The following is a 115,343-nucleotide window of genomic DNA, read 5'->3' on the forward strand; positions in this document are numbered from 1 at the left end:
AGGCATTTTATCGCGAACCGCGTAGTGAACAATTTGCTGTAGCCGTTCCCGGTTTACGTCCAGGCTGTATTCCTGTAAAAAATCTTCCCGTAACCGGGCGCCCTTATCCGTTTCCGGATCAAAAGCCAGCAGGGATTGCTTAAACGCTTCAGGTTCATCAGACACAATAAAGTGATGACTCTTCACGCCTTCCACTCCCTTCCGGGTACTGATAATCGGTGTACTGAGTGCCATTGCTTCCAGGCATTTCAGGCGTGTACCGCTGCCATGCACTAACGGAATGATCACTGCGCTGGCCACGGAGATATACCACTTCACATCATCCACCTTTCCAAAGGCTACAATATTGCGATATTCTTCTTTGCCGGTAATTTGTTTCAACGCTTCTTTAGAACCCCTGCCTACGAGCCACAGGTCGTACTTTCCGGCCAGATCATCATCCCACACGTTTTCGATAAACCATTTGAGGCCGGCAAAATTCATATATACGCCGAAGTTAGCCGTCATCACCAGCACACGCTGCTGCTTCTTCCCGGTGAAGTGATAATCCTTTGCGTCCAGGAAGTTGGGAACCGTAAAAACTTTCTGTTTAGGCAGGAAGCGTGTGTGATAGGCATTATCATCTTCACTAACTACCAGTACCGCAGCAGCTTTGTTAAAGTACATGCGCTCATGTAGTTTTTCCATACTGAACAGCTGCCACTTGCGCAGCTTATCCACAATATTTTTTGAGGGCAGCTGCCAGGTAATCATGGGCTGTGCGTTGTGCGTGCCCAGGATAACGGGAATCTGTTTCTGCCTGAAATAAGAAATATAATGACCTACATAGCCATAGTCCAGGATAGCTGCTGCCAGCGGATAATCGCGGCACACCTCTTCAAAAATGCTCATAACGGTGGCAGAGCGCTGGAAGTATTGCTTACCCGTAATGCGGGTCAGCAGATCGAAAGGTTTTGTTTCATAAGTATAAAAAGTAACGTTAGGGAGATGGTATTTTTGCAGGTCCACCTTCTCCACATTCTGTACCACGGCAATCACCTCATAACCGAGCTGCGACAAAGCTTTGATCAGGTAGTAACTCCTGATGCGTTCTCCCCCGTTTTGCGGGAAGGGAGATATGTCTGTGAAGAAAAGAATGTTCATATCTTAATTCGCTTTTAATACCACTAGCCGTGCCTGTAGTTTTGTGAAAATCCTGTTGAGTAATTGTTCCACTTTCGCAGTTTCATCGGTGGTTAGCCCGATGAGCCGGATGAGGAATACGATGCTGATGATACTTATTGTTGTGGTAACGCCCAGCCGCATAAATCCTTCCCCCATGAATAGTTGCGGGATGCAGGCCAGTCCGGCTGCCAGCAATGCCGGCACTATTGATTTGATGATCACCTGCCGGGTAAACACTGCCGGCGATAAGCCCGTAATAGTTTTCGCCGCCATCATGCGGTAAATGCCGCTTACAACTTCTATGGCGATGGCACTGATCAATACCGTAGCGGCCGGATATCCTGCTTTCAGCAGCAACCAGGCAATGGGTAAATTGAACAGTACCATTGTGCTGACTACCACCTGGTACTTTCTTATTTTCCCCACCGACTGTACCGCTACCTGTATGCCCGACGACAGCTGGTTAATCAATGTAGCGATGATAATCAGGCGGCACATCATGACGGTAAAATCAGGTACTTGTTTCAGCCAGCATTGTAATACAAATGGCATTTCTATCATCATGGGGATGGCGAAAAGGCTCAGCAGGAAAAAGGAAAACTTGCTGGCAATCATGGCCAGCCGCAGCATCCTCGGACGGTCGCCGCTGCCTTCACTTTTAATGATCTGCGGATTTAATGCCCGCAGCATGGTAACAGAAAAGTAGCTGAGCTGTGCATTCACCTGGTTAGCGATGCCATAAGCCGCATTAACGATGGTGCCAAAGAAAACATTCAGCAGAAGAGCGATGCCCTGGTTGCGTGCTACAAAACTGCCGGCGCCAAACATATTCCACCCTGCGTAGGCAAACATTTCTTTCAAAAGGCTTTTGTCGAAATACTGCCGGATGCGGATGCGGCTTTCTTCATACTTCACCGCGCAATACACCTGCTTAAACACCAGCAGTAATACGGTGAGCAATGCCATAAGGCCGCCATACACAATGAGCCGGTCGTATGAAGTGTATTGCAGGCTGAGTGCTATCAGCAGTTTGCCTACGGATTCCACTATTCCCATTATAGCTACCATCACCATATTTTCCTGTGCAATCAATGTAGCATCGTAAGGCACAGAGATGATCGTAAAGAACGCGCTGACCACCATGAACTGAAAAATAAGTTTGGCAGCCATGGTGCGGGATGCAGGATAATTGAGCACATGATCAAAAAGATAGCTGCCTATCACTTCAAACAGCAGCACCAATGCCAGGCCCAGTACAAAATGCAGCAATACGCTGGAGTTAAACACCACTTTCAGTTTGTGTGCGTCTTTGGTGCCAAGGTGAAAAGACATATACCGCTGCGTGCTGATGGTCATTGCCATGTTCAGGAAAGACAACATGGCAATGACCCCGCTGATCAGGTTAAACAATCCGTAGTCTGCCGCGCCCAGCAGGTTGAGTACCAGCCGGGTGGCATATAAGGAAATAAAAACGGTGATCAGCATCCGTCCGTAAAGCGCGCCTGTATTTAATATCACCCTGTTCGCTACCTGCATGTTGATTTAATTATCCGATTAAGTGTTCCAGTTGTGTCACTTCTTTCTTTGCAAACAATGCCACGTCGCTGGCCATCATTTCCTTTACCAGTGCAGCCAGGTCGTAGGCTGGTTCCCATCCGAGTACTGTTTTGGATTTGGTAGGGTCGCCTATCAGCAGCTCTACTTCCGTAGGGCGGAAATAACGCGGATCAATAGCGACTACCTGCTTTCCTAACGGCAACGCATATACCTCGTTTGTGCAGGCAGCTACGGTACCCACTTCCTCAGCACCGGTGCCGGTGAAGGCGATTTCGATACCCAGTTCTGCAAAGGACATGCGTACAAACTCTCTCACGGTAGTGGTAATACCGGTAGCAATTACGTAGTCATCAGGTGTTTCCTGTTGAAGGATGCGCCACATGGCTTCTACATAATCTTTTGCGTGGCCCCAGTCGCGTTGTGCATCCAGGTTACCGAGGTACAGTTTATCCTGCAGTCCGAGTGCGATCGCAGCAGCGCCCCTGGTGATCTTCCGGGTTACGAAAGTTTCTCCGCGCAGCGGGCTTTCGTGGTTAAACAGGATACCGTTGCAGGCATACATTCCATAAGCCTCGCGGTAGTTTACCGTAATCCAGTAGGCGTATAACTTCGCCACAGCATATGGGCTGCGCGGGTAGAAAGGCGTTGTTTCACGTTGTGGTACTTCCTGTACCAGTCCGTACAACTCGGAGGTGCTGGCCTGGTAGATGCGTGTTTTCTTTTCCATTTTCAGGATGCGCAGTGCTTCCAGCAGGCGCAGCGTGCCTATACCATCTGCGTTGGCAGTATATTCCGGGGTATCAAAACTTACCCGTACATGGCTCATGGCAGCCAGGTTATAAATTTCATCCGGTTGGGTTTCCTGTATAATGCGTATGAGGTTGGTGCTGTCGGTCATATCGCCGTAATGCAAACGGAAGCGCACATTTTCACTGTGCATATCCTGGTAGAGGTGATCAATTCTTTCGGTGTTGATCAGCGAAGCGCGGCGTTTTACACCATGCACCATATATCCCTTTCCCAGCAGCAGTTCTGCCAGATAAGCGCCATCCTGGCCGGTAATACCTGTTATCAGGGCTACTTTCATACGATCGTTATTTTTTAGTGATAAAAAGAAATAAGTTATTGCATAAGGGCATTTACCGGGGTAGCAGCTGTATTGCCGATACCATAGTAAGTGAACCCATGTTTTACCAGTTGTACGTCATCATAGATGTTCCTGCCATCGAACAGCAGCGGCGTTTGCAGCAGGCTGCGCAGGCGTGGCCAGTCGGGCATCCGGAAGGCATTCCATTCCGTTACCAGCAATACGGCGTCTGCATTTGCAGCGGCGGCATACATATCATCCGCAAAGGTGACGCTGTCGCCCAGCAGGTGAAGCGCCTCTTCCATGGCAACGGGATCGTATACACGAACCTGTGCGCCGGCTTCCAGCAGGCTGTTGATCAGCACCAGCGAAGGCGCTTCGCGCATATCGTCGGTGTTGGGTTTGAAAGACAGTCCCCATACGGCGAACGTGCGACCTTTGATGTCGCCGTCGAAGTGACGGAGCACTTTATCGGATAATATTTTCTTCTGATCTTCATTCACGGCTTCCACTGCTTCCAGGATACGAAGCTGATAGCCATATTCGCGGCCGGTTTGGATCAGGGCCTTTACATCTTTGGGGAAACAGGAACCACCGTAGCCAATGCCGGGATACAGGAAGTGTTTCCCGATGCGGGGATCGCTGCCGATGCCTTTACGCACCTGGTTGATGTCCGCACCCACGAGCGTGCATACGTTGGCGATATCATTCATATAGGAAATCCTGGTGGCCAGCATGGCATTGGCTGCGTACTTGGTCATCTCCGCAGAGGCGATATCCATAAAAAGCAGCGGGTGTCCGTTTAACACAAATGGGCGGTATAATTGTTCCAGCACTTCGCGGGCATGGGTAGTACTCACGCCGGCGACAATACGATCCGGTTTCAGGAAATCATTTACGGCGGCGCCCTCTTTCAGGAACTCCGGGTTGGAAGCCACATCATAATCGATGATCAGCTGGCGGGCCGACAGGCTCTCCTTTACTGCGCGGTTCACGCGGGCGGCGGTGCCAACAGGCACGGTACTTTTGGTTACCAGCAGCAGGTAATGCTCCATGTATTGTCCTACCTCATGCGCTACCTGTAATACATACTTCAGGTCTGCACTGCCATCTTCTCCAGGTGGTGTGCCTACGGCAATAAATACCACTTCAGCTCCGGGCAATGCGCTGGCCAGCGAGGTAGTGAAAGAAAGACGGCCGCTTGCCTGATTACGCATCACCATTTCAGGCAAACCAGGTTCATAAATGGGTAATACCCCTTTCTGAAGCCGTGCTATCTTTGCTGCGTCCACATCCACGCAGGTAACACTGGTTCCCACTTCAGCCAGGCAGGCGCCGGTAACCAGTCCAACATATCCTGTTCCTACAATGACTACTTTCATACCACTGGTTTTAAGGTTGTAATTTGAACTGATCCTGTTGCAGAAAATCCCTGTAAGCCATTACCAGTCCTTCTTTCAGGCTGATGCTGTGTTTCCATCCCAGGCGATGCAATTTGGATACATCCATCAGCTTGCGCGGCGTGCCATCGGGTTTGGTAGCGTCAAAAATGATTTCCCCTTCATAACAAACTACTTCCCGGATGTACTCTGCCAGTTGCTTAATGGTGAGATCTTCTCCTATCCCGATGTTCACCGGTTCTTTATCATTGTAATGCTGCATGAGATATACACAGGCATCTGCCAGGTCATCTGCAAATAAAAACTCCCGTTTAGGCATGCCCGTGCCCCATACTGTTACGGATGGTTTCTGATTTACTTTCGCTTCATGAAACCGGCGGATCAGCGCCGGTAAAACATGTGCATTTTCCGGGTGATAGTTATCGCCAATGCCGAACAGGTTAGTAGGCATTACGCTGGTAAAGTTGCAGCCATACTGATCGCGGTAAGCCTCGCATAATTTGATGCCGGCAATTTTTGCAATTGCGTAGGGCTCATTGGTTTGTTCCAGCGTGCCTGTCAGCAGAAAGCTTTCTTTGATTGGCTGCGGCGCCATGCGCGGGTAGATGCAGGAACTCCCCAGGAACTGCAACTTGGTAACGTTATGCTTCCATGCCGAATGAATAACGTTGGCGGCAATCATGAGGTTATCGTACAGGAACTCTGCGCGGTAAGTATTATTAGCATGTATACCACCTACTTTGGCGGCTGCCAGGAATACATATGCCGGCTTTTCCTTTGCAAAGAATTCATCCACTGCGGCGGCATTGCGTAAATCCAGGCTGCCGGAGGTGCGGGTAATAATGTGCTGGTAACCTAAAGTTTCCAGTCTCCTTTTTATAGCACTTCCTACCATTCCGCGGTGGCCGGCTACATATATAAGATCGTTTGCCTCCATACGTGTTGATTGATTGTGTTTATGTTTAGAGCAGCTCCGGGCGGTTTTCCCTTACCCATTGATGCAGTTGTTTAATATCCTGTCCACTTCCTTTCTGCATGATCAGCAGTGCGCTTTCTGTATTAACCACCACCATATTTTCCACGCCCACCAATGCGACCAATTTATCTTTTCCGATTACCATACTTTTATGCGGATCGCTTTGAATAAAAACCGCCTGGTGATTCCTGTACTGGTAGTGTTGCGACAATGCGTCTGCCAATGCTTCGTAGCTGCCTACATCGCTCCAGTCCATTTTACTGGGCACTACTTTTACGATGTCACTTTTTTCCAGCACGGCATAGTCGATGCTATCTGAAGGAATGGCTTCCATACTTTCTTTCGACAACACACCGGTTTGTTTCCATTCTTCCGCGGCGATGGCAGCGGCTTCATAGATAGCAGGTGCATGTTTTTGCAGCTCCTGCAGCATGATGCGTGCTTTACAGCAGAAAATGCCGCTGTTCCAGAGGAAGCCGCCGGCGGCCAGCATGGCTTCTGCTACGGCGCGGTCGGGTTTTTCCACAAAGCGGAGCACATCATGACCGGAGTAGCTGATGTAGCCAAATCCGGTGTCCGGGCGTGTAGGCACCAGGCCGATGGTAACAATATGATTTCCCGCGGCCAGCAGGCCGGCCGTTTCAATGGCCATGGCATAGCGGTCGGGCGTACCAATCAGGTGATCGGCCGGAGTGATGAGTAGTATGGTTTCCGGCTCCGCTGTAAAGGCAGCCAGGGCAATGGCAGCAGCAGTATTACGGCCTACCGGTTCGGCCAGGCATACCGGGGCAGCTGCGCCTGCCTGCATCAGTTGCTCCTGAACAATTTCGGACTGTTGTTCATTAACAATCGCCATTACTTTATTACAGGCAAAACGGTTTCGCCGGAAAGCGAGTTGTAAAAGACTATAGCCGTCGAACAGGGTGAGTAACTGCTTGGGCGTTTGTTGGTTGGACAAAGGCCATAACCGGGTGCCGGAGCCACCGCAAAGGAGAATATGCTGCATCATAGGATGATTGGTTTATGGTCAGTAATGATGTCCGTTCACCGTTTTATGGCCGGTGACCACCGTTATTTCCCTGGATGGCACTGTTGCTACGAGCATGCAGCCCAGGCTATTCAGTTCCACTTTCACGCGGTTACGGCTGATCTGTAAGATCCTGGCGGTGGAAGGAGAACGGTTTTCTTCTTCCTCTGCCCGGATAGGAAATTTTTCTACAGATACATCTTCATAATCACGGAGAAAATGGCGGATGAGCGCTATTTCGTGGTCTGGTATCACGGCCGGTTGCCCCAGCCAGTATACGAAGTTGACCACGTTGTCTGTTTCCTTTACCACCCAACTCCTGCTTTCAGGAATGTGTACGAATACGTAGGATGGAAAAAGAGGTTCCTGGATGATCTTACGGGCACGTACCAATGGTTTAGCGGGGACGTAGTGTTCCACCTTTTTACGGGTGAAAAGGTCTGCCACTTTTTTTTCGCATTTGGGCCGGGTATATACCGCATACCAGACCGGAGGCTGTTCATTAAACATAGTAGCCGGTTTTTAGGTGATCGGATAGTTTTGTGTAGAATTTATAAAGGCAGGAACGGGCATGACTTCGCCCTTTGTTATTTAATTCGACTATAGCGGGCTGCATTTACTTTACGGTGCGCCTGAATAATCCGGGTTTCTTTGTTATTTCCGTGTAACCGTATCCGTTAATATCACCATATCCGGATCCGTATCCGTATCCTGCCACACCTTGCCGTTTGATACCGTTAAACACAATGTTCAGTTTTCCTAATTCTTTATTCTGATACAACTCTTCAATCAGTTTAAGATAATTTTTCGGAGTACGCTGGTGACGCACCACATACAACGTAGCATCGCAATAGGGCGCTATCAGGCGGGCGTCTGTTACCAGTCCGACAGGGGCAGAATCAATGATGATATAATCGAAACGTTCTTTCAGTTCACTCAGCAACCTTTCCAGTTCACCATTCAGAATAAGTTCACTCGGGTTTGGCGGCATAATACCGGCAGACAGTAAATACAGGTACTCGTTGTCTCCAACAGGTTGCAATATCTGCTGCAGTGATGCTTTTCCAACGAGGTAGTTCGTAATACCCGGATCCGCGCGCATGCTCAGCATCTTGCTGACCATTGGCTTTCTCAGGTCAAACTCCAGCAGGGCTACTTTCTTTTTGGCAAGCGACAAACTCATGGCCAGGTTAACGGATATAAAGCTCTTTCCCTCGCCAGATATGGAAGAGGTTATCAACAATGTTTTGCGATCGCCGTTTAAACCTATATAAGACAAAGACGTTCTCAATGCCCTGAATTGTTCTGCAACGGCTGTTCTGCTGTTATTGGACATCACGATCGCATCTTTGCTGTCGTGGTACATAATTTCTGCTGCAATCGGCGCCGTCGTTATTTTTTCAATATCTGCCCGGAACATCACCTCACGGTTCATCATATCTTTCAGCGATACAAATCCTGCTACCAGAGCAAGTGCCGCCAGTACAGAGATACCGTACACCATTGGTTTCTGCGGACTGAAAGCATAGGCTGCTGCTTCCCCCGCATCTACCACGCGGCTGTCGGATACGGCGGCCGCGTATGCCAGTGCGGTTTCTTCTCTTTTCTCCAGCAGGAAGGTGTAAATATTATTTTTGATCACCTGCTGCCGGCTTACTTCCAGCAATGCTTTTTCTTTTCCGGGTACACTGCGGATGATACCCATGTTGCGGCTGTTCTCCGCCTGAAGGCGTGTTAAACCAGCCTGCAGATTGGCGCGCAAGCTCCCGATGTTCTCCATGATAGCAGGTTTCAGGCGATCTACCTGCCGTGTGAGGCTTGCCAGCAGCGGGCTGTTTTCGCCGGTGGTTTTGCGGAGTCTCTCCAGTTGTAATTCTGTTTCAGACAACTTGCTCACCAGCTCCAGCAGCACCGGATCAGAAAGTCCTAATGTACCGGGTACAATGTTACCTCCCGGATTCTGGCTGGTAACATATCTTTCAATGGCATCCAGTACGGAGATCTGCATATTGGCTTCACTGATCTTCCGGTCATTTTCCTGCACGCCTGCCAGGAATATTTTACTTTGTTCGCTGATATCCACAATACCCTGGGAGGTTTTGAAGTGTTCCACTTCTGTTTCTGCCTGGCCCAGTTCTGTGCTCACGATGCGCAGGCGTTCTTCCACGAAGCGCATGGTGTTTGCGGAAGTCCTGTTCTTATCTTCCACGGCAGCCTGGCTATATACCCGGATGAGTTCATTCACAATATCTTCCCCACGTTCCGGCGCTTCGTCTGTATATTCAAGATCCACTACACTGCCGGCTTTCGCGGCAGGCATAATTTTCATGGTACCGAGGATGATCTGCATCCATGTTTTTTCGTTCATGATATGCAGTACATAACCAGCGGTGGTATCTGTATGCCGGGCTTTTGCCTGGATGAGCATTTTTCCCCAACGGGTTTGTACCGTATCATTCAGCGGATATTTTTTACCGTCGATGGCTATACGCTTTTGCACAGGATCATAAGTAAAAGGCCAGTTGCCGGTAGAAGCCATCTGGATAGACTCCGGTTCCAGGAAGGTAAATTTCACCGGGCTATCTTTATAAAGTACAACGTCTCTTATTTTTCCTTTTTCTATTACTTCTCCATAAAGATTCAGGTTCCTTACCACTTCTTTTGTGAGCGTGCGTGATTTCAGGATTTCTATTTCATTTTCCATCACGGTTTTGCTGCCACCCATCAGGTCGAGCGACTGCAGCATATCGCTGGCGCCGAGACCATTGGTAGCTTCCTGTACCAGGAGCACGCCGGATATTTTATACAGCGGAGTGGCATAACGGAGATAAAGGAAAGCAGCTATCAGTGCGGCTACTACGGCTCCTGCAAAGAAAGGCCAGTATGGCAGATAGCGGGAGCGGATGATAGTCAGCAAACTCTGAGGCGCTTCCGTGTGCTGGGTTTTATGTCCGTTAACTTTTTGCATAACCTAATTATTTATAACTAACCGGTCCAGGATAATAACAAGTAGTGAAAGACTGCTGAGAATAATTGGCAGGATTTGCCGCGAACGATCAGCCGTCGCCACTTTTGACTTATTGGGTTCTACATATAGGATATCATTGGGTTGCAGAAAATAGTAGGGTGAGTTCAGAATGCTCTTGTCGTTCAGATCGATGCGTCGTATAATCCGCTGCCCGTCTATCTCCCGGATCAACAGAATATTATTCCGTTTACCGAACACCGTTATATCTCCCGCCATTCCCAATGCTTCAAGGACCGATATCTTTTCGTTGGTTACGTTTACTACGGTTGGTTTACTTACCTCTCCCAGTATGGTTACACGGTAGTTGAGGAACCGTATGCTCACTACCGGATCTACCAGGAGCTTTCGTTCAATGAGCTGATCATGCAGGTATACGGTGAGTGCTTTTTTGGTGAGGCCTGTTACTTTTACGGGACCCAGTACGGGGTACTGTATAAATCCCTGTTCATCTACCAGGAAGCCTCCCAGCATGGCACCGGCTCCTGCATTGGCGCCTCCTGCGCCGGAAGCGGAGGTCATGTTGGATACATTATAAATGATCACATCCTCCGGATTAAGACTGCTTACGTTGATCTGTAATATGTCGTTCTTTTGGATACGGGGGTCGAAACTGCTATCTGACGGCATTAGCACCGTATCCCTTACATCATTGAAATAAACAGCATTTTTGGTTGACACGCACGAAGTAAACAAACAACTCAAGCATAGCAATCCCAATCCTATCCAGGTTAAGCAGGCTTTCAATATCATCGATATGGCATTTAACATCATCACTTACACTGACCGTTCCTCTCAATACAATATTACTTCAGAACGGGGTGGGATTCAATTACTCACTACAGTATAAATTGAGACGATTAGTTTGGAGTCCTTACTTATTAAAGTAACTTACCGTTCACAGCCACTGACATATTACCAAAAACGAAAATTTGATTATTTTATCTGAAGAAGGGCAAAAAACAGGGCGATGAATAAATTATTTGATAAAATTTTTGAGATTAACTCAGATTTGGTTGAAACATTTAATTTAAAATATACTTTTTTCAGATGTTGGTTTACAGTGAACACGGTTACAAACAACTTGGCTGCCATTTCCTTATATGAGTAGCCTTCCTTGAGCAAGGCTACCAGTTCATACTCCCTGCGGGTAAGTTTGTCTTTGATACTTTCCAGCGGATCTTTATTGATATGAGTAATGAGCAGATGGGCAGCACGGGGAGATAAAGAAGCGCCGCTTTGCACGGTGTCCATCACCGACTGATAGATATCACTAAGGCGGCTGGATTTAATCACATATCCACTCGCACCATTTTTAATGGCCTCAATAATATATTGCTGCTCCTCATGACCGGATAATACAATCACCTTTGTATCGGGATACACCCGCTTTACTTCGCGGAGCCCTTCAATGCCGGATATACCTGGCAAGGTGATATCCAACAGGATTACTTTTACATCCGGGTAAGTAACCGGCAAGTCCATAAATTCCTCTATCGATTTGCAGGCAAACATGACCTTACACTCCTGGAAGTCCTCCAGGAACTCACGGTAATTACTTAGCAGAAAATGGTTGTCTTCAATGATTCCAATGTTGATCATGGCTAAACGGGGGTATGGTGCTCGAAATGATATGGTTTATTAAAATAATCTGATAGTAAATATAGTCGGAAAAATGATAGTTATCTAGTATAATTTTTTATGAATATGTTAAAGGCTTATATACAGATGAAAGAAAAATAAGTCCGCTCAAGTAATTATATTATAATAAATTCTATGTAAATAAATTCTCACTACATGTTAAATAAATGCAACCAAATGCTACTTTTTTAATAATATGAATAAGTTTCGTATATTGTGTACAGAACCATTTACGCTCCTAACCCGGTATCCTTCGAAATAGAAAACCTTTTTAAGAATCAACCAAAAAAAGAAGTATGCTGAACCATATCAAAAGGCATGCAGTTGGCCAAAAATCAATACTGGAAATGCGATCGGATTTCATTGCCATGGCTACCCATGAATTTAAAACACCGATCAGTGCCATCTCGTCTTCCATAGAATTGCTGGAAACCAAAATGCAGAGAGATGAATTGATGTTGCCGTTTTACGAACGCAATTTATCCCGCATTAAGGAAGAAATAGACATTTTGAGCAGCATGGTAGACGACATCCTCACCACCGGCAGCATGGTAGCCGGCAACCCTGTAACACAACCGGAAGAAACGGAGCTACCTATTTTTGCCAGTATGATCCGGCAACAGTATTTCAGCAACCGCGCCGACCAGCGCCAACTCCGCATCAAAGTATCCGGGCGCCCGCGGAATATCTACATCGACAGGAGCCACCTGGCCGGGATATTCACTAATCTCATCAGCAATGCGTTTAAATACTCTTCCGGCGATCCGCTACTCGGCCTGCATTTCAGGAAAAATCACCTCTGCATTAAAGTAAAAGACAATGGCATCGGTATACCGGAGGCGGATATACGTTTTTTATTCACGCCTTTTTTCCGGGCAACAAACGCTCACGGTAAAGAGGGCACCGGCCTGGGCCTGGCCATTGTAAAATCCTATGTTGCCGCCAACAACGGGCATATCAGCGTTACCAGCGGCAAAAATGGTTCTGTTTTCTCGGTTACCTTTAACTACTAACGAACCAACATCACTGTTCCCTTCAATAAATGCTGCTCACTGCGGCTGTCTGTAAACGTACATATATATACATAGGCCTGCACACCCGCCGGCGTGCCTTTAAAATTCCCGTCCCACCCCACCTCGGGTGCATTACTCATAAATACCAAGGCCCCCCACCGGTCATATACCCGTAACCGGTAGTCATGAATCACATCATATACTTTCGGACGGAACAAATCATTTAGACCGTCGTTATTAGGACTGAAAGCACCGGGCATCACCACCAGGCAGTTTTTCCAGGGAGATTCCACCTTAGCGGTTACACCGGCGCTGTAGTCATGTGCATCCATAATTTCCGCTACATGGCTACCCGCTGCAAGCCCGGGAAACACGCTATCGGTTTGCCATTGCCCGTTGTCCAGCCGGTAACGGTAAGGCGGCGCACCACCGGTTACATGCAGCATAATCCTGCCGTCGGCTACTTCCCCGCAACTGCAGGGCTTTACACTAGCCTGCACAGCAGGCGGTATTAATGGGTCAATAGCTGAAAGATTGTCCATCAGCAGCGCTATTCCATACATACTTTTATTACAGGCCGCTGTTGGATAAGCCCAGCAGGAAATATACGTATAGTTGCCATGCGGTCTGAATATGGCATGATACCTTTGCCAGTTTTCATGGGTAAAATTACCGGATGTCCATAACAGCTCGGCGGTATCTCCCGGGGCATTACCCCCGAAGATCGCCAGGTTGCCATAACAGGCGGGATACAAATAATAAAGTGTAAACGCCAGATCCAAACTCAATACATAAGTGCTGTCCTGTTTCAACGAGGCAGGCAACTTTTGGGCAATGCCTTCCAGGAATCCTTTACCACTATGCACCCCTACATAACTCTTACCTGCTGAAGGAGCCAGCAGGATTTCAAAAACACCGGGCTGTGTGTCCGGCGTACCATTAGCCACCAGCCAGCCAGAAGGAACCAAACCTTTCCCGGTACGGCCTTCCAGCGAAGGGTTACTTAAGGGTATCTGCTGTGCCTCCGCAGGCACACACAACGCCAAAAACAGCCAGCAGCATAGTATTCCGTATATAACTGTGAGATCTGAAAACATGCCGCTCATTTACCGGATTAAAATTACCGGTTATATAAATGATGACATATACTCATACCAGTAGTTTGTCGTCTTACTTTTCTTTTGTTTTGTTTGCCCGAAAAAATATCTTTGCCCACAAAATACCCCGGCACGCGATTGTGCCATAGCTTAATCCGAAAAAAACTTATCATGAAAAGATCCGTACTGTACTTAGCCCTGGGAACCGCCCTTCTCACCACGTTTACGTCATGTAATGAAACTGGTAAAAAAGACAGCAACGCTGCGTACGAAGATAAATCTGCATCTTCCGCAAATGATGTAATTGAGTACACCAACCTGATTGTAGACCTTTCTAACAAGAACTCCGACTACGTAGTACGGCTGGTTAATAATGCCGACCGTGTAACCGAATTACTGTCTGGCAAAGGTAATCCCGCCTTCCTCAGCAGTATCATCAAACCTATTATGATTAATATGATCAGTCATGGTAAGGTGAAAGTGGAAGAACCGGTAGATGCCTTAAATAAGGCAGACCAGCAGTTTTTTAAAGAAAAGGTAACCAGCTTTAAAGGCTCGTTCGACAAGTTGAAAACTACTTACACGCAACTGGATGATTACCTGAAAGCACAGGACTACAAAGACGACAAAGGCGCAAAAGGCCTGGCACTGGCAGATTCTATCCGCAGCAGCGCCCAGGTATTTTTTGAGCAGAAAGCTATCCTGATGAAAAGAGTGAACGAAGTAGCAGATGCCAGTGAGGCCATCATCCTGAAAGACAGCCCCATAAAAGATTACGTATTGGCCATGAAAGCCGATATGCAGTCGGTACGTGATTACATTACCCTGCTGGGAGAAGGCGGCGCCGATTTCGCGAAGATCAGTGACAAAGCACAGGCAGCTTACGACGCCCTGGAAAAAAACCAGGCGGCACATGCGGGCATGGATATGGCCAATGCCGCGAAAGAAAACAAAGATTCATATTATAAGAGCTTCTATGACAGCTTTCATCAGTTCCTGCTGACAGCCAAAAGGATCATGCGTGACGCCAAAGAAAAAGGCGAAATGACCGACAGCCAACTCGAAACCCTCGATAACGCGCTGGATACCATGATCGGCAGATACAACAGCTTCACAAAATAAAATAACAATGGGTAGATATCCATCGCGGATATCTACCCATTTATCTACCAGTAACTATTTCTTAAATACTTCTTCCAGCTTCTTCTCTAATTCTTCTCCGCGTAAATTCTGCGCTATTATTTTTCCGCTGCCGTCTATGATAAAGTTGGCAGGAATGCCTGAAATGCCAAACTCCAATACAGGATTACTTTTCCAACCCTTCAGATCAGATACATGCGTCCAGGTGAGTCCATCTTTTCCTACAGCTTTCAGCCATGCTTTTTTATCGGTATCCAGTGATACACCGAGGATATCAAAACCCTGATCATGGAAGCGCTGATATGCTTTTACTACGTTAGGATTTTCTGCACGGCAGGGACCACACCAGCTGGCCCAGAAATCTACCAGTACAACTTTTCCTTTGTAGTCGGTCAATTTCACCAGTTTGCCGGTGCTATCAGGCAGCGACATTGCCGGCCGGGCGCCCACGCTCATTTTAGCATGTTTATCCATCGAGGCTTTGATAGCCAGTCCGTAGTCCGTTTTCCTTGCGGGATCTGCGAGTAGCTGATAGGCGGCCGCCGCTTTTTCCGGGTAGGAATAATTGATATACCTGTCCAGGATCACAAATGCGGCTACCGCGGAACCGGGTGAACGCTTTACAAAAGCGGTAATGGAGCTATCCAGTTCTTTATCCAGATCGGCAAAACCGGCTGCTACCACCTTTCGCTCCACGCTGTCTTTGTTTTTTTCTGCTGCATCTGCACGCTGATATAATTTACCGGCTTTCTGGCGTATCGCTTCCCATGTTTCCGCCCACCCGGCATATAAAGGCTGATTTCCCGAGCCTGCTATTTTTGCGGCTCCCATGGAATCCTTATGAGCGGTAATGGTAATAGTGCTATTTTCCAGGAAGAATGATATCCCGTTATATTTATCAGCGGCAGTCCATATCGAATACAGTTGCGGTGAGCCTACTTTTCCTTTAAACGTAAACTTTCCATTCTTCAGCATGGTGGAATCCGGCTTATGGTCTGGCAACATGAAAGTATTCAGGTATACCTTACCGCTATCCCCGCCGTGGATAACGCCATTAATCGTATAGCCCTTACCGTTTTGTGCCTGTGCCGACAGCATACCAACAGTGGCTGCCAACAGGACGATTGATTTCTTCATATTAATAGTGGGTTTTGATGGTTATGCTGCTTTATAGGTCATACTTACAATTTTGCCGAAACCGGTGAACACCTTTACATCCTGGAAATCGCCCAAAGGACTGATCTTATAGCGGTACAATTTTCCTGCTGTACCGTTCCAGGTACCTACCATTACGTCGTCGCCCGTACACTGGAAGTAAGTTACCTGCTCTCCTGCTGCAATAGTCTTAATGGTCCTTGCTTTACCAGAGGGGATATCATACAGGTAGATGTTACCGTTAACGAGAAAATAGATCTGTTGCAGTTTTTTGGAGCTGGTCATTTTAGTGAAGGCCGCCAATTCAGGAGCATCGCCTGTGATCAGTTTTTTTGCGACGGCGGGGTCCGAGCGGTTGCCATCTATCTGGTACAAATAATAATTACCATTATCCTTGAAGATAGCGTTGTTCAGGAAAGGCGCATTTCCCTGGTCCATAGCAAGAAGATCCTTCCCGATGTTACGCATATCAAAGTAACTGCCCGGCTCGGGTGCGCTGAAAGCCACCAGGGAAGGGATCAGGGAAGCGCCTGACAGGTACACAAAGCCTTTGGTTTTTGTATCAAAAAAGAAAGCGGTATAGGGTGTTTTTTCACCAGTATAGGGTTGCGGACCGACTCCTGTATAAGAAGAAAAATAATAGTCATCGCCCTTACCTCCCGGAAAAGGAAGGGTATTGAGATATTTTACATCTCCCGGAAAACCTCCGGCAACACGTACCTGCAGATGACCGTCGTTAATCAGGATATTCATGCCGGTATTGATTTGCCCGAACTTCTGCGGATGGAACACGGCCGGTGTTTCCCAGAACCAGCTGGTGTAGTCTGTTAGCTTCGTCATTTCTGTATACTCCAGTTCTATGGCGTTGTCAGCGCCAAACATCCATACCGATTTAGCACCGTAATAGTTCGTGGTAGCTACCTGCAGCGGTTCATTCAGTACATAGTCCTTATTCAGCTCTGTGAAAATATGATGGAAGAAGGTATCTGTTTTCAGGATGATGGTCATATCTGTTTTGCCAGCCACATCTTCCATCACGAGCCATCCTTCGCTGAAGCGGTTGATTACCTTCAGGTTGAAGAACTTAAAGTAAGAAACGCCGGAAGCTTTCACGGTTACTTTATAAATGAGCCTGTAAATGCCAGGTTTCACACGGATAGCCTGGTGAAGGTAACGGGTGCTGTCGAGGATATATACCGGATAAGCATCTTCAGAATCATTCTGATGGATACTCCATTCATATACCAGGCCATTATCGCCTGCAGGCACGGCCTCTTTAATATCGGGCTTCACAGTTAATGTGTCAAACTGCAGCACGGCGTCAACTGCCGTAGTATCGGAGATACTGAGCACGTTAATAGGGATAATAGCTTTATTGCTGTTGTCTTTCAGGCAACCGGACAGCGTGAGCATCACCAGCATTGAAACACACAACCAATTATATACTGACAATTTCATATTGCAACTTTTAGGATAAAGAAATAAGAGTGCAGGTTAAATAGCAGGGAAAGTGACCCGGTTGCCATTTTCATCTATCAGCGGCCCGTTTGTATTTTCGTAACGGATCAGTTCTACCCGCATCTTTTGCAGGATAGACATGATCTCCGAAAATTGTGCGCCTGTTCCCATTGTGATAGCGGTGGTACCTAACCGTGATACCATGAACTGATGCTTGGTAAGTGAATATGCGCCATAGAAGAAGTCGCTCCAATCAGCGGGTTTCAGCAACATATCCGTTATCCTTATCTGGTAATTAAGGCTATTAGCGAATCCTGCGGCAAAGTCATCGGAGGAGGCTATACGAAAATAAACAGAGAACACTTTATTCTTCATGTCCGGGGTGCGGAACAGGTATACCGGAAACTTTATGGCATATTCGCCTGCCTTTATAACGGCAGGGCCTATATCAAAATGTGTTCCTTTTACAGCGGTGGAGCTGTCTGTTATTACGAGGTTGAACTTCCTGTCGGTAGCAGTAGCCAGCCCGGTGATCCGCATATTAAGGTACACGGTATCTTTCAATACGGTATCCGGTTTTACCACAAATGTATAATTGATACTGTCGGGTAGTACAAAATCCCTGGAAAAGTAGATCGCAGGCAATTCTTTGTACATCAGCCGCTCTTCCTTGCCACATGCACTTACCAGCAGGTATAATATGGCTGTTGCTATCAGCCTGTTAATATTCTTCATGTTTGATGATTTAAAGAGATGCAGAGATGATTACTTTCCAAACTCGATTTCCTGGTTTGGCAATGGCAGTACGTACTGCGTATTATTGATGGTGCCATTAAGGGCGCCCTCAATTTTAGCCAGGTTTAACCGTTTATAATAATAGAAGAGTTGTCCCACGCAGATAAAGTCCCTGCGATACTCTTTAAATATTTCATTCTGTAAAGTAGTTGCGTCCAGTCCTGCAGGCAGTTCTATAATATTCCTGGCAGCGCGGACTTTGTTCAGCCATTTAAGCCCTTCAGCAGGAGCCGGTTCACTTTCTGCGGCGATGTAATACATCTCTGAGAGAGAAAGCACCGGTATTCTCTTCTTTAGTGATTCCCTGTTTTCATCTACCTGCCAGAGCTTACTGGGGAAGATAATACCATTGCTTACGCCCCACAAGCTGTTACTTACAAAGCGGATGTCGGTACTGCCGCCTGCTGCCGTCTCAAACACCGCCTTTCTGCGTTCTTCAGTGATGGTAAATTTCTTGTACATCTTATCACCGGTAGCCATCATAAAGTAGCTGCTCACGGGATCTTTCAGCTTGGATACATAAATGGAGAAAATGTGTTCCGGTGTAAAGGTCCTGTTGAGATCAACGGCATTGGTAGTTAATTCACCGGAAGTAATAAAGCGGAAATTATTGCTGGCAATTACTTCTTTTGCATAGGCGAGTGCCTGTACTTTATCGTTGTTATAGAGATACAGTCTTGCCAGTAATGCTTTTACCGCCCAATAGTTCATCCGGTTGTTGCGAAAGGCGAGGAAGTCGTCGTTGCCACCGGGGTTGCTCATTTGCGGATATACTTTCAGTAATGCTTCTGCTTCTTTCAGATCTTTCTCACATAAGGTAATCACCTCGCTTACTTTTAAGCGCGCCTGTGGTGTTACCGTAAAGGAAGTCATATAAGGAATGGCGGTAGCAGTAGCATCTGATTTAGGAGAAGGTGCATATAAACGCAGCAGATCGAAGTGTATAAAAGCCCGCAGTGCCAGCGCTTCGCCTTTGATAATATTATAGTTATCCGCTGTAAAGATTGATTTTTTGTTGTCGATATTTTTCAGGATATAATTTGTTTGCGCGATGGTGGCATACATATTACTCCAGATACTATTGATGATGCCTGTTATACCGGCATTGGTATACTGGTAGGTGGCCGCATAAAAAAAGTCGTGATCTATTTTCGTGGTGTTGTCGTATCCCTGCGATAAGACTTCCAGGAAACTGAAAGTCAGGTAGCCACCGTATAGTTGCCCGTCGGCCGCTTTCTGATAGCTGCCATACAGTGCATCTTTGAAACCCTGTTCAGTAGAAAACTGTTCTGATTCCTTGATTTCTGTCTTGGGTCTTACATCCAGCCATTTCTTGCAGGAGGTAAGTGTGAGTGAGGTGATGGAAGCTACCAGGAAAAGTATATTGCGTAGATGTTTCATGTTCAGATCCTCTTAAAATTAAAAAGTGGTTTGTAACTGTAAAGTGAAGCTGCGGCTGAAAGGATAATCCAGGCCTCTTTCCCGCTTAATGCTGGACCACCAGAACAGCTGGTTGGTGAAGAGGGTGAGCTTGGTATCGTGCAGGCGTAACCGTGCGTTCTGCGCGTCACTTAAGCGGTAATACAGCGAGGCGCTTTCGAGGCTCAGCCAGTCGTCTTTCTGTACAAAGCGGGAAGTGGCGTAGGTGATGGTGTTAATGGTGTACCCGTTATTATCCACAATTCCCTTATAAAAAGTTATGTCACCTGGCTTTTTCCAGCGCTCTTCAAATACACGGCGGTCCACATTAAATCTCATGTCAGCGCTTTCTACCCTGTCAACCAGTGTTTGGTTATAGGTATAGCCACCAAACCGGTACCGGAAGTAGAGGTTCACACCGATGCCTCTTTTTTCAAAATTGGTTCCGAAGGTTCCTTCCAGTGTAGAGCGGGCGTCTCCTACTATTACCTGGTCCAGCGGATCATACACAGTAGTAGTGGTACCGTTGCGGGTACGAAAAATTTCTCTCCCGGTAGAAGGGTCGATGCCCAGCGAAGGCACTGCCCAGATAGCGGTGGTACTACGGCCTTCAGCAAAGCGGGCCAGCGGTGTGGTGCTGAGTGAATCAGTATTTCTTTTGTTTAGTTGTTCGAGGGTATTGGAGATTTTCTCAATTTTATTCTGCACATGAAATCCGTTGGCAAAAACGGACCAGCTGTCGCGGTTCCGCGAATTAGAGAAAATGGTGTAGCGTAAATTTACTTCATACCCTTTGCTTACTACGTCGCCCATGTTATCCATATACATGGAAAAGCCGGTAGATGGGGCGGTGGTGATAGACACAACAGAACCTTTTGTCTTCTCTTCAAAATAGTTGGCGGTAATATCCAGTCGTCTGAAAAAAGTACCGTCAATACCAAAGTTGCTTTTGGCGGTCTGCTGCCAGGCAAGATTGGGGTTACCAAAGCCAAGCAGGGAGGTGCCGAGGTGGTATAAATAATCCTGGTCGGTATAGTACCTGCTGGTGGTAAGACCGAGGTAGCTGGCAAAATTGGAAGAGCCGGTATATCCGTATGAATAGCGGAGTTTCAGCCGGTTGATAGCGGTACTGTTTTCCAGGAATTTTTCTTTATGAATATTCCATCCGCCGCCTACGCTCCAGAAAGAGGCAAACCGTTTATTGGCGCCAAACTGGGAAGATCCATCCAACCGGTATGAAACATCCAGCAGGTAACGGTTATCGTATGCGTAACTCACATTGGCGAAGTATCCCAGCAAACGGGTAAGCCCTTCTGTGCCGAATGGCCGTGCACCTGTTTTGTATCCGTTTCCCAGTGTCACCTGGTCCAGTTTATCATTTGGGAACCCGTTGATGGTGTAGGATTCTGAAGTCAGTTTTTCCTGGCGCAGGGTGGTACCCAGTGAACCAAAGAACATGTGTGATCCGAACGATTTGTTTAAGTCGATGGTGAAAGCCCCATCGATTGTATTCCTTAAACCGTAACCTTTCGTGTAAGATCCTTTTTCATAATATCGTTCCACAGGGATACTGTCGAAGGCAGTGTGTTGCGCCGGGAGGAACTGATCTCCGCCATTGGTGGTGCGCTGATAGGCAAAGCGGCCGGTAAAGCGCAGCCATTCTTTTGCCTGCCATTGCGCAAAAAAGTTGTTAGTGATATTTTGCTGTGTATACTGATCTACTGTGTGCAGGGATACATTATAAACCGGGTTCAGTTGTGAAGCCAGCCGGGTGTCATCAAAGAAGCGGATATCTTCCAGGTAGTATTTGGGATTTCCGTTTGCATCGTAAGGCGACCAGTAAGGATTTAATTTAGTATAAGTATAAAATGAGCCATAGGGTGAGTTAACTGCCTTGTTGAAATTGAGGGTAAGATCATTTCTGAATAAAAAGTTTTTATATCGATAGGACAAATACGTGTTACCGGAGATATTCTGCCGGCTGGAGCCTTTCATGACTCCCTCTGTAGTGTTGTAGGTACCATTGAGACCGTACATCACCGATTCCGATCCACCTTCCAGGTAGAGGTTATGGGTACTGCCAATGCCGTTGCGCAGGGGTACATTGAGCCAATCGGTATTGATACCTTTGGCTACTTCCGCCAGGCGGTAGTTATACTGGAAATCTTTTTCTTCCTGCCAAACGGGGATGGGATAGCCGTTATAAAGACCTGCTTCTTTTTCCAGCTGGAGTTTCTCTTTGGAGTTTACCAGGTCATAGCCTTTGAGGTCGGGCAGTTCTGCCACCACACTACCGGTATAGGTTACACGTAAACTGCCTTCACGGGGTCTTACGGTTTCAATAACAATTACGCCGTTAGCTGCACGGGAACCATAAATAGAGGTAGCTGCCGCATCTTTCAGGATAGTGACCTTTGCGATGCGGTTCATGTCAAAATCGTTTACCCGTTGTAGTGATACTTCAAAGCCATCCATAATAAAGAGTGGTGTATTGGGGCTGGTGGTAAAGTCGTATACGTTGTTTTGATTAGTGCCATTCAGATTACCGAGGCTGTTGCCGCCTCTTACCACTACACTGGGCACTGCGTTGGGGTTGGAGCCGGCAGCGATATTTTCCGGCATCTGGAAAGAGGGATCGAGTGCGCGCAGTGCGCTTAATACGCTGTTACCCGATACCTTGTTCAGCTCTTCTTTTGTATAGGAAGATGCTGCACCGGTGAAGTTTTCCGCCGGCCTGGAAAACAGCCCTGTTACCACTACTGCGTTCAGTGACTTGGAACTGGTACTGAGTTTAACCGTGAGGTTAGCGGATCTGCGTACTTCCACTTCCTTTGTTTCATAGCCAACATAACTGATAAGCAGGGTGGCTTTACCGGCTGATACATCCACCGGTATTTTAAAGGCGCCTACTTCGTTGGAGGTGGTGCCGTTCAGTACTTTAGTTCCTTTCTCAATAACAGTGGCGCCCACAATGTGGTCGCCGCTTTTTTCATCGAGGATACGGCCGGTAATAACTGCCTGTTGTTGGAATAGTTCTGCTGCTTCATTGTCCGAAATGCCGGGATTGGCAATAGGTTTTACATACAATACCACGCTGCTGTCGACCTCCCGGTAGGCGAGATTAGTATTCTCCAGTACTGCATTCAGCGTAGCGCTTACGGAACGGCTGGCAGTGGGGAGCGTGATATGTTTGTACTTCGCTACTGCTGTAGGGGGATAAGCAAAAAGAAATCCGCTGGCCTGCTCAATTTTCTTAATAGCGCTGTGGAGCGTTTCATCTCTGAGGCCGAGTGTAATTGTTTTCTTTCCCAATTCCTGGCCCCACACCGGTGAGGCTATCAGTAGCTGAACGGACAATGCCAGCAGAAAAGAATACAAGAAAATTATCTTCATAATAAAACCTGTTTTGCCCTTTTTCCTAATGTATGGTTGGTTGATTCGCATAGGGACATAGCGATCCCTCACGGAGATTAGATCCATAATTCTGATGGTTGATTTAGATAATTACAATTAAAAAAATTAGCAGCTACACGCGGTGCACAACGCGCTTTACCGGATGAAGATCTTCACCGATATTATATTCCGTTTGTTGATTGACTACCGTTTTATAAGCGTTTATCTATTGATTGGCACATCCTTCACCGTTCAGTACTACTTTATCGTTGGGATAAATGGTATACCCGGCATTTGCCACACTGCAAATAATGGTCAGCACTTTCTCCAAAGGCTGGTTATGAAAAAATGTTCCTGCAATACGGCAATTTTTTAATGCCTCATTGGCAAATAATATTTTCACATGGTACTTATCTCCTATCATAACAGCTGCTTCCTCCATACTTACATCGTCCAGCACCAGGAATTCATCTTTCCATTTTACCACTTCCATACTTTTCACCTGCGCCCTTACTACTGTACTGGTAAGCATATTTACTGATAGCTGCTGATCTGCTACCAGTACGCCATAGCTGCTTTTCTCATCATTTACCTTTACCTTACCCCTGGTAACGGTAATCACTACACGCTGCTGATCGGTTGATGCTTTTACATTAAAAGCGGTCCCAAGTACCTGCGTGCTGAGCTTACCGGTTTTCACGATAAAGGGTTTATCCGGCACTTCTTTAATATCAAAATATCCTTCTCCCCATAACCGCACTTCTCTTTTATTCCCTTTGAAGTCGCGATTGTATTCCAGGCGGCTGTTATCCGCGAGTAACACTGTACTTCCATCGGGCAGGCGTACAAACTTCGTTTGTACTTCCACTATTTCTTCCGCGGCAGGTGTAGCTGCGGATAGGTTAATGGCTACCAGCGGCTGTTTTTCGCCTGCATGCCACCACCACCAGCCGGCGACAGGCAGCACCAGCAAGCCAGTTACAATGGCAGCCAGCGCCAGCCTCCGCATGCCGCGGCGACGGTTCCGTTTAAGCGGGATAATGCTGGCAATGTGTGATTCGGCCGACATGATATTGCCGATCATCTCATGATAGCGCTCAAATGAAACGTCTGGTTCCATGATGCCACTATCCCATTCCGCATCTATCCGGTTCTTTATTTCTTCATCAAAGTTGCCTTTGTTGATCAATCCCCTCAATTCATTCCACTCTGCCTCGCTGGCTTTCCCGGCAAGGTATTTATCCATTAATCCATTGAATCCAGGGTCGTTCGTCATAACGATTACAATAACTTTACAGGAACTTACAGGTAGTTTTTCAAAACTTATATAATAACAGACACCTGACAAATTCCGATGGTGGAGGGTGAATAAATATATTTTTTATTGTTATTTAACAAGAGTGATCATCAGGAGGATACTGATGCTGCCGTTCAGGTAACGGCGGATCGACTGTAACGCCCTGGCCATATGGGATTTCACGGTAACGGCGGAGATATGCATGCGGCTGGCGATGGCTTCATGGCTTAGTCCTTCTTCTTTGGCAAGGCGGTATACTTCCCGTTGCTGGGGCGGCAACTGTCCGAGGGCGGTCTGGATAATTTCCCGGTATTGGTGTTCCTGGATCCGGTGGTCAGTATCGTTTACCATTACCTCCCGGCGGCCAAGCTCTTCCCGGGCGGCGGCCTCATTGGCCCGTTTGCGGAAACGGTTCAGGACCAGGTTCCTGGTCACAACTTTCAGATAGGCATCCAGATTTTTTACTTCCGGCAGGGTTTCACGCTTCAGCCAACACTTCAGGAACACATCCTGCACCACTTCTTCAGCGGCTGCCTGCGACCGGAGAAACCGGAACGCCACAGAATACACCTTCGTACGGTAGCGGCTAAACAGCTCCGTAAAAGCATACTCACTGCCCTGTGATAACAGTTCCAGCATTGTGTTCTCATCGTAATTACTCGGGGAAGGCATATCCACGTAATATATGATTGCCCGACAAAATAGTTCAAAATATTTTAGCAAAACAAAAAAACCGCAGCCAGGAATGACTGCGGTACTTTTCTTATCCACTCGTTTATCGTTGTAAACTCAACGCTGTATTATGCGAAAACTGTTGTAATGTAGCCGTTACAGCCCTTTCCAGTTCGGCGCCGGCCAGCTCTTTGCGGAAAGCTTTTTCCTCCAGTGCGGATATCACCTTGTATAGCGGTTCATCATTTACTTTCTTCTGCAGGTTAATTTCGCTGCTCTCTCCATAGATCTTATCCCAGCTTTTACGGACTACCGCCCAGAAAGCCTTATGCTGCTCCCACCATTCCTTAGCCTGCTGACATTTACTTTCACTGGTGCGGTTATAGGTATTTAATCCCTTTTCTCCCACAATCACCTTATCCATGCCGTTTGCGCGGATCACCTTCTGGTTATCCTGCTCATGCACAGAGCCGGTAGCGGTGATTTCATGATGATTTACCCGGTGCAATACGTTATAGTCCTTACGGGTTGTGTATTCCCTGCGGGGTAACGGCGCATCTGAGGCGGCTTCCCAGTAGTGGCGGCCGTCTGCATGTACCCAGGTAGCGGAACCTTCATAGCGCGGTTCATCGTCCACGCCATATACTTTCTGTGACCACTGACCTTTTACCTGTGCGGCGGGCAGCGTGACCTTCTTCCACTGGTTATCCTGCGTATAGGTCAGCAACTGTTGGTTTTCATACTGCCAGTCCTCTGTCCAGTGTTTAATCACGTTGCTATCTGCAATCAGCAGATGTTGCAATACAATGCGGTGCGGATCTTCTGAGGCCACCGTTACATATTCAATGGCGTCAATAATCTTATGATATCCTTTAGGCTTATAGCTGCTATCTGCCGGGAATGTTTCTGTGTATTCAAAGGTCACGTCCTGGCAGCCACACATACTTTTGATCGCTGCTTTATCCTGCGATAATTTATCGCCGCCCTTTTGCTGGGCGGTTGCTGCCAGCGTTATGAATGCGCTGATGGCTAAAATGGAAATATGTTTCATAAAAATAATAATGAGTGGTTAGTTGAATTGGCGTGTGCCATTTGGCTGATAAGCAAACCGGAAATTATAATAACGGCTTACTGAATTCTGGTCCGGTGCAGCCGGCGCATCCTTATAATAGCTGGTCACTTCCAGTTTGGCATAATTACCATTCGCGGTTTTCAGTACAATTACAGCGCCTGTTACCGGTGAAATTACGTGTGTGGTCATGTTGTAAGCATACCAGCCGGTGATGGCTTTCTTTGCAGTAGCATCGGTAGTATAGCCTGTTTCCGGCGCTGTTGCCAATTGACTGAATACACCGGTAATCACCTGGGCTTCGGCTTTACCAGGTCCGCTGGTGCCGCCATTGATGATAATGGTAGTGGCTTTGAAACCAATGTCCCATTTGGTGGTGGCGGAATCGCTGTTCGGAATTACTTTATTATCTGCGAGGCTGTATAAAGTAAAGCTGCCTTTATTTGCTGCATCTGCATCAATGTTTGTTACCGTTTTGGTTTCCACTGCAACCACCGGCGGTGTAACGGCATCATCATCCTTGCTGCAGGATCCCAGTGTAAAAAGCGACAGTGACAGCATACCAGCTGTGAGTATTTGTTTCATATAGTATTTGGTTAATGGTTTACGTGATGATAAAAATTCCAGGTGGCGCCAATGGAATAGATCCTGCCTGGCATGGTACTGATATGCTGTGCATCCGTGTAGTTAAACACGTTTTCCAGCGTGGCCTGCATACGCAGCTGCCGTTTGAACAGGTATTTAGCTGCCGCAAGATTTACCGTAGCATAACCGGGCACAAACTCACTGTCCTTATCCGGTGTGTTATTCCCGTTCTCGTCGGTGAAGCCGTATTTACTTCGGTACAGCATTCGTGCATTTGCATCGATACCCAAACGGTACAGGCTATACGCTATTTTCAGGTTGGCTGAATGATGTGAGCGGTTAAATAATCCGAAGTATTCGCGGCGGGTAAGTGCGCGTGTTTCCCCGGTGGTTTCATCTTTCGTATATACTTCCCCGTTTTTCACCTTTTTGAAAAGATCATTATCTTTTGAGCGAAGGTATTGGTAGCCGGCGGACAGCTGCAAATGCCTGCCTACAGCTTGTCCCAGCTCCGCTTCTGCGCCGGCAGTAGTAATGCTGTTGATGTTTACATAGCTATATACTGCCAGATCGTTTGTTTTTACGGCAATAGCGCGGGTGTCTATCAGGTTTTTTACACTGTTATAAAAGACATTTACTTTGGTGGTGGTACGGGAAAATGGTTTCCCTTCCACTCCCAGGTTATAGGACCAGGAGCTTTCGGCATCCAGGTTTTTCAATTGTTCCGGATCGATGTTCACCTGTTTGATCTGCCCCTGTTGCTCCATTTCTTTCAGGATATCCGCTGCCAGTTTGGTACCTACCACGGTGTAACCAACTGCTGCGTTATTAAAATGCAGGTATAGCCGCCTGAAATCAGGCGCACGGTAGCCGCGGCCGATGGTGCCCAGCAGGCGCCAGTTGGGCGTTAGCTGATACGACACCGATAACTTCGGACTGAACTGAGACGGGTATTGGTTATGCGTATCAAAGCGGCCGCCGAGTAATACATTCCATGCATTTGCCGGTTTCCAGTTTTCCTGTATAAATACATACCCGGTATTAAAGGCCATCCGTTCCTCATAGCGGGTGGCTTCGAGCGATTCATGCACATATCCCACACCCGCGGTGAGCTGATGTTTCGGATGCAGCTGCCAGTCGGCCTGATATTCCGGTTTCAGATATTGCTGGGTAAAAAATGATGCATCATACAAACTTTTGTCCTCCCGGTAATGCATATCTTCATTGGTGGAATACCGCGAATAATACACCCGCCACGTTTGTTTGAAACGCTGTACCGGCGTATGAATCAGCTGTAACGATCCGTTCATATCCTTCTCCTTTCCGATATCATCCACCATTCCTTTGGCATCCGGGAAATAACTGTTATACTTTTGTTCATAGTAGCGCCCGGAGAGGATGGTGCTCCATTTGCCGGACCAGTTGTGCTGCCAGCGCGACTGTGCCGTATATGCTTTAAATGGCGATACAGTAGGCGCAGTGCTTTGGTTACCAAGCGTGTATCCGTCACTGTTATAAGCATTTACACTGGCGGAGAAAGAGCCTTTCTTATAAGGAATACGTGTACTGCCATCAAGGGTATAGGTATTATTGGAACCATACCGCGCGCTGATACTGCTTATTCCCTCCTTGCTGTTGTTGCTGGTAATGATGTTAATAACGCCGGCCAGTGCATCGCTCCCATAGAGTGAAGAAACAGGCCCTTTAATGATTTCAATTCTTTCTATATTACTCACCACAATCCTCGACAGGTCGAACGTGCCGGCAGTTCTGCCTATGAGCGGTTCTCCATCCAGCAGTATCAGTGTGTACTCTGCTTCCAGTCCCTGCATCTGCACACCTGCTCCATGATTGGAGGTGATGAACAGGCCGGTTTGTTCTGCCAGTACCTGTTGCAGCAATACCGCTCCCATGGCCTGTATCTGTTGTTTATGGATTATAGTAACCGGTACCGGCACTTTGCTTAACAGTTGTTCATTCCTGGTAGCGGTAACCACTACTTCCTGTAACACTTTACTGCCGGAAGTAGTGTCGGTTTGGGCAAAAAGGGTCCCTACCCGCATGATGCAGGTGAGCAGGAATAAATATTTATACATCTTAAGGTTTATCTGAAATTGTGAAGCAAAAGTACGGGCATAAACAACAGCACCTTTACGAGTTTGGGAAAGTTATTTACGAGATCCGGAAATTTGCTGTTAACTTAGTTAGTCCGGAAAACTAACCGTTACCGGAACAATTTTAAATCATCACCTGTTCATTAATATATGAAAACACAATACTTCCCGGCGGCCGACAGAGGCGTTAAAGACATAGGCTGGCTGAAAAGTAATTTCTTCTTCAGCTTCAGCGATTTTTATCATCCCATGCGCAGCGCTTTCGGTACGCTGATCGCGTTCAACGATGACTACGTAGAAGCCGGCAAAGGCTTTGGTACACATCCGCATGTGAACATGGAAATCATTTCCGTTTTACTGAAAGGAAAGATGAACCATAAAGATTCCATGGGATACAGTACCGAGATAGAAGCACCTGCGGTGCAGATCATGAGTGCCGGCAGCGGGTTAAGGCATGAAGAGTATAATATAGGTACGGAAGAAGTTAACTTCTTACAGATCTGGATTCTTCCCAAACAACAAAACATTTCACCGAGGTATCAGCAACGGAGTTTCCCGCAGGAAAAAAGAAAGAACAAACTGGTGACGATCGTATCCGGTGAAGAAGGGATGGAACACTGCTGGATCAATCAGAATGCGAAGCTGTCGCTCGGATACTATGAGCAACCTGCCAGTGTTACCTATGCCTTCAACCCCTTGAATAAGTGCCTGTTTATCTTTTCTATTGACGGCAGCCTCAGGGTACAGGACCAGGTATTACAGCCGCGTGATGCGATAGGGATATGGGAAACCGGTGAGGTGACATTGCAGTGCGGCGAAAAAACAACATTCCTGGTTATCGAAACGCCTGTCAATCAGAAGTAAATCTCTTCTTAATACATATTAAATACAGACATATTATTACTTTTCTAAAATAATAACATCCAATTTATTCATACAGGTAATTTATTCCACCGGGAATCATTAAATTTATATTGCACCGCTTCAAAGGCTCAATTACCTGTATGATTAATACCTCCCAAAATAATTACATAGGTTTCGAGGTACTCTTTAACCATGCCACCATCAGCATACTGGTTGCCGACAATCAGCAGCGGATCGTGATGGCCAATCCCTTCCTGCTTAACCAGTTTGGCTATACGAAAGAAGAAGTGACAGGTCAGCTGGTGAGCCTGCTGCTTATCAGCGATCATAAAGAACAGTATGCGGTAAGGAAAAACGGCAGCCAGTTCCCGGCAGAGATCAGCCAGGCTAACCACTCCACCCCGGAAGGAATACTAACCATTATTTACATCACCGACACCACCGATCGCCGGAATGCGGAGATGACCCTGCGGGAACTTTCGCAGCAACGCAAAGAAGCGGCTGTGAAAGACGGCTCGCTCCAGCGCATGAACAGCTTCCTTAACAGCTTATGGACCAGTACCGGCGCCATGATCATCGTAATCAATAACGATGGTTTCATCCGGTGGTTCAACCCTGCAGCAGAGAGGATTCTAGGCTATAAAGCCAGTGAAGTGGTGGATGTATATACCCCGATGCTGCTGCACGATCCGGAGGAAGTAGCCCTGCGGGCAGAAGAATTTTCACAGCAGCTGAACCAGCCGGTGGCTCCCGGTATGGAAACGCTCACCATTAAAGCCAGGCTAAACCTCTATAATGAATATGAATGGCAGTACATCCGGAAAGATGGTAGCACGCTGCCGGTTTCCCTGACGGTATCCGCCATACGGGATGCGGCCGATATTACCGGGTATATCGGTATTGCCATCGACCTCTCCCGCATTAAACAGGCGGAATCTGAGCTGAGAACTTCCCTGGAAAAAGAACGGGAGCTTAATGAACTTAAATCAAGGTTTGTATCCCTCGCTTCCCATGAATTCAGGACACCCCTCAGCGCCATCCTTTCTTCCATCTACCTGGTGTCCAAATATGAAGCAGATGATGACGTAGCCAAACGGAGCAAACACATTCAACGTATTATTTCCGCGGTAAATATGCTGACGGATATACTAAACGACTTCCTCTCGGTAGGAAAAATAGAAGAAGGAAAGATCCAGGTACGCCACAGCACCTTCGACGCCGGTAAACACATCAGCAACATCCTGGGCGAAATGGACGGACTCAAAAAAACCAAACAGAATATTTACTATGCGCACCACGGCGCCGCCCATGCCTGCATGGACCCTACACTATTAAAACACATTGTTATGAATCTTGTATCCAATGCCATCAAGTTTTCTCCGGAGGGAGCCATTATTTCCATCCGGTCACAATGTAGCGACAACAGCTTCCAGCTATCCGTAAAAGACAAGGGAATAGGTATTTCAGAAGAAGACAGGCAGCATCTTTTTGAGCGGTTTTTCCGTAGCCAGCATGTGTCCAATATTCAGGGTACAGGGCTTGGGCTGCACATTGTAGCCAAATATGCGGAATTGATGAATGGTACAGTTTCCTGTAACAGCGCTCCGGAAAAAGGCACAGAGTTCCTTGTTACGGTTCCCTTCCCCCAAAACTGAGGCTCATGGAAAAAATACTGCTGATTGAAGATAATGCTGCCATCTGTGAAAATGTAGCGGAAATCCTTGAACTGGCCAATTACCAGGTGCTCACTGCCACCAATGGCAAAGAAGGCGTGGCCATGGCGTTGGAACACCTGCCCGACCTTATTGTATGCGACATCATGATGCCCGTGCTGGATGGCTATGGCGTTTTACACATGCTGCATAAAAACAAGGCCCTCCAGAAAACGCCTTTTATCTTCCTGACAGCCAAAGCAGAAAGAACAGATATACGGAAAGGAATGGAGCTGGGTGCAGATGATTATATTACCAAGCCCTTTGAAGGCACAGAGTTGCTCAGCGCGATAGAAAGCCGGCTGAAAAGATGCGCTGAGATCAAACAGGACACGGTTACCGGCTTGCACGGGCTCCAGGTACTGCTGTCGGCCAGTACCGGCAAAGATCAGCTCACCCTACTCAAAGAAAACCGCAATACCAATCACTATAAGAAGAAACAACGCATTTACGCTGCCGGCAACCGCCCGGATCATTTATATTACCTGCTCCAGGGAAAAGTAAAAACGTATAAACGGAACGATGAAGGAAAAGAACTGATCATAGGTTTATATAACGAAGGGGATTTTCTTGGATATAATGCCCTGCTCGAAGGCGGCAACTACCAGGAATATGCGGAAGCGATGGAAGACACACTGGTAGCAGTGATCCCGCAAAAAGATTTTGAACAGCTGATCAGCAGTAACCCGGAAGTGCTGGGGAAATTTATCCAGCTGTTATCAAAAGAAATGGCGGAAAAAGAACAGCAACTGATCGGGCTGGCGTATAACTCGCTTCGTAAGAAAGTAGCGGAAGCATTGCTGATGCTCGACAAAAAATACAATACCGCCGGCAGTAAACATTTTACGATCGATATCAGCCGGGAAAACCTTGCCGCAGTAGCGGGAGTCGCAAAAGAATCATTGATACGCACGTTGGGCGATTTCAGGGATGAACAGCTGATTGCCCTGAAAGAGGGGCAGATCGCATTTTTATCTCTCAAAAAACTGGCGGCGCTGGTAAACTGATGCCTATACTTTTTCTGCCGCTATAAAAATGAGGAATGCCACCTTTAAACGCTCGTACTCCTGCATCATTCCCTCCATATCATTTTTCAGCACCGCATAAAGATGCGGCGAAGGCACGCCAGCCGGCTGCTTATTCAGCCAGTCGAGCTGCTCCCCTATTTCATGCCGTAACAGGATCAACGACTCTTCCCGGTCCAGCATCGTGAGCTGAAATTCTTCTGCCTCCTCAATAAACGACCGCCGCGTAGTTTCTTTCAACGCAGCCGCCAGCCGGTTAATCAGCGAAGCATTATCTTCTCTTAAAGCTTTCAGGGTTCTGATCCAGTTGTTACATGCCTCCCGGTAGGCCGCAATATCTGTTTCAGTGCTAGGATCATACGGCATATTGATAGTTGCTAATTATAATAGGTTTGCTGCATGTGCAGATTTTTATCTACACCCCATTTCTTTAATAGCTGACATAGATGTTGCTGATGATGATTCATTTGCCGGATACCTGACATTAACTCCATAATATGACGGAGATATTGTTCGCCCGGTAAATAGTTTTCCTTTCTTGCCACATCTTCCAATACAGACAACATCGTTTTGCTTTGCAAAACAAATTCCTTCACTACCTTATAAAGTTTATTGATGTGTTCCTGTGCGGGCTCCCCTTCCGGTTCCCGCTTTTTAGACCTTCCGGCCGGCTGCAATTCCTGCTTCATATTACGCAGGATTACATTGTGGTAAATAGATACCTCCCGGTAGAAATGAATGATGAGATCACTGAAATCCAGGTAAAGCCCCGGTAAACTACCAGCTGATGCCTGTACCTGTGTATAAAATTCTTCCAGTTTCAGCATCACCTTTGCGGTTTCAGGCGCCGCTTTATCTGCGATACAGCGTTGTATTTCTTCTGCGTACCGGTCGTTGTTACCCGGCATCCCCAGTTGCATATCCAGCAATGTTTTCACACCGGCATGACGTCCGTATTGTCTGAAAATATGATTCCCATATTTACGTAAATGCCTGATGGGAAAAAAAAGAAAACCTTCACAAAATTTCCGCTGACGGGATGTAGGAGTTAATCCGCTGAACATGATTTGCATTTTTTTAACAGTAGGTAAAAGTACCACCGCTGATAGAACGGTGATACCTTCTCAACAGCACATCTTCGCTTTTTGTTTACGCCAAGGAATCCAGGTGGATGTCCAAATGCTGCCGTAAAACTAAACCGGAATTCGTTGCTGAACAATGACGGGCATTACTCCTTCTGTTGACAGTCATCATTTTTTTAGATGACCGGGATCATTAGCGGACTGATGAGGCTGGTAATTTATACAGCGGAAAACGAGGAATTTCCTTACTACGCGGCCTTGCTGGGTAACAACAATAGGAGGCAGCGACCGCACGGAGCTAAAGAACGGCGCCAGTTCTTCTGTTACAAATTCCCGTTCATCCACATCATCATTTACGTCGGTCAGTGAATTGATAAACAGGGCATTTTTTCCTTTTAATGCGTTTATATTGGTTCCGATAAAATCGAACTGCAGTGCATTCTCACCAATAATATTACGGGAGTATACCATGCGCCCCAGGTAAAGATTGAGCATCGCACTGGTTTTATAATCATCGGCAGAAAAAATAAAATCATCGGGGTATTCTTTCGACAATGCCTTCACACCATCGCCCAGCCCCTTCCAGCCGATCATGGTATCATCTGAATGAATGGGTACAGGATAAAAAATGATTTCCACTGCCAGCGCCAGGTGGATCACCAATGAACAGATCCATTGCCAGCGTACATACTTAAAGGTGATCCAGGTGCTTATCCATATAGTGCCCGTTATATAAGCAGGCATCATCCAGTTTATCTTTACCCAGTAAATGGGAGAAATGACCAGGAAAATACCAAAAACAGGAATAAAAAAACATAAGAGGAAAAGCTGACGGGCAGAGATGCGCGTAATATGCCATCTGTATTTACGGACCAGTTTATACACATAATACAGCAAAGCAAAGAATAATACAGGTAGCAGAATAGCCGCCTGGTGACCAATAACACCGAAAAAGTCCAGCGGACGGAACTCCACGCCCTCTACCCGGTCGGACGACTGGAACCGGAAAGAGGCAAAGTCGTTATCCACATTCCAGATCACCACGGGCAAAATGGTGATGCAGAAAAACACGACGCTGGCCAGGAACCAGGGGGACCACAAATACCGCCGGTGTTCTTTCGACAGTAATAAATAAAGCACCGCTCCCGCCGGCAGGAAAACAGCTGTGTACTTGCTGTCGAATGCCAGCCCCATGGCAATCCCTGCCCATATCCAATAGGCTTTACGCTGCTCAAATACCGCCCTGTACACTGCTATCAGCGATAAAGTCCAGAACAATAGCAACGGCACATCGGGTGTGGATACCAGTGATAAGATAGTGACCATCAGCGTAGCGCCCAGCAGCAACAGGCTATTCCAGGCACGCTTCAGTGGCAGGAAGCACCTCGATAAATTGTAAAAGGCCAGCAGCGTACCAATGGTAACCAGGGTATCTGCCAGCTTGATCACAAATATATGCCGGCCGAATAAGTCTGTAAAAGCACGCAGGATCCAGGCAATAGCCGGAGGATGATCGAAATATGACAGGGCGAAGTGTTGTCCGTAGAAATAATAATAGGCGTCCTGGGGCATGGCACCCATAATACCTATAAACGAAAATCTTAGCAGCACAATCATTCCGATGGCGATAGCCATGCATTTATGCGCTGTGATATAAGCAATGAAACGATTACTCCCCGGTAGATCCTGCATATGATAGGCTGACAGTTGTAATTATAACAGATGATGTGGTCAGATGCCCTCCTTCCACAATCTCTGTGCCGCTTGGTGATTTCATACCTGCTGCTTAACTATAATTAACATTACTGTACCCCTTCGTTCAGCTTCAACAAGGGATTATTCCGCCTTCAGACTATTTACCGGATTAGCCCTTGCTGCCCGTAGCGACTGCAGTCCCACAGTAGCAAAAGCAATGAGTAATGCGCCGGCTGCTGCTATCGCAAACAGGTACCAGCTGATGCCTGCCCGGTAGGCAAAATCCCTCAGCCAGCGTTCCAGTAGATACCAGGCTACAGGTGTGGCAATCAATACAGAAAAGATCACCAGTTTGAGGAAATCTTTTGACAACAACGCTACAATCCCACCCACACTGGCTCCCAATACTTTCCGGATGCCTATTTCCCGGGTACGTTGCTCCGTCATGTATACCGTCAGCGCCAGCAAGCCCATTACAGAAATGAAAACGGAGATGAAAGTGAACACATGAATGATATATTGTACCCGCGTGTAGCTGCTGAAAACCTGTTGAAAATTATCATCCAGGAATGAATAGCGCAGCGGAAATCCCGGCTCTATCGTTTCCCATAGGGCACTGATATCTGCCAGCGTTTTATCCAGGTTGGCCGTATTCACCTTCACGAGGAGCGCTCCTCCGGACTGATAAGTGCAATGTGCATTGGAAATACTGTACAGGGTGGGGCGTACATAACTGTCAAACCCCTGCACCTGGAAATCTTTCACTACCCCCACTATCTGGTAGGGCACACTGTCGCAGGAGGCATAGCGGATCTGTGTACCCACAGGATCAACCACGCCAAGCGATTTGGCCGCCGATTCGTTGATGATGGCCGTGTTGTCCTGGTCCTCCGGGTGTGCATCCGAAAACATCCTGCCAGCCAGGACCGCAATACCGAGTGTGGCAAAAAAATCGGTACTTACCCGCACGGAAGAGAGTGCCCTACTGCTGCCTGCATAATTGAAAGTGCTGAAAGAAGTATCTATATCGCCGCCGGGAACCGCCGTGGTTTTGGATACCAGTTGCACCCCGGGAATACGTAGCAGCTTTGCTCTTGTTTGCTCAAAATTCTTTTCACGGGTTGGCTGCATCGCTTCTATCTGCACTACCTGCTCAGGATTAAAACCAATATCCCGGTGTTTCATAAAATTCATCTGGTGCGCCATCACCAACACACTCACCATAAAAAATACAGATACGGCAAACTGCACCACGATCAGCGAATGGCTGAAACGCTTGCCGGTATTGCCCATGCTGAAATTACCCTTCATCACATGTACAACGCTCCTGCGCGCAAATACCATTGCCGGGTACAAGCCCGAAATAAGTATAATAGCCAACAAAGCAGCTCCGCCCTGGAGGATCATTTTATAGGAATACAGCTGACCGGAGAAAGACAACGACAACCCAAACGTTTGGTTAAACAAAGGCAGCATGATAATACACAGGCACATTGCCAGTAACAGGCTGATACCGCATTGAATGGTTACTTCCATCATAAACTGCCCGAGTATCTGGGAGCGGCTGGAACCCATCACTTTTCGTACTCCCACTTCCCGTGAGCGCTTCAACGTTTTTACCAGCGACAGGTTGCTGGAATTCAGCGCGCCGCTCAGCAATAGTAAACCTGCCAGCAGGAACAGAATCATGGTTGTTTTAAAAGGGCTGCTTCCCAAACGTGGGAAATTATGAATATCCGGTACGGCTTCCGTAAACAGCGAAGGCGCATGTCCCGCTTTAATATAGGCTGCGTAAGATTCATTACCTGTTTTCAGGCGATGCTCATAAAAAATACGGTTCACTTTATCTTCCAATATTCCCGGTGTTAATGGCTCTCTTAAACGGATATACGAAATATAGGAAATATTACCCCAGCCACTATTAGCAGCCATATATGGGTCTCTCAATATAATGGAAGCGTTTATATGCGAAGGCGTGGCCGGTTCCGCAATAACCCCGGATACAGTGAAAGCCATCCGGTTATACACCATTATCACTTTCCCCATGGGATCTTCTTTACCAAACAATTTTTCGCTGACCGCTTTTGTAATCAATGCAGAAGCAGGTGCATTGAAAGCCGTAGCTGCATTTCCTGCCAGTAGCCGCAAAGGAAATACCTGCAAAAATCCGCTGTCAGCCATCACCACGTTTTGCTGATATATTTTGCGATCATCTACACTGATCAGTATTTCATGTTTACCCGAGGGTATTATACGGGTGTATGCCTCCACTTCCTTCATATGTTCCTGCAGCAAAGGCGCCAGGGGAGCCGGCACAGGATTGTTGGCGAAATTACTTTCCGTTTGCCGTGACACACGGTATACCTGTTTCAGCGAAGGATCCCAGCGATCATAACTGAGTTCATAGTTAAGATATAGTAAGATAATGAGAAAACTTGCCAGGCTTATTGCCAAACCACCGATGTTAACAAATGAGGTGAATTTGCTTTTCATCAGGCTTCTGAAAGCGATCTTACAATAGTTGCGAAACATTGCGGTGAGATTTGAAACATACTTATAAAAAAGGTGCCGGAATCCGGCACCTTTGGTTATCAGTTCCTTATAATTAAGCACCCGATAGACAATGTTCACTTTCGTATGGAATATGTTCATTTTCGAACGCCGGCAAATACGCTATGGCTGCATCGTCCATTGTTTTTCCCACTGGAAGAAATCAGGCGCGGCGGCCGGCTTCCCTTCTAACTGCGCAGTGAGATAAGTAATATACATTTTCCAGCGGGGGAGATAAAAATTCCGCATCAAACCACCCCATTCCTTGTTGGCATAATCATGCAGATCTGTTTCCGGGTTGTCCGGCCCCCAATAAGTAATCTGTGTTTTGGCATTCTTTACCAGCAGGGCTTTTTCAGCGGGTGTTTGTCCCATACTCTGCGCTGCGGTTATCCAGGTATCCAGCCTGAAATGACGGCTGCCACTCAGCAACAGGTCTTGCTGCTTTATGAGCGCGAGGAAAGCGTTGGATGTTTGTTTAAATGCTGCCAGGTCTTTTTTCCGGTAGGCAGCCACCATACCGGCAAATACCTCTTCGCCCTGGTTGGCGGTTACCTGGCGCTGGAAATCAATGGCGTCAATTTCATAGGTAGCGTTATCCTTCATTTTGGGCGCTGCCTTCATGAACTCCGCTACCGCTTCGGCAAATTGCCGGGTATCATAGTTCCGCTTGCGCGTACCCCAGGATGACACGGGCTTGTCTTCCAGCGTGGGCCTTGCACAGAATACCGACTCATTGGGGCCTTCCTGGTATTGCGGAAAGCTGCTGTAAGCGGTAGCAATCAATCCCTGCCACGCAGCCTGCAACTGCGCGTTATCGCTGCCATAACGGTAACGTACATATGATTTTATCCATTCCTCTATGTCTGTTTTCTCCGAATGCCAGGCCAGTTCCAACATCAGGTCATAGATCACCGGGTTGTTGTGGATTCCTTCCGGCATAATACCTACTCCTTTGAACCGGGCAGCATACGGACTGTGCGCCGCGCGCCATGTTTCATCTGCAAAGCGCTGCAGCTTACCATAGAGCCCGGACTTTTCCCCGAAGTTGGTAACACTGCACCAGATAAAGGGCGTGCCTTCATATCCTTTGCGGGTTTCCCAGTTGGCCGTATTTTCTCCAAAAAGTTCCTGCACCAGCACTTTCGATTTATCAAGTCCTGCCAGCAGTGCGCCCGAGGGATTGGCCTGCCATCCCTGCAACACCCAGGTGCTACCCGGGAAATGCTGTAACATGGTTTGCTGAATAGTACGGGCGGCGGCGGTTACATCTACCCCTTTACTGATCCCTCCTTCATGAAAGGGATCACCGGCAAAGAAGCGGATATTGCTGCCGTAGAGCTCTTTCATCTCTTCATAATAAATACCGGCTATTTTGGTAAAGGCACTATCTCCGGGCGCCAGGAAATCCGGGCGTTGGAAGCCACCCGCCCATTTGCCTTGTTCCACTACCCTGATCTTCATTTTCTCCTTCAGGCTTACAGGGATCATTCCATAAAAGCCCTGCATCACAGGGGCAATACCGAGTCCCTGCATACGGGTAAGCACCTGCTTCTCCAATGTTGTTTGCTGATCGATCATTTGCTGGGTAACCGGCCCGCCCCATCCTTCGAGGTTGCCCATGAGCCACCACGCAGTGAATCCCGGACCTGCCACAAACTTACGGGCCTCGTCGCTGCTGTATCCTAGCCGCTCCAGCGTATGCTGCCACACCGCTTCCGTACCCATGGTAGCGAGCATTACGTTTACGCCATTAAGCGCCATCCAGTCCAGTTCATGCTCCCAGTCTTTCCAGCTGTAGAAGCTCATCGTATAGCTGATGGTGCAATAATTGAGCGCATAACGGTAATCGTAGGAGGTATTGATGTGTACTTTGTCCTTTATGGAGGGCAGCGGGGATACCGGCGCCAGGTTATCGCCCATGTGCGACATGGAACGGTGACAATAATACTTCAGGTACCAGTTGAGGCCTGCTGCAGCGGCGCTGGGGCTGGAAGCCGTGATCCTTACTTCTTTGCCGGGGGTGGTGATTTCAAATACATCTTTGCCGTTTTCCGCGGGGATACTTTTCAATACCAGCTTATCAGCCAGCCACGGTACTCGGCGTTGTGCCAGTTGTTTCACAGCGGGATAATCCTGCGCAAAAACAGACGCAGACAAGCATAGCAGCAGCGCTGCCAGCAGTTTCTTATTTTTCATTGGTTCACTGTTAGATCAATCAATCTTTAAAGATGGTAAAAAATTATGAATTCCAGATCCTTAATTCATAATTCGTAAATTTAACAGACCTCTTTTCACCAAAACAACCCTGCATGGCTGGACAGATCAATTTACCGGAGCATATCAAAGGTTTAGATGAAGCAGCCGTTACCGCTTCAAGACAACAATATGGCAGTAATATTCCTCCGGAACCTGTTACCAGTCCGCTGAAAGCCGTATTAAAAGAAATCATGGAAGAACCCATGCTGGTATTGCTGATAGCAGTAACGGCTATTTACTTTGTGATGGGTGAACTTGGCGAAGCCTATTTTATGCTGGCGGCCATTGCGCTGGTATCAGGCATTTCATTTTACCAGGATAGCCGCAGCCGCAAAGCGCTGGAGGCGCTGGAGAAAATGAATGAGCCCCTCAGCAAGGTTATCCGCAACGGAGAATTGAAAAGTTTACCCACCAGCGAAATTGTAAAGGGAGATATGATGCTGGTATCTGAAGGTAATACGATCAATGCCGATGGTATGATTGTACACAGCAATGACTTTTCCGTCAACGAATCCGCGCTCACCGGCGAGGCTTACGCCGTATTCAAGCAAAGCGACAGTGAAGATAACAAAGTGTACAGCGGCACGGTAGTGGCATCCGGACTGGCCATCTGTGAAGTACAGGAAGTAGGCGCGCAAACAAAAATCGGCCAGCTGGGGGAAGCCATCCTTAATATCAAAGAAGAAACAACACCACTGCAATTACAAATCCGGCAGTTTGTAAAATGGATGGCCGTGGCCGGGGCCATCGTTTTCCTGGCGGTATGGTTGTTTAATTATATCCGCAGTGGCAGTCTTACCGACAGCTTGCTGAAAGGATTAACCCTGGCCATGTCGGTTTTACCGGAAGAAATACCGGTAGCATTCACCACCTTTATGGCACTGGGTTCCAGGCGACTCATGCAGATGGGAATCATTGTAAAAAAGATCCGTACGGTAGAAGCGCTGGGCAGTGCTACCGTTATCTGCACCGATAAAACAGGTACCATTACTGAAAACAAAATGAGTTTGCAGGCGGTATATAACGGCACCGACTATACGCTATATGAAACAGGCCATTTTCCGTCAGTGCTGATCAGCACCGCGATGTGGGCCAGTGAGCCGGTACCTTTTGACCCCATGGAGAAAACACTGCACCGGCTATACGAAGAAATGACGCCGCTGGATGAGCGTACCAATTACACCATGGTACATGAATACCCGCTGGAAGGCAAGCCGCCTATGATGACGCATATTTTTGAGAATGCTGCCGGCAAACGCCTCGTGGCAGCGAAAGGAGCGCCGGAAGCAATATTGCAGGTTTCCAATCTCCCGGAAAAAGAAAAACAAATGATCCTCGACCAGGTAAACATACTGGCGGCAAAAGGCTACCGGGTATTGGGAGTAGCCACTTCTGATTTTACCGGCAACAATTACCCCGCCACTCAACAGGAGCTGCCGTTTTTTTTTACCGGTTTGCTGGCTTTCTACGATCCTCCCAAAAGCAATATCAGTGAGGTGTTCCGCCAGTTTTACCAGGCCGGTATTAAGGTGAAGATCATTACCGGTGATAACGCCGTTACCACCCGCGCCATTGCAAGGCAAGCGGGCTTGCAGCAGGCAGATGAAGCCGTGAATGGTGATACCCTGATGCAGATGAATGAAAAAAAGATGCAGCAAACATTGCAGTCCGTCAACATTTTCACCCGCATGTTCCCCGAAGCAAAACTGGCGGCTATCAATGCCTTAAAGGCAGATAATGAAGTGGTGGCCATGACCGGCGACGGTGTAAACGACGGCCCTGCGCTGAAGGCCGCTCACATTGGTATTGCCATGGGCAAAAAAGGAACAGAAATTGCCAAACAGGCCGCAGCGCTCATCCTGGTGAATGATGACCTCAGTAACATGGTGGATGCCATTGCAATGGGACGGAGAATTTATACCAATATAAAAAAGGCGGTACAGTATATCATCTCTATTCATATTCCTATCATACTCACGGTATCGCTTCCGCTGTTCCTCGGCTGGATTTATCCCAATATATTTACACCTGTGCATGTCATCTTCCTGGAAGTAATTATGGGCCCCACCTGTTCTATTGTATATGAGAATGAACCGATAGAGGAAAACGCAATGTTGCAACCACCCCGGCCCATTACCCAAACTTTTCTCTCTTTCCGGGAAATGAATATCAGCATCCTGCAGGGCCTGATCATTACCGCAGGCGTGTTAACAGCCTACCAGTGGAGCGTGGCGCAGGATGCGGGAGAACTGCTCACCCGCAGCATGGTGTTTACCACACTGGTGCTCGCAAATATTTTTCTTACCTTAGTTAACCGTTCGTTCTATTATTCTTTTATACACAGCATGCGCAACCGGAACAAACTGATGGTTGCCGTAATTGGTATCACCCTGCTGCTGCTGGCAGCAATGCTATATATTCCGCCGGTGGCAAGGTTCTTCAGTATTACCGGTCTTTCACCGTATGAACTGCTGCTGTGCACCGCTATCAGCGCAGCATCGGTACTATGGTTTGAAATATGGAAACTGGGGAAGAGAAAATTTCAGCGCAATTTAAACTGATGATATGATGAAGGTATTTACAACAAGGATTATTCCGGAAGAAGGATTATCACTCCTGCAACGTGCAGGCTTTACCGTTACACAGTGGTCGGAAGAAAAGGAGATGACAGCTGCGCAAAGAGTGCAGTATTGCAAAAACAGTGACGCCTTGCTTTTCGCTGGTGGTGAAAAACTGGACCGGGCATTTTTAGAACAATGCCGGCACCTGAAAGTGATCAGTCTTTTATCCGTAGGGTACGACAACGTAGATCTGAAAGCCGCTACAGAGCTAGGCTTACAGATCACCAACACACCTGGCGTATTAAGTAATGCCACCGCCGACACCGCTTTTTTACTGATGCTCTCCGTGGCTCGTAAAGCGTTTTATCAACATAAAAGAATTTTAAAAGGCGAATGGGGATTTTCTACTCCTACCGCCAACCTCGGTACCGACATAGAAGGGAAAACACTGGGCATATGGGGCCTGGGCAATATAGGCACGGTAATGGCTAAACGCTGCAAGGCTGCTTTTGGCATGAAAATAATTTACTGTAACCGGCACCGCAATGAAGCCGCCGAAAAAGAACTGGATGCCACCTTTGTAACTTTTGATGAGCTGTTGCAACAAAGCGATGTTATCAGCATACATACCTCTCTTACACCGGAAACAAAAGAGAAATTTAACCGGGAAGCCTTCCGCAAAATGAAGTCCACTGCCATTTTCATTAATGCGGCGCGTGGAGGCATCCACAATGAAACAGACCTCATTGCCGCTTTACGCGAAGGAGAAATATGGGGCGCCGGACTGGATGTTACCAATCCCGAACCCATGCAACCGGATAATCCACTGCTGGAAATGCCTACTGTAGCAGTACTGCCGCACATCGGCTCCGCCACACTGGAAACCCGGAACGCCATGTCCAGGATCGCTGCACAGAATGTAATTGCTGCGTTAACCGGCCAGCCGGTGCCGAACCCGGTGAATCATATTTATGACCTGTAAACAAATACCGCGGTTGATTGTTGGGCTGGTACAATTCAGTAACTTTAGTTAAAGCACAGCAGCATGAAAAAGGTCGCTATCATTGGCGGATTACGTGTCCCTTTCGTAAGATCCTTTAAAGAGTATAACCATATCAGCAACCAGGAAATGTTGACCACGGTACTGAGTGCATTGGTGGACAAATACCAGCTTTCCGGGAAACGGCTGGGAGAAGTGGCGCTGGGCGCATTACTGAACCGCTCCACAGATTGGAACTTCGCCAGGGAATGTGTACTGGGCACTTCCCTGGACCCGCATACGCCCGCCTATGGCGTACTAAGAGCCTGTGGCACCAGCCTGGATACCACTATACAGCTGGGACTCCGTATTGGCTGCGGACAAATAGATACCGCCATCAGCGGCGGCAGCGATACCAACAGTGATATCCCATTGCTGTTTCAACAACAGCTCGCATGGAAGCTGGCTGACCTGCGCGCTGCCAAAACCTTTTCCCAACGGTTAAAAATACTCGCCTCCATCCGCTTCAAGGATTTGAAACCATTATACCCTTCCATCGTAGAACCGAGAACGGGATTATCGATGGGCCAACATACTGAAAAGATGGTGAAAGAATGGGGAATTACACGGGAAGAACAGGACGCGCTGGCATACCAAAGCCATATGAATGCCGCAAAGGCGTATGAGGAAGGCTTCTTCAATGACCTCATTATTCCTTACAAGGGTGTAAAAAGAGACACTATTGTGCGGGCAGATACCACGCCGGAGAAACTGGCTGCACTGAAGCCGGCTTTCGACTTCAGCGGCAAAGGTTCCTTAACAGCAGGTAACAGCACTTTATACACCGATGGCGCGGCTGCTTTGCTGATGGCCTCCGAAGAGTTTGCCCAGCAGCAGAACTGGCCGGTACTGGCGCACCTCGTGGATGCAGAAACTGCTGCCGTGGACTATGTGAACGGTGAAGGCCTGCTAATGGCGCCCACCTATGCTGTGGCACGCATGCTGAAACGCAATCACCTGAAGCTCCAGGATTTTGATGTTTATGAAATCCATGAAGCCTTCAGCGGGCAGGTATTGTGCACGCTGAAGGCATGGGAAGATGCCGCTTATTGCAAAAAACTCGGATGGGATACGCCGCTCGGAAGCATCGATCGAAACAAATTAAATACCAAAGGCGGCAGCGTAGCTATTGGCCATCCCTTTGCAGCCACCGGCGCCCGCATAGTTGCCCAAACCGCTAAGATATTGCAACAACGGGGCAGTGGCCGGGCATTGATTTCTATCTGCACCGCCGGCGGCATGGGCGTAACGGCTATCCTGGAAAGATAAGCATCAATTCCTCCTTACTTTTTTAACGATGCCAGGTAGGTAACCAGGTCCACCAGTTCCTGCTGCGGCATGGCCGTAGCAAGGCCGGTAGGCATCAGGGAGTGTTCATATGCTTTCCGCGATACGATGGTGCTCTTCTGCAGTTTTACACCCTGGCCACCCGCCGTACGCACATCCACTTCGTCTTTTGTTTCCCCTGCAACATAGCCCAACACCTGTGAGCCATCTTTCAGTTTAAAGAAATAGCCTTCAAAGCCAAAGCTGATGCCGGCATCCGGTTCAATGATGGCGTCGTAGATAGCGCTTTTGGTAAGCTTGCTGCCAATTTCTGTTAAAGCAGGACCAAAGTTCACACCGGAGTTTCCATCCAGGTGACAGGTAGCACAATAATTATTAAATACTTTTTTTCCTCCGGAGATGTTGCCCGGCAAGGCTACCAGCTTATCTACAGGCAGCAGCACGTGGTGTACGGCTGCAGGCTCATAATAGGCTACAGCTTTGGCCTTGATGTCTTGCCGCCATGCGTTGGTGAGTACTGCCCTGGCCACCGTATCCAGGTCGGCAGGAAGTGATTTGCCTTCTACCATATTCCACAGATCTGCAAATCCGTCCCATCCATGACCGAGATTGCGGGTCGCCTGCTGCCGTAACGTTAAAGGGTATATGTTGTTACGCATCAGTGAAGCAAGTAACGCACGGTTGGTGCGATCCTGCGCTTTGCCAATGGCGTTTATCAATATAACGCCGGATACTGAATCCTTTTTCGAAATGGCTTTGATTACCAGCGGCTGGCCGCCGCATTGCAGGAGGGTTTTCATGGCGTATCCCTGAATGTCGTCGCGTTTTGATTCCAGCACCATCTGCAAAAGCGCTTCATTCTGATCACGGACATGATACTTTAACACGAGGTCGATGAACTCCATATGTCCTTTAAATGCACTCAGGCTGTTGCGGAGCAGGACTTCAATATCCCGTGTTTTGGGCACTGCTTTCGCATCCAGTTGTATAAATGCCAGTGCATTGATATAGGCTTGTTGCGGGTGCTGGCCTTTCAGTAATCCCAGCAGCACCGGCGTGCTTTCTGCGGCGGGATAGAAATCGAATGCGCGGAAATAACGTTTGTTTTGCAGGGGATCTGTACCCGGTTCCAGGATCAGCGCCGCTAACAACGGTAGTGCTGCCGGTGTTCTGGCGCGCCAGATAATATCGTGGTCTGCTGCGGGATTTTTTGTATTCGGTGGCAATTTCCGCCACTCGTTGAAGCAGGCGTCCCAGTTGCCATCTGCCGCGATGCCCAGTGCTTCCAGGTACCACCTGTCTTTCCCGTTGTATTGTGCAGCGAGCAGTGCCCAGTTGGCCGGCATGTCTTTTTCGCGGCTATGATGCATGGCCAGCAATAACTGGCGGCGCACAGCGGCAGAAGTATCTGCCACCAGCAGATTGCCATAGGATACGCCGGTTTCTTTGGCAGCGCGGATGGCGGTAATGCGGATATCTTCATCTTTATCTTTCAGCGCCGTTTGCACATACCCGTTGCCGTTAGGCAGCCTGCTGAGCAGCCACAGGGCGCGGGCGCGGTAGCGGGAGTTATCACTGGCATACAGTTGCTGCAACTCCTTTTCTGCGGCTGCACCCATGCCGGACAGTTTCGTCCAGGCAAGATAACGGGTACTGAGATTAGGATTCTTCAATGCAGTAATGGCATCGGCCGCGGTGTTGAGCACCGGTGGCTTTACTTTATACTGGCTACCGGGCGGGGCTATACGAAATACCCGTCCCCTGTTCAGGTCGCCTACCTGGTGACCACCAACACCTGGATCATACCAATCGGCTACAAACAGGGAACCATCCGGTGCCACACATACATCTGATGGCCGGAACCACTGATCGGAACCGCTTTCCAGGATATTTTCAATGGTGGCCGTATAGCCGGCACCGTATTTTTTTACAGGATAGGATCTCACCACATTATGGCCGGGCTCTCCGTGGATCATCTGGTTACGGAAAGGAGCGGGCAACAGGTCGCCTTCATAGATCACCATACCGGTAGGTGAACCTGAACCGGTTTGCAGCAGGTTAGGCACTACACCGGGATCATTGAGATGCCAGTGCCGGTAAGGAATAGAATCTTCCATATTCATACGGCGGGATGACCAGCCAGCGCCGGTCATCTCATCCGTATAACCATAGTTGCCGTATTCAAGAATATAATTGATGCGAACACCCCTGTTACCATCGTCATCGTTATCACTCTGCCACATGTTACCAAAAGCATCCACCGCCACTTCGTAGTTGTTGCGGAAATTATGCGCCATTACTTCCAGGTTGCTACCATCTTCATTACAGCGGAAAATCATTCCCTGCCGGTAAGGCTTTCCCTTGTTGGCGATAAGGTTACCCTCTGCATCACGGATAACGTTTCCATTTTTATCAAGTATGCTGTCGCCGGCATTACCGAAATTAAAATACAGTTTTCCATCAGGACCAAAAGTAAATGAGTGGATGGCATGATCATGCTGTATGCCGCCAATACCGCGGAAAAGCAATTCCTTCTTATCCGCTTTATCATCTCCGTTGGTATCTGTAAAAATAAAAACGTTCGGGCTGCAAGACACAATCACTTTATTTCCCAGCACGCAAATACCTAATGCTGCATTAATGCAGGTATCCTGGTAAAACACTTTGGCAGTGTCTGCCTTACCATCGCCGTTAAGATCTTCCAGGATCATAATACGGTCACCGGCAGCCTTGTAGGGATGACCGGGATTTAATTCATTGCGGTAATTATAGGCCTCGGTGATCCATACCCGCCCCTTTTCATCAATATCCATGTTGGTGGGATTCATGATGTTGGGTTCACTGGCAAACAGGGTTGTTTCCAGGCCGGAAAGTGTTTTCAGTCCGTGTACGGCATTTTCAGGCAAGCGTTGCTGCGCTTCCGTTAGTACAGGCGGGATAGCCGCAGGTTTATTGGATTGGCATGCGCTGATAGCAACGGATACCATAAATAACAATCGGTGAATGTATTTCATATACGTGGAAATAATTAAATGTCAATATAACACGTATTAAAAGTAATAAAATAATTCACATTTTTTTCATAAAAAAACCCGTCCCGGGAAACCGGGACGGGTGGTCCATTGTCATCCATTTCACCGAATAAATAATTCGTTGCAGGTATAGTGCAGATACCATGCCGGAAATGAATAAACAGATGAGGATTAAAAACTTAGTGCAGTATTTTTTCCAGTTCTTTTTCCAATGCTTCCCCCCTCAGATTAGTAGCAATAATGCGCCCCTGCGGATCGAGCAGGAAATTCTGCGGAATGGAATGAATCATATACAATTTCGCGATATCACTTTTCCACCATTTCAGATCGCTCACATGATGCCATACAAGACCATCCTTTTCAATAGCAGCAGTCCATTTTGCTTCATCACCAGTTCTGTCGAGTGAAACGCCCAGGATATCAAAGTTCTTATCTTTAAATTTATTGTATGCTTTTACCACGTTAGGATTTTCAGCGCGGCAGGGGCCACACCAGCTCGCCCAGAAATCAAGCAATACATATTTACCTCTCAGGTCAGATAACTTCAGCGTTTTACCATCAGGAGTAGCAGCAGAAAAATCAGGAGCTACCTGGTTCTTTCCCAGTAATGCAGAAGCTTTCAGCAGTTCGGCTGCTTTTTGCCCGAGGCTTGACTGCCGCAATGCCGCTGGAAATTTATTAAACAGTTGCTGCGTACCTTCCACGTCTTCCACGCGGCCACCCATGTTTTCATAAAGGGTCGCCAGGCTCACATAATAATCGGTGTGTGCGAGCATAAACTTTTCCTGCAATGCATCTTTCTCTGTTGCCAGTTTTCTGAAAGCCATGCTCAGCGCATAATAACCGGTAGTATCTCTCTCGGCCTGCATCATCATTTTCTGCCCGATAGCACGGAGGGAATCCATACCTTTTGTAACAGGCGCCAGCGCCGCCTCCATTTCCTGCTGTTGTTTGGTAATGGCGGAACCTTTGATCACTGCACCGGACAATGCGTTGGTCTCACCAAGCGTTTTGAGTGTGAAGGTCATCTTGTCGTTCGGCGTAATGTACAGGGCCTGGTTGCCACGCAGTGGTTTATCTGCCGCTTTGGTCGCTACGCTTAGCATCGCCGCCAAAGTATCGGTTACTTCATACTGCAGTTTGAAAGCGCCTTTTTCTATCAGGGCAGAATCCAGCTTTTTGTAGCCGTTACCGGATACATTGAAGAGGTAGATGTACTCCTTGTCAAAAGCCGCGGGTATTTTACCGGTAATGACAGACTTCTTTTGTGCAAATGCACCTGAAACGGCTACTGTTGCCAGGCAGCCGAGAATCATTTTTTTCATACGATGAATGATTGGTTGGTTTTGCCCGAAAGTATAAAAATGCGGCAGCCCCTTCAAATGCTTAATGACAGGCGGTCGATGAACCATGTTTACCGGCGTGACTCAGGGAATGAGTACCAGCCTGCTGCCGCCGGGAACTTCCCGCGTCCAGGCAGCGGATATTTCACTGAGGGGCATCTCTATAGTAGTAATCTGCAGTTTCCCTTCGGCGGCATTCTTCATAATTTCGGGAAGTATTTTAAAGATAGCTTCTATAGATACGCTGCCAATACCACTTCCCAGGATCTCCAACCGCGAACTGCGCAATGCGCCGGAAGGGAGCGAAATAGGATCTCCTGCCATAGCACCCACCTGTATGAGGCGTGTACGCGGTGTTTCCTTCGCCATACCTTTAGTCATTAATGCCGTGATAAGCGCCATCACCGGCTCGCCCCACAGGTAATCCAATACCACATCATAAGGTTGGGTGGCAAAAGCTTTTACCAGGTTTTCGGGAGATTGATCCAACGCGATGCACTCATCCGCTCCAAGCCCGCGCAATTTTTCCAGTACGGCTTTATTGCGACCGGCGGCAATTACTTTGCCTGCTCCAAGCAATTTTGCCACCTGTACTGCCAGTTGACCGGATGTGCCGGTAGCGCCTAGCACCAATACCGTTTCCCCCTGTTGCAACTGAGCCCGGTAGGTTAATGCCATCCACGACGACATAGCGGGATTAAAAATAGCGGCGGCAGTGGCATCAGTGAGGTTATCCGGCACCGGGATATGCCAGCCCGGGGTGGTAATGCTTAATTCTGCGAAAGTGCCATAAGGCTTACGTACGGCGCCGAAATATACCCGGGAGCCGTCTGCCAGCAGCCCTATACCATCCACACCGGGAATAAAGGGCTGATCGCCACCCGCAGAATAATGCTTTCCCGCTGCAATAGACTTTACTACATGATGTATGGCCGCGGCCTTTACCTGTATGATTTGTTCTTTTTCTCCGGCGGCAGGATCGGCGAAATATCCATATTGAGGAGCCTGACCGGGTGTTACAATTGCTGCATTCATCTTCTTTGCGTTTTTATGTTACAAAGGTGCACGACGAAAAAACAGGATCACTTTACATTTGTTAAGAAATTACCGCTGGAGTTTATTCCTGATCCGGCTAAGGGATACAGGGGTAATGCCAAGATAGGAAGCTATGTATTGCAGGGGAACCCTTTGCAGGATGTGCGGTTGCTCACGTATCAGCGCCTCATAGCGCTCCTGTGGCGTGTCACGGATCTGGGATATGAACATTTTAGCGTAACGCAGCAAACGCTGGAAAGTAATTTCTTCCATCTTCGACCTGAAACCCGGCATACTATCAATTACCAGGTCCATGTTTTCTTTCGAGATCTTATAGAGCCGGGCGGCAGTAATAGTTTCTATTGTACACATACTTGGCTGGCCGGTACGAAAACTTTCAATAGAAGACACCCCTTCTCCCTCAAAGAAAAACTGGAAGGTGGTATCTTTCCCTTTATTGTTAAACCACACGCGCACCGCTCCTTCTATGATGAAATAAGCATACCGGGATATTTTGCCTTCCTCCAGCAGAACAGACTTGGCAGGTACGCGGATATCTTCATAGAGGTGCTGGTACCGCGACCAATCAATGTATTCAGATCCATTCATAAGTGTTGCAGCTGAAAATATCCGAGATAAATGGGATCTGCTGCCACACCATTTGCCGGGCTGACCTCCAGTGTATACCTTTCTTTGAGATGCGCCGGTAAAATATCTTTTACGGTATGCACATCATCCACATCTACGCCATACTTATCATCCACATGTGAAGTGGCTTCTCCAAATGAAGTATGCTTGTAAAAGGCCGTTTGTTTGGATGCCCGTATTGATGCACCGATGTCTTTCTGCACGCTGAGGATCTTGTAATGAAATTCTTCCATTTCATCAGGCTTGTAACCGCCCAGGTTCAGGAAAAATAATTGCATCTCCTGGTTCAGGGGCTCCTTTTTCTCCACTACCCTGATCCGGTGGTTATCCACCATATTCACTTCCCGGTACCCATCAATGTGAAGTTTATCTTTGGCCTCCGGCCAGAAGGCCTTCATATCAGGAATCAGGTCACGCAGGTGATGACCGATTCCAAAAAAAACATCGTGTTGTTCGGTATGACGCCCTTCCAGCGAACATCCCAACACCACCATGAACAATTTTAACTCTGCCATTTTTTTACTGTTTGCAGTAAGAAAGGTACAGCATTTTTAGTTCCTGTTCATGGCTTCCCGGAGCTGTTTTTCTTTATCTGCGCTCCAGTATTTGCAATCAAGGCTCATAAAAACGGAAGAATAGGCCAGTGTGCTGTTTGTTTTCAGCACCACCACTTTAAACAGTCCCGCTGTTTTATCCATCTTAGAAAAAACGGAATCATGCAGTAAGGTTTGTACGGACTGTCCTTTAAAAATCTGTTGCAACGTATCGCGGTAAGCAGCGGCGCCCGGTACATATAACAACTCTTTATCCATGTAAAGGATTGGCTGAACATGTGTACTGCGATCCAGCCCTTGAACCGTATAACGTGCCACTTCCGGCATCGCTGCACCGGTATTGATATACACCATTCCGGGCGACGACTGCAGCGGGAACGCCTCATCGGCAATAATAATCCAGTTACGGTGACCCAGCAGCGGCAACAGGCTATCCAGCTGCAGTTGCCACGATGGCTTTGCCACAGCAGCTACTGGTCCGTTTTCCATCTTACAGGAAAACAGCAATATAACCGCTATGGCTAAACGAAAATATGATTTCATAAATTATACGATAGTAAGATGAAAATGCTGGCCTGCCTTCAACAGCAGTGGTGCGGACAGTTGAATAGTTACAGCGCCGTTTTCTTCTTTGAAAGTGGCGGGTATTTTCTTATCTCCCAGCAATACCTGCTTCGCGCCGGTATGCTGCAAGCACAGTGTATTTATTTGCAGTTGACCATACTTCAGCTGCAGTGTATGCCTGCGCCCTTGTTGTGTATAAGTTCCCCAGCCTTCGGCGGTGACAAAAGGCGCTTTGAAATGCTCCTTGTTTATAGCCGGTGCAAAGGCGATAAAACCTTTAGGACCATGATAGCGGAATCCGCTGGCAGTAATAAAAGTACCATAGCTGGCCATTGCCCGCGCATAGTGATCACTGCATTCAATTTCGTTAAACGGATTACGCTTTGCTGCATGGTACCGGTCGTGTACGGCGCGGGTAAGTGTAAGCGCTTCATCTGTCATCCCTTCCGCCATCATATGCGCGGCTACCTGGTGTTCAAAGCCGCTCATGCATTCATTAAAGTAACCGAGCTGCCAGGCATTCTTTACGCCGAATGGAAATTCTTCATTGCGGGGATTCGTATTCAGGATCATACCTCCTTCGCCTGCGAGGGCATAGGGCCGGCCTCCGGGATGAGCGGCGATATAAGGTCCCACGTCTGCCTTAAAATTATATTTATACAGCGCCTTTAAAGCCGACAATGTTTTTTCACGGTCAATTACCCGGTCCATGCCTACCTGGAAAGCCCAGCTCTGGCCATATACCTGGTCGATATGACAGGTATTGTAAGAGCCGATCACCGACCTCCCCTTTACCTTATCCGGCTGATGAATAAAATATTCGCCGTTGAATAACTGCGTTTCCATGTTCCGTTTCCCTTTCTCCGTATAGTCGTTGCAAATAGCAGCGAAGGTGGTGTCATTTACCTCTGCGGCCATGAGTGCGGCGGCTTTAACAGCGGCGATACACAGGCCTACTATCCAGGCAATTTCCCCGTCCCAAACAGCATCCAGTGTATTCTCCATCGGTGTGTCTTCCATGCCGTCGTTATTACGGTCCTGGCGGATCAGGAACAGGGTGGCCTTCTTTATATTCGGCCAGTTTTGTTGCAGGAAAGAATGATCCCTGCTCATCTGGTGCTCGCGGTAAATACGCAATATGGTGCCTGCTTGTCCGTCGATAGCCGGGCGCTTTTCTGCTTCTCCACGGAACAGGATGCCGCCATCAGGCATCTGGCCGATGCCGAGGTCTACCCGTTGCCGCGTGTCGCGCTCCAGCGCCGGGAAGATACGTCCAACGGCCTGCGCATACTGCCATACGTGCGTGCAGGTACCTTCGCAGGCGCCTACGCCTTCCCAGGCATAAAAACGTCCGGAACGGAAACGGTGTGCCGTGGTGGTTGCCAATGTTGATATGTTGAGAAAAGTACGTTCCATAAACCACCATGGCAATGATGCATCGTACCAGGTATCTTTCCACAAGCGGCTTTCACCGGCCAGGCGCGCATAATTTTCCTGCATGTATTTCATTACTGCCGATGCATCGGTAAATTTATTGGCATAATAACGTCCCTCACCCTGGATATCTTTAAAATGCAGATTGGCCGCATACCAGGAGATCGCAAAATCAGTACGTATACTCTTGCCCGGTAGTATGGTATGCCTGGTGGCAACGGTGCCGGTCAGCTTCTCCCCAAATCCTTTTACTGCCTGCTTTGAAGACATCAGGGAAAAATGTGCGGCCGTTAATTCACCAGGGGGCATCGCCGGGTTTACCATTACTTTACTACCTGCTGCAGCAATACAAAAATTTCCATAGTCGTACTGTTTTTGAAAATCGTCATCATTGCCGCTTTTAGTACGTACTGTTTCATAAATGCCCTGCCAGTTCTTTCCTTTCACAGTAGTATTTACGCGTTCATGGTCATCCCCGGCAGAATAAATAGCCGTCTTATTTTCCAGCCATCCGAGAACGGTTGCAGTAACAGGTACGGTATCCTTATTCTCTATTTTATAAGATAGAATGGTTACAGGCAACCCGGAATCATCTTCATTCAAAGGAATAAAAGGTGAGAATGCTTCCAGCGTTACAACAACCGGCAGCGCGGGATCTGTATAACGGATAGTGGCCATCGGGTAAGTGGCTTCAAAACTGATTTCAGGCCAGCTTTCTTCATCGAACCGGCGGATAATGGTTTGTTTGCCCCAGGTAAGCTGCAACGCAAATCCCTGGTCGAGCGGCCGGATATTTTTCGATGGCTCAATATAGCAGGCGCCATCCCTGGAGCGTACTTTTTTGCCACCATCCAACACATTGGCGCTATAGTTAACCACTTTGGGTTCTATTCCTTCCTGGTTTTTATTAAAAATGTCCCAGAGCCACAGGCGGCCATCACCGCCGAGGTACACCGTGCCACACATAATACCTCCCACCGGCATACCGATGTATTGCAGTTCATTTTTGCTTTTAAGATAAGTGGTAGCGTTGCCACGTTCATACAGGGAAGCGATCCAGGCGGCATCCGGTTGCCGGGTGAACAATAAGCGGCCACTTCCTGCCATAGCGCTGCCTAACACCGGCAGGCGCACCGTTAATGCGCCAGCCATTGTTAAACCAATATTTCTTAGAAATTTCCTGCGTTCAATACCCATAAAAAAGTGTTTTATTTCCAGGCAGCTGTTTGTACCAGGTTTTTATTTTTATCGAGGGCCGATTGTGGAATTGGCCATGTGTAATGCTTTAGTGGATTAAAGGTTCTGTCCTGCGCTTTGAAAGCAGGTTGCGTCCAGTCGCCAACAGGCGCTTTTTCATCCTGGTTAATACCATAAGCAGGCTTATTCAATACCAGTTCCGCAGTTTTCCAGCGTAAAATATCAAAATACCTTTTATGTTCTGCCACAAATTCGTGGCGACGCTCGTTACGGATTTTTTCACGCATAGCATCCTGGTTGCCCAGTAGTGCATCTACGCCTGGTAAGCCGGCGCGGCCCCTTACTTTATTCATGGCGGTAACGATCGCAGGATTAGCCGGATCATATTCGTTCAGCGCTTCCGCCAGGATCAACAGGGTTTCGGCATACCGGTAGATCGGGAAATTCATATAGGCCCTTTCCGGGTCCGGATTACCGGGTTCTGCAAATTTCAGGTACATAAACCCGGTTAATCCGCCACCTTCGTTATTCATTTTCTCCGGCTTATTATAGGCAGGATGCGGCTGATAGGCGGAATAGCTGCCATCAGGCCGCAGGCAGGGCACACCAGGCAACAGGAAAGTTTTCTTCAAGCGTGCATCACGGTTATCCCAGGGGCTGCTTTTATTGTATAACGTAGACGACTGTATGCTTTTCCCATCTGTACATTCATAGGAGTCTACCAGGTCACGTGTCGGGCAAAAACTCGCCCAGCCTTCACCGGTAATAGAACATCCTGTAGGCAGGGCCAACACCGGCAACATATTGGTGATTTCATTCTGGATATACTGATAGGCCAGGATCACTTCTTTATTGGCGTTGTTGGATTCGTGCGTGAACAGGTAAGCATAATCTTTTTCAAGGTCATAAGCGCCGGTGTTCACTACATTTTGCGCGGAGGTTGCCGCTTCCTTCCATAACGTAACATCATTGGTACCGGTATGAAATTTTTTATAGCTGGCCATGTACAGGTATACATTTGCCCGCAGCATCATGGCAGCGGCCTTATTGATCCTGCCGGTATTGGCGCCGGAATAGGCATCAGGCAACATGGATATGGCGGTATCAACGTTAGTGATCACGTAATCCAATACTTCTTGTTTCGGACTCCTGGCAATATTCGATTCCTCAATCGTCAAAGGTTTTTCTTTTATCAGCGGAATATCGCCATAGAGCTGCGCCATACGGAAGTAGCGCAGGGCCAGTATAAAACGGGCCTCCCCCAGGTATTGTTTTTTCTTTGCTTCGTCGATAGTCATACCGCTTAGCTTATCGATGCAGGTGAGTGCACGGTTGATATAGTCGTATTTCCATTCTTCTGCAATGTAGCCATCTGCTGCCGATTGACTACCCTGGCAGATATACCCCATTCCGCCTTCGCCCCATGCATTGGTCATTACAGAATTATCGCTGTGGCAGTCGCGCCAGAAATCACGGCTATCAGGCAGGGTGGCATATAAGGCGTTCACGCCTTGCTCTGCATCTGCAGCGGTTTTCCAGAAGTCATCCACAGTGGGCTCCGACAATGGCGACCGGTCTAAATATTTGGAACAGCTTTGCAGGAATCCTGCTATTGTGATCAATATATATATGCTAATCTTTTTCATAATTATCAGAATTTTAAGTTCACACCAAAAGCCCATGTTCTTGATAATGGGTAGTATCCCCCTTCCGGATCAAATCCGTCGTAACCGCTGATAGTAGCGATATTCTGACCGGATACAAATACCCGCAGGTAGTTCATCTTCCACTGTTGCAGGATCCGTTTGGGTAACGTATAGCCTATCTGTATATTCTGCAGTTTCAGGTAATCGGCTTTGCGCAGCCAGTAGCTGGAATATTTGGTATCATTAGATGTATACTGGATAGAAAGACGCGGATAGCTGGCCTGTGGATTGTCCGGCGTCCATGCGTCCAGGTGCATGGGCCTTGCATTTTGCGAAAGGAAAAATGCCCAGCCTTCGTAACTGCTGATATAACGAAAAGTATTCAGGGTGCCGTACATGCTGGCAGAAAAATCAAAGTTCTTCCATCCGGCATTTAGGTTGAGGGCAAAACGAAGTGGCACCTTTGTATTCAATACTATGCGGTCACCTCCATCAATTTTTCCATCGTTATTCTGATCTTTATATTTAATATTTCCCGGGAAAATATTGGGACCCTGATCGGGACTTTTTGCAATTTCATCTGCATTCTGAAAAAGGCCAATGGCTTGTAACCCGTATGGCAAACGGTATTGGGCGCCCTGAGAAGTATAGTAGGTGTTGGCGTCCGGCGTTTCAATCCATGGTCCGGTACCCGCCATGTTGGATACCTTATTCTTTGCATAGCTGGCATTGGCGGTAATGCCCCAGTTGAAACCGCCTTGGCTGTCTTTGTAATATACCAATGCCTCGAGACCGCGGCTCTGCATTCCCAGCAGGTTGGTATAAGGCGCCTGTAGTCCAAACTCCATTGACACGGGCGCCTGGTAGAGGATTTTATCGCGGTTATTAACAAAATAGTCGATTGTAAACCCTACCTTATTATCGAGGAAACCTGCATCCAGTCCAATGTTACCTAATTTGGCTTCTTCCCAGGAAAGATCCTTATTTACAGCTACGCTGGTATAAGCGCCGGGAACGATAGCATTATTAAATCCATAGATATTCGGCTCAAAATCCAGGATAGCTGCCGTAGCATAGTAGCCAACCTTTTCTGCATCTCCCAAAATACCCCACGACGCCCTTACTTTTAATTCGGATAACCAGCTGAAGTGATCTGCTATAAAATGTTCACGATGAATATTCCAGCCTGCAGAGAAGGAAGGGAATATACCCCAGCGGTGGCCCGGTGCAAACCGGGAAGATCCATCGCCACGCATATTTGCTTCCAGCAGGTATTTACCGTCATAGTCGTAGTTGACCCGTCCAAATACCGACTGGATCGCTACTTCACTGGCGTTGCCACCATTTTGTTTATTAAGGGTGCCTATATCCAGCACATTCACCTGGGCGAAAGGAAGTCCATCCCGGGAGGCATAAAAATTAGTAAGGTTATATAACTCCTGTGAATAGCCCAGGAGTCCTTTGAAGTGATGCAGTCCCAGGTGAAGGGTGTAATCCGTGGTCAGCTGGAGTGTGTTCCGGAAATTGGAATTAGTGGTATTCTGCAGGCTGTTCACCTGGTTTTTTACTGCTGCCACGTTGCCATTATCATCATACAGGTTGTAGGTATTCAGCCGGCTGGTTACCCAGTTATCATAACTGTATTTCGCATAACTTCCTTTGATGTTCCAGTTGGTGAGCGGGGTGTAAGTGATATCGAAGATGCCCATCAGCTCTTTCACTTTATTCTTATTTACACCGCCCTCATTAACGCCTGCAATGGGGTTGCCTGCCATGGAGGAACCGGTGCCGTATTGTCCTGTTGCCGAGGTGACAGGAGATATAGGAGATACCCGGGCTGCCTGGGTTTGCCAGATGGTGGTTCCGCCCTGCGGTTCCGTGATCTGCGTTTCCGTGTACTGAATGTTGGCGGACACTGATAAATGGCGGGAAAGCTTAATAGTCATATCCGGCCGGATAATGTAACGGCGGTAGTCGTTATTCGGTAACGTACCATCCTGGTAATCGTAAGAGCCGGACAAGCGGTAGGTGATATTATCCTTCTGCCCGGAAACAGCAGCATAGTTGTTGTTGATAACCGTATTGCGCTTATAAATCTCTTTATACCATTTGTTATCCGGCAGCTTACCTGCCTTCAGATCGTCCTGTCCTTTCTGACCGTATATGGGCGTTTTCCCGTCATTTGCCAACGCTTCGTCCCATAATTTCATATAATCAGCGGCGCCTACAAAGTCGAGACGGAACTGCGGCTGTTGCACGCCAATGCTGGAGGAAATATCTACTACCGGCTGACTTCCGGCCTGTCCTTTTTTCGTGGTAATGAGAATAACGCCATTCGCAGCGCGTGAGCCGTAAATAGATGCACTGGCGGCATCTTTCAATACTGATACGCTGGCGATATCGTTGGGATTGAGGGTATTGATGTTACCCGGGATACCATCTATCAGCGTGAGCACACCGGAGCTGTTACCGATGGTGGAAGTTCCCCGGATATTAATTGCTGCACCGGAGCCCACGGCGCCGGAGCTTTTGCTCACATTTAATCCCGGAACGGTGCCTGCGAGTAATTCCTGTGCATTGGTAACGGGCCGGGATTTAAAGGCCTGCGCTACATTTACGGTGCCTACTGCGCCGGTGAGATTAGCTTTTTTCTGGGTACCATATCCAACTACGATTACCTGGTCGAGATTACTGGTAGATGTAAGCAATACTACATCTAATGTAGTACGGTTATTTACCGGTATTTCCTGTGAGGTGAAGCCGATCAGTGAAAAAGTAAGTACCGCATCGCCGGGAACACTAACAGTATAGTTACCTTTTTCATCCGTAAGCGCGCCTTTGCCGGTGCTTTTGTGCAGCACCGTTACGCCCGGCAGCGGAACGCCTGTTCCATCCGTTATCCGGCCGGATACGGTGATGAGCGCCTGCTCAGGCGCTCCCGGTTCCAGGAGCACCAGCCCTGACGACCGGATTTCATATTTGAAACCGGTGCCCGCCAGCGCTGCGTCCAATATTTCTTTCAGGGAGGCGTTCCTGGCGCTGATGGTCACATTTTTACTCTCCGGCAACGTATTATCGTTATAGAACAAACGATAATCCGACTGGGCCATAATCAAGCGCAGTACTTCTTTCAGCGGAACATTTTTCACTTCCACATTCAGTTTCTTTTGCGAGAAGACAACAGACGCCTGCACCTGTAAGAGTGCAACCATGATTAATACAGTTGTAATTTTCATAATTCGCAAGCACTTGCGGAAAAAAAGCCGGCACACCCGCTTTTGTTTCCTGTAGTCATTTTTCATAAGTTTGTATTGGATTGTTGAGGCAATAGACACCCCTTTCCTTACCAAGCAAGGATGTCTGTTTCTGATAACATATTCGGGGGGGATGGCGCAATCATCTTCCCCTTTTTTATGATCCTGTTCTGATTAATACAACGGCATAACTTCGCTGATTTTGGTTTGAAACTATTTAGTGCTGATTTTTAAAACTCTGCTGGCCTGGTTGTAATGCCACGAAAACTGCCCGGAAGAGCGGCTTAATACGGTCATTACTTCATTCATCTGTTCACCTTTTATACTACCGGAAAATTCCAGTGCTTTTAATTGTGACTGTTCAAATACAACGGTGATATTGTACCACCTTTCCAACCGGGTTGCCAGGCTGGAAAATTTCTCTTTGTCAAAGGAAAGGGTATTGTCTTTCCACGCTATTTCTGTAACGGCTTGTTGTTGGTTGTGCCAGAGCGAATCCCATCTGGCGGTGAAGATGGCAGTTCCTTCCCTCCGGATAAGTGTAATTTTTTGTCCCGGTTTCACCAACGCTTTGTGCAGGGCGTCTTCCTGCCGGTATTCCAGTTGTACACTTCCGCTGATAAGGGATGTTTCAATGTTGGGTTCATCCCTGTAGGCGCGTACGTTAAAAACAGTTCCCAACACCCGTATAGTGGCATCTTTCACCTGTATTTCAAAAGGGATATCCGCCTGACGGGCTACATCGAAACAGGCTTCTCCTTCCAGTTGAAGGAAACGCCGGTGTACGCCATACTCATCGTTATAAACCAATTTACTGCCGGCGTTGAGCCATACCAGTGTGCCGTCAGGCAGCGTAACCTGGCTGCGGGTACCACGATTGGCAACTATTTCATGTATCCCGTTTTTTTTATGAGGATGGGCAAAGAAAAAATATCCTATGGTGATCAGCAAAGTCAGTACCATGGCTGCCAGGGTCAGGTATCTGCGCCGGGGAAAAGGTACGTTGGATGGCGCCTCCGCCAGTTCCGGAATATGGGTTTCCAGCAATGCCAGCAGCCGTTGTTCTTCTGTTACGGATATACCGGGAGTTTCCTGCTGCCATATCTGTTCCAGTGCAGCAGCGGTTCGCTGCTCCTCCTCCTGCTGCGCAGATAAAGCCGCCAACTCCGACAATTCTTCCGGAGTAGCTTCACCGTTAAGCTTACGTGCTGTTAATATCCAATATCGCTGAATAGGCATTAAAATATGGTTCGTCCTGTTAATAAGACAAGCCACACCGTTAAATCACCTAAAAGGAATAAAATTATTTTACAAGATGGGCATTTACTGCTGTATGAATGCGTTGCAGTGCAATAGCCAGCTGGCTATCGATAGTGCGAACAGAAATGCTCAGGATGGCAGCGATTTCCTTGTATTTCAGCTTTTCTTCTTTTGCCAGCCGGAAAATCAGCCGGCATTTGGGAGGCAGGTTGTCGATAGCAGCCTGCATTGCCTGGGTCATTTCCAGTGTAATCAGCTGCTGTTCGGGGTTTAGTGGTTGTTCCAGCGGCTCCAGTAATACCTCCATCTCTTCAAACGCATAAAAAGTGATCCTGTCGCGGCGCTGCAGATAATTCATACAGGCATTGCGTACGCTGGTAAACAGGTATACCCTGAGCTGTGTTATCTTCAGAAGATTACTGCGATTACTCCATAACCCTGCAAATATGTCTGCTACTATATCTTCGGCAGCCAGCGGATCTTTTATGAAAGAATTGGCAAATTTGGAGAGTCCCGGCATCAGATGCAGGTATAATGCCTTAAAGGCATTACTGTCATTGTTCAATGCTATATTTTCCTGCCAGGTGCTGATCATAACGAGTGTCAAGCAATATATATAACCTTCGGGAAGGATTATACCGGATGTTAACAGAGCGTCAGGAAATGTGAAGAAATCATCAGGCGGGGATCGCCTTCGGCGATTACGCGGAGGTTGTCTTTCTCAGGATTACACTGATTATGTTGATTACCATGATTAGATTTTGTTGCTGATTTTGATTTTGATTTTTGTAAATAATATGGAAGATAACAGCGGATATATTCGCTACTATCTTCCCTAATCCTTATAAATCCAGTGAACAAAATCTAATCATGGTAATCAACATAATCAGTGTAATCCTGAGTAAGACAAAATCCGCGCTACCATACAAACGTAGCCACTTCTCCCCCGCGAAGGGATGCAGCCGCCACTTTGCCTTTTGCTTTGATCTGGAAGTCCTGCGCCGCCGCATCAGTGTTTACCACAATCAGTACGGTTTTGCCGCCAGGCGTTAAAAAGGCGACGTTATCAAGCGGACCGGCAATATTGGAAGCGATTCTTATGGAACCGGCAGGAACAAATTTAGATGCATGGCCTATTACGTAGTAGGAGGAGTTGCGTGAAATAGCCTGTCCATCAATGGTAATGCCACCGAGGCATTGGGAGCATCCACCCTGATCGGTATGCGGATTCCAATGCGCATCAGCGGCGAGGTTCCATTGCAATACATTGCGGCTCCAGTTACGGGTGGCGCCTACAATCAGTTTGCTGACATTATTTTTCAACTCGCCGGAAAAACTGCCTTTTCCATCAGACCATTGCTCTGTGAAGTAAAGGTGCTTTTCCGGGAACTCATCATGTACTTTACTCAGTGCATCAATAGTGCCGCCATACAGGTGAAATGCAGAGCCATCCACGTAAGGATAAGCGGCTTTGTCTCTCAGAATAGTGAGCGGGTATTCCGGTTTATCACAGTTGTGATCATACAGGATAATTTTTGTTTTGACGCCGGCCTTTTTAAAAGCGGGGCCCAGGTTATCTTTGATAAAGATGGCCTGGTCTTCCGCCAGCATCAGCATGCTCGGATTATTTTTAGGATGTAAAGGTTCATTCTGGATGGTGATGGCATCGATGGTGATGCCAGCGGCTTTCATCGCCTTTACATATTTTACAAAATATTGGGCATAAGCGCCGTAATATTGCGGTTTCAGGCTGCCTCCAATAAACGAGTTGTTTGTTTTCATCCAGGCTGGCGGCGTCCAGGGAGAGCCTAAGATTTTAATACCCGGATTTAGTGCGGTAATTTTTTTCAGCACAGGGATCAGGTCTTTTTTCTCTTCGTTGATATTGAAATGCTTCAGTTCCGGATCTGTTTGTCCTTCGGGCATATCGTCATAGGTAAATACAGAGGCGCTCAGGTCGGAAGCGCCGATGCTGAGACGCAGGTAGCTGATGCCAATGCCATTTCCCTTTGTGAGGAACAGTTCTTTCAGCAATGCATCCTGTTGCGCAGCAGGCAGCTGGTTGATCAGCGTGGCGCTGCCACCGGTGAGGGTAAATCCGAAGCCGTCTATCGACTGGAATTTCTTTGCGGCATCTACCTCAATGGTGGCGATACCTTTATCCTGCGCGGTAAATGCCAACTTAGCTGTTTGTTGCTGCAGCGCGATGGATTTGTCGGGAGATGTTAACCAGTAACTGATCTCTTTATTTTTTTTCTGCTGACTTTTTACTGGCTGTATACTTCCTGTCAGCAAGGCGAGGCAACATAGGAGTTGTCCGGTTCTCTTCATCATAGCAAAACAAATTATTAATCGGTAAAAGTATTCAGGAAATTCCGGATTTTCTTATTTGGAGCAATTGTTTCGTTAGAAAATATCAACCTGAATTTCATTGCTCAGGCGTACGGTCTATACTTCCAGTATAAATGCCAGCGCCCTTTTTTCTGACCAGTAAAAATCTTCTCCAAACTTCACAAAGCCTACATGGCCTCCCTGGTGCGGAGTTTCCAGGAAAAGGTAGGGACTATCGGCCGCTATCTCATAAGGGTAACACTCCTTTCCCAGGAACGGATCATCTTTCGCGTTGATCACCAATACCGGTATCCTGATAGAGGACAGCAACGGCCGGGAACTGCATTGTTCCCAATAGGTAAGGGCGTCTTTAAACCCATGCATGGGCGCCGTATAGCGGTCGTCGAACTGCCGGAAAGAACGGATGTCCGCATACCGGTCGAGGCTGATGCTTCCCGGGAACTGCAACTCTTTCAACCGCAGCTTTTCCCCCAGGTCGCGGATGAACCGCTGCATATAGATGATATTGTGTCTTTTCTCTAACTCCGCAGAGCCGCTTTTCAGGTCACACGGCACAGAAATAGCCACGGCCGACTTTATAGCACTGTCCAGCGATGCGCCCCTTTCTCCCAGATACTTTAATGTTACATTCCCTCCCAGGGAAAAGCCTACAAGGTGGATGGCCTTATATTTTTTCAGCGATACCAGGTATTGGATCACGGTATGCAGGTCCTCCGTTTCACCGCTATGGTAAAAACGCAGATTTTTATTCGGTTCGCCACTACACCCCCTGAAATTCATGGATACCGTGTCAAACCCTGCACCATTGAAGATATGCACCATTCCCAGCACATACTTGCGGGTGGCGTTACCTTCCAGTCCATGCAGGATCACTACAATACGCTCATTCCCCTTTTCACTAAAATCCAGGTCCAGGAAATCGGCATCGGGCGTAGCAATCCTCTCCCTCCTGTAAGCCGCCGGCCGGATGCTGCGGAATAAAGAGGGATAAATGGTAAGCATATGGCGATTCTGCAATAAAAAAGGCGCCTGGTAATCTGAGTTATGTAATACGGGCATCCTGCAAATTTACGGATTCAAACACCTTAATCCGTATTTTCGCGGCATGTCACTTCCCGTTTTTGGTATAGAGAAAATATTTAATCTCCCTTACAAAAAGGAAGATTTTAAAATAGTATATCATGCACCGATCAATATGACGGTGATACCGGAAGCGCATAAACATGACTTTTTCATGCTGCTGGTGATTAGCCAGGGTAGCGGTGTTCATACCATCGACTTCAACGACTACAAAGTGAGCGCCCGCAGCGTTTTTTTCCTGGCGCCGGGCCAGGCGCACCACTGGCAGCTATCGAAGAACACCAGCGGCTACCAGGTGATGTTTTCTGCGGAGTTCATGTTACAGAAAGGGCCCCTGTGGCCTTTTTTCACACCATCGTCCAAACCTGTATTAAAGCTGGACAACGCACAGTACGACCAGCTTTTCCGGGAACTGCAGCTGATGGAGCAGGAAACCGCCGCCATTATTACGCAACACCGGCTGCAGATTGTGCTGCTGTTGCTGCAGCGCTGGTACGCCGCCATCCACCCGGAAGAAGTGGCTGCCGCGGGGAATCACCTGGTCAACCGCTTCCTGCTGCTGCTGGAGAAACATTATGCGCAATATCATGAAGTGGCCTACTATGCTGCCAAACTGCATGTTACAGCCAGTTACCTGAACCAGGTATGTAAGAAGGAAACCGGCAAAACCGCCGGCGCCTACATCCGGGAACGGCTGCTGCTCGAATCCAAACGCATGCTCACACTCACCGATATGGATATAAAAGAAATCGCCTTTACGCTGGGCTTTAATGATACTTCTTACTTCTCCCGGTTCTTCAGAAAATATACGCTACTTACCCCCATGGATTTTCGGCGCCAGTTATAAAATGTACCCGTGATATTATAACCAGTACCATTTTCCACCTCCATACGGGGATACCTTTGCAGCTATAGCATAACATTCGTATGAAAAAAATACTGTTCTCTTCGCTGATACTGCTTTGCGGGATATCCGCATTCAGCCAGCAAAAAAAAGCCGACCTGCTGATCAGGTCTGTACGCATCATTGATGTAAAAACCGGTAAAATCACTGCCAACCAGGCCATCGCGGTGCGCAACGACAGTATTATTGCTGTGATGAATAACAAACAGGCCACGCAATACCAGGCCACGCAAATGGTAGATGGGCAGGGTAAATATGCCATGCCCGGCTTATGGGATATGCATATGCACTTTGGTGGCGGCGACACACTGGCCGAAGAAAATAAAAACTTCCTGCCGCTATATCTCGCCCACGGTATTACTACCATCCGCGATTGTGCCGCAGATATCAGCACAGACGTTTTAAAATGGCGCGATGCCATCAACAACGGCCAGTTACAGGGCCCTACCATTTTCACCTCCGGTCCAAAGCTGGAAGGTTACAAATCCGTTTGGCTCGGCGACCTGGAAATAGGCACCTCCGCAGAACTACAACAGGCGCTGGATTCCCTGCAAAAACTGAAAGTCGACTTTGTAAAAATTACCGAGAATACCATTAAGCCGGAGATCTACCTCGAAGCATTAAAAGAAGCCAGGAAGAGAGGGATGTTTATTTCCGGACACGTACCTTATGTACTCACCATGCAACAGGTAACAGACGCAGGACTCAGCTCCGTAGAACACCTGACCTATGCCTGGAAAGCCGGCGTAAAAGATGATGCGGCTTTTGCGCGTGCCATCGCCAATGGTGAAATCAAAGGAAAAGATATCAATAAATATATCCTCAACAACTTTGATACCGCCGCTGCTATGAACACCTACCGTCACATGGCAGAAAAAGGCACCTTCATAACGCCAACGCTTACACTGGGAAATGTAATGGCGTACTTTGACCAGGATAACCACGCACACGATCCCTACCTGCAATATATTGGCAAAGGTATTCAACGCACTTATGAAATGCGCGTGAAGCGCGTAATAGCAGATGATAGCGCTGCCATTGCCTGGCGCAAGATGATCTATGAAAAATCATCTTCCATCCTCCCGCTGCTGCAGAAAGCCGGCGTTACCATTATGGCCGGCACCGATGCCGGCTACCTGAACTCATTTGATTATCCGGGCATCGGTCTTCACCAGGAACTGGCACTAATGGTAAAGTTCGGATTAACTCCGTTACAGGCACTACAGGCCTCCGTGATCAACTCACCCGCTTACCTGCATAAAACCAATTATGGCGCTATCGCTCCCGGCAAAAAAGCAGACATCCTGCTGCTGGATGCCAACCCGTTAGCTGATATCCACAACACACAGAAAATCCACGCCCTCGTAGTAAAAGGCAAATTCCTCAACAGATCCGCACTCGACGGCCTGCTGGAGCAGGTAAAAGCCAACGTCGCGCGTACGAAGTAGAGCGCGGATTTTGTCTTGGCTCAGGATTACGCTGATTATACTGATTAGTTTGATTTTTACTTTTGGATTTTATAAAGGATTAAGGGAGATAGAAGCGGATATACTCGCTCTTATCTCCCTTAATTATAAATCTAAAAATCCAAAAGTAAAAATCAAACTAATCAGTATAATCAGCGTAATCCTGAGCCAAGACAATTTAAAAGCGCCGAAGGCGCCCTACTCTATCGCCGAGAACAGCCGCCCCCAACGAATACGGTTATGATGAATGCTCATCCAGATGATCCAGGCTTTGCCCACTACATGGTCTTCGGGAACATAGCCCCAGAAGCGCGAATCCATCGACTCGCGGCGGTTATCCCCCATCATCCAGTAATAATCCATTTTGAAGGTATAGGTATTGGTTTCCTGGTTGTTGATATAAATTTTTCCGTTTACTACGCGCAGCGTGTTATGTTCATAGGTATCTATAATGCGGCTGTAAAAGGGCAGTGTAAGCGTGTCCAGCGTTACGGTGGAACCTTTCCGCGGGATATATAAAGGGCCAAAGCAATCTTCATTCCACTCGTAGTGTTTTGTATCAAAGGGAAACACCCTGGAATCCGCGAAGGCGTCATATACATAACGCTTTACGGTAGCGCCCATCGACTTCAGGGTATCTATATTGGCGGTGGTGAGGTTGTAAATAAACATACCTGAATCGCGGGTAGCCCGTTGGATATGGTCTGTTCCCAGCACATCCCGCATAGAGTCGCTGAGTTCTTTCTTATCCGGCATGGTAACATAATACCTCGCTTCAAAATGTTCAGGTGAAGCGGTAGGTATATGATTGATATACACGATGCCATCGATGATCTGCAGCGTATCACCGGGAATGGCAATGCATCGCTTGATCCAGTTTTCTCTTTTGTCGACCGGCCGGGTTATAGCAGGAGGATAATTTTTATGAACGTATTCCGCACCAAGCGACCGCATATTCGTGTAGTAATCCTCATCATCGCCGGTAATGGTTTTCAGTACAGTATCCCCGCAGGGATAATTAAATACTACCACGTCGTTTCGTTGAATACTGCTGAAACCCGGCAACCGTGTATAAGGCCATTGAACAGCCGTGGAAAAGGGTGGGGTGTTTCTGGTAAACGGGAGCGTGTGATGGGTAAAAGGCCAGGCCAGTGGTGTGATGGGGATACGCGGACCGTAACTGATTTTGCTGACAAAAATAAAATCGTTGATCAGCAACGTTTTTTCCATAGAAGCGCTGGGGATAACAAAAGCTTCAAAGATAAAGGTACGGATAAGGGTAGCGGCAACCACAGCAAAAAGAGCAGCTTCTATCCATTCTCTCACCTTCGATTTCTTCCGGGTACCTTCCTCCGGCTGCTTTACATCGCTGAAAGAAAAATTCATTTTACACGTGGTTTTGGATAAGTAACTACTAACAATTTAATTAATTATACCCACATCTTTTCAAAATTTACAGGAACAAAAAAGGCTGCTGCAATGATGCAGCAAGCAAGGCGTACAAAGCTTTACAGCAGTATCATACAGCTGAAAACAAGGGTTGCTGCAGCGAGGTATCTGTGTTATTGAAGCCAGTACATCCTGTTGTACTATTCTACCCGTTTCCGCAAAAAAGTATTACCTCCCGTTATCCTTTTTAAAAAATTTCAACAAGATAAAATCGTTTTATTAAATTGCTCTGCGTAACCACTTCAGTAGTTGCACATTTACCCACGTTCCAAACATAATTACCATGCATACGTCGAGACGTTCTTTCATACAACAAACCGGGCTGATAGCCGCAGGTATGATGTTACCCGGTGCGCTGGCCGCCATGAACGGCAACAAAGCGCTGCCAAAGAAAATAGGTTTACAGCTGTATACCCTCCGCGACCAGCTGGCCAAAGACCCCAAAGGCACGCTGGCCAAAGTAGCAGGCATCGGCTACAAAGAAGTGGAAACGTTTTACGGCTACCAGGGAGCGGGCGACAAAGCTGAGTTCTGGGGACTGAAACCCGCCGAACTAAATGCCGTGCTGAAACAACACCAGCTCAGTACGCCCAGTGGCCATTACCAGCTTAACGACTACCTCTCCAAAGGCAATGGCAACGCAGATGCACTGCAGCCACAAATTGACCTGGCCGCCGCGCTCGGACAACAATATTTTATCGTTCCTGTACTGCCCCTCTCCCTCTGGGATAAAAAGCTGGGCGCAGATGATTATAAGTTCATGGCCGAACAATTGAATAAAGCCGGCGAACAATGCAAAAAAGCTAACCTGAAAATCGGTTATCATAACCATTATTGGGAGTTCAAACCACTGGCAGACAACCCCGGCACCGGTTATGAGATTATGCTGAAAGAAACAGATCCTGCACTCGTTGCCTTTGAACTGGATCTTTTCTGGGTCGTAAAATCCGGGCACGATCCCATTACGCTGTTTAAAGAAGCACCAGGCAGATTTGTCGCCTGGCACGTGAAAGACATGGACAAAGGCAATACTGCCAGTCTTACCGCTGCAGGCACAGAAAACAAAACCTCGATGGAACTGCTCTCCGGCGTTACCTTTGCAGAAGTAGGAACCGGCAGCATCGACTTCTCCAAAATATTTGCCCAGGCAAAACTTGCCGGTGTAAAACACCTCTTTGTAGAACAGGACAAAATCACCATCGAACCATTCGACAGCGTAACGCAGAGTTATAAATATGTGAAGAACGTTTTGTTGAAATAGCGAAGGTTGTCTTACTCAGGATTAAACGGATTTTATTGATTTAAGGATTTGATCCTGTTGGATTTTAAAAGATTTGGGGAGATATAAGCGGATATGCCCGCGGATTTTCTCTTACTCAGGATTAAACGGATTTTATTGATTTTGTTGATTTTACTTTTTTTGATTTTATAAAGGATTTGGGGAGATATAGGCAAAATTCGCTTATATCTCCCCAAATCTTTTAAAATCCAACAGGATCAAATCCTTAAATCAATAAAATCTGTTTAATCCTGAGTAAGACCACATCCGCGAAGACAAAATTCGCGTAGTTTTGCACCAAAGCAAGTAACCTATGGCGATGCATGAAATTGAAACATTGGTGGAACTGTCTGTTCTTTGCCTGGATAAAAGCCAGGAAGAAGGACTTGATCGCAGGAGCCTCTTTTTTAATCTGTACAAATTACAACAGCAATACGACACCGGCTTTACCCATTTCCGGGTAATGGATGTATTAATCAAACATCATTTCGTTTATACCTTTCCCGTTACCGCGCATCCGTTCTATGCCACGCATGCGGCCTGGTTTGATGCACTGGCTGCCAGTCAGAAATTCAGCTTTATTTATGAAGAGCCTACTGCTGAATGGGATCAGGAAACCAATCCTGTAGCGGGTTACGCCAATTTCGATTTTGCCACCCAATCCTATATTTTATATTGCGATGCGGGATCTTCTCTCTGGACCGCTATGGTAGCCCATGGCGTCCTTACCGGCGACGATGCCGCAGCGCCGGAAAAGATAGATACCTTCCCGCTGGCGCATGAAGTGGCGGAAGCAGCCGGCGAACAAAAAGATAAAGATGTGCTGGGCCTCTGGTACCAGCTCCTTCCTTACATGGTAATGGAGGCAGAACAGGAAGGTGAACCCATTCACTACAAGGCACTGGAAGCCATACTGGAACTAGTAGTAGCCAACGACGCCATTCCTGATGAAGGATTGCCGCCGGCAGATGAACTGCCCGTAGGCGGTGAGCTGGGGAAATTCTGTAAGTGGTGGTACGCGCCCGCAGCAGATAAAATGCCCGCCACCGCGCCGGAAGATGTGGAAGAAGAAATAGACCTCGAAGCCGTAGCATTTACAGAACAGGTCGATAAAAGTGCTGCCTGGTACGAACAACAGGTGGTACAGATCCTCCAGGACGCCAATGCTGCCATCACGCACATGGAAGACAGCGGCCCCAATGAAGCCACACAGCGAAGCGTGTATGAGCGCCTGCAACAAGGATTGGTGTACGCCAATAAAGGACTGGAGCTATCACCCGGTCAGCCGCCACTGCTCATGAACAAAGGCTCCATACTGATGCTGCTGGAACAATACGATCAGGCGCTCGCCGTTTACAACGAAGCACTCGCCATTGCACCCGAAAATCCATATGTGCACCTGAACCGTGCGGTACTCTTTTACCATATGGAACAGATCCCCGAAGCCATTGCCTCTTTTGAACAACTGCTGCAACTGGAACCGGGCAATGAATTCGCACAACAGTGGCTTTCACATCTGAAAAGTGACGGGTAATAACTGCGGTTATAAACTATTTACGCGGAGCGGTTGTTAAATAAGAACTCCCGAAAAATAACCGCAAATGGAAAAGACGCTCCGTACGTTTGAAAAATACACCTGTTATACACTCCTGGGTATAGGCATGTTTTATATCACGTTCCAGATTGTAGAACTGTTATGGCTTACAGCTACCGGCCTTATAAAACGATTCCAGGATGTTGGGTTTACATATGCACCTGAATACAGCCGGAGCATGACCCTCCTGTTCTTCAATATACTGCTGGCCCTGGAGATACTGGAAACGGTAAAGGTGTTTGAAAAAAGCCATGAAGTAAAAATCAGGATTATCCTGATGGTATGTATGATTGCTGTAAGCCGGAAGATCCTGATGCTCGATATTTTTGAAGGGAATCCTATGTCGGAGATAGCGCTGGCAGCGCTCATCGTCGGGCTCTCCGGTGGATATTACCTGATCAATAAAAAGCTATCTGTCAGATCTGAAGAACAAAACTAGCGGGCCCCGGCCTGTTGCAACAGCTGTACGATCTCTTTATAGCCTCTTTTTTGTGCATGTTGCAAAGCCGTTACACCGTCTTTGTCCGCTATATTCACATGGGCGCCGGCGGCAATCAGCATCTTCACCACCTGCTGATGCGCGGCGCCACCCTGGCCTAGTATCACTGCCTCCAGGAGGGCAGTCCAGCCCAGGCGGTTGATATGATCTACCGGGAAATTTTTATCTGCCAGCAAAATGGCTATCACTTCAAGGTGTGCGCGTTCGCAGGCAGGGATCAACGCAGAGCCGCCATAGCGGTTATACACTTTATAATCCGCACCAGGCAGGTATAGTTTTACCAGATCGGTATAGCCTTCCGCACCGGCATACAGGAAAGGGGAGTTCTGCAGGTGATCCTGCGTATTTACATTAGCGCCGGCAGCGAGCAGTAATTTTGCGGCAGCAGTATGATGATGATAAGTCGCCACCATTAACGGCGTACGCCCTTCCGCATCTTTTGCTTCCACCTGTTCGCCCCTGGCAACCGCCGTTTTGATAGCATCGGTATCATTGGCCGCAGCCGCTTTAAAAATGATCATATCACGCATAGTCATCTCCTTTTCTTTTTGTGCACAGGCCGGATGCATAACCCAGAGCAGGCCCAGTAATAAGGTTAGTCGCATTGTCGAGGATTGTTACACGAAAATAAATCAATGCTGTGTTGATAACTGGTGCTATTCATGCATAAAACAGGACTAATTAAAACTACTGTTCTTCTTCCGCCCGTTAAAAAGATATATCCGTTCATCTATTTTAAAGCCAAAATCCGGATTTATTTGCTAACTTATTAGTGATTAAATCCGGTAGAAAATGCCACAGGAAAACGACCAACAAAACCATCCGCATAAAAAGGAAAAACATGAGGCCCGCCGCGACTTCCTGAAACAATCCTCCGCGATGATGGCACTGGCCCTCACACCGCCGCTGGTAATGAAAGCAGCGCAGCACGATGAAGCCATTGCCGGCATCTTTGAGAAGATGCCGGTTAGCATGGAAATAAACGGAAAAAAAGTACAGGTTACTGTAGAGCCGCGTGTTACATTGCTGGACCTGCTCCGGGAACAACTGGATCTGACCGGTACCAAAAAAGGCTGCGATCACGGTCAGTGCGGCGCCTGTACGGTGCATGTAAACGGCCACCGTATCAATTCCTGTCTCACGCTCGCCGTTATGCAGGAAGGCAAAAAGATTACTACTATTGAAGGCCTCGCCAACGGGGAACAACTCCACCCGGTACAGGAAGCCTTTATTAAGCACGATGGCTTCCAGTGCGGCTATTGCACGCCCGGGCAAATCATGTCGGCGGTAGCCTGTATCCGCGAAGGCCATGCCGGTTCCCCGGAAGAGATAAGAGAATTTATGAGTGGGAATATTTGCCGCTGCGGCGCATACGACAATATCGTTCATGCCATCATGGATGTAAAACAGGGAGGGAAAACAGTATGAACCAATTCTCCTATGTACGCCCCGCCAGTCTGAAAGCAGCCATAGATGCGGTGGCAAAAGATAACACGGCCCGCTTCATTGCCGGTGGTACCAACCTGCTGGACCTGATGAAAAGCGGTGTAATGATCCCGGAAAAACTGGTAGACATTAACCGTTTGCCGTTAAAAGATATCCAGCTAAATGGTAATACCCTGCATATAGGCGCACTGGCACTTAACAGTGAACTGGCCGCACATGAGCTGGTTACCACGCATCATCCGTTGCTGTCGCAGGCATTACTGGCAGGTGCGTCACAGCAACTCCGTAATATGGCTACCGTAGGCGGCAATATGATGCAACGTACCCGCTGCACTTATTTTTATGATACTACCATGCCTTGTAATAAACGCAGCCCCAACAGCGGCTGTGGCGCCATTGGTGGTATCAACCGTATGCACGCCATCTTTGGTGCCAGCGAAAGCTGTATTGCCGTACACCCCAGCGATATGTGCGTGGCCCTCGCCGCACTGGATGCTACCGTACTGGTAAGCGGCCCAAAAGGTAACCGCCGTATTCCTTTCACAGATTTTCACCGCCTGCCGGGTAATACCCCGCAGCTGGACAATAACCTGGTAAAGGGAGAACTGATCACAGCGGTGGAAATTCCTGCTAACGCCTACACGAAAAATGTATACTACCTGAAAGTTCGTGACCGCGCCTCTTACGCATTTGCCCTGGTATCAGTAGCTGCAGCGCTGGATATCAGCAATAATGTAATCAGGAGCGCCCGGCTGGCAATGGGTGGCGTAGCGCATAAGCCCTGGCGGCTATATGAGGCAGAGAAAGCACTGGCCGGTAAAGCGCCCACGGAAGAAAATTTCCGCGATGCCGCCAACATCGCCCTGCAATCTGCCAAAGCATACCAGCATAACCGGTTTAAAACCGGTTTATCTGTCAACAGTATCCAAACCGCCTTACTTAAAGCTGCCAGCGTATGAAAAAGCAACAAACAGGACAGTCGATGGACCGTGTAGATGGCCGCCTGAAAGTAACCGGCGGGGCAAAATATTTTGCCGACCATCACTTGCCGGATCTGCTGTATGCCGCGCTGGTATGCAGCCCTATCAGCAACGGCACCATTAAGAGCATCAATACTACCAAAGCTCTCAAGGCCCCCGGTGTGCAGGATGTGGTGTCTCACCTCAACGCGCCGCCGGTGCCGGGATACAAGAATTCCGATCCCAACGCGAAAGACGGTCTCAAAATATTCAAAGACAACCGCATCTACTCCAACGGGCAACCCGTAGCCATAGTGATGGCCAATACAATGGAACGCGCCGTATATGCCGCCTCCCTGGTGGAAGTACAATACAACCAGGAAACGCATTATACCGATATGAATGCCAATATGGGCAAAGCCTTTCAGAACAACCGGATGAAAGACTATACACGCGGGGAAGCAGACGCCTGGAAAAAAGCGCCGGTAACCATTGATGCCACCTACAGTCTTCCGCTGGAAGTGCATAATCCCATGGAACTGGCTGGTATTATTGCCCACTGGGATACGCCGGATTCACTGGTAGTGTATGCCAAAACCCAGGGAGTAAAAAATGTACAGGACACCATCAAAAGATTATTCCAATTACCCGAACAGAATATCACCGTGCATTCACAGTTTGTGGGCGGCGGTTTTGGTATGGCACTCCGCGTTTGGCCACTTGAAATAGCCACTATACTGGCCGCAAAAAAAGTGCGCAAACCGGTGAAGCTGGTGATAACGCGTGATCAGATGTTTACACTGGTAGGTTACCGCCCTGCCGCCGTACAGCAATTAAGCCTGGGCGCCACAGCGGATGGTAAACTCACCGGTATCACCCATGAAGCGGTGGCAGTTACCTCTCCTTACGAGGATTTTACCGAAGGCATTGTAGCCATGAGTAAATTCATGTACGCCTGCCCAAACGTAAATACCCGCTATAAACTGGTACCGCTTAATATCAGCACGCCTATCTGGATGCGCGGCCCCGGCGAAGCTACCGGCGCATTTGCGCTGGAATCGGCGATCGATGAACTGTCATATAAACTCAATATGGATCCGCTGGAGCTCAGAATACTGAACCACGCGGATACCGATCCTGAAAAGAACCTGCCTTTCTCCAGTAAATATCTCCGGGAAGCTTATCAGCTGGGAGCTGAAAAAATTGGCTGGTCGAACCGCAAAGCCGCTCCCCGCAGCATGCAGGAAGACGGTATGCTGGTTGGCTATGGCATGAGCAGCGGTACCTTTGGTGCATTCCGCGGTAAGGCTACGGTGTCGGCTACACTGAAAGCAGATGGTGCGCTTATTCTCCAGAGCGCCGCTGCCGATATTGGTCCGGGTACTGCTACCGCAATGGTACAGATAGCAGCAGATGTAACCGGCATTGCCCCTGCGAAAATAAAGTTCATGCTCGGTGAATCTGCCTATCCGTTCGCACCACAGCAGGGCGGTTCTTCTACCGTATCTACTTTAGGCAGCGCGGTAACAGATGCCTGTAAGGCGCTGCAGCAAAAGCTGGCGGACCTTGCCATCAACCATGTGCCGGCGTTTAAAAATGCTGCCCCCGAAACAATTACTTTTGAAGATGGACAACTGCAGAGAGCCGGGCAATCTGAAAAAATTTCTTACGAAACGATCTTACAACAACAACAGCTGCCGGAAGTAAATGTAGTCGCCACTTCGCAAAGCGGGGAAGAAAGAAAAAAATATTCCATGTATTCTTTCTCCGTTCACTTTACCAAAGTACATGTACACCCGGCTACCGGCGTGGTTCGTATAAAACATATTGTAAGTGTGGCAGATGCAGGTACTATTGTAAACGCTAAAACAGCCCGCAGCCAGATGATTGGCGGCGTGGTAGGCGGCATAGGCATGGCGCTCACCGAAGAAGCGGTCATGGATCACCGTTTCGGACGTTTTGTAAACAATAACTATGCAGACTACCACGTTCCTGTAAATGCAGATACACCACCCACCGATGTATATTTCATTAACAAGAAAGATCCTTACATTAATCCGATGGGGTCAAAGGGCATGGGAGAAATAGCGCTGATAGGCTTTGCTGCCGCAGTTTCCAATGCAGTGTACCACGCTACCGGCAAGCGGATACGTGACCTGCCTATCACTCCCGATAAAGTGCTTGATGAGAAAGTATACCAGTTGGAAACGAGAAATAAAATGAATTCATGAAAGAACTGGAAGATATCGTAAAATCATATTATGCTGCCTGCAGCCAGGGCATGAAAACCGCGCTGGCCACCGTGGTACACGTAGAAGGCTCTGCTTACCGGCAACCCGGCGCAAGGATGCTGGTTACAGAAACCGGTGTGCTCACCGGCGCCATCAGCGGCGGCTGCCTCGAAGGAGACGCCCTCCGGAAAGCGCAACTGGTAATGATGCAGCAACAACCCATGCTGGTAACCTATGATACCAACGATGAAGATGATGCCAAACTGGGCGTAGGACTCGGATGCAACGGTATCATTCATATATTGCTGGAACCGGTGAACGCGGAAGATCCCACCAATCCCGTGGCCATGTTGCAGGAAATAATATCCCATCGCGCATCGGCAGTATTGGTGACCCTGTTCACCCTGCGCCAGCGCAAAGCGCCACAACCCGGTACCTGCCTGGTACTCACCGCCAATGGCCAGATGCAGCACTGCATAACAGACGGCGACCTGCAAAACGCCGTCACCGCAGATGCACATCACGCATTGCAAACGCATACGTCTTTTACAAAAACATACCTCTCTACCGGCAACGACTATACGGCACATATAGCTTACATCCCGCCAGCGCCACAACTATTGATCGCCGGCGCCGGCAACGACGTTATCCCGCTGGTAAAAATAGCTGCGCTGCTCGGATGGCACACCATCGTTGTGGATGGCCGCCCCGGTTACGCTACCACTATGCGTTTTCCGGAAGCCACACAGCTGATCACCGCCAAGCCTGCACAAGTGCTCTCCCAGGTACAAACAGATCACTATACCGTGGCAGTGCTGATGACGCATAACTACAACTATGATCTCGCCCTGCTGGCGCAACTGCTTTCGCTGCAACTGCCTTACACCGGTGTGCTGGGTCCCGCCAAAAAGCTGCAGCGCATGTTCGACGAACTGGCTGAAAACGGCATCTGCGTTTCCGCGGAACAACGGGCACGTATATACGGACCAGCAGGACTGGACCTGGGTGCAGAAACAGCGGAAGAAATAGCCTTGTCTGTTATCAGTGAAATAAAGTCTGTACTCTCTGCCGCTGCCGCTACATCACTCCGGGAAAAAAGCACTGCTATCCATTCCCGCGAACAACAGATTATCCTTCAACAACAACTATAATGGAAACAACTGGTATCATCATCCTGGCCGCCGGAGCCTCAAAACGACTGGGAACACCCAAACAACAACTTCCCTTCCAGAACAAAAGCCTGTTGCAAAATGTAGTGCATGCTGCCCGCCAGTGTGATATGCCCACGGTGGTGGTGCTTGGCGCCTTTGCCACCCAGATCAGGGAACAGCTGGTGTCAGAAAAAGTACACACCGTGGTAAACCCCAACTGGCCCGCCGGCATGGGCGGCTCTATCCATACGGGGTTGCAGCACCTGCTACGTATAGCCCCTCACGTAAGTAATGCTTTGCTGCTGCTGTGCGACCAGCCTTTCATTACCACTGCGCTGCTGGAAGAAATGTTTGCACTGAAAGATGCTACCGGCAAACCCATGGTAGCTTGCACCTATGGCGACGCTACCGGCACACCGGCGCTTTTTGGCAAATCATTCTTTCCACAACTGCTGGCTCTCAATGGCCAGGAAGGCGCCAAAAAAATATTGCTCCAACACAGGGAGCAGGTAGCTACCGTCGATTTTCCACAGGGAGCAGTAGATATAGATACCAATGGCGACTATGAACAACTGCTTACCAGTACAAAATAAACCGCTGTTTCAGGGTACAACTCCAGTATGAATACACCCTTCTATCTGTTACCCAACCGAAGAAACCTTTATGGTACTGTATTACAGGTGCCTGACCGGGTATCGCTTTCTCCTTTCTGAAAAAATATTTTTTGGTAAATAAAATGACATGCTTATATTTGTCCACAAGATTGGTAGACTAATAAAAACTTACCGCCATGAACACAGATCAGTATTACCTAAAGCTGCGCCAGATAAGCGCATCAACCAACCACCCCGCAATAGCGGCGTCTTATTGTTGTTGTTAATTCCCACTCCCCCCTGCGGCCACCCCACCAATTGCCGCGACACCATTTTCTATTTCAACAACTGATTTAACACTGTTAACAAAAAATTCGTCATGAAAACGACCAACCAACCCGTATTCTCCCTTGCCGGAGGAGTCACTGCAGCGCATCTTGCCTGGTTCCGCACCTATGGCATCATACAGTTCAAAAACTTTCTCGACAAAAGTGCATTGGCAACCGTGCATGAAGAAGTGGAACGTGTACAGGAATTACTGATCAGGAATAACATCCAGAAAGTAAACGGTATTCCGCTCAAATTTGGCACAGACGTGGACGGCAGCCCGCTGATCCAGCGCATCGCCTTCGCATCGCACTACAGCAACGTGCTGCGGGAGCTATTAAAAGATAAAAGACTGCAAACACTCACAGCTTTGCTGGGCCCCTACTCCGGCAGGATCGGTGAAAACGAAAAAGACGGACTGGTGGTAAACCATTACGTCAACACTACGGAGAGCCAGTTTAAACAACTGGGTTGGCACACCGACAGTCCGCGCGATCTGTTCCTGGGCTCACGCATCCTGCCAATGCTCAATGTAGGCATTCATCTCGACGATTGCCCGCTGGACAATGGCGGCCTGAGAGTATTACCCGGCACACATGAACAGGGAATACTGAAGTTATTATTCAGAAAGAAATACTTCATCGATAATAACCCTGATCAAAAAGAAGTAGGCCTTGAAATTGAAGCGGGTGACCTCACGGTTCACGACGGGCGCCTCTGGCACCGCGTACAGCAGTCGCCCTACACCGGCGAAAAAAGCCGCCGGAGAGTGATGTATATTCCTATCATCACCGGCGCCTATCAGCCTAAAACAGCCAGCAGTCCTACTCCGTTTTATCACAAACTGGCACATCTCAAACAACATCTGTATGGTGGCAAACCACAATGGGCACATATAAAAGCCCGGTCCGAAAGCCTCGCAGAAGTAAACACGCCATCTCTTTAAAAATATATTCCGATGTCATACGCATTAATAACCGGCGCAGCAAAAGGAATAGGAAAAGCCATTGCTGCACAACTCGCGGAAAGAAATTATCACCTGTTGCTGGTAGATATAGATGAAAAAAGCCTGGCAGCAACAGCGGAAACACTCGCGGCGCAATATCACGTGAACGTACATACGTTACACCAGGATCTGTCCGCCCCGGATGCTTTATCAAATGTTACAGGCTGGAGCAGCACCTGGCATCATTCGCTGACCGTAGTAGTGAATAACGCCGGCTATGGCATCAACGGACAGTTTGAGCAACTCACGCTGCAGGAACAGTTCAACATCATTGATGTAAATATCAGGGCACAGGTAGGCTTATCGTACGCCTATATACCGGTACTGCGGCAATTTTCTAAAGCATACCTGCTCAATCTTGCCAGCACTACCGCCTATCAAACGGTGCCTTATCTCAACATTTACGCGTCTACAAAAGCCTTCGCGCTTTCCTTTACACGCGGGCTCCGGTATGAACTCAGGCATTCCCCCATATCGGTGAGTGCCCTGAGTCCCGGGAGCACCGACACGGACTTTGTGAACCGGGCACGCATGGGTGACTACACCCGCAACATTGCCAACCGCTTCAATATGACGCCGGAAAAAGTCGCCAAAATTGCGATAGACGGCCTCTTCAAAGGCAAAGCGGAGATCATTCCCGGCTTCACCAATAAATTGAACGCATGGCTGCCAAAATTCTTCCCGAAATTATTTGTAGAGAAAATCGCCGCAGGCATCTATGAACCAAAAGAGAAGGAAGCCGGCACAGTAGCACTCACCGCATAATACAACCCCTGCTTATATCAGAAAGCGGCATCAGGCCTGGTGCCGCTTTCTGATGTATATGGGAACAACATTTGCAGCGCTCTTATTAAAAAGATAATGGCAACTGCAGGCATTCATATCGGCACATCCGGCTGGAGCTATAAGCATTGGCGCGAAATATTCTATCCAACAGGATTAAAACCCGTTGACTATCTTCCCTGGTATGCAAAACAATTTAAGGTAACAGAAATAAATACCAGCTTCTATCATCTCCCAAAACCTGCAACGGTAGCCGCCTGGATAGAGAAAGTGCCGGCGCGTTTCCGCTTCTGCCCAAAGATCAGCAGATATATCACTCACGTGAAAAGATTACTGGATCCGGAAGAATCACTGCCCAGGTTCTTTGATATCTTCGATCCTTTCATCAAACACCTCGGACCCGTACTCATCCAGTTGCCGGCAACGGCTGCTTTTGATGCAGAAAGAGCTGATCATTTCTTTAAAGTGCTGACTGAAAACTATCCCGATTATCATTTCGCACTGGAAGCGCGACACGAAAGCTGGCTTTCTGAGGAAGCAATGACGTTATTGCGGCAATACAAAATTGCCTGGGTAATTGCACTATCCGGGCGCCGCTGGCCGTTTGCAGAAGCCATAACAGCAAAACATATCTACGTCCGCTTCCACGGACCCGACGGCAAATACGATAAACTATATCCTGAAAAAACGATGGATACCTATGCCGGCAAATTCAAAGAATGGCAACAGGACAAACATACAGTCTGGGCATTCTTTAACAACGACGGGCACGGCTACGCTTTGCAAAATGCGGAACAGGTGATGGCACTACTCAAATAGTTCCTGCTCATCCGTATAATAAGTTTTCCGGCCGCCGCCGGTATCCTTCTTAATAGGAGCACCACCGGGACTCTCCGTTAATTTAGCGTTATGTACCAGCATAAAATCGCGGACCTCGCCATTAATAATATCAGGGTTACTTTTCAGGATTTTCTTTTCGGCTCCTTCGAGTATTTTTTTAACTGATTTCAACAATGCTTTGATCTTTGCCGCCGGTATTTTATTGGCAACAGAAAAAGGAGAGATCTTTGCATCCCATAAAATATCATCTGCATAGGCGTTTCCAATGCCCAGTACATTGTGCTGATCCAGCAAGTATTTTTTGATGGTTATTTTCTTCTTTGCCAGCTGGGCGGTCAGGTAACTTTCATTGAAGTCTTTCGACATCGCATCCGGTGCCGTTTTTTCTTCCGGATCGAGGGTGATATTGGCAGCCGCCTGGAAATCCGTCAAAGCCAGCCCGGTGCCATCGGCAAACAATAATTCTACAATAGTATGCTTCTGCTCATTCTTCTTTTCAAATAAATACAATTTCCCGTGCAGCATTAAATGCATCCCCAGCACATGCCCGTTTTTAAATACAAAATGCAACTCCTTTCCTACCCGCTGTATATGTTCCAGTACCTGCCCTTCCAGGGCCGCCTGCAGGTCTGCCTCTTTGGTATGTAATTTCTTCGCGTTCTTTACCGTAATGGACTTCAGTTTTTTATGAAGTAGCGCCTTTTCCAGGTTATGCCGGAAGGCTTGCAGATCAGGTAACTCAGGCATAATGAATATTTTTAAGATAAGTTAACGAATATGGAGGAAATAATAAAGGGCCGGCAGCAATAACCGGCCCATTTTTATGGCAGTTTTTTCCTTTTACGAAACAACAAACTAAAGATAAGGATCATAGCAGATCAGCTTTTGCTGATATTGTCCATCATTTAACCAATATTAACCACTTATACATAATTTTCATGTATGTGAACGGCCTGTTAAAATATCCGCTCAGCGGCCTCAGACGCGGATTTCAGGACTTTTTAAACCTAAAAATCGGTATATTTGCAGTCTATGCCTTTTCTCTAAACCAATAAAACACGGAGTGTGAACATGAAATTGAAGAAAGTGATTAAACCGTTGATTTTTATTATTACCATTTGTCTTTTCGTATTCCTATTTACAAATTTTACAAACCTTACTACTGCCGGAACATCCACCGCGGTTATTAAACCAGCTACCGCTGTAAAAACGGACTCGGTTCAACGGGAAAGTTTATACGACATGATGCGACTGGATACCACCGGTCTTTCCAGGGAGGCGTTTGACAATGCCCTGGTAGGATACGAGCATCTGCAGGAAAACGGAAGGATCAAAAATCCGGATGTGTTGTCTATTATCGACTTCTCCCTGCCCAGTACCAAAAAGCGTTTGTTTGTGATAGACTTGAAGAATAAGCTGTTACTTTTTAATACGCTCGTTTCTCATGGCCGGAACTCCGGTAAGGATATTGCCAATGCTTTTTCCAACAAGATGAACAGCTTTAAAAGCAGTCTTGGTTTTTATGTTACCGGCGATACCTATAACGGCGAACATGGTTATTCTCTCCGTTTGGAGGGAGAAGAAGCCGGCATCAACGATAATGCCCTCAGCAGGGGTATTGTGATGCATAGCGCAAATTATGTGAACGATAACCTCGGTAAATTACAGGGTTATATTGGGCGCAGCCTGGGATGTCCCGCCATCCCCGAAAATGTGCACCGTAAAGTGATCAGCAGCATCAGGAATGGTACCTGCCTGTTTCTTTACAGCCCGGATAAATATTATTCTGCACATACCCGCATTCTTGTAAAAGACAGCACCGCGTCTTAAATTCATTTAAACAGCTTTTCCTTAAAAACGGCGTCATGCCCATATACATCGGAGGCAAAATATAATTTGCCTCCTTCTGTCCATGCCGTGAAATAGGTAATAATCACCGGCACCGGATCTTTCACCGCCACAAACTTTTCCTTTCCGCTGTTCATTGCACTGTCAATTTTTTCGTTGGTCCATTGGGGTGAGTCCTCCAAAACAAACTGCGCCATTTTTACCGGATCTTTCAGTCGAATACAACCATGACTATATGCCCGGTTATCACGGTCAAAAAGACTTTTCTCAGGCGTATCATGAAAGTAAATATTATAACTGTTCGGAAACAGGAACTTCACGCGGCCAAGGGCATTACGTTGCCCGGGGCGCTGACGGATCACCGGCAACCCGTTCGCCTGCCCTGTTACTTCCATATCTTTCGAGGCCAGGTAGCCCCTGTTGCGCTGAATGGCTGGCAGAATTTCCTTTCGCACAATGCTGCGGGGTATATTCCAGTAAGGGCTGAATACCACCTGGTTCAGCATTCCTGAAAACATAGTCGTACTGTGTCCTTCTTTTCCCACCACAATATCCATATCGAACAAACGTTTATCCCCCTCCGTTACATGTAGCATGAAAGCCGGTATATTCACCAGGATCAGCTTCCCCTGCGGCTTAACAGGCATCCATTTCATGCGTTCCATATTCAGCAGCAGCGCCTGCATCCGCTCTTCCGCAGAAACGTTCAGTGCATTGATCACTGTATCATTCAATACACCGTTTTGCGTATATCCATTGCTGTTACGGAACGTATTGATGGCAGTTTCCAGTTCATCATTAAATACATCGGTGCTGTCATTTTGCTTCAGCTCCCCGGTTATCTGCAACCGTTTTTTTACGGCTATAATTTCGGGAGATGATTGCCCTTTTTTTAATCCCTTCTTAATCACGGGCAATGGTTGCCAGCCACCATTTTTTACATATTCCCGGTAGGCTTTGAGCGGTTCCTTCATGGGGGCAACTGCCGGAAACATTTTATCATTGGTTTTAAGCATGGAGTCAGCCAGTTCCATCACGGTGTAGCGCTGCGCTGGTATCATATGTTCAAGCTGACCAATACTGCCGCCGGTTTCCCTGAAATAATTGATGAGCCGCCAGGTAAGCTGCAATTCCGTTTTAATGAATTCTTTGTCTGTGGCGCTCACCACCAGGCTGTCTTCATCCATAAGGGCGTTCAGCCGCTTATCAAGCGCCCGGTTGCTGGTACTATCGTTACTGTAATTGTACAGGCTCCGGAAGGCGGCGGCTTGTTCTACAGGCCCTTTACTGTCGAACCAGGCAAACTCGAAATTACGTGCATTATAAAAGCTGCGTAACCGGTCAGCAATGGTATCGTTCAGTTTTTCTGCAGTGATGAATGCGGCTATCGCCGAACTGTCCAGGAACAGGTCGTTATAGGCATTTTCAGGGGTAATCCCGGCGTTGCGGGGACTAATGTGTTCAGCAGACGTGGCTGGCGCAGACGGGGAGTTACAGCCATTGAGTATGTATGCAAACAATGTAATCAGTAGTAGCCTTTTCATACTGGTCTACTATCAAATTAGAAGCCGGTTGCCAGATGCCATGCTACAGCGGCAAAAGGAAGAGCGGACGTAGCCGTGACGGAACAAACTGTGCATATAGCGCAACAAAAAGCCCTCCCGGGGATACCAGGAGGGCTTTCTCACGAAAATATCTGTGTTAATTTTTTAGTCCCAGGTATTGCTGTACTGACTTATAATTCTTCCAGTCCACTCCACTGGCGCTACGGGCAGCAACGCCGCCGGGCACCAGCACATAACGGAACTGCTGGATCACTTTTTCGCCGGGGTAATTGCCCGAGCTGAGATCATGACTGGCCAGGATAACGATTCCTCCTTCGGAGGCGCGGAAACTTACAAACAGGTAGGGGTCCACGTAAGGCAAAGGCACGATATAAGGTGCATCGGCCGAATCAATGTTGAAATAAACATTTATGACGCCTTTGGATAGTATCTCCTTGGTCAGTTTGGGAATTTCTATGGCGCCAATAAAGCCATCGCCGGTTGGCACGCCATTTTCATCCCGGATACTATCAAAAGCAACGTTGAGCCAGTCCGAGTAGATCACATTGGCCACACCGGTATCACCTTTGGGGCCACCGGGGCCGGCAGGACCGGCGGGGCCCCCTGGACCAGCAGGACCAGGATTTCCGGCAGGGCCCTGGGCTCCGTCTTTGGAGCAGGCAGCAAAAGCCAGAATTACAGCAAATAAGCACATCAGGGGCAGGTGACGGGAAGAAAATTTCATAAAGGAAGATTTTGGATGATTTAATATAATTAATGATATGTGGAGATGCAAGGCAACGGGATCTTTAACACGTTAGTCAATATACAAAAAAACAAACAACAAAAATGCGATAATTTAGTTCAGGTAGCCCTCCATAACTTCCTGCCCCTGGCTAAAACAAAATCGCTCTTTGTTGGTTTAAATACAATAGACCCTTTTTATCATCTGAACCATTTCTTTAATAACCTATAGTTAAAATATGACCGTGCACCGCAAACTCTGTGTAATAATACCTGTACATAAGTCCGTGTTGTCCGAGGAGGAAACGTTATCGCTACACGCTTGCTACAGGCATTTAAAAGCATTCGACTGTTTTCTTGTTTTCCCGGAAGGCTTGCCCGTCGACCGCTTTCTCGCAATTCATCCCGGGCTCATCCCAAAACCGGTAGCTCCGTCATGGCTTTCTTCTCTGGCAAACTATAACCGGATGAAATTATCTGTTCCGTTTTACCAGCAATTTGCTGACTACGAATTTATGATGACCTACGAACTGGATGCTTATATCTTCAGTTCCAAAGTACACGAGCATCATGGATTCGATTTCGATTTTATAGGAGCGCCTGTTTTTGAGGGATACCTGAATGCAACACCGGATGCACCATTCCATGGTGCGCTTAATTCCGGTTTTTCTATCCGGAATATACAGTCATGTCTTAGCGTGCTGAAATTACTTAGAAGATATAGGCTAAGATGGAAGTTCTACCATTTTATTTATGCCAACTGCGCCGCTTTACGGAAAAGAATAAAACAGGATCAGGACGCTATCTTTTTTAATATCCATCTTAAAAAATATTATACCGGGAAAAATTTTAATGAAGATATGATCTGGACGCAGGTAGTTCCACTCCTGGATCCCTCATTCAAAACAGCTCCGCCGGAAACCGCCGCTGCATTCAGTTTTGAAGTAAATCCAGAACGGCTGTATGAATTAAATAACGGCAGGTTACCACTCGGATGCCATGCCTGGTTCAGATTTCCTTTCTGGAAAGAACATATAAAGAAGATAACTGTGCACTGATCAGTTACCCTTGTTTACCATGCATCATTTTATTAAATTTACTATACATCTATTTATCAGGTATGGCCAATTATCATGTGCAATCACCTGTCCTATTATTATCCTTCAACCGACCTGATACTGCCTTAAAAATATTTGAACGGGTAAGAGAAGCCCGGCCCGCTAAGTTGTATATCGCTGCAGACGGACCACGAGCCGGTGTAGAAAAAGATACACAGCTATGCCGGGAAACAAGAATGATTTATGACCAGGTAGATTGGGACTGCAGCGTGCACAAACTATTCAGTGAAGAAAATAAAGGTTGCAAGGTTGCTGTAGCGGAAGCTGTGACCTGGTTTTTTCAACAGGAAGAGGAAGGTATTATCCTGGAAGATGATTGCCTGCCCACCAACGACTTCTTCTACTTTTGCGATCAGCTGCTTCCCCGGTACCGGCACGATACCCGTATGGTAAATATCACCGGTACCAATTTGCAGATGGGAAAAAAGTGGGGAAACGGCAGCTATTATTTCTCACAATACAGCCACATCTGGGGATGGGCAAGCTGGCGGCGGGCATGGGAAGCATACGACATCGACCTGGAACACTATAACGAAAAAGACGCCGTTGCTGTACTGGAAAATATCTTTAGTGATCAGTTCCTGATCGATGGATGGATCGAAATCTTTCAAAAATTAAAAAGAAAAGAAATAGATTCCTGGGACTACCAGTTTAACCTGATTAACTTTTTCCGGAATGGACTATGTATTACACCAAATGTAAATCTGATCAGCAACTTAGGGTTCAGGCCGGATGCCACCCACACTTATAATGTCCCGGAAGATCACGCCAATTTACCGGCGGAACAACTGGAAAAACCTTTGGTGCATCCTTTGCATTTTACGCCGGAAAAACGCGCCGATTATTATTTTTTAAGCAAAGACTTTAGGCTCGAAGAGAAATGGCAAAAAGTAAAAAAAGAGCAACTGCTGAGAAGACGGTTTAAACGGTGGGTAAGAAGTCTTTTTAAATAAATCATCCTCAAACGTCCAGCAGTATGTTTAAAAAAATGATAGAAAAATCTGCCCTGAAAAAGATCCACCCCTATTACGAAATAGATGGATGGCTAACCGAACGGGAAGCGCTGGGGCTGTTCCTTACCGCCCGCAAATTGCGTCGCGATGCAGTAGTGGTGGAAATTGGCAGTTGGCAGGGCAAAAGCACTTACTGCATTTCAAGAGGACTCCGGTCAGGAAAAATCTATGCGATTGATCCATTTAATGCAGACGCAGGGTTCGACCAGGGAAGCCGGAAGGAATATGCAGAAAAAGGCGCCACTACCGATCTTTTGATCCGCTTTACGGAAAATATGGAACGCCTGTCTGTTCATGATAAAATCATCGTGAAGAAAGGCTACTCATATGAAATGCACAACGATTTTCAAAAGATCGACTTCCTCTTTATCGATGGCGACCACTCCATCGCAGGATGCAGATCGGATTTTGAATTATACGCCTCTAAAGTGGTAAGAGGCGGCTACATCGCTTTCCACGATTACTACCCGGACCGGGATGAACTGGGACCTACTTATGTAATCCAGAACCTGGCAGGCGACCATTTTAATTTTTCCAGGCAATATGACTCGTTATGGATTGGAAAAAAACGATAGATTATTCGCTGGTCATATGCACCTTTAACCCGGACGAACGCATCCTGCAACGTTGCCTGGAAGCAGTATACCGCCTGGACACTACCGGCATTTCCACCGAAGTTATTTTAGTGGATAATAACAGCGATCTCCCACTCCACCAGCAATCATATGTAAAGGAGTTTGAAGAAAAGATCCCCGGCATGCACCTCCTCCTGGTACGGGAACAGGGCGTAAATTATGCACGGATGGCGGCCATAGAAAAAGCCGCTGGCAACTTTATCGTATACTTTGATTACGACAATGAACCGGAAAGGGATTACCTCCGGGAACTAAAAAAACTAAACGAACAATTCCCTAACGTGGCAGCCTGGGGCCCTGGTAAGGTGAAGGTGGATTTCATTGACGGCGTAGATGCTGCCATTATGCATTTTGCCAGCATGGCCTTTCAGCAACGGGAAGAACAAACGGTAAGAACCGCACGCGAAACTTCATGGCAATCCTGTTATCCTTTTGGTACCGGTCTTTGCACCACCGCTTCCCTGTTAAAAGAATTTGTGCAGCTGGCCCGCCAGGGACGCTTTACTGCCTCGGGAAGAAAAGGGAATAAACTCAGCAGCGGAGAAGATACCCAAATGGTACTACACTGCATCAGCAAAGGATACGAGGCAGGCGTATCCCCCGCCCTGAAACTTACGCATATCATACCCCGCAGCCGGGCCAACAGCCAATACCTTCAACGCTTGCTGTATGGCACATTTATCTGTTATGAAACCTGCCTGTTACAGGTATTCCCGGAACAAAAAAGATCGCTCGAACAAAAAATAATGCCGCGATGGAAATTCTCCCGGAAATCCCTGAAGAAATTCATCAGGGCCCGGTGGAGTAAAGATCCGCACAAAATGTTTGACCTCGTGGAATTCATTGCCACCAATGCGGGCACCTATACCGCACTGGATAAACCAATACCGTTGCCGGTAAACCAGATAGTAAGGATACTAAAAGTGGAGTAGCTTAAAAATAATTATCAATATGAAGTGGAAGATTCCGGAAAGTAATATGAAAGGCGTTTCAGTTATTATTTGCTGCTATAACAGCGCTTCCCGGCTGCCGCAAACATTAGCGCATCTGAATGAACAGGTAGTTCCGGAAGGTTTTTCCTGGGAGATTATATTAGTTAACAACGCCTCAACAGATAACACCGTTGAATACACCAGCACGGTGTGGAAGGAAAATAAACCGGCGAACGCCACCTGCCGGGTAGTGGAGGAGCTTACACGCGGGCAAATGTATGCCCGGAAAAGAGGCGCCAGGGAAGCTAATTATGAATGCCTCATATTTTGTGATGATGATAACCTGCTGGATAAAAACTACGTTTATCTTTCATGGCAGGTGATGTTGAAAGATAAAAAGATAGGAGCTGCAGGCGGACAAAATGTTCCGGTAACAAATTCGGCAGCTTATCCCGACTGGTTTGAAGAATACAAAGATAAATATGCCATTGGCATTCCCGCGGAAGAATCGGGCGATGTAACACATCGCGGGTTTTTGCTCGGCGCCGGGCTGATTACCCGCCGGGCGCTGTTCCTGCAGGTATTTGACGACAGGTACCCTTCCCTCCTGAACGGCAGGAATGGGGAAAAACTCACCACCGGCGACGATTTCGAATACTGCAAACGCCTGCTCCTGTGGGGGTTTACTTTATATTATGATAAAGATCTGAAGCTGAAACATTTTATACCGGCAGAAAGATTAACAATAGATTACAGGGACCGCCTGATGGACGGCATCCGCGAAGCCACAAAAGTGCTGAGCGTGTACGACAGGGCGCTTTTCCTGCACAACAAAAACAAACATAAAAACAGGTGGCGCTTACTCGCGATAACTCCCTTCCGGATACTGCTGGCAAGAATAGGTTTATCTAAAAGGGATCTGACAACAGAAAGACAGGTACTCTTTTACCTGTCGCCATTTGCACGCGAACAGGACGAAGTAACCAGCTCAATTAAAAAATTCTTAAATAATAAATGATGGCAAGAGAAAGAAGAAAGCAGTTTAAGGTATTCTCTTTTTATAATCATAAAGTAAATCCCCGCGTACCCCGGTACCAAAAAGCGGTGTTTGGTAAATTCGGAGTACCGGTACATCATATTATTGATGAACAATTCAGTCATGGCGATTTTCTGAATCATATATGCAGAACCGTTACTGATACCGACTACCTGATTTTTTTTGATATTGATTGCGTGCCCACGCGTAAAGAGTGGCTATCTGATCTTTTGGAAGATCTTCGCGAACCCCGTACCATTGCCGGCGCCGCGCAAACGGCTAATCACCTGCGCGATGCAAAAAACCTGTACGTTTCGCCATTCTTCTTCGGTATTTCCACGGCTTATCTGAAAGAGCTGGGATACCCGGATATGAATATGACAGAAGATATGGATGCAGGGCAAAACCTGACAGAAGAAATTATCCGGCAGGGCGGCCATGTAAAATACTGGTGGCCCACCCATATCGAAGACGAGCAATGGTATCTGCATCATCCGGAACATAATAAATTCGGATACGGCACTACTTACAACGATCGCATTTATCATGCGTTCCTGTCGCGCCACGATTTATCGCAACGCTTTATAAAGAAGTGTAAATCAATATTACCGTTATTTACCAAACTCCGTTTGAAGCTCACGGATAAAAAACAATCTCCTCCCATAGGACAATAAAAAAAGGCGTCTCCTGTTAAAGAGACGCCTTCAGGTAAATATTATTATACTCTTCCCATTACCGGGTCGCTCACGCTTTCTTTCCCGGTTTCCACCCTGCCGGCATAACGCTGTGCAAACCCATCACTGCCGGTGGTCTTTACAGAGAAATCGTACCAGCCGTGGCTTTTAGCCAGATCTATTACTAAGGTGGCGGTTGTTCGTGCGGCTACTGTTTTCTTCAGCACGCCTTTGTTATACCCCAGGTCGCTGATGGTAAAGGTAGCCGGCTGCGTGCCGCGGTTTACCAGTTTCAATTCTACGTTCCCGGTCAGCTTCTTACTGTTGGTAAGGGTCCGTTGATAGCTGCACTGGATTTCCACCTGCGGGTCGCCGGCATCGCCGGTAAACTCACGGTAAAACCCGTTGGGGCCGTATACTCTCAGGTGATAATGCGCGTCTTCAAAAGACGATAGCGGCCAGGTATCTTTCAGTTGGTCTCCTGCCTTCACAGCGTACGACCAGGTGCGTACCGGTTCCATTGTTTGCGTGGTTTCCTGCAGGTATTTGCCGGGCGCATATACATTGAAGGGAGCGCCGGCAGCCCGGTCGCCAAATACCTTGCTGGCCGCTTCAAAACTGATCTCAAACGATTGCTTATCCGCTCCCAGTTTTCCGCCTACGTATAATTCATAAGGCAATGCGTTGGCAACACGGGTACCTTTCTCCTGCTGTGGCATCCATTCTGCTGTGGCGGGATTGGCGTTGATCTTCGCAATTTCCTCCGCAGTGAGCAGCTTAAATTCATCCGGCAGCTTCTTGAACTTCGCATTGTAGATCGTTTCAATGAACTCGTTCCTTTCAGGAAATGGCACTGATATTTTTTCCCCATTAAAAGGACGGAATACGGAAGTAAGATCACTGCACACCGTACGGCGCCAGGCAGAAATGTTCGTTTCTTTAACTGGCTTACCGGTTTTATGCTCCAGGAAATGCTCCATTAACTGCAGGATGGAAGTATGGTCGCATACCTGTGAATTTACATAGCCACCACGGCTCCAGGGCGATGCAATTACCAATGGTACGCGGTATCCCAGCCCGATAGGGCTTTCCCTGATTTCATCTGCGCTGAGATATTTCTTTGCTTCTTCTTCCGCACGTGTTACATATTCAATACCGGTATCAATTCCTGCAGACACTTTGCCGGTACCGGGTTTATGCGGTGCGGTAAACGGAGGTACGTGGTCGAAATAGCCATCATTCTCATCATAACATAAAATGAAGATGGTCTTTTTCCATACCTCTTCCTGGCGGGTAAGGATATCCAGTACCTCAGATACGTACCAGGCGCCATACCATGGCGATCCAGGGTGATCGGAGAATTCGCCCGGTGCCACCAGCCAGGAAATAGTTGGCAGCTTGCCCTCATTTACATCTGTTCTGAACTGGTGGAGGATATCTCCTTTTGGCACCTGCACAGTTCTTTCCGTGTCTCCGTCTTTGTAGGTGAGAGTTTCCAGCTCATGGTAATCAGGATCACCAATATTGGTGGTAAATGCTTTTTTATGAAGATTTTGCGCGCGCTGCGGCAATTTTGCAAAATTAGCCGCTGTAAACTTTTCTGCATCAGACTTTGCTCTTTCCAGTTCCGCTTTACGCTGATCCAGTTGCTTTTGCAGCTTGGTGGCTTCCTCCCCGGAAGTGCCAGCCAGTTTGGATGCCAGTGTTTTTATTTCAGCGGGCAGTTCTTTGATTTTGCGTTGCAGGTACTGGATATGCCCCGCTGCGAAACGAACATTATAGGCAGCGAACCACTCTATAGGATTATCGGTAAAGTTGGCCAGCATGCCGTCCTTTTCCCCTTCCAGGCCCGCGGCGCTGATTTCATTCTGGTAAATTTTCCAGGAAACGCCGTTGTCTTCCAGGCGTTCGGGGAAGCTGGTCCAATGCGCTTCCCGGCCATAGTCCACATCTTCGTTCCATACGTTAGCTTTGGAATCAGCCTTCTGCTCATCGCGCAGGGTACCCGTCCACAAATAAAGCCTGTTGGGCGTGGTACCGGTTAATGAGGAGCAGAAATTCTGGTCACATACGGTAAACGCATCTGCCAGGGAATAATAAAACGGGATATCTTCCCGGTTATAATAACCCAGTGTGAGGGGCATCGGGGCCCAGTCTTTATTGCCTGATTTTTTTACCAGCAGCCACTTATCGTATTTGCCGTTGTTACGGGCATCTACCTGGTTACCCCATGAATGCGGCAGGCTGCTCATCCACGTAGCCTTTGTTTCCTTCAGGTTAAGCCGGAAAGGGGCATACGTTTCATTGTTGGCATTGCTCTGCAACCACACCAGGTTTTTATTGGGCAGCTGGATAGCACGTGGATCATTGTAGCCCCGTACTCCGCGGAGCGTTCCATAACAGTGGTCAAAGGAGCGGTTCTCCTGCATCAGCACTACAATGTGTTCTGCATCCAGGAACGTGGTACCCGGCTTGGGATCAATGGCCATTGCCCGCTGGATAGACGCCGGCAGGGCACTGAAAACGCCGGCAGCTCCGGATAGCAACGCCGCCTTCTTAATAAAATCTCTTCTGTTATCCATTATTCGTTGAATTTTTCATGTACACTGTAAAGGGATTACGAAAGATGGAAAATAGTAAAAATCCTGTGCTATACGCAACTTACTATGAAGAATGGCTGTTATTTTATTATTATGGTTCCGGTTTAACGGAAATAAAAAAGGCGCCCGTTTCCACGGAAGCCTTTATATATGTTGAGAAATGGTAAAGCCGGTTTACTGCGCAGAAGGTATCAATACAATTTTCACTCTCACTTTGGTAGCCGGTTTTTGTGAGTTAACACCGTTTACACCTTTGATATCTACTTCTACTGCCTGATCATCGTGAATAATGAAATAAGACTGATTGTTATACACCTGCGGCAATAATTCAAATGACTGTGGTACCACTGTTGGGTTGCTGGCATCATATCTGGCCATAGAAACGATCACACCATCCAACTGGTTTACATTATTTAATTCCGATACAGGAATGGAGTAAAAGTAAACGCCGGTAGCAGCATCAAATCCCCAGTCGTTCGGGTTTATTTCAAACAAAATCGTTTGGTTAGGGATGACTACTTCATTGGTTGTTTTTGTGCAACCGGGCAATATAAAACCCAGTAACAGCAGCGGCAGGTAAAACCATGTTTTCATATTGAGTTGCTTTTAATTTATTTTACCAAATACAATGCCATAAACATATAATTCCGCGCTAATCCGTATTTTTATGGTATGTTACTGCGATACCCAAAGGCCTTTGAACATATACCGGCCGTCCGGCAACAACATGCCGGGAAGTCACTGGTGGCGTGGTTCAGGCAATCTAATGAACCCGGTGAAGAACAGGGGTTTCTTACAGAAAACTCCCTCGTGTTCATTCTACGGGGCACCAAGCATATGCACTTCCCGGAAGGTGATATTATTGCACATGCCGGCGATCTGGTGCTGCTGAAAAGAGGCGTGTATCTGATGACCGATTTTATTACGGATGGCACCGATTACCAGTCGCTTTTACTGTGCGTAGATGATACCTTGCTCCGTTCCTTTATCAGTGAAGATGGCATATCCGCTCCTACCACACAAGCGGGATCCCCGGTAGTCATCTCCTGTAAAAATAACCTGCTGCAGGTGCGGAACAGCATCCTGGATTACCTGGAGCATCCCAACACCCATACCACCCGGTTGCTGGAACTGAAAATACAGGAAGTACTGCTGCTGTTGCTTTGCGGCGAACACCGGCAATCTGTCCGGGCATTCCTTTCCCATCTTTTCGACAACAGTGCGGAAAATATTTCCCTGATCATCCGCAATAACCTTTTTCAACCTTTTACCCTGGAAGAATATGCGAAAATGTGCGGGCTAAGTCTTAGCAGCTTTAAAAGGGAATTTGCCCGCCTGTACGATGCTCCTCCAAAAAAATGGATCAATGAAGAACGGCTGAAACATGCCCGTGAACTCCTCCTGCATTCCCGCAACAATGTCAATGAAATCGCCTACGAGTGCGGCTTTGAAAATGTATCTTACTTTATAAAACAATACCGGCAGCTATACGGCACTACACCCAAAAATGCACAACGGGCTAAAAATGCTATTTTCTGAACGATTCCTGCTACTGCTCCATCTCCGTCGGATATACCTTTGATAAAAATATTATCAACTATGAAACGTATATCCGTATTGGCTTTCATCCTGATGGCCGGTCATACTTTTGCACAACAAAAACTCAATAGTTCCGCATTTATGCACGCGCCGGAAAGCGTAGCAACAGACAACGACAATTATTATATTGCAGACATTGGCGAAGGCGGCAACCCCACCAAAAAAGATGGTAACGGGATCATTTTCCGTATGGACAAAAAAGGCAACGGCACCGTCTTCGCAAAAGGACTGGATGCACCTAAAGGCGCTTTTATCCTGCATCACACGCTCTTTGTAGCAGATATCGATAAAGTAAAGGGATACGACCTGAGCACCGGTAAACAGTTATACAATATCAGCTTAGCACCCGCCACCGCTTTCGTGAATGATATCACCGCCATCAACGACACTACCCTGGTGGTTTCTGCAACTGATGTAAATAAACTCTTCCTGGTGTATCCCGGTAAAAATCCGCGCGTTGAGGAACTGGTATACACCACGCCCATAAAAGGTACCAATGGTGTGACATATGACGCCCGCAGTAAAAAGCTGTATGTGTGCGGCTTTGGCGGCAATAATAAACCAGATGGACAAATTGGTTATATAGATATGACAGCAACGGAGAAAGTATTCAAACCCCTCACCAGCCGGCCGGGTTATTATGATGGCATTGCACTTACAACACATAATACACAGCTGATCGTATCCGACTGGGTAGCTTTTGAGAAGAAAGGAATACTGCTAAAACTGGACCTGGCCAGTGGCCGTATCACCACGCTGAATGAGGAACTGATTGCCGGCCCGGCTGATTTTACACTGGATGCCACCGGTGCGGCGATTGTACCTGCTATGCTGGAGGGAAACGTGTTACGGTACAATATCTCAAAATAAAAATATTTCAGTGGAGGAAGTGCGCTTCCTCCACTGAAAATAATGCTTACAATCTTACCTGTACACCGGCGGTTCCGCCAATATATCCACCATGAAATTTGTCGTTGTTCCTATGCTCGGACCATACATAATGGTTGCTCAACTCCGCTCCCACACCATGTTCCGTTTGCACGAAATTAAGCGTAGGCCCGGCAAATACTTCTACCCTGCTGCCGAATCGGTAGGCGGGAAATATGCCCAGTGTTTGACGGTGATAATATCCTTTTTTGAAATCGGAAAGCACCAGCGTGGTGGCTTCTGCATTGATCCTGAAATGTGACAACAATGGAAGATGCGCACCAATACCCGCCTGCAGGGCGTACAGCGGATTGGGATTATCTTTAAAGTTATATCCCACTCCGAGAATACCGTACAATATTCTTCCGCCTGATTTGAAAGAGGCAATGGTGGTGGCAGTTTCATCGATGCTTACACTTACCTGCTTTTCCCCGCCTTTCACGATGTTGATCACACCAATCGGGCATTCGCTGCTATCCGCGATGTTAATAAAACCTATCTGCACGCCTTTCACCTTTTTGGCAATATTCAGGAAACCAGTTATCTGTGTATGCACATTCTCTGCTTTATTCATAAAGCCGGCTATCTGTACGTTGGCATCTTTCTTTACAATATTTGCAAATCCTGCTACCTGCGCCTGTGAATTATTAGCGCCCATATTCATAAAACCTGCTATCTGCGTACCTTTTACATCCTGGCGCACGAGGTTGGCGAAACCTGCCATCTGGAAACCTTGCAAACTGCCGGACAGGTTCAGGAAACTTGCCACCATAACGCCGTTGGCGCTGGTTTTCACCTGGTTCATAAAACCTGCTACCGTAACTGCGTGAAACGTTTTACCAATGTGATTGGAAAACCCGGCTACCTGTACACCGGTAGCGCTGTCTTTGATGATATTGGAAATACCCGCGATTGCCGCGCCTGTTTCAGCTTTGGACACGCCGGCAATAATATGTAATGAAAAATGATTGGTATAGGCTGCTGCATTTTTTCCATTGCTGCTCAACGGGTATACAAAACCAATATGCGCAGGACTGGTAAGCGGCGTTTGCGCGTAAGCCGCTGTGACAAAGAATAAAACGGAAACAAAAAAACAAATGATCCGGCTGCTGAAGTAAAATGTTCTCATGGTGTGTTAGTTATTTCGTACTGTATAACGACACGTTGAAGAACTTATACCCCTATGCGGAAAATGAAATTTAAAAAAGACTGATACCAGCCTGCCATCCCAGCCAGGAAGTAACTGAGTTGCCTATATTAAAAGAGGGATAGTGCGCACCAAAATCGACCGACTTATAACCGGGCATGGGTCTTATTTTATCGTCAAAATAGATCGCCATCGCGGGCCCCGCAAATAAGCTGATGCGTTTGGATAGTTTCACCTGGAGAGAAGGCTGTAAACGGAAAATCTGCGTATTACGCTCCCAGCTGCCCAGGAAAATATTCTGCGCGGTAATTTCTGTGGATAACGACAACGTTTTATTGAACGGGATAATTTTACCGATACCATATCCCAGCGACCATGCCTTATTGTTTTCGCCAAAATCCCCGCCACCCAGCAGGATGCTGTATAGCTCACTGCGACCGGCTTTCCAGGCGATATTAAAAGGCAGCACATCTGTACTGAATAACACCACTTTTTTGTACCCTTTACGCACAATATTGATGATGCCGATACTATACCCCGTTACCGTATCTGCAATATTTACCAGCCCAATCTGCACACCATCCATTTGCCGCGCATAGTTAAAAATAGCGGCAATCTGCACGCCTTTCATCACCCCACGGTTAATATTGCCGCCACCTGTAATCTGCGCACCATAAACGTCTTTCGCGTTATAATTGGCCAGGCCGCTCAGTTGCAGCCCGTCGAGATTTTTACCGTTATAAGTAATTCCACCGGCTACCTGCCAGCCTCGTGTATTACCTCGTATCACACCCGCGATCCCTTGTATAGATGCTCCGTTCATATTTCCGTATACCTGGCCAATACCGCCGGTGATTTGCACACCTTCCATGTTACCTTCCGTGATATTGCTGATACCAGCCACCTGTACGCCCTTCATGGAGTCCAGTACATTATTGTGAAAGCCTGCCAGTTGCACGCCTTTGGTTTTTCCTCCAACTACATTCACCATGCCGGCGATTTGCACATGCTGCATATCGTTTTTCACAATATTGAAAACAGTACCTATTTCCACGCCATCTACCCCGGCAGCATAGCCACCAAGCATGTTCATGGAAAACTTATTCACTACCTGTCCGCTCATTTTGCCATGGGTCCCCAAACCCGGCGTGAGAGATACCTGGTAAGGCTTGTCAGCCAGGAAGCCACCAATATTCAAGCTGGTCAGCTTCTGACGGGAAGATAAAAACATGTTACCGAACCAGGTTTTTTCCACGTGCGAGTGCCCGGTTATATCCACCACTTTCAGCTGATAAGTAGCAGGAGCAATACTTACAGTAATTTCCTGGTCGTAGCCAGTAGTAAGCAAAAGAGAAGTATCTGCATAGAGGTCCTTACTAACACTAATGGCTGCGGTAGGATATTTATCCTTTAACCGCAGCCTGAAGAAACCGTCGTTGTTTGTTAGCGTAGAAATGAGTTGCTGTCGTTCATACACACTCGCATTGGGTAGCCGTTGTCCTGTTTTCCGGTCCGTGACGACCCCGCTGATCAGGTAGTATACTTGTCCCGATGATTTTTTCAGCAGGATGATATAGTTCCCCGATTCTTTATATAAATAATCACCGTTGAATAAAATATCGAGTACCTGTTTTACCGTTTTATTTTTTTCGGAGATGCTTACCAGGCTATCCTGTGGGAGGATGGTACTGAGATACGAGAAATAAAAGTTGCCCTGCTTGCTGATGGTGGTAAGCACTTCCGAAAGTGGCCGCTGCTTTGCATCGATGCTAACCGTTTTGTTCAGTAGCTGCTGGGCCGCCAGTGGAAGTGAAAAACAACAAACAAATAATAATGTCAGCAATTGCTTAGGTAGTAACATACAGTACGAAGGCTATTATTTCAGTGTGATTTGTGATCCCTGTTTCTCCACGGTGATCTCGTAAGTAAGCCCGATTACTTTTAAAGTGCTATCCAGCGAACTGTTGGTAAAGGTAGAGTTAATCTGCAGATTGCGTTTATCGTTATTTGCAATAACAATGTTTACGCCGTATGCTTCATTCAGAATCTCCACCAGTTTCCATAAAGGAGTGTTATTGCATACAAATGTTTGGGTGCGGTAGTAGTTATACAATTCATCTGTATTACTTTGTTTGCTGGGAGCGGTCTCCTGGTCTGTTACCACCGCTTTTTCATGTTGTTTTAACTGTACACTGTTATTGTTTTTTGTTACTTCCACGGCGCCGCTTTCCACAATTACTTCTGTTTTACCGTGTATACTTTTAACATTGAAAGAAGTACCTAATACCGTCACTGTTACATCATTCACCTTTATCACGAATGGTTTTCCGGGGTCCTGTGCCACGTTAAAAAAAGCTTCGCCTTCCAGTTTTACCGAGCGTTGTTTCCTGTTGCCGGCATAGGTAATAGTAGATTGTTTATTCAGTGTTACCTGGGAGCCATCCGGCAAAACGTCCTGTTTGATTTGTTCCCCGGAGCTCACGATCAGCGGGGTATTCCGGTTCTGCGAGATAAACCAGGCGCCGGCAGCGCCTATCATGACGATGAATATGGCGGCAATGCGGAGTATAGGTCGCCAGGCAATGCCGGTATCCAGTTTTACGATGCGGGTGGTATTGTCGTTGGTACCTACTCGTTGCTGGAAGCGTGACCATGCATCACTTTCATTCACCGTGCTTACCGCTGCCAGTTTACGGCTCTCCTCCCATATCAGGCGGAAGTGTTCAAAATAGCGCTGGTGCTCCGTATCCTCTGCCAGCCATGCGTTTACGGCTGCTTTTTCGGATGGTGTGGTAATGTCCAGCAGGTGTTTTACCAGCAGGTCGTCGTTTATATGTGTAGATGTCTTTTTCACGGATGCACTTTTACAGGTGGAGCAAAATTAATAACAAGGGCAGAAAATCTACCAGGTTGAGTCGTAATAAGCGCAACGCTTTGCCCATCTGATTTTCCACAGTTTTTATAGAGATATCCAGGCGATCTGCTATTTCCTGGTATTTCAGTTCTTCGAAGCGGCTGAGCTGAAAAACGGTGCGACATTTTTCAGGTAGTGCCATCAAAGCTGCGTCCAGCTTCTCTTCCAGCTCCCGCAGCATTACTTTGCCGGATGCGTTACCGGTATCATGGTCATTGCTCATCTGGTATTTGGTATGTGCCTGGTGGGTAGCCTTCACTTTCTGGTGCCGCAGATAATTAATGCACTCGTGATACACTGCCCGGTATAGGTACCCCGAAACAGATTGCTTTATTTTTATATCACCTGATTTTTCCCACAGCTTACAAAAGACATTCTGTACCATCTCTTCCGCCATCACTTCGTCTTTTAATAAGGTACATGCATAAGCATGCAAGCCTTTAAAATGAGTTTTAAAAACCTGTTCAAATGTTAATGAGTTTTCTATTACCGGTGCTGCAGTGTTACCCGGATTTATAAATTCCATGCCTAGGGTTTGATATCTAACGTCAAATATAATTCCTTCTGCCAATTGAACTGATTTATTATACGACACCTTTCCAAGCACTTACCCCTACGCGGAGTTTGTCTTTCTCAGGATTTAACTGATTATGCGGATTACCTTGATTTTATTTTTTGATTTTATAATGATTATACAATATATAAACTAATGTTTTATAACATGTTATTAAGTAATCTGAAAATCATGCAAAAACAAAATCAAGGTAATCCGCATAATCAGTTAAATCCTGAGCAAGACAACCTTCGCACGTCACTTTAACATTACTTTATATTCGTGTTAAAGAATATTTCACAACTGGACGATTATTATTGTGGAAATTATCCCGATGAAATTTATCTGTACACTTTGTCTCTTACTGTTAGGAAGTACTGTTCTGTTTGCCCAGTCCAAAACGGGCTACATCAATTTTCAACAAATGATTGGTATGATGCCTGAAAGTAAGCTGGCAGGAGATTCATTAAATATCTTACAGGAAAAGCTGAATGCCGACGGGCAGCAGCTGGTGGCCGAGTACACGAAGAAGGTGACTGATTTTGACAGTACCCAGCATACGTTAAGTCTGGCTATGAAGGAAGTGAAGGTATCTGAAATCAAAGCGCTGCAGGCTAATATCCAGAAATATAAAGAGATGTCTGAACAGGCCATGAATACCAGGGAGCAGCAATTACTGACACCTATTCTTGATAAAGCAAAAAAGATTTTAAAGGCGGTAGCTAACGAAAAGGGCTATACGCTGGTGATTGATAACTCCAGAGACGCGGTGTTGGTATCCGCAGAAGCCGATGACCTGATGTCAGCAGTCAAGGTGAAGATGGGAATCAGGTAGAAGGGCATTTGAATATTTAGTTATTTAGTTATTTGACTGGTCTCAATGCCTGATGAATCTTCCGCCATTCTGATACTGATAATGTGGATGGCCCGCAAATAATTAAATAACTAAATGTCAAATGTAAAATAAAGAGCTATATGTGTAAGCCATGTGCCAGCAGCGTTTTCCACTGAGGATTGCTGCGTACGAATTCAGCCACTTTTTTGCTGGAAGGCACCATACGGATATTCTGTGCAGAAATTTCCTCCATAACTTTTCCCAGCATCATTGGCAATACACCCTGCTTTTCCAATACCGGAGGCACTTCTGCACCCGTCAGGAAAATACGGCTTCCGTTTCTTTCGTAAATAACTTTAGCCATCTGTCCGGCGATATGCGCCTCAAACTGCCTGGCCTCTTTGTTGTCAATAATTTTAAAATCCTTCATGATCATAATTATTTTTTACATGATGTTTCTAGCGGTAGCATACTAAAGGGAAGTATCTTATGCAAAGGGAAGTTGAAATAAGATAGTACGAATGGTATTAAAATACCCTGAAAAAGCTGATTCCGTCTGCAAATATACTAATAATATAGCAGAAAACCGTGAAACAATAATATGTAAAAATAATTAATACCTAAAGTAGTTGGCAGGTAAGCCTTTAACAGGTAGCCTTACGTGAAACACACTGCCACTAAGGGGAAATTCAGCCATCTGTCCGGCCGTCATGTGCTCCCGGGCGGTTGTAATCAATAATTCGTTCATATTCGGACCGCCAAAAGCACAGGACGACACATTCGGCGCCGGCACCCCCACTTTTCCCAGCAACTCACCGGTTTCAGGATTCCAGCAATATACACCGTAACCGCCCCAATGGGCTATCCACAACATCCCTTCACTGTCTGTTGCCATGCCATCCGGCCAGCCCATTTCCGGCGGAATATGCAAGGCCACTCTTGTAAAGGCAATCGCACCAGTGGAAACATCATAACTAAATTCCTGTACCGTACGGGTATGCGTATCGTTGTAATACATTTTATTTCCTTGCCACACCAACCCATTGGAAATGGTTACACCGCCCAGTTTTAATACAGGCGCTGCTGATCCGCTGATGCAATACAGGTTACCCGTTCCTTCTTCTGCCGGCATCTGCATGGTGCCAATCCACAGCCTGCCCGCAGGGTCACATTTACCATCATTACAGCGCACCTGGCTGCGTTCCTCCAGCACAGCGATACGTTTACCCAATCCCTGCTCCGGAGAAAAAAAGGCAATGCCATCTTTCAAACCCACCACCAGCTCATTCCTGCCGGCAACCGGCACCAGCGTGGTTACATAGTCGCCAACATAAAACTGCTGCTGGTAGCCGTTTACGTCCTGTATATAAATTGTAAACCCAAGGATATCCACCCAGCACCAGCTATTCCTTTCCGGCCACCAGCAAGCGCCTTCGCCTAGTTCACAAGTTAATGCAGATAATATGGAGGCCTGGAATGTTTTCATGTTCGCGCTGTTGATTTAAATAAAAGCAGTATTGCTATTCATTTCCATATACCACAATATATAGTTTTGTGCGCTGATATTGTATATTGCAGGAGTTAACGAGTGTTAATTCCAACTACCTTAACTCCATCTATGAACATTAAAGTATTTGAAAAACTCCGCGCAGCAGAACTGATAAATGATGCGGAGCTTACAGCAGTTAAAACTGCGGAAGATCAGCAGCTATTCTCCCTCCACTGGGAAATCAAAACACTACTGTACCTGGGCGTACTGCTGTTGAGCGGTGGCCTGGGCATCCTGATCTATAAAAATATCGACACTATTGGTCACCAGGTAATATTGATGATCATTGGTGTAATCTGCGCCGGTTGCTTTAGTTACTGCATCCGGAAAAAAGCGCCTTTTTCATGGAGTAAAGTAAATTCGCCCAATGCTTTTTTCGATTATGCGTTACTGTTAGGTTGCCTCACGTTTGTCACCTTTGTGGGTTATCTCCAGTTTCAATACACCGCATTTGGTACTGCCTATGGACTGGCCACTTTTATACCACTGGCCGTGCTCACCGTGAGCGCCTATTATTTCGATCACCTGGGAGTGCTGTCGATGGCGATCACCAACCTCGCCGCCTGGATGGGCATTGCAGTAACGCCCTTCCAGCTATTATCCGCCAACGACTTTGGCAGTGTACAGCTTATTTATACGGGCGTGATACTGGGCGGACTCCTGTTAGGGCTGGCATTCCTGTCTGCCTGGAAAAATCTGAAAAAACACTTTGCATTTACCTACCAGAACTTCGGGGCGCACATCATTTTCATTGCCTGTATTGCCGGCATGTGCGTGTTTGACGCCAGCTGGCTCGCCTGGCTTGCATTCATGGCAGTTATTGGTTTCTTTCTTTTTAAAGAAGCATTCAAAGAGCGGTCGTTCTACTTTGTGCTGATCACCGTTTTATATGGCTATATCGCAGTGAGTATTGCCGTGGTGCGTTTACTTATATTAACAAACGATATCGGCGGCCTGTATCTCGGGTTATTGTACTTCATTGGTTCTGCCATCGGGGTCATTGTATTATTGATCAGCCTCAACAAAAAAATTAAACATGCTAGCGTATAATTCCCAAACACTCGACAACCTTGAAATAAAAGAAGCAGCAGAAAAAGCGCTTCGGAAAAACTGTATCACCGTGCCTGCTTATCAGGCTATTGAAGCGGCACACCCGGTAAATTTTTATACACCCAATCCTGTGATTAAAATCGGTTTGTTTATTCTTACGGTGGTGATCATTTCTTTTTCGCTTGGCTTGTTATCGCTGATGGCAATGGATATGCTGCGTAACGAAGACGGGTTTGCCGGTCTTTGTATTTTCGCCGGATTGGTATGTTACGGTATCCTGGAAATGTTTATCCGTGAGAAGAAGTTATTCCGCGCGGGAGTTGATGATGCCCTGTTATGGGGCGCTGTAATGCTTATTTGCAGCAGCATGGTTATCGTAGACCGGATCTCTGCTTCTACTATCTGTTTCGTGGTTGGCTTTGTTACCGTGCTGGCTGTCTTACGCTTTGCAGATATGCTGATGGCAGGTGTGGCTTATTTGGCTTTTTTAGGATTTATATTCACCGTGGCGATCAAACTGGGGCCTGTTGCCAAAACCATTGTGCCGTTCCTTATCATGTTCGTCTCTATAACAGCGTACGTGGCGGCGAAGAAAATATCCGCCTATCATAGCAGCAGGCATTATAAACATTGCCTGACGGTGGTATCCGTATTATCTTTACTCACGCTGTACCTGGCGGGCAACTATTTCGTGGTAAGGGAGCTGAGTAATGCGATGTTTGATCTGCAGCTGCAGGACGGAGAAAGTATTCCGGGTGCTATCTTCTTCTGGATTTATACCGCTGTTATCCCGGTAGTATATCTTTACCTGGGCATCCGTAAAAAAGATGCCGTGCTGCTGCGCACGGGTATGATATTGCTGGCGGCTATTGTATTTACCATCCGTTATTATCATAGCGTGCTTCCGCTGGAAACTGCGATGGTGCTCGGCGGCCTTGTACTCACGGTAGGCGCCTGGGCGCTGATCCGTTACCTGAAAGAGCCGAAGCATGGCTTCACCTATGCAGAACCGGAAGATCCTTCCCTGGCAGATAAACTAAGACTGGAGTCGCTGATCATTGCGCAAACTTATGCACCTGGTGCGCAACCTGCTGGTAATGATGTACAGTTTGGCGGTGGTACCGGTGGTGGTGGCGGAGCAAGCGGAGGATATTAAAAGTGGAACAGTCTTTCGCCTCCGGGCATAAAAAAAGCCTGACTGAAATGATCAGTCAGGCTTTAGAGCGAAAGACCGGGCTCGAACCGGCCACCCCGACCTTGGCAAGGTCGTGCTCTACCAAATGAGCTACTTTCGCAGATGTATTAAGAACTTTATAAAAACTGGAGCGAAAGACCGGGCTCGAACCGGCCACCCCGACCTTGGCAAGGTCGTGCTCTACCAAATGAGCTACTTTCGCAGGTATTAAAAACTTTGTTATTTTAAGAACTCTCCCATTGAACTGCATTCTTTCGTTTGCTTGCCCCGTGGCGTTTTCGTTGGGATTGCAAAGATAGGAAACGGACTGAAAACACAAAATTTTTTTTGAAACTTTCTCGAATATTTTTCACGCCGCTGTATACGGCAACTTGCTGGAACACAACAGGGAAAAGCATTTCAGCAGAAAGATAAGTAATACTTTTTATTTACATTGTGCTTGGTACTGCAGATGCACGGATCACTACAGGCTTCTTTTTCGACTTCTTCCGCTTACCCCACCATACATAAAAACCCGTTACCGGTAACGATGCACAGATCAGGCTGATAATGAACGCCAGGATCTTTCCGGGCAGCCCTGCAATAGCGCCTACATGGATATCGTAGTTCATATCTATTAACCGCTCTCCGGCATTTTTATGCGAGTCGTTCCTTCTTCCAAGCAATGCACCGCTGTATTGGTCGAAGGTAAGGTTATCGGAGCCGTAATAAGTTTCGTCTCTTTTATTTCCGCTGATGATGTTCACCCCGGTTTCACCGGCTGCCGGGTAAATGAACAGGCGCTTTGCATCTTTCAGTATGGGCAGAGCCTTGCTGTAAGCGATATCCAGCGGATCCTGGCTCAGTTGTGCAGTTGTTTTGGCAGATTGATATTCTTTTATATCAGGCGGGGTAGTGCTGCGGGAAGCCACTACATATACGGTTGTCTGGAACCACGTAAACGCCCATACCATGCCGGTAAAAGCTATCACCAATGCAATAATCATGGCATAAAAACCCAGTACATTATGCAGGTCGTAGTTCACTCTTTTGAAGCCTGCTTTCCATTTTATTTTAAAACTCTTATCACGGTTGGCTTTGTTCCACTTCTTTGGCCACCACATGATCAACCCGGTAATCATCAGCACTACAAAAATAAGGGTGCTCCAGCCTACAATGGTTTGTCCGTACTTATCGTTCAGCAACAGGCTCCAGTGGATCCCTTTTATAATGGAAAAGAAATTGTACTTATAGTCGATTTTCCCGGTCACCTTTCCCGTATAAGGGTTCACCAACACCGATTCATAGTGCTCCAATGTGCCAAAATAGGTCAAGGCAGTATCGTTGCCCTTATAGGACATAAACTCCCAGGCCATATCCGGCCTGGTGTAGGTGGTGATCGTCATTGCCGGTTTATCGGACCCCAGAACGGCCTGGGCCGTCTTTTTCAGCTCGCTTACCGGGCGGAAGGGTGTATTTTGCGGGGTTACATATAATATTTTACGATAATAATAATCGTTTATTTCTTTCTGAAAAACAAACAAACAGCCGGTGATGCTCACAATAAGCACAATAATGCCTGCTCCCAGCCCCAGCCAGAGATGCAACTTATCCACAACTACCCTGAACAGCGACTTGTGCTGCTTCTTCTTTAACTTGTCCGTCCGTTTAAACATACTAACACCCTCCGGTAGATATCATTCCGGAGATACAAAAGTCGATTCAAATGGTCAGAAAAACGGATCGGATCGGGAATTTTATTTACGCAAAACGGAAAGGCATAAAAAAGCCTCCACCGGAAAACCGGTGGAGGCTGGATAATTATGTTGAAGCCGCAGCTTACTTATATTTCGGATTGTACAGCGAACTTTCCTGCACCTTTACTTCAGGCTTGCCCTTGTATCTGTGTGCGTAAAGCCCGTAGCTAACTCCCACGATAAAGGCTACCATACAAAACAATTGTACGTAGAAAAGCCAGCGGGAACGGGAAACCTTGTCTATAGTGATATCGTACTTATTTTCTATTGTATTCTGTTCCATAATCAGTTTATTTCCGGTGCAAACCTACATAATATTTTGAAATTTTCGAATTTTCATACCGGGTTATTTTGTAAGATAAGCAACTTTTCCCGGAGCCTGCCGCTGCCTAAATCAATTCAGAAAAATGTTTGTGTCCCAGAAAATAATAGCGCCAGATCATAATACCATGAAACACGCCACTCATTTTCATCAGCTTCATTTCCGGCAGGTTATCTTTCTTCACATAGTTCCTGCGCCAGCGATAATAATCCCTATAGGCCCGGTAAATAGCCGCCATATCCTTTGGCTTTCCCGCTACCAGGCTTTTAACGCCTGCCAGTATATCCAGGAAAAAACGTTGTACCAGTACTATCCAGCGGTCTTCGCTATGCAGGTTTTTCCACAGCATCATGAGGTTGTTCCTGAAGTTCAGGTACAGCTTGCGGGGATTGCCCTGGGGCAGGCTCCCTCCTCCTACGTGAAACACCCTGGAATCGGGGCAGTAACAAATGCGGTACCCCGCTCTTTGCAGCCGCCAGCAAAGGTCTACTTCTTCCATATGTGCAAAAAAATCGCGGTCGAAGCCTCCTACCTGGTGATAACAGGCCGAACGGATAAACAATGCCGCCCCCGTTGCCCAGAAAATATCCTTCACATCATCATACTGCCCGTTGTCTTTCTCCGTAGTGTACAGGATGCGTCCCCGGCAAAACGTATAGCCCAGGATATCCATCCAGCCACCGGCTGCTCCTGCGTATTCAAATTCATCGGGATCTTTGTAAGCCCGCATTTTAGGCTGACAGGCAGCAATCTTCGTATCCTGCTGCATCAGTGCCACTACCGGCTCTATCCAGCCCGGTTCTACCTCCACATCCTGGTTGAGCAGCACATAAATATCGGCCTGCACATGCTGCAAAGCATCATTGTACCCGCCGGCAAACCCATCATTCCGGGGATTCTGAATAATCCGGATCTGCGGGTAATGTTCCGCCACAAAAGCCACGCTGTCGTCCGTAGAGGCATTATCGGCCAGCACCAGCTGCAGGTTGCCGTAGGTAGAACGGCAAACTGATGGCAGGAACTTTTCCAGAAAAGATCTCCCATTCCAATTTAAAATAACAACTGCTACTGATGGCAATACGGACAACGGCAATTACGTTTATGCGTGAACAATTATTTTTGAGATGCAAATATGCAACAAAGGATTCTAATATTTGCGAATCATTACAGATTCAGGTAAGTCGAATAAGGCTTAAATTAGAAGTATGTTTAAACAGTATATCGGTTGGAAGTTTGTACTGGCCTCCATAGCAGTGCTTATCATAGGCACTACTATCTGGTTTGTAAGTAATTTATCCCGGAACATTCAGGAAGAAGAAAGAAAAAAAGTTGCTACCTGGGTGGAAGCCAACCGCGAACTCCTGCGGGCAAGTTCCGAAGCCAACCTTAACCTGGCAGTAGACATCGTTACCAACAACACTACCATCCCGCTGATATTGACCGATGAAACCGGTAAGATCCTGGACAGCCGTAACCTCGACTCCATGCGGATCATGCAGGACCCCAACTTCCTGAGCAACGAACTGCAGGCGTTTAAAAAGCAACACCCGCCGTTTATCATGGAAGTAGATTCCAAACAGAAACTGTATAACTACATCTACTACGGCGATTCGCTGATACTCCGGCAGATCCGCTATTACCCGTACATTCAGCTGATTGTGGTAACCCTTTTCATTGCCATTGTGCTCTTTGCCCTGTCCAGTACCAACCGCGCCACCCAAAACCAGGTGTGGGTAGGACTGGCCAAGGAAACGGCCCATCAGCTGGGTACCCCCCTTTCCTCTATGGAAGCCTGGCTGGAAATCCTGCGCGACAATGAAGCCAATGCCACTATCGTAACAGAACTTTCCAAAGATGTGGACCGGCTGAAACTCATCACCGACCGTTTCTCTAAAATAGGCAGCGTACCGAAACTGGAAGAGAAAGACATTGTGGCGCAGATAGAAAACATGACCAATTACATCCGCAAACGGGCGCCCCAGAAGGTGATACTCACCGTTCACAGCGCAGAAGATGAGCTGCCCGCTATGTTTTCACCCCCGCTTTTCGACTGGGTGGTGGAAAATTTATTAAAAAATGCGCTCGATGCAATGGAAGGAAAAGGAAAGATAGATATCACCATAGAAAACCACCCTACTTTTATCACCATCGATGTGGCCGATACAGGTAAAGGCATTCCTAAACTGAGCTTCGAGAAAGTGTTTAAACCCGGATTCAGCACCAAAAAACGGGGATGGGGCCTGGGACTGTCGCTGGCCAAACGGATCATTGAAGAATATCACCGCGGCCGGCTGTATGTGAAGTCGTCCGAAATAAATAAAGGCACCACTTTCCGGATCTTATTGCGGAAATAATGAGCCTTTTCAGTAAAATATGAATAAATAAATTTGCTTATTTTAAAAAAGCCATTATTTTTGCACCCCATTCTACCAGATGCGAAGGTGGCGAAATTGGTAGACGCGCTACTTTGAGGTGGTAGTGCCTGAAAGGGCTTGGGAGTTCGAATCTCCTCCTTCGCACACGAAAGGGTAATGTTTTAAAGCATTACCCTTTTTTATTTTTGTTGCCTGAAACCTAAGCCCACACCGGAACATCGTATTTTCTTGAAAGCTCTGCTCCTTACTCACTTCATGGCAATTCCAATAGATTTTAACTAAAATACTTTATGGTAGAGCATTTGCATTTTGAAAACCGGATATTATTCCGGCGATGTGTTTTTCACCGTATCCCCGGAAATATACAGTTCACTCCCTGATGTCTTTGATTGAGCCCCCCTTGATGATCAAACCCAGTATTTTTTCTCCTGTTGAGACAGGGAACAGGAGCGGGCGTAATTAAAACAATCAGGATACTTCCCACTTTTTTTTTATTCCGCATGGGTATCATCTCCCGTTCAGTATACTTCTATTATTATGAACTTACCGATTCACGTTATAGAAAAATACCTGCGTGGGGAAGCCAACGAGGAGGAAACCCGGCTGGTAAACGATTGGTTCTATTCGGCAGACGCAGCAGAGGCTCCCGCAGATGAAGCACTGGCAGCATTAAGAATGCAGATAGGAAAAAGGATACATGACCGCCTGGATAAAAGTATAGACCTCACTATAAGGCAACGGAAGAAACAGCGCGCAGGAGTGCTTAAAATCGCAGCAGCAGCGGCTGTTATACTGGGCATCGGAACATACTTCCTGGTCCAGAGGGGGGTGTTCTCCAACAAACCGCTGCTTGCCGCTAAAACAACAGTAAAAAAGGGAGATGCCGGAAATAACAAAGCAACGCTGATCCTGGCAAACGGGAGGCAAATTGAGCTGGATAGTACTGCAGATGGACCTATCGACAACAAAAGCGGAATACAGATCATTAAATCCGAAGATGGGAAGGTAGCCTATGTGCCAACACGTGAACACGTGCAGTTGTCATCGGTGGCTTATAACACTATTATTACCCCTAAAAGCGGACAATACTGTGTTACCTTGTCCGATGGAACAAAAGCCTGGCTTAATGCGGCGTCGTCACTCAGGTACCCGGTAGCATTTAATGCAGACAGCAGGGAAGTGGAATTGTCGGGAGAAGGATATTTTGAAGTAGCCACCGTGCTTTCAGAAGAGGGCAGGAAAATTCCGTTTATTGTATCCGTTCGTAACACCGGGCTGCCCAAGGCCATGAAGATAAAAGTGCTCGGCACAAAGTTTAACGTGATGGCTTACGATGATGAAGCATCCATTGAAACAACATTACTGGAGGGAAAAGTGGAAACCGCTTATTCCACAGGTACTGCCTCACTATTGCCGGGTTTACAGTCGACACTGGAAAAAACCAACCTGAAATTTAAAGTTTCTAAAGCCGATATAGAGCGGGCGGTTGCCTGGAAAAACGGGGAATTCCGGTTTACCCGGATGGATATTAAAGGCATCATGCGGCAAATTGCACGCTGGTATGATGTTTCAATAGAGTACAGGGGCAATATGGATAATATTAACCTGTCCGGCGTTTTTTCCAGGAAAAGTGACGTAAAACAGATGCTGGATATTTTGGAGGCTACTGGTACAGTGCATTATCAACTGGAAGGAAATAAAGTTATTGTATCAACCAAATAAGAATCTAATGCCAATGAATAGTACATAAAATTCCGCGTACATGCAGATCCAAAAATAAATCCGGAAGTGCGGTCACACTTCCGGACGATAACATTTGGGTCCAAACAGCCTGTAACAATATCGCTTTACAACCATTTATCACCCAAACATTATAAAGATAATGAATCTTATTTCCATTTGGGGCAGATTTAAACGTCTGCGGCCCTTCCATGCCTCGTTCTTTCTAGCCATGAAGTTAATTGCTTGTTTTATTCTTGTTGCCACTTTCCAGGTGAACGCCACCACTATGGCCCAAACAGTAACGATAAAGGGCGCGAACATGTCGCTGCCGGCCATCTTTGAAAAGATCAAAACACAAACCGGTTATGCTTTTGTATACCAGGACGACCTGCTTAAAAAAGCGGTACCAGTTACTATTAACGAGGTGAATAAACCGCTGGAAGAAATACTGGTGCAGATCTTCAAAAGCCAGCCATTTAGTTATGAGTTAAAATACAAAACAATTGTGATCAGGGGAAAGCCTGCTCTTCAGGCTGTACCCAGGCAGGGCCGGTATATTGAAGCAACGGGAACCGCTTATAATAACATCGGGGAACCGCTGGTGGGGGCTACTGTAGTGATCAAAGGAACACAAACCTCCACCATCACCAACAATGCCGGCAAGTTTACTATAAAGGTGCCCGATACGGGGGCCACGTTGGTGATCAGCTATGCCACTTACATTTCCCAGGAGATCAATGTGCTCAGTACTACCCGTTTTCCTATTGATGTGGTACTGCAATTGAATGCAAAAAGTATTGAAGAAGTGGTAGTAGTAGGATACGGTACGCAAAAACGGAAATACCTTACCGGCTCTATTGCTTCTATTGGACCCAGGGAGCTAAGGCAAAGCCCCGTAGCCAATATTAGCAACGCGCTGGCCGGCAGGTTACCTGGCCTCATCACGGTGCAAAACAGCGGAGAGCCTGGAGCTGACGGATCCAACCTCTTCATCAGGGGATTAAGTACCACCGGTAACAATAGCCCCATTATCCTGGTCGACGGTATTCAGCGCTCCTTCAGTGATATCGATCCAAACGAAGTGTCAGACATCAGTATCCTGAAAGATGCAGGTTCTACTGCCATTTATGGTATCAACGGCGCCAACGGCGTAATACTGGTTACTACCAAAAGAGGTACTACTTCCAAGCCACGTATAAATGTGACGCTGCAAAACGGATGGCAAAGCCCTACCAGGTTACCGGAGTATGCCGACTCTTACGACGGGCTTACCATGTACCGCGAAGGGCTAATCAATGACGGGCTGCCGGTGGCCATACAGTACACGGATTCCGTATTGCAATACTACCGCAACAGGAGCAAGCCCGCTTACCAGTATATCTACCCCAATGTAAATTGGATGGATGCCATGCTGAAGCCCTACTCCCTCATGCAACAGGGAAATATCAACGTTACAGGAGGTAATGAATTTGCCAAATACTTTGTATCCATGGGGTATTTAAGACAAAACGGGTTATACCGGTATGAAGACCAGATCGAAGGATACAACATGCAGGCCATTACCAACAAGTATAATTTCCGCTCCAATATTGATCTGCAGATCTCGAAAGATCTCAGCATGGAACTGGGATTGGGCGCTATTGTGCGCGACAGGAACTACCCGGGCGCCAATGCAAGCGATATTTTTAACGCCATTAAATCAGCGCCTGCCTGGTGGTACCCGGTTACCAACCCGGATGGCAGCCCCGCTGCATTTAATACCGTGCCGGCCTCTCCATATGTGCAGTTAACCCAATCGGGCTACCAACGGAACTTTGAAACGAATCTTCAGTCGACCGCAGGCTTTAAATGGGATATGCATTATTTCCTGAAAGGACTCAGCTCAAGAGTAAGACTCTCATTCGACAACACCAGCTATCGTAACGTGAAACGGGGCCTTTCCAGGCGCACTTTCCTCTACAAGTTACTGCCAGGCGTAGTAGCCGATACGGTGACCGACCTCGCAAAAAGCGGCACCTACCAGGTGATTGAAAACGGGGATGGCACCCTGGGCTATGACGTAAATGCCAACGGCACCAGGCGCACCACGTTGGAAACATACCTGAACTATGATAATACTTTCGGCAGGCATACCATACAGGCCATGGTGCTTTATACCCAATCTTCCTTTTTTGACGGCGTTGGCGGCGGAGTGAGTAATGCTATTCCCGGGCTTCCGTATAAAAACCAGGGCGTTGTAGGAAGGGTGATGTATAACTATGATGACCGCTACACAGTGCAATTTTCCGGCGCTTACAATGGTGCGGAAAACTTTCCGTCCGGTAAACGCTTCGGGTTTTTCCCTGCTGTTTCTGCAGGCTGGGATATAGCCAAAGAATCATTTGTCCGCTCCGCTCCGGGGTTATCATTTGTAGACCAGGTAAAGATAAGAGGCTCTTACGGGATCACCGGAACTTATGCTTTACCATCCGGAAGGTTCTCTTACCTAAGCCAGTGGAACCCTGATGATGCAGGCTACCAGTTTGGCGTAAACCGTGATGGTACCGGTTATGGCGGTGCTTATGAGCAACGGATTCCCAACCCCAACCTTACCTGGGAAAAGGGTTATAAAACCGATGTAGGACTGGATGTGGGATTATGGAAAGGAGGATTGAATATGACCGTAGAATATTTCAGGGAGAAACGTAAAGACATTCTTATTAACTCCGAACTGGTGCCGGCCACCGTGGGACTTCTGAATCAACCCGCTTTGAATGCCGCCATTGTGAATAAACAGGGAATCGACCTGTCTGTTGAGCACCGGCACGAATTCAGGAAACAGGGCTATGCCGTTCGTGTTAACTATTCGTACGCAACAAACAGGATAGCCTATTATGCGCAACCGGACTATAAAGGCAGGGAATGGCAGGCCAGGGCTGGCAGCGAAGTGGGATCCATATATGGATATACCGCCATCGGTTTCTTTAAGAATAATGATGATATAGCGAAAAGCCCTTCACAATCCGTGTTTGGAACCGTGCAGCCCGGCGATATCAAGTACAAGGATATTAATGGAGATGGTATTATTAACTCTCTCGATGCCGGTTTCCTGCCGGGTAAACGTAATCAGCCCACTTCTATTTTAGGCGTAAGCTTTTCTTACCACTACGCCGGTTTTGATGTAAGTGTATTATTCCAGGGTGGTTATGGCGGCTCCCTGCTGGTGAACGGGTCTGGTATCTTTCCTTTCTCAAGATTTGCAGGTGTGCTGGAAGATGTGAAAGACAACCACTGGGTAGCCTCCAATCCTGACGGCGATTATAAATATCCACGCCTCTCTTCGCAGGACAATACCAACAACCAGCAAAATTCCACGTTCTGGATTTACTCCAGCAATTACCTGCGCTTAAAAACAGTAGAGATAGGCTATAATATTCCCCGTTACTGGCTTAATAAAATAGGATTCAGTAATGCGAGGATTTTTGTAAATGGTATTAATCTCATTACCTGGGATAAATTGAAAATTTTTGATCCGGAGATAGCCAGCGACGGTACCGGCACTTATCCGCAACAGCGGGTCATCAATACAGGATTGACCTTCTCATTTTAGTAAATCAATGCGATCAGGCACCTGTTATCTGAATAATTAAAATCAACAACAAATGACACGTAAAATATTATTCCACGGACTCCTGCTTCTCTGGGTAACAGCTATATCCTGTAAGAAGTATCTGGATGTTGTTCCCAAGGAAATTGTTACAGAAAAAGATATTTACGATAATATAAATACGGCGGAACGGGCCTGGGCCAATATGTACACGTCGTTAAATACAAGTACCACGAACATCTACTATAATACAGTGTTGGGCGCCTGTACGGATGAATGCAAAAATCACTGGGAAAATGTGCCGGAGTTGAAATTTAACGCTGGCGCCTGGGGGCCTACGGATAATTCGCTGGATAATTGGGGATGGTCTTACCAGTTTATAAGAAGAGCCAATATTTTCCTGAAAAATATAGATAACACCCCGATTCCACAAGACCGGGCAGATTACTACAGCATCCGCATACCCCAGTATAAGGCAGAGGTACGTTTTCTCAGGGCCAAATTATATTTTGAGCTGCTCAGATCCTATGGTGCAGTGCCGCTGCTGGGAGACGATGTTACGGATGTAAGCGAAGGTATTCCTGATGTACTGAATACCAGGAAGC

93 protein-coding genes and 3 tRNA genes (2 of these 96 cut by a window edge) are annotated in these 115,343 nt (G+C 47.3%); 39 read left to right on the plus strand and 57 right to left on the minus strand.

Annotation, left to right across the window (positions count from 1 at the left end):
- The 9 genes from ACLHR0_RS12645 to ACLHR0_RS12685 all read right to left on the minus strand — a co-directional run.
- On the minus strand, nt 1-1,143 hold the 5' portion of the coding sequence (locus tag ACLHR0_RS12645; RefSeq protein ID WP_436487023.1) for a glycosyltransferase family 4 protein. The gene continues 12 nt to the left of window position 1, outside the view; only the first 1,143 of its 1,155 coding nucleotides appear in the window; its start codon is at nt 1,141-1,143; its stop codon lies off the left edge, out of view.
- A gap of 3 nt (nt 1,144-1,146) precedes the next feature.
- Complete coding sequence (locus tag ACLHR0_RS12650; RefSeq protein WP_436487025.1) at nt 1,147-2,700, minus strand: lipopolysaccharide biosynthesis protein; 1,554 nt, start codon at nt 2,698-2,700, stop codon at nt 1,147-1,149.
- A gap of 10 nt (nt 2,701-2,710) precedes the next feature.
- On the minus strand, nt 2,711-3,808 hold the full coding sequence (gene gmd, locus ACLHR0_RS12655; RefSeq protein WP_429050702.1) for a GDP-mannose 4,6-dehydratase: 1,098 nt from the start codon (nt 3,806-3,808) through the stop codon (nt 2,711-2,713).
- Nucleotides 3,809-3,843: 35 nt separating this feature from the next.
- The gene (locus ACLHR0_RS12660; protein WP_436487027.1) at nt 3,844-5,190 is read right to left on the minus strand and encodes a UDP-glucose dehydrogenase family protein; all 1,347 of its coding nucleotides are present in this window, start codon (nt 5,188-5,190) and stop codon (nt 3,844-3,846) included.
- Nucleotides 5,191-5,200: 10 nt separating this feature from the next.
- The gene (gene fcl / locus ACLHR0_RS12665; protein WP_436487029.1) at nt 5,201-6,145 is read right to left on the minus strand and encodes a GDP-L-fucose synthase; all 945 of its coding nucleotides are present in this window, start codon (nt 6,143-6,145) and stop codon (nt 5,201-5,203) included.
- A 25-nt stretch (nt 6,146-6,170) separates the two neighbouring features.
- The gene (locus tag ACLHR0_RS12670; protein WP_429050704.1) at nt 6,171-7,193 is read right to left on the minus strand and encodes a mannose-1-phosphate guanylyltransferase; all 1,023 of its coding nucleotides are present in this window, start codon (nt 7,191-7,193) and stop codon (nt 6,171-6,173) included.
- Between the two features lie 18 nt (nt 7,194-7,211).
- Entirely contained in the window at nt 7,212-7,721 is a 510-nt protein-coding gene (locus ACLHR0_RS12675) for a transcription termination/antitermination NusG family protein (RefSeq protein ID WP_370908286.1), read from the minus strand.
- 106 nt (nt 7,722-7,827) lie between these two features.
- The gene (locus tag ACLHR0_RS12680; protein ID WP_436487032.1) at nt 7,828-10,179 is read right to left on the minus strand and encodes a GumC family protein; all 2,352 of its coding nucleotides are present in this window, start codon (nt 10,177-10,179) and stop codon (nt 7,828-7,830) included.
- 3 nt (nt 10,180-10,182) lie between these two features.
- Nucleotides 10,183-10,917, minus strand: coding sequence for a polysaccharide biosynthesis/export family protein (locus ACLHR0_RS12685; RefSeq protein ID WP_429050706.1), 735 nt, complete (start codon nt 10,915-10,917; stop codon nt 10,183-10,185).
- Here ACLHR0_RS12685 and ACLHR0_RS12690 point away from each other — a divergent pair.
- Complete coding sequence (locus tag ACLHR0_RS12690) at nt 10,907-11,086, plus strand: hypothetical protein (protein WP_168771290.1); 180 nt, start codon at nt 10,907-10,909, stop codon at nt 11,084-11,086. The genes ACLHR0_RS12685 and ACLHR0_RS12690 overlap by 11 nt on opposite strands.
- An 86-nt stretch (nt 11,087-11,172) precedes the next feature.
- Here the strand turns inward: ACLHR0_RS12690 and ACLHR0_RS12695 are convergent, their stop codons facing one another.
- Nucleotides 11,173-11,838 carry a response regulator gene (locus tag ACLHR0_RS12695; protein ID WP_429050707.1) on the minus strand — a complete coding sequence of 222 codons (666 nt, stop codon included), beginning with the start codon at nt 11,836-11,838 and terminating at the stop codon, nt 11,173-11,175.
- Nucleotides 11,839-12,173: 335 nt separating this feature from the next.
- On the opposite strand from ACLHR0_RS12695, the gene ACLHR0_RS12700 reads away from it, so the two are divergent.
- On the plus strand, nt 12,174-12,890 hold the full coding sequence (locus ACLHR0_RS12700) for a sensor histidine kinase (RefSeq protein ID WP_370908290.1): 717 nt from the start codon (nt 12,174-12,176) through the stop codon (nt 12,888-12,890).
- Here ACLHR0_RS12700 and ACLHR0_RS12705 read toward each other — a convergent pair.
- Entirely contained in the window at nt 12,887-13,987 is a 1,101-nt protein-coding gene (locus ACLHR0_RS12705; protein WP_436487034.1) for a gliding motility-associated C-terminal domain-containing protein, read from the minus strand. The genes ACLHR0_RS12700 and ACLHR0_RS12705 overlap by 4 nt on opposite strands.
- Nucleotides 13,988-14,158: 171 nt before the next feature.
- On the opposite strand from ACLHR0_RS12705, the gene ACLHR0_RS12710 reads away from it, so the two are divergent.
- Complete coding sequence (locus ACLHR0_RS12710) at nt 14,159-15,109, plus strand: DUF3829 domain-containing protein (RefSeq protein WP_429050710.1); 951 nt, start codon at nt 14,159-14,161, stop codon at nt 15,107-15,109.
- A gap of 54 nt (nt 15,110-15,163) precedes the next feature.
- Here the strand turns inward: ACLHR0_RS12710 and ACLHR0_RS12715 are convergent, their stop codons facing one another.
- The 10 genes from ACLHR0_RS12715 to ACLHR0_RS12760 all read right to left on the minus strand — a co-directional run bounded on the left by ACLHR0_RS12715 (nt 15,164) and on the right by ACLHR0_RS12760 (nt 29,066).
- Complete coding sequence (locus ACLHR0_RS12715; protein WP_436487037.1) at nt 15,164-16,264, minus strand: redoxin family protein; 1,101 nt, start codon at nt 16,262-16,264, stop codon at nt 15,164-15,166.
- A gap of 21 nt (nt 16,265-16,285) precedes the next feature.
- On the minus strand, nt 16,286-17,740 hold the full coding sequence (locus tag ACLHR0_RS12720) for a PKD-like family lipoprotein (RefSeq protein ID WP_436487038.1): 1,455 nt from the start codon (nt 17,738-17,740) through the stop codon (nt 16,286-16,288).
- A gap of 36 nt (nt 17,741-17,776) precedes the next feature.
- Nucleotides 17,777-18,475 (minus strand): DUF4843 domain-containing protein, encoded by a 699-nt coding sequence (locus ACLHR0_RS12725; protein WP_429050713.1) that lies wholly within the window; start codon nt 18,473-18,475, stop codon nt 17,777-17,779.
- Between the two features lie 30 nt (nt 18,476-18,505).
- Nucleotides 18,506-19,936, minus strand: a complete 1,431-nt coding sequence (locus tag ACLHR0_RS12730; protein WP_436487041.1) for a RagB/SusD family nutrient uptake outer membrane protein — start codon at nt 19,934-19,936, stop codon at nt 18,506-18,508.
- Nucleotides 19,937-19,954: 18 nt separating this feature from the next.
- Nucleotides 19,955-23,347 carry a SusC/RagA family TonB-linked outer membrane protein gene (locus ACLHR0_RS12735; protein ID WP_436487043.1) on the minus strand — a complete coding sequence of 1,131 codons (3,393 nt, stop codon included), beginning with the start codon at nt 23,345-23,347 and terminating at the stop codon, nt 19,955-19,957.
- A 226-nt stretch (nt 23,348-23,573) separates the two neighbouring features.
- Nucleotides 23,574-24,623: a FecR family protein gene (locus ACLHR0_RS12740; RefSeq protein WP_436487044.1), complete on the minus strand. Its 1,050-nt coding sequence runs from the start codon at nt 24,621-24,623 to the stop codon at nt 23,574-23,576.
- 111 nt (nt 24,624-24,734) lie between these two features.
- Complete coding sequence (locus ACLHR0_RS12745) at nt 24,735-25,316, minus strand: RNA polymerase sigma factor (RefSeq protein ID WP_436487046.1); 582 nt, start codon at nt 25,314-25,316, stop codon at nt 24,735-24,737.
- 103 nt (nt 25,317-25,419) lie between these two features.
- The gene (locus ACLHR0_RS12750; RefSeq protein ID WP_436487048.1) at nt 25,420-26,367 is read right to left on the minus strand and encodes a DUF6607 family protein; all 948 of its coding nucleotides are present in this window, start codon (nt 26,365-26,367) and stop codon (nt 25,420-25,422) included.
- Between the two features lie 18 nt (nt 26,368-26,385).
- Entirely contained in the window at nt 26,386-26,970 is a 585-nt protein-coding gene (locus tag ACLHR0_RS12755; protein WP_436487050.1) for an HmuY family protein, read from the minus strand.
- 11 nt (nt 26,971-26,981) lie between these two features.
- Nucleotides 26,982-29,066, minus strand: coding sequence for a TonB-dependent receptor plug domain-containing protein (locus tag ACLHR0_RS12760; protein WP_436487051.1), 2,085 nt, complete (start codon nt 29,064-29,066; stop codon nt 26,982-26,984).
- A gap of 168 nt (nt 29,067-29,234) precedes the next feature.
- On the opposite strand from ACLHR0_RS12760, the gene ACLHR0_RS12765 reads away from it, so the two are divergent.
- From ACLHR0_RS12765 to ACLHR0_RS12775, 3 genes are all read left to right on the plus strand, one after another.
- On the plus strand, nt 29,235-29,948 hold the full coding sequence (locus tag ACLHR0_RS12765; RefSeq protein WP_436487053.1) for a pirin family protein: 714 nt from the start codon (nt 29,235-29,237) through the stop codon (nt 29,946-29,948).
- Between the two features lie 140 nt (nt 29,949-30,088).
- Complete coding sequence (locus tag ACLHR0_RS12770) at nt 30,089-31,603, plus strand: PAS domain-containing sensor histidine kinase (RefSeq protein WP_436487055.1); 1,515 nt, start codon at nt 30,089-30,091, stop codon at nt 31,601-31,603.
- 5 nt (nt 31,604-31,608) lie between these two features.
- Nucleotides 31,609-32,667, plus strand: a complete 1,059-nt coding sequence (locus tag ACLHR0_RS12775; RefSeq protein ID WP_436487057.1) for a response regulator — start codon at nt 31,609-31,611, stop codon at nt 32,665-32,667.
- A 3-nt stretch (nt 32,668-32,670) separates the two neighbouring features.
- On the opposite strand, the gene ACLHR0_RS12780 is transcribed toward ACLHR0_RS12775, so the two are convergent.
- The 5 genes from ACLHR0_RS12780 to ACLHR0_RS12800 all read right to left on the minus strand — a co-directional run bounded on the left by ACLHR0_RS12780 (nt 32,671) and on the right by ACLHR0_RS12800 (nt 40,211).
- Nucleotides 32,671-33,051, minus strand: coding sequence for a hypothetical protein (locus tag ACLHR0_RS12780; protein ID WP_436487059.1), 381 nt, complete (start codon nt 33,049-33,051; stop codon nt 32,671-32,673).
- An 11-nt stretch (nt 33,052-33,062) separates the two neighbouring features.
- A complete protein-coding gene (locus tag ACLHR0_RS12785; protein WP_436487061.1) occupies nt 33,063-33,749 on the minus strand; it encodes a hypothetical protein in 687 nt (228 codons plus the stop codon).
- Nucleotides 33,750-33,935: 186 nt separating this feature from the next.
- Nucleotides 33,936-35,402, minus strand: coding sequence for an ArnT family glycosyltransferase (locus tag ACLHR0_RS12790; RefSeq protein ID WP_436487063.1), 1,467 nt, complete (start codon nt 35,400-35,402; stop codon nt 33,936-33,938).
- Between the two features lie 201 nt (nt 35,403-35,603).
- Nucleotides 35,604-37,994, minus strand: a complete 2,391-nt coding sequence (locus ACLHR0_RS12795; RefSeq protein ID WP_436487065.1) for an ABC transporter permease — start codon at nt 37,992-37,994, stop codon at nt 35,604-35,606.
- A gap of 141 nt (nt 37,995-38,135) precedes the next feature.
- On the minus strand, nt 38,136-40,211 hold the full coding sequence (locus ACLHR0_RS12800; RefSeq protein WP_436487067.1) for an alpha-N-acetylglucosaminidase: 2,076 nt from the start codon (nt 40,209-40,211) through the stop codon (nt 38,136-38,138).
- 113 nt (nt 40,212-40,324) lie between these two features.
- Between ACLHR0_RS12800 and ACLHR0_RS12805 the strand changes: the two genes are divergently transcribed.
- The 3 genes from ACLHR0_RS12805 (at nt 40,325) to ACLHR0_RS12815 (ending at nt 45,140) form a co-directional block, all read left to right on the plus strand.
- On the plus strand, nt 40,325-42,832 hold the full coding sequence (locus tag ACLHR0_RS12805) for a cation-translocating P-type ATPase (RefSeq protein ID WP_436487068.1): 2,508 nt from the start codon (nt 40,325-40,327) through the stop codon (nt 42,830-42,832).
- Nucleotides 42,833-42,836: 4 nt separating this feature from the next.
- Nucleotides 42,837-43,814 (plus strand): 2-hydroxyacid dehydrogenase, encoded by a 978-nt coding sequence (locus tag ACLHR0_RS12810; RefSeq protein WP_429050730.1) that lies wholly within the window; start codon nt 42,837-42,839, stop codon nt 43,812-43,814.
- A gap of 63 nt (nt 43,815-43,877) precedes the next feature.
- Entirely contained in the window at nt 43,878-45,140 is a 1,263-nt protein-coding gene (locus tag ACLHR0_RS12815) for an acetyl-CoA C-acetyltransferase (protein ID WP_436487070.1), read from the plus strand.
- 14 nt (nt 45,141-45,154) lie between these two features.
- On the opposite strand, the gene ACLHR0_RS12820 is transcribed toward ACLHR0_RS12815, so the two are convergent.
- The 13 genes from ACLHR0_RS12820 to ACLHR0_RS12880 form a co-directional block, all read right to left on the minus strand.
- A complete protein-coding gene (locus ACLHR0_RS12820; RefSeq protein WP_436487072.1) occupies nt 45,155-48,172 on the minus strand; it encodes a PVC-type heme-binding CxxCH protein in 3,018 nt (1,005 codons plus the stop codon).
- Between the two features lie 197 nt (nt 48,173-48,369).
- Nucleotides 48,370-49,515 carry a redoxin domain-containing protein gene (locus tag ACLHR0_RS12825; protein WP_436487074.1) on the minus strand — a complete coding sequence of 382 codons (1,146 nt, stop codon included), beginning with the start codon at nt 49,513-49,515 and terminating at the stop codon, nt 48,370-48,372.
- 102 nt (nt 49,516-49,617) lie between these two features.
- Nucleotides 49,618-50,568 (minus strand): quinone oxidoreductase family protein, encoded by a 951-nt coding sequence (locus ACLHR0_RS12830; RefSeq protein WP_436487076.1) that lies wholly within the window; start codon nt 50,566-50,568, stop codon nt 49,618-49,620.
- 69 nt (nt 50,569-50,637) lie between these two features.
- Nucleotides 50,638-51,177: a Crp/Fnr family transcriptional regulator gene (locus tag ACLHR0_RS12835; RefSeq protein WP_429050735.1), complete on the minus strand. Its 540-nt coding sequence runs from the start codon at nt 51,175-51,177 to the stop codon at nt 50,638-50,640.
- Nucleotides 51,174-51,731, minus strand: a complete 558-nt coding sequence (locus ACLHR0_RS12840) for a DUF1543 domain-containing protein (RefSeq protein ID WP_436487078.1) — start codon at nt 51,729-51,731, stop codon at nt 51,174-51,176. The genes ACLHR0_RS12835 and ACLHR0_RS12840 overlap by 4 nt, the downstream gene beginning before the upstream one ends.
- A 36-nt stretch (nt 51,732-51,767) precedes the next feature.
- The gene (locus tag ACLHR0_RS12845; protein WP_436487080.1) at nt 51,768-52,313 is read right to left on the minus strand and encodes a hypothetical protein; all 546 of its coding nucleotides are present in this window, start codon (nt 52,311-52,313) and stop codon (nt 51,768-51,770) included.
- A 3-nt stretch (nt 52,314-52,316) separates the two neighbouring features.
- Nucleotides 52,317-54,965: a GH116 family glycosyl-hydrolase gene (locus ACLHR0_RS12850; protein ID WP_436487082.1), complete on the minus strand. Its 2,649-nt coding sequence runs from the start codon at nt 54,963-54,965 to the stop codon at nt 52,317-52,319.
- Nucleotides 54,966-54,976: 11 nt separating this feature from the next.
- Nucleotides 54,977-56,611: a RagB/SusD family nutrient uptake outer membrane protein gene (locus tag ACLHR0_RS12855; RefSeq protein ID WP_436487084.1), complete on the minus strand. Its 1,635-nt coding sequence runs from the start codon at nt 56,609-56,611 to the stop codon at nt 54,977-54,979.
- 5 nt (nt 56,612-56,616) lie between these two features.
- Nucleotides 56,617-59,823 (minus strand): TonB-dependent receptor, encoded by a 3,207-nt coding sequence (locus ACLHR0_RS12860; RefSeq protein WP_436487086.1) that lies wholly within the window; start codon nt 59,821-59,823, stop codon nt 56,617-56,619.
- A 255-nt stretch (nt 59,824-60,078) separates the two neighbouring features.
- Nucleotides 60,079-61,104: a FecR family protein gene (locus ACLHR0_RS12865; RefSeq protein ID WP_436487089.1), complete on the minus strand. Its 1,026-nt coding sequence runs from the start codon at nt 61,102-61,104 to the stop codon at nt 60,079-60,081.
- Between the two features lie 64 nt (nt 61,105-61,168).
- Complete coding sequence (locus tag ACLHR0_RS12870) at nt 61,169-61,732, minus strand: RNA polymerase sigma-70 factor (protein WP_429050742.1); 564 nt, start codon at nt 61,730-61,732, stop codon at nt 61,169-61,171.
- A gap of 311 nt (nt 61,733-62,043) precedes the next feature.
- A complete protein-coding gene (locus ACLHR0_RS12875) occupies nt 62,044-63,459 on the minus strand; it encodes a glycoside hydrolase family 30 protein (RefSeq protein ID WP_436487091.1) in 1,416 nt (471 codons plus the stop codon).
- Between the two features lie 114 nt (nt 63,460-63,573).
- Nucleotides 63,574-64,536, minus strand: a complete 963-nt coding sequence (locus ACLHR0_RS12880) for a YheT family hydrolase (protein WP_436487093.1) — start codon at nt 64,534-64,536, stop codon at nt 63,574-63,576.
- Nucleotides 64,537-64,582: 46 nt separating this feature from the next.
- On the opposite strand from ACLHR0_RS12880, the gene ACLHR0_RS12885 reads away from it, so the two are divergent.
- A complete protein-coding gene (locus tag ACLHR0_RS12885) occupies nt 64,583-65,404 on the plus strand; it encodes a helix-turn-helix domain-containing protein (RefSeq protein ID WP_436487095.1) in 822 nt (273 codons plus the stop codon).
- Nucleotides 65,405-65,484: 80 nt separating this feature from the next.
- Entirely contained in the window at nt 65,485-66,909 is a 1,425-nt protein-coding gene (locus ACLHR0_RS12890; protein ID WP_436487097.1) for an amidohydrolase family protein, read from the plus strand.
- Between the two features lie 216 nt (nt 66,910-67,125).
- Here the strand turns inward: ACLHR0_RS12890 and lepB are convergent, their stop codons facing one another.
- Nucleotides 67,126-68,313, minus strand: coding sequence for a signal peptidase I (lepB, locus tag ACLHR0_RS12895; protein ID WP_436487099.1), 1,188 nt, complete (start codon nt 68,311-68,313; stop codon nt 67,126-67,128).
- A 346-nt stretch (nt 68,314-68,659) separates the two neighbouring features.
- Between lepB and ACLHR0_RS12900 the strand changes: the two genes are divergently transcribed.
- The 3 genes from ACLHR0_RS12900 (at nt 68,660) to ACLHR0_RS12910 (ending at nt 71,688) form a co-directional block, all read left to right on the plus strand.
- Nucleotides 68,660-69,637 (plus strand): sugar phosphate isomerase/epimerase family protein, encoded by a 978-nt coding sequence (locus ACLHR0_RS12900; protein WP_436487101.1) that lies wholly within the window; start codon nt 68,660-68,662, stop codon nt 69,635-69,637.
- A 331-nt stretch (nt 69,638-69,968) separates the two neighbouring features.
- Nucleotides 69,969-71,189 carry a tetratricopeptide repeat protein gene (locus ACLHR0_RS12905; RefSeq protein ID WP_436487103.1) on the plus strand — a complete coding sequence of 407 codons (1,221 nt, stop codon included), beginning with the start codon at nt 69,969-69,971 and terminating at the stop codon, nt 71,187-71,189.
- A 67-nt stretch (nt 71,190-71,256) separates the two neighbouring features.
- Nucleotides 71,257-71,688 carry a phosphate-starvation-inducible PsiE family protein gene (locus ACLHR0_RS12910; protein ID WP_436487105.1) on the plus strand — a complete coding sequence of 144 codons (432 nt, stop codon included), beginning with the start codon at nt 71,257-71,259 and terminating at the stop codon, nt 71,686-71,688.
- On the opposite strand, the gene ACLHR0_RS12915 is transcribed toward ACLHR0_RS12910, so the two are convergent.
- Complete coding sequence (locus ACLHR0_RS12915) at nt 71,685-72,353, minus strand: ankyrin repeat domain-containing protein (RefSeq protein ID WP_436487108.1); 669 nt, start codon at nt 72,351-72,353, stop codon at nt 71,685-71,687. The genes ACLHR0_RS12910 and ACLHR0_RS12915 overlap by 4 nt on opposite strands.
- A gap of 187 nt (nt 72,354-72,540) precedes the next feature.
- Here ACLHR0_RS12915 and ACLHR0_RS12920 point away from each other — a divergent pair, with 187 nt between their 5' ends.
- The 8 genes from ACLHR0_RS12920 (at nt 72,541) to ACLHR0_RS12955 (ending at nt 81,063) form a co-directional block, all read left to right on the plus strand.
- The gene (locus tag ACLHR0_RS12920) at nt 72,541-73,176 is read left to right on the plus strand and encodes a 2Fe-2S iron-sulfur cluster-binding protein (RefSeq protein WP_429050752.1); all 636 of its coding nucleotides are present in this window, start codon (nt 72,541-72,543) and stop codon (nt 73,174-73,176) included.
- Complete coding sequence (locus ACLHR0_RS12925; RefSeq protein WP_436487110.1) at nt 73,173-74,153, plus strand: FAD binding domain-containing protein; 981 nt, start codon at nt 73,173-73,175, stop codon at nt 74,151-74,153. Before ACLHR0_RS12920 ends, ACLHR0_RS12925 begins: the two co-directional genes overlap by 4 nt.
- Entirely contained in the window at nt 74,150-76,384 is a 2,235-nt protein-coding gene (locus ACLHR0_RS12930; RefSeq protein ID WP_436487112.1) for a xanthine dehydrogenase family protein molybdopterin-binding subunit, read from the plus strand. The genes ACLHR0_RS12925 and ACLHR0_RS12930 overlap by 4 nt, the downstream gene beginning before the upstream one ends.
- Nucleotides 76,381-77,535 (plus strand): XdhC family protein, encoded by a 1,155-nt coding sequence (locus ACLHR0_RS12935; RefSeq protein WP_436487114.1) that lies wholly within the window; start codon nt 76,381-76,383, stop codon nt 77,533-77,535. Before ACLHR0_RS12930 ends, ACLHR0_RS12935 begins: the two co-directional genes overlap by 4 nt.
- A complete protein-coding gene (locus ACLHR0_RS12940) occupies nt 77,535-78,128 on the plus strand; it encodes a nucleotidyltransferase family protein (RefSeq protein ID WP_436487116.1) in 594 nt (197 codons plus the stop codon). Before ACLHR0_RS12935 ends, ACLHR0_RS12940 begins: the two co-directional genes overlap by 1 nt.
- Nucleotides 78,129-78,507: 379 nt before the next feature.
- Complete coding sequence (locus ACLHR0_RS12945) at nt 78,508-79,401, plus strand: phytanoyl-CoA dioxygenase family protein (RefSeq protein ID WP_429050757.1); 894 nt, start codon at nt 78,508-78,510, stop codon at nt 79,399-79,401.
- 12 nt (nt 79,402-79,413) lie between these two features.
- Complete coding sequence (locus ACLHR0_RS12950) at nt 79,414-80,226, plus strand: SDR family NAD(P)-dependent oxidoreductase (RefSeq protein WP_436487118.1); 813 nt, start codon at nt 79,414-79,416, stop codon at nt 80,224-80,226.
- A 96-nt stretch (nt 80,227-80,322) separates the two neighbouring features.
- Complete coding sequence (locus ACLHR0_RS12955; RefSeq protein WP_436487120.1) at nt 80,323-81,063, plus strand: DUF72 domain-containing protein; 741 nt, start codon at nt 80,323-80,325, stop codon at nt 81,061-81,063.
- Here the strand turns inward: ACLHR0_RS12955 and ACLHR0_RS12960 are convergent.
- Nucleotides 81,052-81,831 carry an Fpg/Nei family DNA glycosylase gene (locus tag ACLHR0_RS12960; RefSeq protein ID WP_429050760.1) on the minus strand — a complete coding sequence of 260 codons (780 nt, stop codon included), beginning with the start codon at nt 81,829-81,831 and terminating at the stop codon, nt 81,052-81,054. The two genes, ACLHR0_RS12955 and ACLHR0_RS12960, sit on opposite strands and share 12 nt — an antisense overlap.
- A 324-nt stretch (nt 81,832-82,155) precedes the next feature.
- On the opposite strand from ACLHR0_RS12960, the gene ACLHR0_RS12965 reads away from it, so the two are divergent.
- On the plus strand, nt 82,156-82,914 hold the full coding sequence (locus ACLHR0_RS12965) for a murein L,D-transpeptidase catalytic domain family protein (protein WP_436487123.1): 759 nt from the start codon (nt 82,156-82,158) through the stop codon (nt 82,912-82,914).
- 2 nt (nt 82,915-82,916) lie between these two features.
- Here the strand turns inward: ACLHR0_RS12965 and ACLHR0_RS12970 are convergent, their stop codons facing one another.
- Together ACLHR0_RS12970 and ACLHR0_RS12975 are read right to left on the minus strand one after the other, a co-directional pair.
- The gene (locus ACLHR0_RS12970) at nt 82,917-84,476 is read right to left on the minus strand and encodes a L,D-transpeptidase family protein (protein ID WP_429063102.1); all 1,560 of its coding nucleotides are present in this window, start codon (nt 84,474-84,476) and stop codon (nt 82,917-82,919) included.
- Nucleotides 84,477-84,633: 157 nt separating this feature from the next.
- Nucleotides 84,634-85,221, minus strand: a complete 588-nt coding sequence (locus ACLHR0_RS12975; RefSeq protein WP_429050763.1) for a hypothetical protein — start codon at nt 85,219-85,221, stop codon at nt 84,634-84,636.
- 238 nt (nt 85,222-85,459) lie between these two features.
- On the opposite strand from ACLHR0_RS12975, the gene ACLHR0_RS12980 reads away from it, so the two are divergent.
- The 6 genes from ACLHR0_RS12980 to ACLHR0_RS13005 all read left to right on the plus strand — a co-directional run bounded on the left by ACLHR0_RS12980 (nt 85,460) and on the right by ACLHR0_RS13005 (nt 90,628).
- Nucleotides 85,460-86,278, plus strand: coding sequence for a DUF5672 family protein (locus ACLHR0_RS12980; protein ID WP_436487125.1), 819 nt, complete (start codon nt 85,460-85,462; stop codon nt 86,276-86,278).
- Between the two features lie 62 nt (nt 86,279-86,340).
- On the plus strand, nt 86,341-87,291 hold the full coding sequence (locus tag ACLHR0_RS12985; RefSeq protein ID WP_429063100.1) for a hypothetical protein: 951 nt from the start codon (nt 86,341-86,343) through the stop codon (nt 87,289-87,291).
- A 23-nt stretch (nt 87,292-87,314) separates the two neighbouring features.
- A complete protein-coding gene (locus ACLHR0_RS12990; protein WP_429050766.1) occupies nt 87,315-87,926 on the plus strand; it encodes a class I SAM-dependent methyltransferase in 612 nt (203 codons plus the stop codon).
- Nucleotides 87,905-88,918 (plus strand): glycosyltransferase, encoded by a 1,014-nt coding sequence (locus tag ACLHR0_RS12995; protein WP_436487128.1) that lies wholly within the window; start codon nt 87,905-87,907, stop codon nt 88,916-88,918. Before ACLHR0_RS12990 ends, ACLHR0_RS12995 begins: the two co-directional genes overlap by 22 nt.
- 19 nt (nt 88,919-88,937) lie before the next feature.
- A complete protein-coding gene (locus ACLHR0_RS13000; RefSeq protein ID WP_436487130.1) occupies nt 88,938-89,936 on the plus strand; it encodes a glycosyltransferase in 999 nt (332 codons plus the stop codon).
- The gene (locus tag ACLHR0_RS13005) at nt 89,936-90,628 is read left to right on the plus strand and encodes a hypothetical protein (protein WP_370908344.1); all 693 of its coding nucleotides are present in this window, start codon (nt 89,936-89,938) and stop codon (nt 90,626-90,628) included. The genes ACLHR0_RS13000 and ACLHR0_RS13005 overlap by 1 nt, the downstream gene beginning before the upstream one ends.
- A 44-nt stretch (nt 90,629-90,672) precedes the next feature.
- On the opposite strand, the gene ACLHR0_RS13010 is transcribed toward ACLHR0_RS13005, so the two are convergent.
- On the minus strand, nt 90,673-93,210 hold the full coding sequence (locus ACLHR0_RS13010) for a phosphocholine-specific phospholipase C (RefSeq protein WP_436487132.1): 2,538 nt from the start codon (nt 93,208-93,210) through the stop codon (nt 90,673-90,675).
- 192 nt (nt 93,211-93,402) lie between these two features.
- Nucleotides 93,403-93,822, minus strand: a complete 420-nt coding sequence (locus ACLHR0_RS13015; RefSeq protein WP_429050772.1) for a hypothetical protein — start codon at nt 93,820-93,822, stop codon at nt 93,403-93,405.
- 78 nt (nt 93,823-93,900) lie between these two features.
- On the opposite strand from ACLHR0_RS13015, the gene ACLHR0_RS13020 reads away from it, so the two are divergent.
- Both ACLHR0_RS13020 and ACLHR0_RS13025 read left to right on the plus strand, forming a co-directional pair.
- A complete protein-coding gene (locus ACLHR0_RS13020; protein WP_429050773.1) occupies nt 93,901-94,767 on the plus strand; it encodes a helix-turn-helix domain-containing protein in 867 nt (288 codons plus the stop codon).
- Nucleotides 94,768-94,827: 60 nt separating this feature from the next.
- A complete protein-coding gene (locus ACLHR0_RS13025) occupies nt 94,828-95,697 on the plus strand; it encodes a hypothetical protein (protein ID WP_436487135.1) in 870 nt (289 codons plus the stop codon).
- 46 nt (nt 95,698-95,743) lie between these two features.
- Here the strand turns inward: ACLHR0_RS13025 and ACLHR0_RS13030 are convergent, their stop codons facing one another.
- The 4 genes from ACLHR0_RS13030 to ACLHR0_RS13045 all read right to left on the minus strand — a co-directional run bounded on the left by ACLHR0_RS13030 (nt 95,744) and on the right by ACLHR0_RS13045 (nt 100,341).
- The gene (locus ACLHR0_RS13030; RefSeq protein WP_436487137.1) at nt 95,744-96,883 is read right to left on the minus strand and encodes a hypothetical protein; all 1,140 of its coding nucleotides are present in this window, start codon (nt 96,881-96,883) and stop codon (nt 95,744-95,746) included.
- 70 nt (nt 96,884-96,953) lie between these two features.
- Nucleotides 96,954-98,762 carry an STN and carboxypeptidase regulatory-like domain-containing protein gene (locus ACLHR0_RS13035; protein ID WP_429050776.1) on the minus strand — a complete coding sequence of 603 codons (1,809 nt, stop codon included), beginning with the start codon at nt 98,760-98,762 and terminating at the stop codon, nt 96,954-96,956.
- 15 nt (nt 98,763-98,777) lie between these two features.
- Nucleotides 98,778-99,755: a FecR family protein gene (locus tag ACLHR0_RS13040; protein WP_436487139.1), complete on the minus strand. Its 978-nt coding sequence runs from the start codon at nt 99,753-99,755 to the stop codon at nt 98,778-98,780.
- Nucleotides 99,756-99,765: 10 nt separating this feature from the next.
- Nucleotides 99,766-100,341 carry an RNA polymerase sigma-70 factor gene (locus ACLHR0_RS13045; RefSeq protein WP_370908352.1) on the minus strand — a complete coding sequence of 192 codons (576 nt, stop codon included), beginning with the start codon at nt 100,339-100,341 and terminating at the stop codon, nt 99,766-99,768.
- 361 nt (nt 100,342-100,702) lie between these two features.
- On the opposite strand from ACLHR0_RS13045, the gene ACLHR0_RS13050 reads away from it, so the two are divergent.
- Nucleotides 100,703-101,203 carry an OmpH family outer membrane protein gene (locus ACLHR0_RS13050; RefSeq protein WP_436487141.1) on the plus strand — a complete coding sequence of 167 codons (501 nt, stop codon included), beginning with the start codon at nt 100,703-100,705 and terminating at the stop codon, nt 101,201-101,203.
- A 136-nt stretch (nt 101,204-101,339) separates the two neighbouring features.
- On the opposite strand, the gene ACLHR0_RS13055 is transcribed toward ACLHR0_RS13050, so the two are convergent.
- Complete coding sequence (locus tag ACLHR0_RS13055) at nt 101,340-101,633, minus strand: GNAT family N-acetyltransferase (RefSeq protein ID WP_159454320.1); 294 nt, start codon at nt 101,631-101,633, stop codon at nt 101,340-101,342.
- 183 nt (nt 101,634-101,816) lie between these two features.
- Nucleotides 101,817-102,689, minus strand: a complete 873-nt coding sequence (locus ACLHR0_RS13060; protein WP_436487144.1) for an SMP-30/gluconolactonase/LRE family protein — start codon at nt 102,687-102,689, stop codon at nt 101,817-101,819.
- A 132-nt stretch (nt 102,690-102,821) separates the two neighbouring features.
- Between ACLHR0_RS13060 and ACLHR0_RS13065 the strand changes: the two genes are divergently transcribed.
- Both ACLHR0_RS13065 and ACLHR0_RS13070 read left to right on the plus strand, forming a co-directional pair.
- Nucleotides 102,822-103,802, plus strand: coding sequence for a DUF2157 domain-containing protein (locus tag ACLHR0_RS13065; RefSeq protein ID WP_429063094.1), 981 nt, complete (start codon nt 102,822-102,824; stop codon nt 103,800-103,802).
- Nucleotides 103,789-104,958 carry a hypothetical protein gene (locus ACLHR0_RS13070; RefSeq protein WP_436487146.1) on the plus strand — a complete coding sequence of 390 codons (1,170 nt, stop codon included), beginning with the start codon at nt 103,789-103,791 and terminating at the stop codon, nt 104,956-104,958. The genes ACLHR0_RS13065 and ACLHR0_RS13070 overlap by 14 nt, the downstream gene beginning before the upstream one ends.
- A gap of 66 nt (nt 104,959-105,024) precedes the next feature.
- On the opposite strand, the gene ACLHR0_RS13075 is transcribed toward ACLHR0_RS13070, so the two are convergent.
- The 5 genes from ACLHR0_RS13075 to ACLHR0_RS13095 form a co-directional block, all read right to left on the minus strand.
- Nucleotides 105,025-105,097, minus strand: a tRNA-Gly gene (locus ACLHR0_RS13075).
- Nucleotides 105,098-105,123: 26 nt separating this feature from the next.
- A tRNA-Gly gene (locus ACLHR0_RS13080) sits at nt 105,124-105,199 on the minus strand.
- A 226-nt stretch (nt 105,200-105,425) separates the two neighbouring features.
- Nucleotides 105,426-106,652, minus strand: a complete 1,227-nt coding sequence (locus tag ACLHR0_RS13085; protein WP_436487148.1) for a PepSY-associated TM helix domain-containing protein — start codon at nt 106,650-106,652, stop codon at nt 105,426-105,428.
- A 163-nt stretch (nt 106,653-106,815) separates the two neighbouring features.
- Nucleotides 106,816-107,016, minus strand: a complete 201-nt coding sequence (locus ACLHR0_RS13090) for a hypothetical protein (RefSeq protein WP_370908358.1) — start codon at nt 107,014-107,016, stop codon at nt 106,816-106,818.
- 106 nt (nt 107,017-107,122) lie between these two features.
- Nucleotides 107,123-108,142, minus strand: coding sequence for a glycosyltransferase family 2 protein (locus tag ACLHR0_RS13095; RefSeq protein WP_429050785.1), 1,020 nt, complete (start codon nt 108,140-108,142; stop codon nt 107,123-107,125).
- Between the two features lie 118 nt (nt 108,143-108,260).
- Between ACLHR0_RS13095 and ACLHR0_RS13100 the strand changes: the two genes are divergently transcribed.
- From ACLHR0_RS13100 to ACLHR0_RS13120, 5 genes are all read left to right on the plus strand, one after another.
- Nucleotides 108,261-109,409: a sensor histidine kinase gene (locus ACLHR0_RS13100; RefSeq protein WP_429050786.1), complete on the plus strand. Its 1,149-nt coding sequence runs from the start codon at nt 108,261-108,263 to the stop codon at nt 109,407-109,409.
- An 81-nt stretch (nt 109,410-109,490) separates the two neighbouring features.
- A tRNA-Leu gene (locus ACLHR0_RS13105) sits at nt 109,491-109,574 on the plus strand.
- A 393-nt stretch (nt 109,575-109,967) separates the two neighbouring features.
- Complete coding sequence (locus ACLHR0_RS13110; RefSeq protein WP_436487151.1) at nt 109,968-111,152, plus strand: FecR family protein; 1,185 nt, start codon at nt 109,968-109,970, stop codon at nt 111,150-111,152.
- A gap of 229 nt (nt 111,153-111,381) precedes the next feature.
- Nucleotides 111,382-114,741 carry a TonB-dependent receptor gene (locus tag ACLHR0_RS13115; protein WP_436487152.1) on the plus strand — a complete coding sequence of 1,120 codons (3,360 nt, stop codon included), beginning with the start codon at nt 111,382-111,384 and terminating at the stop codon, nt 114,739-114,741.
- A gap of 52 nt (nt 114,742-114,793) precedes the next feature.
- Nucleotides 114,794-115,343, plus strand: partial view of a RagB/SusD family nutrient uptake outer membrane protein gene (locus ACLHR0_RS13120; protein WP_436487154.1) — the 5' portion only. It continues 1,325 nt past the right edge of the window; only the first 550 of its 1,875 coding nucleotides appear in the window; it begins with the start codon at nt 114,794-114,796; its stop codon lies off the right edge, out of view.

The organism is Chitinophaga sp. ARDCPP14, from assembly GCF_051362515.1.
Classification (GTDB): domain Bacteria; phylum Bacteroidota; class Bacteroidia; order Chitinophagales; family Chitinophagaceae; genus Chitinophaga.

Excerpts from the sequence above, each read along its gene's own strand:
- ACLHR0_RS12650 (WP_436487025.1), bottom strand. The coding sequence starts at position 2,700 with ATGCAGGTAGCGAACAGGGTGATATTAAATACAGGCGCGCTTTACGGA.
- gmd (WP_429050702.1), bottom strand. The coding sequence starts at position 3,808 with ATGAAAGTAGCCCTGATAACAGGTATTACCGGCCAGGATGGCGCTTAT.
- ACLHR0_RS12660 (WP_436487027.1), bottom strand. The coding sequence starts at position 5,190 with ATGAAAGTAGTCATTGTAGGAACAGGATATGTTGGACTGGTTACCGGC.
- fcl (WP_436487029.1), bottom strand. The coding sequence starts at position 6,145 with ATGGAGGCAAACGATCTTATATATGTAGCCGGCCACCGCGGAATGGTA.
- ACLHR0_RS12670 (WP_429050704.1), bottom strand. The coding sequence starts at position 7,193 with ATGATGCAGCATATTCTCCTTTGCGGTGGCTCCGGCACCCGGTTATGG.
- ACLHR0_RS12675 (WP_370908286.1), bottom strand. The coding sequence starts at position 7,721 with ATGTTTAATGAACAGCCTCCGGTCTGGTATGCGGTATATACCCGGCCC.
- ACLHR0_RS12680 (WP_436487032.1), bottom strand. The coding sequence starts at position 10,179 with ATGCAAAAAGTTAACGGACATAAAACCCAGCACACGGAAGCGCCTCAG.
- ACLHR0_RS12695 (WP_429050707.1), bottom strand. The coding sequence starts at position 11,838 with ATGATCAACATTGGAATCATTGAAGACAACCATTTTCTGCTAAGTAAT.
- ACLHR0_RS12700 (WP_370908290.1), top strand. The coding sequence starts at position 12,174 with ATGCTGAACCATATCAAAAGGCATGCAGTTGGCCAAAAATCAATACTG.
- ACLHR0_RS12705 (WP_436487034.1), bottom strand. The coding sequence starts at position 13,987 with ATGTTTTCAGATCTCACAGTTATATACGGAATACTATGCTGCTGGCTG.
- ACLHR0_RS12710 (WP_429050710.1), top strand. The coding sequence starts at position 14,159 with ATGAAAAGATCCGTACTGTACTTAGCCCTGGGAACCGCCCTTCTCACC.
- ACLHR0_RS12715 (WP_436487037.1), bottom strand. The coding sequence starts at position 16,264 with ATGAAGAAATCAATCGTCCTGTTGGCAGCCACTGTTGGTATGCTGTCG.
- ACLHR0_RS12720 (WP_436487038.1), bottom strand. The coding sequence starts at position 17,740 with ATGAAATTGTCAGTATATAATTGGTTGTGTGTTTCAATGCTGGTGATG.
- ACLHR0_RS12725 (WP_429050713.1), bottom strand. The coding sequence starts at position 18,475 with ATGAAGAATATTAACAGGCTGATAGCAACAGCCATATTATACCTGCTG.
- ACLHR0_RS12730 (WP_436487041.1), bottom strand. The coding sequence starts at position 19,936 with ATGAAACATCTACGCAATATACTTTTCCTGGTAGCTTCCATCACCTCA.
- ACLHR0_RS12735 (WP_436487043.1), bottom strand. The coding sequence starts at position 23,347 with ATGAAGATAATTTTCTTGTATTCTTTTCTGCTGGCATTGTCCGTTCAG.
- ACLHR0_RS12740 (WP_436487044.1), bottom strand. The coding sequence starts at position 24,623 with ATGACGAACGACCCTGGATTCAATGGATTAATGGATAAATACCTTGCC.
- ACLHR0_RS12745 (WP_436487046.1), bottom strand. The coding sequence starts at position 25,316 with ATGCCTTCCCCGAGTAATTACGATGAGAACACAATGCTGGAACTGTTA.
- ACLHR0_RS12750 (WP_436487048.1), bottom strand. The coding sequence starts at position 26,367 with ATGAAACATATTTCCATTTTAGCCATCAGCGCATTCATAACGCTGGCA.
- ACLHR0_RS12755 (WP_436487050.1), bottom strand. The coding sequence starts at position 26,970 with ATGAAACAAATACTCACAGCTGGTATGCTGTCACTGTCGCTTTTTACA.
- ACLHR0_RS12760 (WP_436487051.1), bottom strand. The coding sequence starts at position 29,066 with ATGTATAAATATTTATTCCTGCTCACCTGCATCATGCGGGTAGGGACC.
- ACLHR0_RS12765 (WP_436487053.1), top strand. The coding sequence starts at position 29,235 with ATGAAAACACAATACTTCCCGGCGGCCGACAGAGGCGTTAAAGACATA.
- ACLHR0_RS12770 (WP_436487055.1), top strand. The coding sequence starts at position 30,089 with ATGATTAATACCTCCCAAAATAATTACATAGGTTTCGAGGTACTCTTT.
- ACLHR0_RS12775 (WP_436487057.1), top strand. The coding sequence starts at position 31,609 with ATGGAAAAAATACTGCTGATTGAAGATAATGCTGCCATCTGTGAAAAT.
- ACLHR0_RS12780 (WP_436487059.1), bottom strand. The coding sequence starts at position 33,051 with ATGCCGTATGATCCTAGCACTGAAACAGATATTGCGGCCTACCGGGAG.
- ACLHR0_RS12785 (WP_436487061.1), bottom strand. The coding sequence starts at position 33,749 with ATGTTCAGCGGATTAACTCCTACATCCCGTCAGCGGAAATTTTGTGAA.
- ACLHR0_RS12790 (WP_436487063.1), bottom strand. The coding sequence starts at position 35,402 with ATGGCTATCGCCATCGGAATGATTGTGCTGCTAAGATTTTCGTTTATA.
- ACLHR0_RS12795 (WP_436487065.1), bottom strand. The coding sequence starts at position 37,994 with ATGTTTCGCAACTATTGTAAGATCGCTTTCAGAAGCCTGATGAAAAGC.
- ACLHR0_RS12800 (WP_436487067.1), bottom strand. The coding sequence starts at position 40,211 with ATGAAAAATAAGAAACTGCTGGCAGCGCTGCTGCTATGCTTGTCTGCG.
- ACLHR0_RS12805 (WP_436487068.1), top strand. The coding sequence starts at position 40,325 with ATGGCTGGACAGATCAATTTACCGGAGCATATCAAAGGTTTAGATGAA.
- ACLHR0_RS12810 (WP_429050730.1), top strand. The coding sequence starts at position 42,837 with ATGATGAAGGTATTTACAACAAGGATTATTCCGGAAGAAGGATTATCA.
- ACLHR0_RS12815 (WP_436487070.1), top strand. The coding sequence starts at position 43,878 with ATGAAAAAGGTCGCTATCATTGGCGGATTACGTGTCCCTTTCGTAAGA.
- ACLHR0_RS12820 (WP_436487072.1), bottom strand. The coding sequence starts at position 48,172 with ATGAAATACATTCACCGATTGTTATTTATGGTATCCGTTGCTATCAGC.
- ACLHR0_RS12825 (WP_436487074.1), bottom strand. The coding sequence starts at position 49,515 with ATGAAAAAAATGATTCTCGGCTGCCTGGCAACAGTAGCCGTTTCAGGT.
- ACLHR0_RS12830 (WP_436487076.1), bottom strand. The coding sequence starts at position 50,568 with ATGAATGCAGCAATTGTAACACCCGGTCAGGCTCCTCAATATGGATAT.
- ACLHR0_RS12835 (WP_429050735.1), bottom strand. The coding sequence starts at position 51,177 with ATGAATGGATCTGAATACATTGATTGGTCGCGGTACCAGCACCTCTAT.
- ACLHR0_RS12840 (WP_436487078.1), bottom strand. The coding sequence starts at position 51,731 with ATGGCAGAGTTAAAATTGTTCATGGTGGTGTTGGGATGTTCGCTGGAA.
- ACLHR0_RS12845 (WP_436487080.1), bottom strand. The coding sequence starts at position 52,313 with ATGAAATCATATTTTCGTTTAGCCATAGCGGTTATATTGCTGTTTTCC.
- ACLHR0_RS12850 (WP_436487082.1), bottom strand. The coding sequence starts at position 54,965 with ATGGGTATTGAACGCAGGAAATTTCTAAGAAATATTGGTTTAACAATG.
- ACLHR0_RS12855 (WP_436487084.1), bottom strand. The coding sequence starts at position 56,611 with ATGAAAAAGATTAGCATATATATATTGATCACAATAGCAGGATTCCTG.
- ACLHR0_RS12860 (WP_436487086.1), bottom strand. The coding sequence starts at position 59,823 with ATGGTTGCACTCTTACAGGTGCAGGCGTCTGTTGTCTTCTCGCAAAAG.
- ACLHR0_RS12865 (WP_436487089.1), bottom strand. The coding sequence starts at position 61,104 with ATGCCTATTCAGCGATATTGGATATTAACAGCACGTAAGCTTAACGGT.
- ACLHR0_RS12875 (WP_436487091.1), bottom strand. The coding sequence starts at position 63,459 with ATGATGAAGAGAACCGGACAACTCCTATGTTGCCTCGCCTTGCTGACA.
- ACLHR0_RS12880 (WP_436487093.1), bottom strand. The coding sequence starts at position 64,536 with ATGCCCGTATTACATAACTCAGATTACCAGGCGCCTTTTTTATTGCAG.
- ACLHR0_RS12885 (WP_436487095.1), top strand. The coding sequence starts at position 64,583 with ATGTCACTTCCCGTTTTTGGTATAGAGAAAATATTTAATCTCCCTTAC.
- ACLHR0_RS12890 (WP_436487097.1), top strand. The coding sequence starts at position 65,485 with ATGAAAAAAATACTGTTCTCTTCGCTGATACTGCTTTGCGGGATATCC.
- lepB (WP_436487099.1), bottom strand. The coding sequence starts at position 68,313 with ATGAATTTTTCTTTCAGCGATGTAAAGCAGCCGGAGGAAGGTACCCGG.
- ACLHR0_RS12900 (WP_436487101.1), top strand. The coding sequence starts at position 68,660 with ATGCATACGTCGAGACGTTCTTTCATACAACAAACCGGGCTGATAGCC.
- ACLHR0_RS12905 (WP_436487103.1), top strand. The coding sequence starts at position 69,969 with ATGGCGATGCATGAAATTGAAACATTGGTGGAACTGTCTGTTCTTTGC.
- ACLHR0_RS12910 (WP_436487105.1), top strand. The coding sequence starts at position 71,257 with ATGGAAAAGACGCTCCGTACGTTTGAAAAATACACCTGTTATACACTC.
- ACLHR0_RS12915 (WP_436487108.1), bottom strand. The coding sequence starts at position 72,353 with ATGCGACTAACCTTATTACTGGGCCTGCTCTGGGTTATGCATCCGGCC.
- ACLHR0_RS12920 (WP_429050752.1), top strand. The coding sequence starts at position 72,541 with ATGCCACAGGAAAACGACCAACAAAACCATCCGCATAAAAAGGAAAAA.
- ACLHR0_RS12925 (WP_436487110.1), top strand. The coding sequence starts at position 73,173 with ATGAACCAATTCTCCTATGTACGCCCCGCCAGTCTGAAAGCAGCCATA.
- ACLHR0_RS12930 (WP_436487112.1), top strand. The coding sequence starts at position 74,150 with ATGAAAAAGCAACAAACAGGACAGTCGATGGACCGTGTAGATGGCCGC.
- ACLHR0_RS12935 (WP_436487114.1), top strand. The coding sequence starts at position 76,381 with ATGAAAGAACTGGAAGATATCGTAAAATCATATTATGCTGCCTGCAGC.
- ACLHR0_RS12940 (WP_436487116.1), top strand. The coding sequence starts at position 77,535 with ATGGAAACAACTGGTATCATCATCCTGGCCGCCGGAGCCTCAAAACGA.
- ACLHR0_RS12945 (WP_429050757.1), top strand. The coding sequence starts at position 78,508 with ATGAAAACGACCAACCAACCCGTATTCTCCCTTGCCGGAGGAGTCACT.
- ACLHR0_RS12950 (WP_436487118.1), top strand. The coding sequence starts at position 79,414 with ATGTCATACGCATTAATAACCGGCGCAGCAAAAGGAATAGGAAAAGCC.
- ACLHR0_RS12955 (WP_436487120.1), top strand. The coding sequence starts at position 80,323 with ATGGCAACTGCAGGCATTCATATCGGCACATCCGGCTGGAGCTATAAG.
- ACLHR0_RS12960 (WP_429050760.1), bottom strand. The coding sequence starts at position 81,831 with ATGCCTGAGTTACCTGATCTGCAAGCCTTCCGGCATAACCTGGAAAAG.
- ACLHR0_RS12965 (WP_436487123.1), top strand. The coding sequence starts at position 82,156 with ATGAAATTGAAGAAAGTGATTAAACCGTTGATTTTTATTATTACCATT.
- ACLHR0_RS12970 (WP_429063102.1), bottom strand. The coding sequence starts at position 84,476 with ATGAAAAGGCTACTACTGATTACATTGTTTGCATACATACTCAATGGC.
- ACLHR0_RS12975 (WP_429050763.1), bottom strand. The coding sequence starts at position 85,221 with ATGAAATTTTCTTCCCGTCACCTGCCCCTGATGTGCTTATTTGCTGTA.
- ACLHR0_RS12980 (WP_436487125.1), top strand. The coding sequence starts at position 85,460 with ATGACCGTGCACCGCAAACTCTGTGTAATAATACCTGTACATAAGTCC.
- ACLHR0_RS12985 (WP_429063100.1), top strand. The coding sequence starts at position 86,341 with ATGGCCAATTATCATGTGCAATCACCTGTCCTATTATTATCCTTCAAC.
- ACLHR0_RS12990 (WP_429050766.1), top strand. The coding sequence starts at position 87,315 with ATGTTTAAAAAAATGATAGAAAAATCTGCCCTGAAAAAGATCCACCCC.
- ACLHR0_RS12995 (WP_436487128.1), top strand. The coding sequence starts at position 87,905 with ATGGATTGGAAAAAAACGATAGATTATTCGCTGGTCATATGCACCTTT.
- ACLHR0_RS13000 (WP_436487130.1), top strand. The coding sequence starts at position 88,938 with ATGAAGTGGAAGATTCCGGAAAGTAATATGAAAGGCGTTTCAGTTATT.
- ACLHR0_RS13005 (WP_370908344.1), top strand. The coding sequence starts at position 89,936 with ATGGCAAGAGAAAGAAGAAAGCAGTTTAAGGTATTCTCTTTTTATAAT.
- ACLHR0_RS13010 (WP_436487132.1), bottom strand. The coding sequence starts at position 93,210 with ATGGATAACAGAAGAGATTTTATTAAGAAGGCGGCGTTGCTATCCGGA.
- ACLHR0_RS13015 (WP_429050772.1), bottom strand. The coding sequence starts at position 93,822 with ATGAAAACATGGTTTTACCTGCCGCTGCTGTTACTGGGTTTTATATTG.
- ACLHR0_RS13020 (WP_429050773.1), top strand. The coding sequence starts at position 93,901 with ATGTTACTGCGATACCCAAAGGCCTTTGAACATATACCGGCCGTCCGG.
- ACLHR0_RS13025 (WP_436487135.1), top strand. The coding sequence starts at position 94,828 with ATGAAACGTATATCCGTATTGGCTTTCATCCTGATGGCCGGTCATACT.
- ACLHR0_RS13030 (WP_436487137.1), bottom strand. The coding sequence starts at position 96,883 with ATGAGAACATTTTACTTCAGCAGCCGGATCATTTGTTTTTTTGTTTCC.
- ACLHR0_RS13035 (WP_429050776.1), bottom strand. The coding sequence starts at position 98,762 with ATGTTACTACCTAAGCAATTGCTGACATTATTATTTGTTTGTTGTTTT.
- ACLHR0_RS13045 (WP_370908352.1), bottom strand. The coding sequence starts at position 100,341 with ATGGAATTTATAAATCCGGGTAACACTGCAGCACCGGTAATAGAAAAC.
- ACLHR0_RS13050 (WP_436487141.1), top strand. The coding sequence starts at position 100,703 with ATGAAATTTATCTGTACACTTTGTCTCTTACTGTTAGGAAGTACTGTT.
- ACLHR0_RS13055 (WP_159454320.1), bottom strand. The coding sequence starts at position 101,633 with ATGAAGGATTTTAAAATTATTGACAACAAAGAGGCCAGGCAGTTTGAG.
- ACLHR0_RS13060 (WP_436487144.1), bottom strand. The coding sequence starts at position 102,689 with ATGAAAACATTCCAGGCCTCCATATTATCTGCATTAACTTGTGAACTA.
- ACLHR0_RS13065 (WP_429063094.1), top strand. The coding sequence starts at position 102,822 with ATGAACATTAAAGTATTTGAAAAACTCCGCGCAGCAGAACTGATAAAT.
- ACLHR0_RS13070 (WP_436487146.1), top strand. The coding sequence starts at position 103,789 with ATGCTAGCGTATAATTCCCAAACACTCGACAACCTTGAAATAAAAGAA.
- ACLHR0_RS13085 (WP_436487148.1), bottom strand. The coding sequence starts at position 106,652 with ATGTTTAAACGGACGGACAAGTTAAAGAAGAAGCAGCACAAGTCGCTG.
- ACLHR0_RS13090 (WP_370908358.1), bottom strand. The coding sequence starts at position 107,016 with ATGGAACAGAATACAATAGAAAATAAGTACGATATCACTATAGACAAG.
- ACLHR0_RS13100 (WP_429050786.1), top strand. The coding sequence starts at position 108,261 with ATGTTTAAACAGTATATCGGTTGGAAGTTTGTACTGGCCTCCATAGCA.
- ACLHR0_RS13110 (WP_436487151.1), top strand. The coding sequence starts at position 109,968 with ATGAACTTACCGATTCACGTTATAGAAAAATACCTGCGTGGGGAAGCC.
- ACLHR0_RS13115 (WP_436487152.1), top strand. The coding sequence starts at position 111,382 with ATGAAGTTAATTGCTTGTTTTATTCTTGTTGCCACTTTCCAGGTGAAC.